This window comes from Tardiphaga sp. 285_C5_N1_2 (genome assembly GCF_052076065.1).
Lineage (GTDB): Bacteria > Pseudomonadota > Alphaproteobacteria > Rhizobiales > Xanthobacteraceae > Tardiphaga > Tardiphaga robiniae.
Window position 1 is genome coordinate 5,053,621 of the sequence record NZ_CP197241.1, and the last position, 114,834, is coordinate 5,168,454.

Consider the following 114,834-nt stretch of genomic DNA (forward strand, 5'->3'; position numbering starts at 1 on the left):
ACGAACCGATGATGGTCACCGCGCCGCCGAGGCAGAAGCCGGTAAGGCCGACCTTGGCGCCGTTGCGCGACAGGTACTGTGCAGCGCCGCGCACGGTCTGGGTGGTAGCATCCATGAAATCGAGCGAGTTCATCTCTTTGCCGGCAGCGTCCGTGTCGTGATAGGGCACGACCACGCCGTTATAGAGATCAGGCGCCAGCGCATCGAAGCCGGCCAGCGCAAGACGGTCGGCCAGGCCCTTGATCTGCTCTTGAAGACCCCACCATTCCTGGATGACGACGACGCCCGGGGCGTTGCCGGCCTGGGCATTGGCGAGATAGCCCTTGGCTTCCTTGCCGTCGGGGCGCTTGAAGCTGATCGATGTTCCCATGATGTCCTCCGCTGGAATGGTTCGGGGCAACTTATAGACCCCTCACGTGTCAACTCAACCGGGCCAGCGCGCGCTGCAGGTCTCGCTTGTAGGTGAGAAAATCGACAAACAGTCCGTGTTCGCCGCCGTCCCGCCGTGACGGTTGCGCGAACCATTGCGTGATCTCCTGCCGCAGCGCTGCTGCCGCATCCGGCCGCGCGGCCTTGGCCGCGAGATAGGCCGCAATCACGCGGGCCTGCAATGCACGCCCTTCCCAGCCCACGCCCGCGCCTTCCAGCAGCCCGGCCACATACAGGCCGTTATCCTCCGACGGAAACATGTTCATGAACAGCCTGGGCGCACCGATCGCGTCCTGCCAATCGAGTGCACGGAGATCGCCGAGAAACGGAAACGTGATCCGATAGCCGGTCGCGAGCAGCACCAGATCGACCTCGTCGCAGCGGCCATCGGCAAACACGACCGACTTGCCGTTGAATTCGCGGACCGGCTTGCGCAAGCTGACATCGCCCTGGCCGAGATGCTGCAGCACCAGCGAATTGACGATCGGTGTGCGGTCATAAAGCCGATGCTGCGGCTTGGGCAGACCGAAACGCTCCGGCGCGCCGACGATGAAGCGCAGGATCGGCTCGTGCAGCTTTGAGCGCAGGTTCTTCGGAATGATGAAGCGCTTCGGCTTGTGATTGCCTTCGTCGGCCGGTTTTCCGGCGAGAAACTTCGGCACGAAATGATTGCCGCCGCGCACGCTCCACAACACTTTATCCGCGCGATGGACCGCATCGACGACAATGTCGCAGCCGGTATTGCCCATGCCCACCACGAGCACGCGCTGGCCGGCGAAGATGTCCGCGGTTTTGTAATCCTTGGCGTGCATCAGTGGGCCATCAAAGGTGCCTGACGTTTTGGGGATCAGGGGATCGCTGAGATGGCCATTGGCGATGATGACGCCGGCATAGTCTGCCGACGTGCCGTCGCTGAGAGCAGCGTGCCATCCACTTTCCTGCCGCGTCAGGCTGCGCAGGCCGGTGTTGAAGCGGATCAGCGGGTAGAGATCGAAATGCCGGGCATAGCTCTGCAGATAATCCAGCACCCGGCGATGGCCCGGATAGGCGGGCCAGTCCTCCGGCATCGGGAAATCCGCAAAGGCCGTGGTGCGCTTCGACGAGATCAGATGCGTCGAGGCATAGACCGCACTCGGCGCCGCGCCATACAGCCACTGCCCGCCGACATCGGCGTTCTGCTCGACGGCTTCCACAGCATGGCCAGCGGCCTTCAGGCTCTGGATTGCGGCAAGACCTGCGGGACCGGCGCCGATGACAAGGAAGGTCATGACATCGGCTCCGGGCGCTCGTCGCGATAGCGTTCGAACACGGCCCGCGCATCAAGCTTGGGCGAATATCCGAATTCGGATTTGAGCCGGGTGTTGTCGAGCACCGGACGATACTGGATGAATTTGACATTCTGCGGCGTCAGTTTGGTCAGCCCGAGCGCATGGACCAACCATAGCGCGCCCTTCATCATCGCGGGCGGAATCGGAACGAACGGCTTGCCGTTCAACCGAGCAATCTCGCGCAGGCTTAGTGTACCATCGCCAGCGAGATTATAAATGCCGCCCTTGCCGGTGCGAACAGCCTGCGCCAGCGCCGCGACCACATCGGAATCGGCGATCAGCGAGAACGGCGTTGCGGTGCCGCTCAGACCAGTCACGACAGAACGTTCGAACAATGCGGTGATCTGGTTGTTCGTGGTCGGCCCCAGCACCGTGCAGGGACGAAACACGGTCTGCCGCAATTGCGGATGATCGCTACGCCAGCGCGCCAGCATCTCCTCGACCTCGCGCTTGTTGCGCGCATACGGGAAATCCTCGTTGCCGCGCAGGGGATCGGTCTCGCGCAGCGGCACGGGATTGTCGGCGTGATAGCCATAGGCCGCGCCGCTCGAGCTGACGATGAGGTGGCCAACACCAGCTGCGAGACAGGCTTCCAGCACATTGCGGGTGCCCAGCACGTCGATCTCGTAGTCGCGCCGGTCGTCGCCTCCGACGGCAACGACCGAGGCGAGATGCACAACGGTGCGTGGCTTCACGCGGGCGATGACATCCTTCAAGGCGGGATCTCGGATGTCGCCATGCTCGTAGGCAATGCCGTCGAGACGCTGTTGCGGCGGCACCTCGCGCAGATCGAGCGCTGTCACCGGCCCGTCACCGCGCGCCAGCTCGCGCAACAGCGCGCTGCCGATGAAGCCAGCAGCGCCGGTGATCAGCACCCCACTATTCGCCATCGCGTCGCTCATGCAGCACCTTCAATGCGTGCCGGATGTGGATCGCGCCGTTTCCACCAGGCCGCCAGCGCCCAGCCGGAGACGAGGTGCCAGACTCCCCAGCCAGCGGCGACCAGCGCAGCCCCGCCAAGCCCGTCGAATTGCGTGAGGATCAGCGCCAGCCCCAGACCGGAATTATGCATGCTGACTTCGATGGTCAGCGCGCGGGTGTCGTAGTCGCTGAGCCCGAGGATTTTCGCGACGCCCCAGCCGAGCGCCACCGCGATGGCGTTATGCAGCACCACGAACGGCAATACGGATGTCGAGAACACCGAGATGTAGCGCCAGTTGGTGATCGTTGCCGCAAGAATAAAGCCGATCAGAAAAACAAAAGACAGGATCTGCAGCGGCCGGCGCAGACGGTCTGCCAACACCGGCAGATGACGCACCGTGAGCAAACCGGCAACCATCGGCACGCCGAGCAGCAGCACGGTCGATCCGATGAACGAGACGGGATCGACGCTCACCTGGCGCAGCAGTGCGGCGGTTTGCGGATTGAGCCCGGCCCAGAACAGGATGTTCAGCGGCGTCGTAACGGACGCAAGCAGGCTGGAGATGCCGGTCATCGACACCGACAGCGCGGTGTTGCCGCGCGCCATATGAGTGATGAGGTTGGAGATGTTGCCACCAGGACAGGCCGCCACCACCATCATGCCAAGCGCGATAGAAGGCTGCGGCTTCAACACCATGGTGATCGCCCATGTGACCGCCGGCAGGAGGATCAGTTGCGCGGCGAGCCCCGCGAGCGGCGCCGCCGGACGTCGGAACACATCGACGAAATCGGCGACGCGAAGATCGAGCGCGACGCCATACATGATCAGCGCCAGCACGATGCCGAGCGCCATCTGGCCACCCGGACTGATGTTCAGCAGAATATCGTCGATCGCCGCGCCCGCCATCCATCCCCCCGATGAGCGTGGATATCCGTGACGCTCACCGAGCCCGCGTCTCCCGCCTTTGCGCGAAGCTTAGTCAACGGCTCCCCGAGAATCCATGGTCGGGGTGCGCACAGGCTGAAAACGAAAAAGGGCCCCATCGGGGGCCCTTTTGAAAGAATGTTTGCGACGCTCAGTGAGCGTTCGCCCAGACCTTCTTCTTCGTGAAATACATCAGGAACGCGAAGATGATCAGAAACACCATCACCTGCAAGCCAATACGCTTGCGGGCCTCGAGATGCGGCTCTGCAGTCCACATCAGGAAGGTCGAAACGTCCTTGGCATAGTTCTCGACCTTCTGCGGGGTGCCGTCATCGTAGGTCACCTGATCGTCGGAGATCGGCTTCGGCATCTTGATGGCGTGGCCGGGGAAGTACTTGTTGTAATACGCGCCCGGCGGCAGCGCGAAATCCTTCGGCGCCGGATCGACATAGCCCTGCAGCAGCGCGTCGATATAGTTCGGGCCCTTCTCCTGGAACTGGGTGAAGAAGTCGAACACGAATTGCGGGAAGCCGCGGTCGTAGTTGCGGGCCTTGGCCATCAGCGACAAGTCCGGCGGATAGGCGCCGCCATTGGCCGCGCGCGCCGCGTTCTCGTTCGGGAACGGCTTGGGGAATGGATCCGCGAGACGACCGGGACGCTCAAACATGTCGCCGGCATCGTTCGGACCGTCCTGCACCTTGATCTCGGATGCCACTGCCAGCGCCTGAGCCGCAGAGAAGCCCGGGCCGCCCGCGTCCGCGAGGTTGCGGAAGTGGATCAGGCTCATCGAGTGACAGGTCGAGCAGACTTCCTTGTAGACCTTGTAACCGCGCTGCAGGGCACCGCGGTCAAACTTGCCGAACGGGCCGGCAAACGACCAGCTCAGAGACGGCGGCGTCGGGCCGCCATGCTCGTCGGCAGCCTTGGCGCTCTGCGTACCGCCGGCCATCAGGCCACCGGCGAGGACCAGTGCGACGATCGCGGAGGCTGCCTTCTTGCCGTATTTGGCCAGCACATCGTCAGCGATCGAGTTCGGCACTGCGCGCGGCGTTTCGATACGGCTGAGGATCGGCAGCACGATCAGGAAGTAGGCGAAGTAGCAGAAGGTCAGGACACGGCCGGCGATGATGTAGATGCCTTCCGCGGGCTTGCCGCCGAGCCAACCGAGCAGGACCGCCACCACGACGAACATCCAGAAGAACTGCTTGGCCAGCGGACGATACTTCGACGACTTGGTCTTGGCGGTATCGAGCCAGGGCAGGAAGGCCAGCACGATGATCGCCGAGAACATCGCGATGACGCCGCCGAGCTTGCTCGGGATCGAACGCAGGATGGCGTAGAACGGCAGGTAGTACCATTCCGGCACGATGTGCGCGGGCGTCACACCCGGATTGGCCGGGATGTAGTTATCGGGATCGCCGAGATAGTTCGGGATGTAGAACACGAACCAGGCGTAGAAGATCATGAAGCAGACCATGCCGAAACCATCCTTGATGGTCGCGTAGGGCGTGAACGGCACGGTATCCTTCTCGGTCTTCGGCTCGACGCCGGCCGGATTGTTCTGACCGGCGACATGCAGCGCCCAGACGTGCAGCACGACGACGCCGGCGATCACGAAGGGCAGCAGGTAATGTAGCGAGAAGAAGCGGTTCAGCGTCGGATTGCCGACCGAATAGCCGCCCCACAGCAGGGTCACGATGCTCTCGCCCACATAGGGAATCGCCGAGAACAGGTTGGTGATGACGGTGGCGCCCCAGAAGCTCATCTGGCCCCACGGCAGCACGTAGCCCATGAAACCAGTCGCCATCATCAGAAGGTAGATGATCACGCCGAGGATCCAGAGGATTTCGCGAGGTGCCTTGTACGACCCGTAATACAGGCCACGCAGCATGTGGATGTAGACGGCGATGAAGAACATCGATGCGCCGTTGGAGTGCAAATAACGCAACAGCCAGCCGTAATTCACATCGCGGACAATGCTCTCGACCGAATTGAACGCCATATCCACATGCGGCGTGTAGTGCATCGCCAAGATCACGCCGGTGACGATCTGCACGCCGAGCATGAAGGACAGGATGCCGCCGAACGTCCACCAGTAATTCAGGTTACGCGGTGTCGGATAGGCAACGAAGGAGGAATGGACGAGGCCGATAATTGGCAGACGCTTTTCAATCCACTGCAAAGCGGGATTGGTCGGCTGGTAGGTCGATGGTCCGCTCATGATGCGATCCTGAGAAGAGAAAAACACTATCGGCGCGAGATCGGATGGGATCCGACAGCTCAGCCGATCTTGATCTTGGTGTCAGAGACGAAGGCGTAAGGCGGGATCGGCAGGTTGAGCGGCGCCGGACCCTGACGGATGCGACCCGAAGTGTCGTAGACCGAGCCGTGGCAGGGGCAGAAAAAGCCGTCGTAAGCGCCTTCGTGAGCAATCGGGATGCAGCCCAGATGGGTGCAGATGCCGATGACGACCAACCACTGGTCGTGGCCTTCCTTGACGCGGGCCTGATCGGTCTGCGGATCGGGCAGGCTCGACACCGGAACGGCGCGCGCCTCTTCGACCTGCTTCTTGGTCCGGTTCATGATGTAGATCGGCTTGCCGCGCCAGAACACCTTGATGTCCTGCCCCTCGGCGATGGGGGCCAGATCGACCTCGATCGGCGCACCCGCCGCGATGGTCGAAGCATCTGGATTCATTTGAGAAATCAGCGGCCAGACGGCGGCTGCGGCGCCCACTGCAGCCACTGCCCCAGTGGCCACGAACAAGAAATCACGGCGCGTGTGTTCCGCCGAAGACGTTGTCGTCACGATCCCAACCCTTTCTTATCTGCAGCCGGCTTAGACACTCCCGGTCACGCCTTTACGTTGACCTGAAGCAAAAAACCGACGCCCGCGATTCTCCCCACGGCGGCAGAGGCCTACTAGTCCTTGCCTAACAGGCAGAACACGCAGTCCAGAATCGTTCTATTGGCACCCTTGGTGCGGCAGTGCAAGCCTACGATCGGCGAAGCAAGATGCGATGCACCACAGAATCAACGCCTTTCCGCGCGGCGGATAATTCGGCACGTCGTGGCTATCGGAAACGGCCATCAGGCTTTTGGCGGGACAAGGGATCACGATTCGCAGTCGATCGCGCTCCGCCGATTTTCCGGACACCTCGCGCGCGCCACGATTCGCGCGACGGTCAGGCAAAAACAGCAACAATTCATGATCGTGAATAATTCTGCGTCGTTTCAGCAACAAATCGCGCTCAAGTAGCGCGTTTGAAGACGTTCTAAATCCCTAATTCTGTTCTCATTCTTCGCCTGCGCTAAAGCGAAAGCATCCAAATTTTACGGTAGAGCCGGCCTAACTGGGGCATCGCAGCGTCATGACAACATCCCACTTCATCGAATCGGCAACTCGGCTGCACACGCTTCGGACTCTATGTCTTTGCGCCGTCAGCGGTCTCGCTTTGTCGATTCCGACAGGTACTGCCGACGCTCAGTCTGCCCTGCCGCCAGTGACGGTGGATGCGCCGCAGCAGCGTACGCGTCCGGCGACGGCCAGGCCGACCCAGCGCGCATCGACCAGCCGCGCCGCCCGCGCCAATCGCACGGCCCGTGCGCCGCAGGCGGCGCCGGTGGCACCAGCCAATCCCAACGCCGGTGAGCGCGCCGGCGGCCCCGTGATCGGCTTCGTCGCCAATCGCAGCGGCTCCGCCACCAAGACCGACACCCCGATCATGGAAACTCCGCAATCGATCTCGGTGATCACCTCTGACCAGATCAAGACCCAGGACGCACAGACCCTCACTCAGGCGCTGCGCTACACCGCGGGCGCTAATGGCGACGTCAATGGCGGTTCCGACACCCGCAATGGCGGCATCCAGATCCGCGGCTTCGACATGACTCAGCAGGGACTCTATCTCGATGGCCTGCGACTGCCCAGCACGCCCTATATCCATTTCGACAGCCTCGATCCCTTCGGCGCGTCTCGTCTCGAAGTGCTGAAAGGGCCGTCCTCGGTGATGTATGGTGGCAGCGGGCCGGGCGGCATCCTCAACTATGTCAGCAAGCTGCCGACCGCCCGCCAGTTCGGCGAAATCTCGGTGTCAGGCGGCAGTTTCGACCGCTATCAGGGCGAGTTCGATTTTGGCGGCCCCGCCAACAAGGAAGGCACAGTGCTCTATCGCCTGACCGGTCTGGTCCGCGACGGCGGCACCCAGGTCGATGACGCCAGGGACAGCCGCGTCTTCATCGCGCCGGCCGTCACCTTCAAGCCGAACGAAGACACCACACTCACAGTGCTCGCGAATTATCAGAAGGAGAAGAACGGCTGGGGTCTGCAGTTCCTGCCGGCATCCGGCACGATCTATCCGAATGCGGGCCGTATCATCCCTATCAACCGCAACACCGGCGAACCTGGCTTCAACAGATACGACAACGAGATGGCTTCGGTTGGCTACCTGTTCGCGCATAACATCAACGACAACCTGACCTTCCGGCAGAACCTGCGCTACTCGTGGATGCACAACGAATCCGACAGCATCAATGCCGGCGGTTACCTCGACGAAGCCGCCGGGCTGCTCTACCGCTACGGCGGATCCTCGGCCTCGACGATCAACTCCATCGCCGTCGACAACCAGCTGGAGGGCCACTTCACCACCGGCATCCTGAGCCACACCACGCTGTTCGGCATCGACTATCGAAACACGACATCGACCGACGTCAACACGAGCTACAGCGCCGATCCCCTCAACGTCTTCAACCCCGTCTACACCAACACCTGGACCAAGGGCGCCCTCTACGAAGACTATCGCGTGAAGCAATCGCAGGTCGGCATCTATGCCCAGGACCAGATCAAGCTCGGCCGGCTCTCGGTCCAGCTCGGCGGCCGGCAGGATTTCGCCAAGACGACCTACGACAACTACATGGACGGTTCATCGACCTCCACCGACGCCTCGGCCTTCACCGGTCGTGCGGGCGTGATCTACAATTTCGACAGCGGCGTGGCGCCCTATTACAGCTACTCGGAGTCGTTCCTGCCGGTGCTGAACATCGCCAATGGCAGTCTGCTGGCGCCGGAAACAGCGCATCAGCATGAGGTCGGCATCAAGTATCAGCCGGTCGGCATCAATGCGATGATCACGCTTGCCGCCTTCGACCTGACCCGGCAAAATGTCGTTCGCTTCCTGCCTGTTGCGCCATTCACGGCGATTCAAACCGGCGAGGTCAATTCTCGCGGCATCGAACTGGAAGCCACCGCCACCCTCGCCGCCGGCTTCAATGTCCGCGCCGCCTATTCCTACATCGACATCGAAGTCACCAAGGATCCGGTGAATGTTGGCAAGGCTCTGACCACCGTGCCGATGAATCGCTTGGGCATCTGGAGCGACTACACGATGCAAGGCGGCCTGTTCGAGGGCGTCCAGGTCGGCGGCGGCATTCGCTATATCGGCGATAGCTGGGCCGACGAAGCCAACACAAGCAAGGTGCCGGGAGCCACCGTGGTCGACGCGCTACTGGCCTATAATCAGAAGAACTACCGGCTCGCGCTCAACGTCACCAACATTGCGGACACCCGCTATGTTTCATCCTGCTACAGCCCCGTTTATGGTTGCTTCTACGGTGACTCGCGCCAAGTCGTCGCCAAGCTGACCTATCGCTGGTGAACATTAGAATCACCCTAAAACGCGACAATACGCCACCGCCGGTCTCTCGACCGGCAGTGGCGACACTTGGTAGTAAACGCGACCACAACAACACGGGCGGAACGCCATGAGATCGATCTTCGGGCGCCTGCATCGCTGGGCTGGACTCCTCACCGCAGCATTTCTGTTCTTCTCGGGCGTTACCGGCGCGGTTATCTCATGGGATCACGAGCTTGACGATCTTCTCAACAGCAAGCTGAAGGATGTCACCACCGCGGGGCCCGCCAAGCCGTCGATCGAACTTGCGGGCCTGATCGAGCAGCGCGATCCGCGTGCGCGTGTGATCCATATGTACATGACGCCGGAAAAGAATGAGTCGCTTTCGTTCTTTGTTCTGCCGCGGATCGATCCCACGACAAGCAAGCGTTACACGCTCGATTACAATCAGATCTTCCTCGATCCCAACACCGGTGAGGAACTCGGCCGCCGCTATTGGGGCGCCGTCTGGCCCGTGACCCGCGAGAACTTCGTCTCGTTTCTCTACAAGCTGCACTACACGATGCACATCCCGGAATTCTGGGGCAGCGACCGCTGGGGCATGCGCATCCTCGGCGTCATCGCCATCATCTGGACCATCGATTGCTTCATCGGATTCTATCTGACACTGCCGTCGCGCAAACGCGTCAAGGCGGGAGCCGCTCCCGCCGTCGCGCGCGAACTCGGCAAGGGGTTCTGGGCGCGCTGGAAGCCGGCCTGGATGATCAAGACCTCGGGCAGCGCCTACCGGATCAATTTCGACATCCACCGCGCCTTCAGCCTGTGGACCTGGGCCCTGCTGTTCATCATCGCGTTCACGGCGTTCTCGTTGAACCTGTATTTCGAAGTCTTTTCGCCGCTGATGAAGAAGTTCTCGGACTACACGCCGACGCCTTACGAGCAGCGTGAGTATCGTCACCTCGATAATCCGATCGAACCCAAGATGACCTGGGCCCAGATCCTCGAGCGCGCCACCGCCGACGGCAAGACGCGCGGCTGGACCACACCGATCGGCTCGCTGTTCTACGGCCCGGCACACGGCGTGTATCAGGTGTTCTTCTTCGAACCTGGCGACGATCACGGCGCCGCAGGCGTCGGCCCGCCGTCGCTTTTTTACGACAGCGAGGACGGCCGTCCGCTCGGCGCCAAACTGCCTTGGGTCGGCACCGCCGCGGATATCTTCGTGCAGATGCAGTTCCCGATGCATTCGGGACGAATCCTGGGTCTGCCCGGCCGCATCCTGATTTCGGCGATGGGTCTGGTCGTGGCGGCGCTCTCAGTGACCGGCGTGGTGATCTGGTGGCGCAAGCGCCGCGCACGCGTGAAGGTACGCGAAACGACGGAAGCGCGTTCGAATACGCGACTCGCGCCGGCTGAGTAGAGCCGCCGGCCTTGTCCGACTGCATGTCAGGCGCTATCGCCTGACATGGGCCAGGTCGATTGCAACGCGGCCGGAGACCAAACCATCGTGCGCATCGCCCTCTACCAGCCAGACATTCCGCAGAACACCGGCACGATCCTGCGGCTCTGTGCCTGTCTCGATGTCGAAGCGCATATTATCGAACCGGCGGGCTTTCCAATATCCGACCGGCATTTTCGCCGCGCCGGCATGGACTATCTCGATCAGGTGTCGATCGTCCGGCACGATTCATGGCGGCATTTCGAGGACTGGCGGCGCGAGGCCGGCCATCGTCTCGCGCTGTTCACCACCAAGGGCGCCACGCCCTATCTCGAGCATCGCTATGACACCAATGACATCCTGATGTTCGGGCGGGAATCCGCCGGGGTGCCGGACGACGTCGCAGCGGCCGCCGATACACGGCTGGTGATTCCGATGCGCCAGGATCTGCGCTCGATCAATCTGGCGATGACGGTGGCCATGGCGCTCGGTGAAGCGCTCAGGCAGACGCGCGGCTAGAGCGCGATCCCGAGAAGCGGACGCCGATTTTCGGACAGCATCACGTTCATACAAAACGAGGACTCTGAGGCACGTTCTTCGACAAACGTCATGATTTGTTAACGACGCGCGCAGCGACGTCTTTAAGACGGACGGGATACTGATACCGGTCATTATCGGGAGACCCTTGATGACTCGCACCCGTCCGTCAGTTCTCAACATGCTCGTATGGGCCTACTGGGATTTGTATCATGCCCTACGAACGGCTTGGCTTCCTGCACTGATCGCGACTGCGATCGTATCCATCGGCACTGTGGCGGCGCTGATTGGACCGTTGTTCCTGACACGAGATCCAATCGCACAAGCGCTTGCCCGACAAACGATAACGACCGGATTATGTTTCCTGCTGACGCCGTTCTTGCTGGCAATCCACCGACTTGTCGTGCTCGGCGAATTGACCCATCAATACGATTTCACACCATCCGAACCGCGTTTCCAGTCATATTTCGGCTGGCTCGCTTTGGCTGTTTTCATCATGGGCGTGCCATCACTTCTGGAAGCCCTCACGACGCCAAGAGGTCCTGTTTATTATAGCGCTGGTCAATCATTCCCCGGCTCCAGTCGCTCGGTGGTCGTGACCATTATCCATCTCGCCGGCTTGGTCGCCATCCAGTATTGCCTCGCACTTCTACCGGCGGTGGCTGTCGATGCCCCGGGAGCCACCTGGCAAAATGCAGTAAGCGACACACGCCGTCACATCTGGTTCGTGCTCATGGCAACGATCCTGCCGCTTATTCCAATCGGCTTGCTTGCTCTTGCGGTCGCACCGCTGGTGGGCTCGAGAAACCATGTGGGTATGGTTGTGAGTACGCTGTGGTTCGGCGCAATACTGGTTGTTGCCTTGACGCTCGTAGCCGTAGTCGCCTCGCGTCTCTACCAGCTCATAGGCGACCGACTGAACGTGCCGTTACGCTGAGGGTTGATGCCCGAGATCGGCTGACTACCGCCCGCTCGGCACACGCGTAGCGATGTAGTCCTTGCCCTTGGCCGTAAACGTCTCGCGAATGATGAAGCCATCCGCCGGCGACATCGGACCGATCGGCACCGGGCCGGTGGGCATGATCAGCGTGGCATTGCCACCAACGAAGATCAGCAGGTGGCGACGTTCTGCCAGCAGCTTCTCCGACCAGGCGATCAGGCCGGAATGGATCGGCTCCTTCTGCCAGGCGAAAGGCGTGCCGGGATCGACCTGGCCATAGATGAAGCCGGTGGTCGGATAGACCGAAAACACGATCTTCGAATTTTCCGGCTTCCAGGATTCCGGCATCTCGTTGTCCTGGATCCAGATGCAATCGAAGGCGCGGCATTGCTGTGGCCGGCTGTCATAGATCTTGCAGCCCTGCGCGATCGCGCAGTGCTTGCACCACTTGCCCGCCGGCTTGGCGAGGTCGTCGATGCGATAGACCTTGCAGCACATGGTGCAGGTCCCGCACGTACGTGTGGCGGCGGCAGAACTGCCGGATGTGACGAGCGACGGCTGCATGGTATCCAGGTGCGACAATTTGACGTGATGTCATCGACCTTTGGCGGCCCGCGCCGGACATCGCAATTGACATGTCGGTGATCGGCCGGGACATCCACGGCCCAGCCGTGCTAAGAGCCGCGGCTTACCCCATATGGAACCGAGACGTGGCCCGAGCCGGATCGGACATGCCGGTTTTAGAGAGCTGAAACAGTGAGTTATGCGGTCAAAGAAATCTTCCTGACGCTGCAGGGCGAAGGTGCCCATGCCGGCCGCGCGTCCGTCTTCTGCCGGTTCTCGGGCTGCAACCTCTGGACCGGCCGGGAGCAGGACCGCGCCGACGCCACCTGCCAGTTCTGCGACACCGACTTCGTCGGCATGGACGGCACTTTGGGCGGTCGTTACCCCACCGCCGACAAACTCGCCGACACCATCGCCGCGCAATGGGTGGGCCCTTCCGATAACCGCTATGTGGTGCTGACCGGCGGCGAGCCGCTGCTGCAGGTGGACGCCGAACTGATCGACGCATTGCATGCGCGCGACTTCGAGATCGGCGTCGAGACCAACGGCACGGTCGCGCCGCCTACGGGCATCGACTGGATCTGCGTGAGCCCGAAGGCCGGTGCGGAACTGGTGGTGCACAGCGGACACGAATTGAAGCTGGTCTATCCGCAACCACAGGCGATGCCGGAGAAATTCGAAGGCCTCACCTTCGAGCGTTTCTCGTTGCAGCCGATGGACGGCCCGGACGCCATCAGCAATACCGCTGACGCAGTGGACTACTGCCTGCGCCACCCGCAATGGCGACTGAGCGTGCAGACACACAAGACACTTGGGATCCGCTAAGGACCTGGACTTCTAAGGACGACGACTTCCGATGTGGGAATTGACCAAATCGTTTCGCTTCGAGGCAGCGCATGCGCTGTCCCACACCACGCTCGGCGAAGTGAGCCAGGAAATCCATGGCCACTCCTTCCGCGCCGAAGTCACCATCCGCGGCGTGCCGGATCCCGTGACCGGCATGGTGATGGATCTCGGCTTGCTCGACCGCAGCCTCGATGAGCTGCGCAAGACGCTCGACCACAAGTTTCTCAACAAGATCGAAGCGATCGGCATTCCGACGCTGGAAAATCTCTCGCGCTTCATCTGGGACCGCGTCGCCGACAAGGCTCCGGTCGTCCGCGTCGGCGTGTTTCGCGACAGCTGCAACGAGAGCTGCGTATATTTCGGGCCGAAGGGTTAGAGTCTTTATTGGAGTATGATCTCTCGACAAACGAATTCGTTTGTCGGCGAAAACCGGTATGCACTTTTCGGGATCATGCTCTAGTCTTTTCCCGTGATCATGCAGGTGGCGGTGGCATGGGCGCAAAGCCTGCCATCCTTGTCGGTCAGCGTACCCTCCGTCGCGGCCATCCTGCGTCCCATGTGAATGATACGGCCTTCGGCGCGGATCGGCCCTGATGCAGCCGTCATAGCGCGAATGTAGGTGACCTTGAGATCGAGCGTCGCGTAACCGGTCCCTGCTGGCAGCGAGGTCTGCACCGCCAGCGCGATGGCGCCATCCAGCATCGTGGCCGCGTAACCGCCATGCACCGTTCCGAGCGGATTGTAGTGATCCTCGTTCGGCGAGCCGACCAGCACAACCTTGCCCTGCTCTGCGGACTCGCCCTTGATGCCGAGTGTGCGGCCGATGCCGCGCGCAAATCCGCCTGCGGCGAAGGCCTGCTGCACAAGCTTCAGGCCGCTGCTCGCGTCACCAATCTCAGTTGTCATGTTAGCCTCCGCCGTCCCGTGAACATCCTTGTTATGGGACCGGGATGGCAGAGCTTGCCTTTCAAGTCAATATTGTTGACCTCAAGACTTGAACTTGGCTAGTCGCGCGCCGCCTCCGCCATCACCGCCGACCATGCGGCCTGGCTGCCTGCCCCCGCCTTCTTGAAGGCGCGCGCCATGATCTTACGTTCATGGCCCGATGCGATGCGCTCGACGGCACGGCCGGCCGGCGTCAATTCCAGAAGCTTGAAACGATGCCGCGCCGGATCGCGCTTGACAGCCACATAGCCCTCATCGAGCAATTGCTTCATCGGGCGATGCAGCGCCTGTTTCGAAATCTGCAGAATCGCCAGCAAATCCGACATCGTGATGCCCTCGCCGCGCAGCACGGCATAGAGAATGCGATGGTGGACCCGCGACAGGCCGACCGTCGCCAGATACTCGTCAGCCGCACGCGTCATCCCGCGCCATCCGAAATACATCAGCGCCAGTGCATCATCGAGTGGATCGAGCTTCTTCAGGTCAATAACATTGACTTGATTGCGGGCGGTGTTAGGCTTCACAGAAGATGGGCTCATCGAAGGCTCACGACAGGAGACAGGATGCATGTTGACGCGGCAGGACGCGATGGCATTCGCGCAGCAATGGGCTGCCGACTGGAATCGGCTTGCGATCGATACGATCGTTGATCATTTTGCTCCCGAAGGCGAGATGCGCAGCCCGCTGGCAACCAAACTGGCGGGATCATCCACCATAAAGGGACGCGACGCCATTCGCACCTATTGGCACGCGGCCTATGGCGGGCTGATCGAACCACGCCTCACCCTGGAAAGCACCGCCTGGGACGGCGAGTTGCAGCGCCTGACGGTCTGGTGGAGCGCGCCGCTGCCCAGTGGACCGACCCGGGCGTGCGAGATGATGGATTTCGATGCCGACCACCAGATCGTCCGCAGCGAAGCCTATTATGGCGCCGGCAGCTAGGACGGCGCGGGCGGAACGTCTCATGCGCCCACGTGCGTTTCGATGATCGCCGTGCATTTCTCGCACTGGCGCCTATAGTGGACGGACTCATCGAGAGCCCATCCCGTGCGCATCCTGCTGATCAATCCCAACACCACCGAGAGCGTCACCACGCTCGTAAAACGGCATGTCGAGGCCATAGCCGGCGATACCGCAACCTTTGTGCCGGTGACCGGCCGGTTCGGAGCGCGTTACATCTCGACGCGCGCCTCGGCGGCCATCGCCGGCCATGCGGCGCTCGACGCCTATGCTTCTCATGGCGCCGGCTGCGATGCGGTCTACCTCGCCTGTTTCGGCGACCCCGGCCTGCTGGCGCTGCGCGAAATTGCAGACGTTCCCGTGGTCGGCATGGCCGAAGCGTCCTGCATCGAGGCGTCCAGACGCGGGCGTTTCGCCATCGTCACCGGCGGCGCGCTGTGGGGGCCTATGCTCCGGGAGTTCGTCGGAAGTATCGGCTTGGCCGACCAGCTCGCCAAGGTGCGCACCATCGCACCGACCGGCGGCGATATCGCGCGGAATCCCGATGCAGCACAGGCCGCGCTCGCCAGCGCCTGCACGGCCTGTGCCACGGACGACGGGGCCGAGGTCGTGATCCTGGGCGGCGCTGCGCTCGCCGGCCTTGCGTCTCGCATCCAAGCTGACGTGCCGGTACCCGTCTTGTGTTCCGTCGAAACCGGCACGCGTGCCGTGATCGCCGCAGCAGCGAAAGGTCTCGACAGCAGCCCGCCGCCTGCGCTGGAGAGCGTCGGCCTCGGCGCGGAACTCGCAAAACTGCTTCAGCAAAAATAGCTGACAGAAACATCCCCGTGTTCGGCCTGTCATGACGCGGAGCTAGACTCAGTGCGCGTCAAACACATTTCGGGAGCCGACCATGGAATTGAAATCAGGCGATGTCGTCATGCTGAAGTCGGGTGGTTGCCCGCTGACCGTGGCCGACGTTGACGGCGACAACATCGAATGCATCTGGCTGGGCGAGGAAGGCGATCTGTTCCGCGAGACCCTTCCGCGTGCCGTGCTCGAACTCGCCCTCGTCATCCCGCATGACGACGAAGACGAGAGCGAAGAGGACGAAGCTGAAGAACACGACGACGAAGAAGAAGAGCACAAGAGCAAGGTGGCCTGATCAGGCCGTCCGCCGCCGGGCGCAAATGTCCGGCGGCGGCTTGTTGCTCATCTTTGCAGACCGAGTTTGAACGCGTCCGCCTCGATATTGCCTGCAGCACCGTCGGTCGCGAAGACCGCAACGGTTGCTTGCGCATATTCGGGACAATGATAGACGGCGATGCCACTGCCCGGACCTCCGCCGGTATGCCCGACGACGCGTAAATTACTGGTTGTCGTTCCAGCCATAACGCCAAGGCCGTAAGCCGCGTGTTGCCACGGACGTCCTGTACCGGGATCACCCACTGCGATTCCGTGGCACATCTCGTCGCGCAGCCCCACAGGCAGCAAGTCCGTCGTCATCAAGCGGTGCAATAGCATTGCGGCATCGCGCAATGTCCCGACCGCCAGCCCGTGATAGACCCAGCGCGGATCGTAGGACTGCGCATTGCCCATCCGGACATCGGCGAGATCGCTGCGTTGATTGGCGATGCGCGGCCCGACCACACCGAAGGGTTCGAGCAACCGGTGTCGTATCAAGGCATCGAGCCCCAGCCCGCTCACGCGTTCGAGATGTTCCCGGACCAGCAAATAGCCGACATTCGAATAGGCGAAATGGCCCGGCTCAATTCCGGCATGCAGAGCAGAAACTGAGTGCAGCAGCCGGTCCACCGGCCAGGCGTCTTCACCGGCAGCGACAGCCGTATGGTAGGCCGTAACAGAACCGTAGTCGGCCAGACCGGCGCGATGCTGCAACAACTGGCGGAGTGTAAAGGACTTGCCCGGCAAAGCATCATCCAGAGCCAACTGTCCATCGCGCACCATGGTCAGTGCCGTGGCGGCAATCAGCGTCTTGGTGAAACTCCACCACGGCACAACGATGTCGGCATCATCGCTGATATCGGCAGAACCGGGGCGAATGACATGCTTCATGGTGCGGTCAAAAACTTAGAGCTGATGGTCGTGCTTGAATCGCGCAATCGTTTGGTCGGCGATAACAGTCAACACATCGACCTCCATCGGAAAGTCCAGCGCCAGCCAGGCATCTTCCGCCAGCGCCAGCACATGGCCGAGCGCCGGGCCCTTGGCGATGCCGCGCGCCATGAAGTCGGCGGCCCTGAGCGGAAACACCGGCGGAGTCCACCGCTCCGGCAAGGCCACGAGCGTTTTCCACGCCTCCACATCAGCATCGCGGCCGGCGCGGGCCCAGGCCAGCATCATGCGATTGCGATAGCGCGTTTCGCCGAGGCGATAGAGCCGACGCCGGGCATGGGATTCATCCATGCCCTTCAGCCGCCACCAGCGATGGCCCATGGAATCCAAGGCCTTTGTTTCGTCATTGGACAGCCGCAGCTTTTGCGCAAGCCGCCGCGCATCCTCGGTGACGGCCACGCCGAGCGCGCCAAGCCGCAGAACCGCGTCGGGTTTTTGCCCAAGCACCTGCTCGATGGCGATCATTGCGGCGAATGGTCCCTTGTAGGTGACGCCGCCGGCGATCCGCAGCATCAGGCCGGCATCGACCATCGCATCCACCGCCGCGAAGGCCCCATCCGCCACCAGCAGCTTGAGCAACTCCATCCTGATACGTTCGGCCGATATTCCCGCCAGTCCATCGCGGCCGCGAATGCTGGCGAGATAACCTTCGCGATCCGGCGTCCCGGCGCCATAGGCGGCATGAATGCGGAAAAACCTGAGAATGCGCAGATAGTCTTCAGCGATGCGCCGGTCGGGATCGCCGATGAAGCGCACCCGCCGGGCATCGAGATCGGAGAGGCCGCCGACATGATCATGCACCACGCCGTCGATGGATGCGGAAAGACCGTTCATCGTGAAATCACGTCGTTCGGCATCGCGCTTCCAGTCGCGCCCGAATGCCACTTTGGCCTTGCGGCCAAAGGTCTCGACGTCTTCGCGCAATGTCGTGACCTCGAACGGCGCGCCGTCGATAACCAGCGTCACCGTGCCGTGCTCAATGCCCGTCGGCACGCTCTTGATATGGGCCGCCTTGGCGCGGCGGATCACTTCATCGGGCATGGCCGTCGTGGCTATATCGATTTCGCCCACTGGCAATTTCATCAGAGCGTTGCGCACAGCGCCGCCGACCGCGCGGGCTTCCTCGCCATTGCCATTGAGCAGCGCCAGCACCTGCCCGGACGGTCCTGACGTGAGCCACGGCGCGTCGTGCAGTTTGCGCACGCTCATTTTTCGACCCCGGGAACGAGCCTGCCGTTTTCGATATGCGCCGGGACATAGGTCGATCCCGGCGGCGCGCCGGAAAACTGCGCCAGCAGCACGAGGCTGACAATCACCAGCACGGCGGCAGCGATGGCGAGCCTGATCATCACCGGCATCGGCCATGACGATTTCAGTGTCACGCCATTCTTGGTCGCGATGAGGAAAATGGCATAAAGCGCGAACGGGATGAGGAAAATGCCGACTTCGGTCAGAACCGGACGGATCATGTGAGCACGATCCGTTCATACAGCACGCGCAGGATGCCTGCGGTAGCGCCCCAAATATAACGTTCGGCGAACGGCATCGCGTAATAGGACCGCTCCATGCCGCGGAATTCCTTGCTGTGCAACTGATGATTGGCGGGGTCCATCAGAAACGCCAGCGGCACCTCGAATGCGCTTTCGACTTCGTTCTCGTTGATCGTGAGACTGAAGCCCGGCTTCACCCGCGCCAGCGTCGGCAGGATGCGAAAGCCGAAGCCGGTCGCATACAGGTCGAGATAGCCGATCGGCTCGACGAAGGAGCGATCGAGACCGATTTCCTCCTCGGCCTCGCGCAACGCGGCGTCCAGCGGCGAGACATCGGTCGGATCGATCTTGCCACCGGGAAACGAGATCTGTCCGGCATGATCGTTGAGATGCGCGGAGCGCTGGGTAAGCAGCACGGTTGGTTGTTCGTGTTCGACGATGCCGATCAGGACCGCGGCCGGACGGATCGGCCGCTCCTGCGCCACAATCTGGATCATGCGGTCGTTGCCGGCATCGCCGGTGACGGGAATGATGCTGGCATCGGTGAGCCCCTCTGGCACATCGAAATTCAGGCGTGCCTTCGCCCGCTTGAAAAACTCAACTGAACCGATATCCGCGGCATCCGCGTCGGTCTTCAGCATCGGCTCATTCGCCCGGCTCACTTATGTAGCTTCCCTCACCTGCTCCGCATCGGCCATGGCGAAAAACGCGCCCGCGGAGGCGATGCCGAACATCGCAGTACCATCGACCATCCGCTCCTCGCCCATGTCAACCAGATCGTAATAGACCGCCCGCGTCACCTTGGCCCATAGGTCACTGCGGACATGCAGATAGGGCGTCAACCCGCCGTCCTCAGCCATCTCGAATCGCAGCCGGTGTATGCTGTCACACTCCACCCAATCGTCCACATTGGTGCGAAACTTCAACACCGTGCCGCGCGTGTCCTGCTCCTTGAGCATCTCGACGGCGAGAAATGGGGCATCGTCCACGGTGATGCCGACCTTTTCCACGGGGGTCACGAGAAAGTGCTTGCCGCCCTCACGCTTCAGGATCGTTGAGAACAACCGCACCAATGCGGGCCGGCCGATCGGCGTCCCCAAATAGAACCACGTACCATCGCCAGCGATTCGCATGTCGAGATCGCCGCAGAATGGCGGATTCCACAGATGCACCGGCGGCAGGCCCTTGCCGGCTTTACCGTTGGCCGCCGCATCCTTCGCCGCAGTTGTCAGGCCATCCAGCCCCTGATTTGCGATCTGCCCTTGCTTCGCCATTGTTTGCCCTGACTTTACCACTGCCATTTGGCACGTTTGGTGCAAGTCTTGAACCTCAAGTCTTGAAACGTGCGGTGTCACATTCAAACTCGCCACAACGTGATGCAGTTCATAGCCGCATCCCGATATTGTGGGGATAGTTTAATTCAACAAATACATGGCCTTCGCTTAAGTTTAGCATCAGGTCCATGGAATACTAAGATGGCGTGACGACAAATGCGGCGGCGTGTTTCAGGCGCCGTTCACCCGAAGGAGCAATGGATGGCTGGCGCTGACAGTGTCGAGAAACTCGAAGACGTGATTGTCCGCTCCGCGGAACAGGTGGCTGGCCAGATGCGCGCCGCCAAGGAAGCTATCTCCACTGTCATCTTCGGCCAGGAACGCGTCGTCGAAAACACGCTGGTGACCATTCTGTCCGGCGGCCATGCGCTGCTGATCGGTGTTCCGGGCCTCGCCAAAACCAAGCTGGTGGAAACGCTGGGCGTCACGCTCGGCCTCGATGCCAAGCGCATCCAGTTCACCCCCGACCTGATGCCTTCAGACATTCTCGGCGCCGAAGTGCTGGACGAGAGCGTCGCCGGCAAGCGCTCGTTCCGCTTCATCTCGGGACCTGTCTTCGCACAGCTTCTGATGGCCGACGAAATCAACCGCGCCTCGCCGCGCACGCAATCCGCATTGCTGCAGGCGATGCAGGAACAGCACATCACCGTCGCCGGCGCCCGGCACGATCTGCCGAAGCCGTTCCATGTGCTGGCCACGCAGAATCCGCTGGAGCAGGAAGGCACCTATCCGCTGCCGGAAGCGCAGCTCGATCGCTTCCTGATGGAGATCGACGTCGATTATCCGGATCGCGATGCTGAACGCCGCATCCTGTTCGAAACCACCGGCGCCGAAGAAACCATCGCCAAGGCTGCCGTGACCGCTGAAACGCTGATTACCGCGCAGCGCCTAATCCGCCGTCTGCCGGTCGGCGACAGCGTGGTCGAAGCGATTCTTACATTGGTGCGCTCGGCACGTCCGGGACCGGACGCAGGCGATGCCAGCAAGCTGATCGCCTGGGGCCCAGGTCCTCGCGCGTCACAGTCGCTGATGCTGGCAGTGCGTGCCCGTGCATTGCTCGATGGCCGTCTCGCGCCGTCGATCGACGACGTGCTCTATCTCGCCGAACCGATCCTGAAGCATCGTATGGCGCTGACCTTCTCGGCGCGTGCCGAAGGTCGCACAGTCCCCGACGTCATCCGTCAGCTCAAGACGCGGATCGGTTAATGGCCGCAGCGCCGGATCACGCCACGCAGGAGATCATCGCAGTCCGCCGCGCCGATGGTGAAAGCCGTTCGCTTGCTGCGTCATTGCCACGTCTGGTGCTGGAGGCCCGGCGCATTGCTGCGACCGTCATCCATGGCCTGCATGGCCGGCGCCGCGCCGGCCATGGCGAAAGTTTCTGGCAATATCGTCGCTTCGTCTCCGGCGAACCGTCGCAGAATGTCGACTGGCGCCGTTCGGCGCGCGACGATCATTTGTATGTCCGCGAGCAGGAATGGGAAGCCGCGCACACAGTCTGGCTGTGGCCGGACCGGTCGCTGTCGATGGCCTTTGCCTCCAAGGGCGCGCGCGACAGCAAGCTCGAACGCGCGCTGATCGTCACCTTCGCACTGGCTGAATTGCTGGTGGCCGGCGGTGAACGCGTCGGCGTGCCCGGCCTGATGAATCCGACGTCCAGCCGCAGCGTCATCGACAAGATGGCGCAGGCGATGCTGCACGACACGACGAACCGCGCCAGCCTGCCACCTTCGTTTGTGCCCTCAGCACTGGCCGAGATCGTGGTGCTCGGCGACTTCTGGTCGCCGATGCCGGAGATCAAGGAGATGCTGGCCGGTCTGTCGTCATCCGGCGCGCATGGCGCACTGGTGCAGGTCGTCGATCCCGCCGAGGAGAGTTTCCCTTATTCCGGCCGCGTCGAATTCGTCGAGCCGGAAAGCGGCAATGTCATCACCGCCGGCCGTGCACAGACCTGGGCCGAAGACTACGTCGCCCGCGTCGCCGCGCATCGCGAGGAAATCCGCGCTGAAACCGCCAAACTCGGCTGGCTGTTCTCGACACACACCACCAGCCGCTCGGCGGCTGAGCTGCTGCTGTTCCTGCATGGCGGCATGATGGTCAACAAATCTGCCGGCGGCGGCAGCATGGTCAAGGCAGGACGTTCAGCATGATCGGTGGCTTTCCGCTCGCCTTCGCCCAACCGCTGCTGCTGCTCGGCCTGATCAGCCTTCCGGTGCTATGGTGGTTGCTGCGCGTGATGCCACCGCGCCCGCAGCGCATCGCGTTTCCGCCGACACGTCTGCTGTTCGATATCACGCCGAAGGAAGAGACCCCGTCGCGCTCGCCGTGGTGGCTGACACTGCTGCGCCTGCTGGCTGCGGCACTGATCATCTTTGCTGCCGCCGGCCCGGTCTGGAATCCGCAGACCGGAGCTGCCGGCAGCAACGCCCCGCTGACGATTTTGCTGGACGATGGCTGGAGCGCCGCGGCGAGCTGGGACGCTCGCGTCAAGGCGGCGGATGAGCTGATTGCCAATGCCGACAGCAATCGCCGCGGCGTGGCCCTTGTTCCGCTGTCGGAACCGAACCGCGACATCACAATGCTACCCGGCGGCACCGCACGCGTCGCGCTGCGCCAGCTCTCGCCGAAGCCCTATGCCATCGACCGCGTCGATACGCTGCCGGCGCTGGAGCGCTTCCTGAAGGCCACCGGCGACAGCGAAATCGTCTGGCTCTCCGACGGCGTCGACACCGGCCGTGGCGCGGATTTCACGCAAGGCCTTGCGAAGACCATCGGCGACCGCACACTGACCATCTATGACGGCGGCGCCACGCCGGCCCATGCGCTGGTCGCAGCGGAAAATGCCGCGGCGAAGATGACCGTGAAGGTGCTGCGCGCCAATAGCGGCGGCCCGGACGGCGGCGTGGTGCGCGGCCTCGACCAGAAGGGATCGCCGGTTGGCGAAGCCAAGTTCCTGTTCACACCGAACGACCGCGAGACCGAAGCCTCGTTCGATCTGCCCGTGGAACTGCGCAACGACATCGCGCGGCTTGAAATCACCGGCGAACGCTCCGCCGGCGCCGTGCAACTGCTCGACAAGCGCTGGCGCCGTCGCGCCATCGGCATCGTTTCGGGCGCCACCAACGATACCGCGCAGCCGCTGCTAGCCTCGACCTTCTATCTAACGCGCGCGCTGGCGCCATTCGCTGACGTCCGCCTCGGCGATCGCGGGGCGCCGCAACAGGCGATCACGCAATTTTTGGACCAGAAACTTCCGATGATCGTGCTGGCCGATGTCGGCACGCTGTCGCCGGAAATCCGCGAGCGTCTGAATGCCTGGATCGATGCAGGCGGTGTGCTGGTGCGCTTTGCCGGCCCACGCCTCGCGCAAGGCGATGACGATCTCGTCCCGGTTAAACTGCGCCGCGGCGACCGCAGCCTCGGCGGCAGCCTGACCTGGGAGAAGCCGCAACATCTGGCGTCCTTCGCCGCCGATGGTCCCTTCGCCGGTCTGCCTGTCCCGAAAGACATCACCGTGAACCGCCAGGTGCTCGCCGAGCCGAACGCTGCGCTGGCCTCAAAGAGCTGGGCGTCGCTGGTCGATGGCACGCCGCTGGTCACCGGCGAACGCCGCGGCAAAGGTCTCGTCACCCTGTTCCATGTCAGCGCCGATATGCGCTGGTCCGATCTGCCATTGTCTGGCACCTTCGTCGAAATGCTGCGCAGGGTCGTCGATATCTCCGGCTATACGTCCACGCCCGGCGCAGGTGTCGCCGGCGAGACCGGCGCGGAAACGCTTGCGCCGCTGCGCACCCTTGATGGTTTCGGTGCCTTCACCCCGCCGCCATCGACGGCCAAGCCGCTCGCCGCTGACTATCGCGACCGCGCCACGCTCGATCACCCGCCGGGCTTCTATGGCCCTGCCGATGGCCCGCTCGCGGTGAATGCGCTGGCATCGGCCGATCGCATTGAGCCTATCGATTTCTCAGGCCTGAAGGCCAACCGCGCCAGCTACACCAATGCCGAACCTCGCGACCTTCGCGGCATCCTGCTCTCCACGGCGCTGGCGCTGTTTTTGGTGGACGCGATCATCGTCGCGCTGCTCGGCGGTGCCATTGCCGCGATGTTCCGTCGCCGCGCTGTATCTACCGCACTCGCAGTTGCTCTCGCGCTGACGAGTGTGATCGGCGCGCCGACGCCGTCACGCGCCGATCCGGCCAGCGACGATTTCGCAGTCAAGGCGGTGTCTCAGACGCGTCTGGCCTATGTCGTCACGGGGAATGCCGATGTCGACTCGATCGTGAAGTCGGGTATGACCGGACTGACGCTGTTTCTCGCGCAGCGCACAGCATTGGAAGCCGGCGAACCGGTCGGTGTCGATCCTTCTCGCGACGAACTGTCATTCTTCCCGCTGATCTACTGGCCGATCATTCCCGGCGCGGCCAAGCCGCCGCAGGAAGCCATCAACCGCATTGACGCTTACATGAAGCAAGGCGGCACGGTGCTGTTCGACACCCGCGACGCCGTCGAGGCGCCGCCCGGACCTAATGGCGAGTCGCAGACGCCGGGCATGCTGACGCTGCGCAATATCCTGTCCTCGCTCGATGTGCCCGAGCTCGAGCCGGTGCCGCGCGAACATGTGCTGACCAAGACCTTCTATCTTCTGCGCGACTTCCCCGGCCGCTTCAATTCCGGACCGACCTGGGTCGAGACCCTGCCGCGCGACGATGGCGATGACGCTGCCTCGCGTCCGGCTCGCGGCGGCGACGGCGTATCGCCGATCATCATCACCTCGAACGATCTTGCCGGCGCCTGGGCAATGCGGCCGGACGGCCAGCCGATGCTGCCGCTGACGCCCGGCGAACCGCGGCAACGCGAATTCGCGTTCCGCGCCGGCGTCAACATCGTGATGTACACGCTGACCGGCAACTACAAGGCCGATCAGGTGCACGCGCCGGCGCTCATCGAACGTCTCGGACAATAGGAGCGCGACATGCAATACGGCATCGCGTTTACGCCCCTCGTCCCGACCATCGTGCTGTGGATCGGCCTCGCCGCCATCGTCGCGATATCAGCATTGCTACTGCTCGGCCGTGCACGCGGTGCCGCCGTGCGTGTGGCCGCATTGGCGCTGATCCTGTTGGCACTCGCCAATCCCTCCTTCACACGCGAGGAGCGCGAGCCGCTCACATCGGTCGCCGCCGTCGTCATCGACAAGAGCCCGAGCCAGAATTTCGGCGCGCGCACCAAGGAAACCGAGGAAGCGCAGAAGCAGCTGGTCGACCGGCTGAAGCAGGTCAAGGGCCTCGAGGTCCGTGTCGTCGAAGCCGGACAGGCTGATGGCGAAACCGACGGCACCAAATTGTTCGGCGCACTGTCCTCCGCTCTCTCCGACGTGCCGACAGACCGTGTCGCGGGCGCCTTCCTGATCACCGACGGCCGTGTCCATGACATCCCGGCCAATGTCGCGGGTCTCGGCTTCAATGCGCCGGTGCATGCGCTGATCACCGGCCGCAAGGACGAACGTGATCGCCGCATCGCCATCACGGCTGCTCCCAGATTTGGCATCGTCGGCCAGTCGCAACGCGTTACGTTTCGCCTGGACGATCAGGGTGTCACCGGCGAGCGCGCCCGTGTCGCCATCCGCCGCGACGGCGATACGCTGAGCGAGCGCACGGTGCTGTCGGGCCAGACCGTGTCGGTCGATATTGACATCAAACATGCCGGTCCGAACATCGTCGAGATCGAAGCCTCGCCACTCGACAACGAACTCACGCTGGTCAACAACCGCGCCGTGGTCGCCATCGATGGCGTGCGCGACAAACTCCGCGTGCTGCTGGTCTCCGGCGAGCCGCATTCCGGCGAGCGCACATGGCGCAACCTGCTGAAGTCCGATGCCTCGATCGATCTCGTGCATTTCACGATTCTGCGCCCGCCGGAGAAGCAGGACGGCACGCCGATCAATGAGCTGTCGTTGATTGCGTTTCCGACCCGCGAACTGTTCCAGCAAAAGATTCACGAATTCCAGCTGATCATCTTCGATCGCTATGCCCGCCAGGGCGTGCTGCCGATCGCCTATTTCGACAATATCGCGCGCTATGTCCGCGCCGGCGGCGCCGTGCTGGTGTCGGCTGGTCCCGACTATGCGTCGAACACCTCGATCTGGCGCACACCGCTGGATTCGGTGCTCCCTGCCGAACCCGTCGGTGTCAGCGAGAAGCCGTTCTATGCGCATCTCAGCGATATCGGTAAGCGTCACCCGGTGACGCGCGGGCTCGAAGGCTCCAATTCCGAGCCACCGAAATGGAGCCGCTTCTTCCGCACCGTCGAGACCCGCAACACCACCACGCCGCCTGTGATGACTGGCGCCGACGGCCAGCCGCTGCTGCTGCTGTCGCGGTCCGGCGAAGGCCGCGTCGCGCTGCTGCTGTCGGATCACATCTGGCTGTGGGCGCGCGGCTATGAAGGCGGCGGCCCGCATCTCGATCTGCTCCGTCGCACGTCGCACTGGCTGATGAAGCAGCCGGATCTCGACGAGGAAGCACTCAAGCTGCAGAGTCAGGGCAAGGATCTCGTTGTGCTGCGCCAGACCATGGGCGACGCCGTGCAGCCCGTGACTGTGACCTCACCATCAGGCAAGACCCGCGAACTGACGCTGTCAGCCGGCGAGCCCGGCCTGTGGCGCGCGACCACGCCGGCCGATGAACTCGGCCTGTGGCAGGCCACCGACGGCACGCTGAAGGCGCTGATCAATGTCGGCCCGATCAACCCGAAGGAATTCTCCGAGGTCACCTCGACCACCGAGATGCTGAAGCCGCTGGCGCAGGCCAGTGGTGGCGACGCCCGACGGATCAATGAAGGCTCGGGCGTCGAGCTGCCGCGCATCGTGCCGGTGCGCTCCTCGACCGTCTTCCGTGGCGACGGCTGGATGGGCGTGCATATGCGCGATGCCAGCGTGGTCCGCGGCGTCGGCGTGCTGCCGATGTTTGCCGGCCTGATCGGGCTGCTGCTGCTGCTCGGCGCATTCGCTGCGACGTGGCTCCGGGAGAGCCGATAGCACGAACCAATGGCGGCGCGGTTCATTGCGCCGCGAGGTTCATCTCCCGCGTGAGACGCCCCCATTTGGCGCTTTCCGAGCGGATATAGGCCGCGAAGGCTTCCGGCGTCATTGGTGCCGGCTGTGCACCGATCGTCCGCAGCTTCTCGATCACGTCCGGGTCTCCCAGAGCCTTGACGAAGGCGGCATTCAAGCGGGTCACGATGTCACCAGGTGTCGCGGCGGGAGCCACGAGGCCGAACCAGCCCGTCGATTCAAACCCGGCAACACCTTGCTCATCGAGTGTGGGCACTTCGGGAAGGAACGGCACGCGCTTGGCGCTGGTGACGCCAAGTGGTTTCAGTCGGCCGGCACGGATCAATTCCAGCGAACTGGGGATGTCCAACACCGCAAGCGGGATATGCCCGGCAAGGACATCGGTCACCGCAGGCCCTGTGCCCCGATAGGGAACGAGCGTCAGTTTGACATTCGTTGTTTGGAGAAACAGCGCAGCCGTCATGTGCATCACGGTGCCGTTGCCGCCATAGCCCACCGATAGTTGTCCGGGCTTTGCAGCAGCAGCCGCAAGCGCTTCTTTGAGCGTAGCAAATGGGGCGTCAGGCGACGCAACCAGCACAAACGGGATATCGGCAAGCAGCGTAATCGGTGCCAGATCCTTGATCGGATCGAAAGACGTCGCCGGGCTGATATGAGGGTTGATGGTCAGTGCGCCTGCCGGCGCCACGCCTAAGGTGTAGCCGTCAGGCTTCGCCTGCGCCACCGCCTGCATACCGATATTGCCGCCCGCGCCCCCGCGATTTTCGATGATGAAGCCCTGCTTCAGGTCTGCAGCGATCACCGGCTCAAGCGCACGAATGAAGATGTCGGCGCTGCCGCCTGGCGGAAAGGTGACGACAATCTTGATGAGTTGGTCAGGATAGGCGGCCCACACGGGCGTCGTCGTACCGACCACGATCGAACTGGCGGCGCCTGCAAGCAACATCCTGCGGGTCGGAGCGAATACAGTCATGCGATTGCTCCCGAAACAGTATGCGAGGCTGAGTTTTGGTGCGGGGCTGCGCTCCGATGCGTAGACGCGGTTCTGCCCGTGATGAGATCAATCAACGCGTCGGGGTCCGGCGGAGGGAGGCGACCACGCCAGGCAATATGCTGATCTGGCCGCACCAGCAGCAATGCTTCAGCGGGTTGCCCTGCATCGACATCCGCGATCGACAGATCAATCAGCGTCAGAGGAACTCCGTTGCGGCGCGCGGACTCTCTCAGCGCAGTCACGTCGCAAGTCGGATCGTAGCGCAACAGCGTATAGCCGGGCCCCATCGCGTCAAAGATCGAACGGCCATCGCTCAGCCAGACATGCGGCATCCTGGCGCCCGGCACCGTCGAGGGTTCAAAATCGCCCATCGTATAGGCCGGAGGTGCCTCGCCATCATAGGCGATGACCGGTGACTGATCGTAGAAGTAGCCGAAATTGAGCCCCGCGCAGCAGTATTGCTTCACGTTGAGATCATAGGCGGCGCGGCCGATCGCGGCACGTGCCGCCGCACCCGCTTCGCTGTCTTCCTCGATCACCGTAGGCACGGCACCGCGCTGGCTGATGCTGGCCAGCGCATGCTCCATCGCAAACCGCGACACCTGATCGGTGATCGGCTGACGTTCGGCCGCATAGGCATCGAGCAGACCGGCATCCGCCCAGCCGTTGAGATGCGCTGCAAGCATCCAGCAGAGCGAAACCGCATCCGCGATGCCGGCGTTCATTCCATAGCCGGCGTAAGGCATCCACAGATGCGCAGCATCCCCGCAGATGAAGGCGCGGCGGTCGCGGAAGCGATCGGCGACAAGACGGCGCCCGACCCAGTCTTCCTTGCTGACGACCTCGTAATTGAAATCAGGCCCGACGCCCAGAATTGTACGGATGGACCAGTCGCGATCGACCGAGTCGAATTCCGGCTCGTCCGGCTTGAGGTGATTGTGGATCAGCCACCGGTCATGCCCGTCGATGGCAACGACAGTGCCGGTCCGGCGCGGGTTGAGCGCCAGCACCATCCAGGCTGGTGTGTGGGGCTGCATCAGGGTCTTCAGATCCGGCGCATCGATGAGGGTCGATTGAACCCGCTGGATCACAGGCGTTCCTACAAATGACGCGCCGATCAGCTTGCGTGTCAATGAGCGGCCGCCGTCACATCCAATGAGAAAACGGGCACGGATGGTGAAGGATCGGTCCTCATCGAGCCCACGGGCCTTGACCGAGACGCCCGATATGTCCTGATCGAAATGCACCATCTCGGTGCGGGACAAAATCGTGATCCTGGGATTGGCGGCCGCGTTCGCAAACAGAACAGGCTCCAGATAGATCTGGTTGATGCGGTGCGGCGGTTCAGGCGTCGGCCACCACGTGTCAGGTCCATCCGTTGCGGTGTAGCGCGTGGCGCGCGACGGAATGACGATCCGGCTGAGTTCGATGCCCGTTGCGGTGGTGCGATACGAGCAATCGTTGGGAAAGTCGGGCGGCAGACCGGCGTCGCGGATTTGGGTCACGATGCCAAGCCGGCGAAAAACCTCCATCGATCGCGCCGAAACATGGTTGCATTTGACATTGGGCGGCTCGCCGGCGTGCCGCGTCTCGAGCACGATCACGTCTATCCCTCTGGATGCGAGGTCCAGAGCAGCGGTGAGGCCCACAGGCCCTGCGCCAACGATAACGACGGATGTCTCATAGTCTTGCATGGCTGGCTCCCTCGACCGCGTCTGCGCGCGTTACGTTGAAGCTACCCGCAACTCTTGATAAGAGAAGTCGCTTTTCCAGTATTGATTGATAAGATTACCTCATGAATATCACCCTTCGCCAACTGGAAGCACTGGTCGCGGTCAGCCGCACAGGCTCGATGACGCGCGCAGCTCAAGAACTTCACATCACCCAAGCGGCGGTCAGCCTGCTGCTCCGCCAGCTTGAATTGCAGTTGGGCCTGCCAATGTTCGACCGCACGACACGGTCGTGTATACCGACCGCAGCCGGACGCGACGCAGTTCGAGCCGCAGAGCGTATGTTGGGCGACGCGCTCAGCCTCACGCGTCAGATGCGCAGCCTGTCGGAAGCACGGAGCGGCACAGTCGTCTTCGTCGCATCGGCCGGTGCAGCCTCCGCGCTCATGCCGGCAGTGCTCGCGACATTCCGCACCGCTTATCCCGACGTTGATGTCATCATGCGCGATGTCGCATCCGATCAGCTTGTAAGCGCGCTGCTCGCGTCGGACGCCGAATTCGCCATCGGCAGCGTGGATGGCCCGGTGCCCGAGGTGACGCTGACGCCTCTGGTGAGAGGGCGTCTCAGCGCCATCGGCTGGCCGGGTTGCCCGATCGCAGCGATGCAAACGCTATCGTGGGATGAACTCGCGACACTACCGACCATCGCGATGCGCCGCGACACGCTGATCCGAGCACAGATCGACCGACGGCTGGGGCGCGATGGCAAGGTGCTCATCCCGACCCACGAAGTGTCGCTCATCAACACGGCGCTTTCGATGACGGCGAAGGGCATCGGCTATGCGATCTTGCCCTCCTATATGATGCCGACCGAGCAGTACCCAGGTCTGATCGCTTTCCAGCTCGTGCGCCCGGCGATCACGCGGCAACTGTCCTGGATTCAGCAGACCGGCCGCAGCCTGTCGCCGGCAGCGCTGCAATTTCAGAAGATGACGGCGCGTGTGCTGGCCAGCGCGCATGCGACAGCCATTGCAAGGCGCGCGACGGTGTAACGCGCAATTTCGGTCCCTCTCATCATCAGCGTGGATTGGCCAACATCCATCGACGCGAAGCGTTGCCGTAATCCCACAGCAGGCCGGGTTTCTGTGTCCGGAGATGACTGGCCGTTGACACCCGGCCGCCTGTCGCGCGATGTTACATTATAACATCGGTGCTGGCAGACCTCTCCGCCGACCGATGCCGGGGCAGCCTGTCGGCATGAAGTGGTTTCGCGCGAATATCAGGAATGGGGCAAAGCTGGCGCTGTTCGCGCTGGCGGTGCAGCTCGTTCTGTCGTTCGGCCATGTCCATGGTGGGACGGTGCACGCGGCCCCTCTCGACACCGCCATCGCCCTCTCTGCCGGCGAAGCTGCGCAGACACCGGCCGCTCCAGATACTGACCACCATCACCGCGGCGCCGATCCCTGCGCCATCTGCGCCGTCATGGCGATGGCCGGTACAGCGCTGTTCGCCGCGCCGCCGGTCCTGCTGTTGCCGCAGGCTGCCGTCCTGCTGCAGCGGATCGCCGAGGCTGAATTCGACCATCTCGACGCCATCAGCGGCGCGTCGCAGCCGCGCGGCCCTCCTGTTTCCTGACACGACCTTTGACGATCGCTGCCGCGAATTCCTCGCAGGCAGCGTAACCGAAGTCAGATTCGCATCACCGCGAGTCCCGGCTCAAGCGCACAAACCGCGCCGCCGGTGAAGTCAGGACAAACCTATGTCGATTCAATTCAAGCGCGCCCTCCTGCTCGGCACATCTGCCGTGGTGGGACTGAGCTGCCTCCCGCAATCCGCGCTGGCGCAGACGCAGCTTCCCGCCGTGGAAGTCACCGCGCCAAGCCCGATCGTGCGCCGCAAGCCGGTGCCGTCACGCACCGCGCATACTCATGTCACGCGCCCCGCGCCGAACCGCAATGCCGCGCCGGTGCCGGTCGAGGCAGAGCCGGCCGTGCAGGCGCAGCAGGGCGAACTCCCGATCGTTACCGATCAGTTCGCCACCGTCACCGTGGTGCCGAATGACGAGATCCGCCGTTCCGGTGCCTCGACGCTCGGCGACCTCCTCGCCAACAAGCCCGGCATCACCGGCTCCGGCTACGCGCCCGGCGCCTCGAGCCGGCCGATCATCAGGGGTCTCGACGTCAATCGCGTCGGCATTGTCGAGAATGGCATTGGCAGCAACGGCGCATCCGATCTCGGCGAAGATCATTTCGTGCCTGTCGATCCGTTTGCCGCCAATCAGGTCGAGGTGATCCGCGGCCCGGCGACGCTGCGTTACGGCTCGCAGTCGATCGGCGGCGTGGTCAGCGCGTCCAACAATCGCATTCCCGACGCGCTGCCGAACTGCGCCGTGGCGGCGCCGTTCCAGAGCTATGGCATGCCGGTGAAGGCGCCGGCCGCCGGTCTCGCGGCGCCGGGCTGCATGAATGCCGAAGTCCGCACCTCGTTCAGTTCAGTGGATCGCGGTGTTGATGGCGGCATCCTGCTCGATGCCGGCGGCGGCAATGTCGCGGTTCATGCCGATGTCTATGGACGCAAGGCCGGCGACTACAATGTGCCGAGCTATCCCTATGCCGATCCCGGCCTTGCCTTCAATGGACGTCAGCCGAACTCGGCTAACCAGTCGGCCGGCGCATCGGTCGGCGGCTCCTACTTCTTCACCGGCGGCTATATCGGCGCGGCGATCACCCAGAACAACACGACCTATCGCATTCCGGGCGTTGAAGGCGCGCAGGTCGGCACCCGTATCGCCGGCCAGCAGACCAAGTTCACGGCCAAGGGCGAATATCGCCCGGACGCCGCGGCGGTCGAAGCGATCCGCTTCTGGGTCGGCGCGACCAACTACAAGCACAACGAGATCGGCCTTGCCGACGCCAGCGACCTCTTGTCCGATGGCGTGCGCCAGACCTTCACCAACAAGGAGCAGGAAGGCCGGCTCGAAGTGCAGATGATGCCCTTCAACGCACGTTTCGCCACGATCACGTCGGCCTTCGGCCTGCAGGTCAATCATCAGGAGCTGACGGCACCGAGCCCCGATGACATCGGCAGCCCGCTCAATGGTCTGTGGGATCCGAATAAGAACACAAGGATTGCCGGCTACAGCTTCAACGAGTTCAAATTCACCGAAACCACGAAGGCGCAGATCGCCGGCCGCATCGAGCATGTCGAACTGTCAGGCACGACGCCATCGTCGATCCCGAACGAGTTCGATCTCAATGCCGATCCTGGCGCGATCGGTCCGGCGGTCGGGCGTAACCTCACCTTCACGCCGAAGAGCGGCAGCATCGGCCTGATCCAGGACCTGCCCTGGTATGGGCTCTCCGCCAGCATCACCGCGCAATATACCGAGCGCGCACCGAAGCCCGCCGAACTGTTCTCGCGCGGCGGACATGATGCGACCGAGACCTTCGACATCGGCAATCCCAATCTCGGCATCGAGACGGCGAAGTCGGTCGAACTCGGCCTGCGCCGCGCCGCCGGTCCGTTCCGCTTCGAGCTCACCGGTTACTACACGCAATATAGCGGCTTCATCTATCGCCGCCTGACCGGCAACACCTGCGGAGACGGAGTCTGCCAGGCGGGGCTTGGCCTCGAACTGAACCAGGCGATCTATTCGCAGCGTGACGCCACCTTCCGCGGCGGCGAATTCCAGAGCCAGCTCGATGTTGCGCAGATCTATGGCGGCACATGGGGTATCGAGACCCAGGCCGACATCGTGCGCGCGACCTTCAGCGACGGCACCAATGTGCCGCGCATTCCGCCGGTGCGTGCCGGCGGCGGCCTGTTCTGGCGCGATGCCAACTGGTTCGCGCGCGTGAACTTGCTGCACGCTTTCGCGCAGAACGACATCGCTGAGATCGCGGAGACGCCGACATCGGGCTACAACCTGCTGAAAGCGGAAGTGAGCTACAAGACGCTGCTCGATCCGCGCATCTACGGCGCCAAGGAAATGACCCTCGGCGTGGTCGGCAACAATCTGTTGAACGAGACCATCCGCAACGCGGTGTCCTATAACAAGGACAATGTGCTGCAGCCCGGGCTGAACGTGCGGGCATTTGCTAGTGTGAAGTTCTGATTGGTACTCGTCGTTCCGGGGCGTGCATTCAGCGCGGCTGAATGCGCGAACCCGGAACCTCATGCGGTTCTATCACTTCGAGATTCCGGGTTCGCTCGCAGCTAACGCTGCGCGCGCCCCGGAATGACGGCTTGGATCAAAAAATTACTTCGCCGCGTCCCAATCCGGCCGAACGGCGCCGGCGAGACCCGTAGCGGCGCCCTCCACCAGCTCGAGCACAAGCAACCGGTTTTGATCGACCGGACCCGGCATGGTCACATTGCCCTTAGGGATCGCCTTGAAGCCGACCCGGCGGTAATAGGGCTCGTCGCCGACCAGCACGATGAGCTTGTGCCCCTTCTTGCGCGCATCGGCGATGGCGCGGTCCAGCAGCTTGCGGCCGACGCCGCGGCTGCGGAATGGCGGCTCGACGGTCAGCGGCCCGAGCAGCAGTGCCGGCGTATCACCCACACAGATCGGCAATTGCCGGACCGAGCCGACCAGCAGCGTGCCGATCCGTGCCGTGAAAGACAGGTCGAGCAGATGACCGACATGTTCACGCAGCCGGTAGGCTGATAGCACGTAACGGCCCGGGCCGAAGGTGCGGGCGTGCAGCCGTTCGACGATCTGGGCGTCGTTGGCGGTTTCCGCCAGGATGGTCAGAGAAAGGTCATTCATGTCGGGAGGCGGGATAGCATTTGGCGGGCGCGCGGTCCATTGCCCGGGCGGACGGGATCAGACCCGCCAGGTAGCACTGATCGGCTTGCCGTCGAATATCTCGGCCAGCCGCAGCCGGGTGCCCTCGGTGGTGTCGTGAGGCAGGGCATCGAGGGCGAAGAAACCGGTTTCGGCGATTTCGCGATTGGGCTCGGGCAACCAGTCCTGCCGGAACTGCCTGACCACATAGACCGCCACATGATCGCGGATCGAGACGTGACTGTTGAGAAAGACACCATGCAGAACCGGCTCTCCCGTGAGTTCGATGCGCCCCTCTTCCCGCAGCTCCATGTCTAGCGCCTCGCGAAAGGTCTGGCCGACTTCGACGCCGCCGCCGGGTAGATACCAGCCGGTGACATAAGTGTGCCGGACTAGAAACACGCGATTGTCAGCGTCCAGCACCACGGCGCGGACGCCCAAGGTCATGCCGCGGGCGAAGCGGAAATACAGATGCACGAATTTGCGCAGGGTCGGCTCCAGCCGCTGCCGCAACGTCGGTGAGGTCATCGCGGCAAATTCCTGGCTGGCGACACGGTGGGTGCTTGCGTCATATGCCCCACCTTGCCAAAACATGCAGGGATTTCACAGGCATGAGGGCGCATTGAGCCGGCTTGTTCACATACGCGCAGGGGCAGATCGCTTCTCATGACCGCTTTCACCCTCGCCCATCTGTCCGATCCGCATGTTCCGCCGATGCCAGAGCCGCACTGGCGCGAGCTCCTGGGGCAGCGCGTGCTCGGCTATCTGAACTGGCGGCGTAACCGGCATCTGATCCACCGCCGCGATATGCTGGATGTCATCGTCAGCGACATGCAGGCGCAGCAGCCGGACCATATTGCCGTCACTGGCGATCTCGTGAATCTCGCCCTGGATGCCGAATTCCCGCGCGCGCGCCGCTGGATCGAAAGCGTCGGCACACCGGACAAGGTCTCGCTGGTACCCGGCAATCACGACGGCTATGTGCGCGGAGCACCCGAACGTTTCGCCGAGACTTTCGGCGACTATATGCGCAGTGACGGCACCCCCGATACGCGCTTTCCATTTCTGCGTATCCGCAGCCCGCTGGCTCTGATCGGCGTGTCGTCGAGTGTGCCAACCGCGCCGTTCATGGCGACGGGCTCGCTCGGCGACGCACAGCTTAGGGCGCTCAACATTATGCTTGGCGGCCTCGCCGACGCTCATCTGTTTCGCGTATTGCTGATTCATCATCCGCTACGCTCAAAGCAGAAAATGAAGCGACTGACGGATTCCGAAGCGCTGCAAGCGGTGCTCAAGCGCCACGGCGTCGAACTGATCCTGCACGGTCACGACCACATTCACTCGACCATGTGGTTCGACGGCCCGCAGCGGCGCATTCCTGCCATCGGTGTGCCGTCGGCGTCATCGGTTGCACACGGCCACAAGCCGGCAGCGGCCTACAATCTGTTCGCTATCGAACGCGACGGCGAACGCTGGCGCTGCGAGCAGACGGTGCGGGGATTCGGCGACAGCAACATGGTGCATGAGCTGACGCGGACGATGCTGGTGTAGCGTGACTAATGTCCGCGCACCGACACGAACAGCGCGAGCGCAAATAGCCCCACGACGCCGACAATCACACCGAACACGAACGGCCAGAATCTGCTGCGCGGCTTCTTCACCGCCGTCGCTACCTCCGGCGCCGGCATTGTCACCAGCGCGTGCTCGCGCTCGATCATGCGGCGCGCGATATAGTCGGTGACCGCCTTTATGATGGCCGGAACGTCATGCGCCTCGGCCAGCACCACGCGACCGTGGCGGGTGTCCTGCACGAAGCGATACATGCGCTTGTCGCGACCCATCGCGACATGGGCGACCATGTCGATCCACAGCCGCGGCGTGTCGCCCTGGCTGATGCCCCGGTCGAACATCTCGATGCCAACAGGGATCTCGGCGAACAGCGGGTCGAGCGCTTCATTGAGGATCTCCAGCCGCGCCACTTCGGCATCGCGCAGCTCGACGACGACACCGGTGCGATCGGCCGCCTCGATGCGGGCCTGACGCAACGCGTCGCGCAGCCGCTGCGGCCTGACTTCCTCGACAGGCTTCGTCCCGTTACTCGCCACGCTGGACCCCTTTCTGGCTGCCTGCGCGCGCCATCCACCGGGCTGTAACCTATCAGTAACCACGAGTGCCGGAAAGGCCGTTTGTTTCCAGAGGCTTGGCCGCTAAACGCATCAACGGCCCCACCCGGTTTCCCGGATGAGGCCGCTGATATCCTTGGACGTCTTCTTATGGGCAAATCAGCGACAGGCTTGAAGCGATCCAGCGGCACTGACGCCGCTCGGGATCTCAGCTTCAGGCGACCCGTCGGTCCTAAGCGACCTGACGGCTCGGCTCTTCGACGATGGAGAAGCGGACGCCGGCGCGGTGGCGATTCTCTTCCGACACGGTCTTCCAGGCTTCTTCGGCCTGCTTGCGCGTCTTGAACGGGCCCTGCACCTGGGCCGAGCCTTCAACCAGCTTGTGGAAGTTCATCGAACCGAACTCGCCGCCGATGACCCAGAAATTGCTACCGTGTGACATGTCGTGCTCCTGTTCATTCCTTAAAATCGACATTCGTGACATGCGATGCATTCACCGTGTGAACAGATAACGCCATGTCAGACAAAACCACCAGATGCCTTGTGTTTGAATGGTGATGTGATGTAACATTACGACTTGTAATAAATGTCATTTTGTCAATTTTGTCACAATCAACGACCGAGTGGCGACTCGGGGGAACCAGGAATTGGCGCGGATGGCGGGCGAGTCTGGCAAGAAGCTGTTCGTGGGGCCGCGCTTCCGGCGGATCCGGCAGCAACAGGGCCTGTCCCAGACCCAGATGGCAGAGGGCCTCGGCATTTCGCCGAGCTACATCAATCTGATTGAGCGCAACCAGCGGCCGGTCACCGCGCAGTTGCTGCTGCGCCTCGCCGAGACCTACGACCTCGATCTCCGCGATCTCGCGACGGCGGATGAAGATCGCTTCTTCGCGGAGCTGAACGAAATCTTTTCCGATCCGCTGTTTCGCCAGATCGATTTGCCGAAACAGGAATTGCGCGACCTTGCCGAACTCTGTCCCGGCGTCACGCATGCGCTGCAGCGGCTCTATGCGGCTTATACCGAAGCGCGGCGCGGCGAGACCATGGTGGCGGCGCAGATGGCCGATCGGCATGAAGGCGCGCCGTTCGAAGCCAATCCGATCGAGCGCGTGCGTGATTTGATCGAAGCCAACCGCAACTACTTCCCCGAACTCGAAGCGGCGGCCGAAAGCCTGCGCGACGAGATCAACGTGCCGTCGCAGGATCTGTTTGCGGCGCTGAGCACGCGACTGCGCGACAAATATTCGATCGTCACTCGCATTATGCCGGTGGATGTGATGCGCGAGACGCTCAGACGTTTCGACCGACATCGCCGGCAGCTGCTGATCTCGGAAATGGTCGATGCGCCCGGCCGCGCCTTTCAGGTCGCATTCCAGATCGGCCTCGTCGAGTGCTCATCGCATTTCGAGACCATCATCGGCCGCGCAGGTCCGCTCGACGACACCACGCGGCGGCTCTATCGCATCACGTTGGCCAACTATTTTGCAGCGGCAGCGCTGATGCCCTATGCAGCGTTTCATGCCGCCGCAGAAGCGCTGAGCTACGACGTGCAGGTGCTCGGCCAGCGCTTCAATGTCGGCTTCGAGCAGATCTGTCATCGCTTGACAACGCTGCAGCGGCCGAATGCGCGCGGGGTGCCGTTCTTCATGCTGCGCGTCGACAATGCCGGCAACGTCTCGAAGCGGTTTTCATCCGGCACCTTCCCGTTCTCGAAATTCGGCGGCACCTGCCCGCTGTGGAACGTGCATTCGACATTCGACACACCGGACCGCCTGCTGAGCCAAGTGATCGAACTGCCCGACGGCAGCCGCTATTTCTCCATCGCACAGACGCTACGCCGGCCCGCAGCGCCGCATCCGCAGCCGCAACCGCGCTTCGCCATCGGCCTCGGCTGCGAGATCCGCCACGCCGGGAAGCTGGCCTATTCCGCGGGCCTCGATCTGGAGAAGATCGAAGGCACGCCGATCGGCGTCAATTGCCGGCTGTGCGAGCGCGAGAATTGCAGCCAGCGCGCGGAGCCGCCGATCACGCGCAGCCTGATCCTGGACGAGAATACGCGGCGGGTATCGTCATTTGCTTTCAGCAATGCGCGGGAACTATAATTGCAAGGTCTTCCCGATCGCCCCTAACATTGAGGCCATTGATGACGTTGCTGGTCCGGGAAATGCTGCCGTCCGAAGCTCACGTCGTCAGCACCTATTTCCACAATGCCACGCCGGAACTCCTGGAAGCGATGGGCGTCGATCCAACGAGGATGCCGCCGGCGCTGATCTGGCAGGAGCGTATCGGCCAACAATATGCCCTCCCGCCGGAACGCCGCGCCGCCGTTGTTGCGCTGTGGCTAATGGATGATCAGCCCATCGGATTTTCCAGTTGTGACAAGATCGTCTATGGCGAAAGCGCCACCATGCATCTTCACGTGCTGCACCCGGATAAACGGCAGAGCGGTATCGGCACTCAATGCGTCCGCCAGAGCGCCGCACTTTATTTCGATATGCTGAAGCTGAAATCGCTGTTCTGCGAGCCGAATGCCTTCAACATCGGGCCGAATCGAACCTTGCAAAAAGCCGGCTTCAAGTATGTGAAGACCCATATGACCGTACCCGGACCGTTGAATTTTCATCAGGCCGTGACACGGTGGGTCCTCGAGCGCTGATGCTTGTATGACATGTCATGGCCGGGCTTGACCCGGCCATCCATCTTGAATGTTAGTGTGGGAGAAAGATGGATGCCTGGATCAAGTCCGGGTACGACAACGGAGAGGTCTGGTTCATGCTGCGAATGTCTGTGCGATCCACAATTCTCGTTGCAGCATCTGCCCTTATCTCCTTCACCTCCCCCGCCTCCGCCCAGCGCGCCGCATCCTGCCATGGCGGCCAGAGCTTCGATCAATTCCTTGCCGGGCTGAAACAGCAGGCTGTCGCTAGCGGGGTATCGCAGCGCGCGATGGCGGAAGCGGCGCCCTATCTCGTCTACGATCAGGGCATCGTCAATCGTGACCGCGGGCAGCGGGTGTTCGGGCAGTTGTTCACGCAATTTGCCGGACGCATGGCGGCGGATTACCGGATGCAGAACGGGCAGCTCAAGATCAAGGCGAACGCCGCAGCCTTTGCACGTGCAGAGAAAGAGTATGGCGTGCCGCCAGCGGTCATCGCCGCATTCTGGGCGCTGGAGAGCGACTTCGGCGTGCAGATGGGCAATCTGCAGACGCTGCGCTCGCTGGTGTCGCTGGCCTATGACTGCCGGCGCTCGAAGATGTTTCAGGACGAGACCATCGCCGCGCTGAAGATCATCGATCGCGGCGACCTGTCGCCGGCCGAGATGATCGGCTCATGGGCCGGCGAACTCGGCCAGACGCAGTTCCTGCCGACGCACTACTTCAACTATGCCGTCGACTACGACGGCGATGGCCATCGTAATTTGCTGCGCAGCCCCGCCGACGTGATCGGCTCGACGGCGCATTACATTTCCACGGGCCTTAAATGGCGGCGCGGCGAACCGTGGCTGCAGGAGGTGCGGGTCACCGAGAACGTACCTTGGGATCAGGCCGATCTCACCATTCAACTGCCGCGCGCCAAATGGGCGTCGTTCGGCGTGAGTTATCCCGATGGACGGCCGCTGCCGAATGACAGCATGCCGGCCTCGCTGCTGCTGCCGATGGGCCGCCACGGTCCCGCTTTCCTCGCTTACGCGAATTTCGCCGCCTATACCGAATGGAATAATTCGCTGATCTATTCGACCACCGCCGCCTATCTCGCCACCCGCATCAATGGCGCGTCCAAGATGCGGCAGCCGTCCGCCCCTGTCGCGCAACTGTCACATCCTGAACTCCGCGAGCTGCAGCAACTGCTGGCGAAGCGCGGCTTCAATGTCGGCAAGATCGACGGCATCCTGGGCCAGCAGAGCCGCACGGCCGTCAAAGCCATGCAGGTCAAATTCGGCCTGCCCGCGGACTCCTGGCCGACGGCTGAATTGTTGGCGGCGCTGAAATCCGGGCGGTAAATTTCTTCTCTTTTGTGAGGCCGGGCGGTTGAAATCAGCCAAGCGCGCCCCAACTCCATGCAACAGCATCTTTCTCGACCTGGCGCGCTGTGCCTCGAAACGCATCACAAAAGAGCATCCTCATGCCGTTCTATGATTCCGTCGTGCCCGCCTATCTGCAGATGCTGGGCAGTCTGTCCGCTGGACTGAAAAAGGCCGAAACCTATGCTGCCGCAAAGAAGATCGAGCCCGCCGTCCTGCTCGGCACGCGACTTTTCCCGGACATGCTGCCGCTGAGCCGGCAGGTCCAGCTCTCCTGCGATTTCGCCACCAAGGGCAGCGCGCGCCTGTCCGGCAGCGAAGTGCCGGCGGTGCCGGATACCGAAACGACCTTCGATGAATTGCAGCAGCGAATCGGCAGGACCGTCGATTACCTGAAGAACTACAAGCCCGCCCAATTCGACGGCGGCGAGACCCGGGAGATCACCTTCCCCACCGGCCCCGGCACGACCACCACCATGTCCGGCCAGCAATTCCTCACCAGCTTCTCGCTACCGAGCTTCTATTTCCACATCACCACTGCCCACGGCATCCTGCGGATGTGCGGCATCGATGTCGGCAAGCGCGACTTCCTCGGCGCGCAGTAAGCCGCGCCATCACCGCAGGATATTCGGCTGCTGGCCGACCGATAGAGAGATCATGATCATTCAATCCGTCATCGCCACGATCGTTTTATCCTGAACCAACGACATGCAGCGCAGCGGTATTGCCAATGCGCTGCATGATGCCCAATTCGATTTCACCTTTCATCGACTGGATCATTCATCATGAGCACGTCCAAACTCTTCGAACCCTACAAGCTTGGTGCAAACACGCTAACCAATCGCACGGTGATGGCGCCGCTGACGCGCAATCGCGCATTGCCGGGCAACGTGCCGAACCCGCTGGCGATCGAATATTATAGCCAGCGTGCCAGCGCCGGCCTTCTGGTAACCGAAGGCACACCCGTCTCGCAGCAGGGCCAAGGCTATCAGGACGTCCCGGGCATCTACACCAAGGAGCAGATCGCCGGCTGGAAGAAGGTGACCGAGGCCGTGCATGCCAAGGGCGGTCATATCTATATGCAGATCTGGCACGTTGGCCGTATCTCGCATGTCAGCCTGCAGCCGAATGGCGGAGCGCCGGTGGCCCCTTCGGCGATCCGCGCCAACACCAAGACCTTCGTCAACAACACCTTCACCGATGTCTCGGAACCCCGCGCGCTGGAGCTGGGTGAAATTCAAGGCGTCATCGACAGTTTCGCACGCGGCGCTGCCAATGCGGTCGAAGCCGGTTTCGACGGCGTGGAGATCCATGGCGCCAACGGTTATCTGCTTGAGCAATTCGCGCGTGACAGCACCAACAAGCGCACCGACGCCTATGGCGGTTCGCTCGAGAACCGCGCCAAACTGATGCTGGAAGTGGCCGCGGCAGTTGCCAAGGAAATCGGCGGCGACAGAACCGGCATTCGCATCTCGCCGGTGACGCCGGCCAACGATGCCGCCGCCGACACGCAGGCGCAAAAGCTGTTCGACTACATCACCGACGGGCTTAGCGCCGAGAAGCTGGTCTATCTACATGTCGTCGAAGGCGCGACCGGCGGTCCGCGCGACGTGGCACCGTTCGACTATGCCAGCCTGCGCAAGCGCTTCAAGGGCACATATATCGCCAATAACGGCTTCGATCTCGCGCTGGCCAACAAGGTGCTCGCGGCCGATGCCGCCGACCTGATCGCCTTCGGCAAGCCGTTCATCTCGAATCCAGATCTGGTCGAGCGCCTGAAGATCGGCGCGCCGCTCAACGATGCCGACAAGGCGACGTTCTATGGCGGCGGCGCCAAGGGCTACACGGATTACCCGGTGCTGGGCGCGAAGCAGGCAGCGGAGTAAGTACGCCGTCATTCCGGGGCGCACACGCATCTTTGCGGGTGCGAACCCGGAATGACAGCAAGAGAAAAGGCCGGGATCGCTCCCGGCCTTTTTTGTTGTTCAGAAAGTTCGCCTTAGTTCGACGCGCGCTTCTGCGGCGGGGTCGCGGGCCACGACTTGATCAGCGTATCGTAGTCTACCGTCTCGCCCTTCGGCTTCTCGTTGGCCAGCTTGCGCTGGGGCGCGATGTTGCCGTCCTTCGCGGACTTGTTGTACCAGAACTCGGCGGTTTCCTTCTTGTTCAGCTTCGGTCCGCATTCGCCCTGAACCTTGGATCGTTCAAGACGTTCGAGCACCGAATCCTGAGCTGCAGCCAGTGAGTCCATCGCCTGCTGCGGGGTCTTCGCACCGGACGACGCATCGCCGATGTTCTGCCACCACAGCTGTGCCAGCTTCGGATAATCCGGGATGTTGTTACCGGTCGGCGACCATTGCACGCGGGCTGGCGAGCGATAGAACTCGACCAGACCGCCGAGCTTCGGCGCACGTTCGGTGAACGACTTGTCCCAGATATCGCTCTCACGAATGAAGGTGAGACCGACATGGCTCTTCTTCAGCGACACCGTCTTCGAGGTGATGAACTGCAGATAGAGCCAGGCTGCCTTGCGGCGATCCGGCGGAGTCGATTTGAGGAGCGTGCCCGAACCGACGTCCTGATAGCCGAGCTTCATGCCTTCCTTCCAGTACGAGCCATGCGGCGACGGGGCCATGCGCCACTTCGGCGTTCCGTCGGCATTCATGACCGCGAGACCCGGCTTCACCATGTCGGCGGTGAAAGCGGTGTACCAGAACATCTGCTGGGCGATATTGCCCTGTGCCGGCACCGGGCCAGACTCCGAGAAGGTCATGCCTTGCGCCTGCGGCGGGGCATACTTCTTCATCCAGTCGAGGTATTTCGCGATCGAGTAGACCGCTGCCGGACCGTTGGTATCGCCACCGCGCTCGATGGAGGAACCAACGGGACGGCAGCCTTCCATGCGGATGCCCCATTCATCGACGGGCAGACCGTTCGGAAGACCCTTGTCGCCATTGCCGGCCATCGACAGCCACGCGTCGGTGAAACGCCAGCCGAGCGACGGATCCTTCTTGCCGTAGTCCATATGGCCATAGACCTTAACGCCATCGATCGTCTTGATGTCGTTGGTGAAGAACTCGGCGATATCTTCATAGGCCGACCAGTTCACGGGCACGCCGAGATCGTAGCCATACTTGGCCTTGAACTTCGACTTGTACTCGGCATTGGTGAACCAGTCGTACCGGAACCAGTAAAGGTTGGCGAACTGCTGGTCGGGCAGTTGATACAGCTTCTTGTCGGGCGCGGTGGTGAACGGCGTGCCGATGAAGTCCTTGAGGTCGAGGGTCGGGCTTGTGACGTCCTTGCCTTCGCCGGTCATGTAATCCGTTAGCGCGATGGTCTGGCCGTAGCGGAAATGCGTGCCGATCAAATCGCTATCGTTGATCCAGCCGTCATAGACATTCTTGCCGGACTGCATCTGGGTCTGCAGCTTTTCGACCACATCACCTTCCTGGATGATATCGTGCTTCAGCTTGATGCCGGTGATCTCGCTAAACGCCTTGGCCAGCGTCTTCGCCTCGTATTCGTGGGTAGTGATGGTTTCGGAGACGACATTGATCTCCATGCCCTTGAACGGCTGCGCAGCCTTCTCGTACCACTGCAGTTCCTTCAGTTGGTCTGCCTTCGACAGCGTCGACGGCTGGAATTCGCTGTCGATCCACTTCTGAATGGTGGCGTCGTCGGCCTTGGCGGGCGCGGCGAGCAGCGCAGTCGCCGTGATCAACGCAGCAGCGCTGGTCATCATGATATGGCGCGTCGGGCGACGTGCCTGTGTCGTCAGGTGCCTCATAGCTTCCTCCCTCACTTCTGTTTCAGGCCCGGGTTCATCCCGGGACTGCAGTACATGCCGGTCAGACGGTGCGAAAAATTGCCACCGCCGAGACCAGCGAAATCAATGTCGCGAACCACAGATTCGAGATTTCAACTCCCTCCTCGCCGATCGGCAGCGTCGCGATCGGATCGGAACCGATGAAGCCGATCCACAACAGGTGGATGACGGCCGCCGCGATCAGCGACAGGAACAGCCGGTCGCCGCGCGTGGTGGGAATGCGCAGGATGCCGATGCGTTCGGCTTCGGGATAAGCGACTGCGAGCCAAGTCATCGTGCCCAGCGTGAGTGCCAGCAGGCCGAAGAAGATCGCCGTCGGCGACGTCCAGGCCATCCATGCGATGTTTTCCATGACGACCTCCTAGACCCGGCCAAGCGCGAAACCGCGCGCGATGTAATTGCGGACGAACCAGATGACGAGCGCGCCGGGGATGATGGTCAGCACACCGGCGGCGGCGAGCAGGCCCCAATCCATGCCGGAGGCGGATACAGTGCGCGTCATGACCGCCGAGATCGGCTTGGCATTCACCGAGGTCAGCGTGCGCGCAAGCAGCAACTCGACCCAGGAGAACATGAAGCAGAAGAAGGCAGCGACGCCGATGCCCGACGCGATCAGCGGCACGAGAATCTTTACGAAGAACTTCGGAAACGAGTAGCCATCAAGAAACGCCGTCTCGTCGATCTCGCGCGGCACGCCGGACACGAATCCTTCGAGAATCCACACCGCGAGCGGAACGTTGAACAGGCAATGCGCGAGCGCCACGGCCCACGGCGTATCGAACAGGCCGATCGCCGAATAGAGATTGAAGAATGGCAGTGCAAACACCGCAGGCGGGGCCATCCGGTTCGACAGCAGCCAGAAGAACAGGTGCTTGTCGCCGAGGAAACGATAGCGCGAGAACGCGTAAGCTGCCGGCAGCGCGAAAGAGATCGACAGGATGGTGTTAATGATGACGTATTTCAGCGAATTGATGTAACCGGAATACCAGCTCTCATCGGTGAAGATCCGCGTGTAATTCTCCAGCGTCGGCTGGTGCGGCCACAGCGTCATGGTCGAAACGATCTCGCCATTGGTCTTGAAGCTCATATTCACGAGCCAGTAGATCGGCAGCAGCAAGAACACCAAAAACAGTAGCAGGATAATGCGACGCCCAGGGATCGTATGCATCAGACCGCTCCCTCGCGCTTGGTGTGATCGACGCCGGCATTGGTCATCACGGTGTAGAATATCCAGCACACGATCAGCACGATGATGTTGTAGACCAGCGACAGCGCCGCGGCCTTGCCGAGATCGAATTGACCGAGCGCAATCTTGACGAGCTCGATGGAGACGAAGGTGGTCGAATTTCCGGGGCCGCCGCCGGTCACGACGAAGGGCTCGGTATAGATCATGAAACTATCCATGAAACGCAACAGCACGCCGATCAGCAACACGCGATTGAGCTTGGGTAGCTGGATCGCGCGAAACACGGCCCAGCGCGACGCGCCGTCGATTTGCGCAGCCTGATAATAGGCATCGGGGATCGACTTCAGGCCTGCGTAGCACAGCAGCGCAACGAGGCTGGTCCAGTGCCAGACATCCATCACGATGACGGTGGCCCAGGCATCGAACTCGTTCGACACATAGTTATAGTCGATGCCCATGTGATTGAGCGTGTAGCCGAGCAGACCAATGTCGGGACGCCCGAAGATCTGCCAGATTGTGCCGACCACGTTCCATGGAATCAAAAGCGGCAGCGCGAGGATCACAAGGCAGGCTGCGACGCGCCAGCCGTCACGCGGCATCGACAACGCGACCAGAATGCCGAGTGGCACTTCGATGGCGAGGATGATCGCGGAGAAAGCCAGATTGCGCAGCAGGGACGCGTAGAAGCGCCCGCCGAGATCGCTGGACGGATCAAGCAGCTCCTTGAACCAGCCGACGCCATTCCAGAAGAACTGGTTGTTGCCGAAGGTGTCCTGCACCGAATAGTTCACGACCGTCATCAGCGGCAGCACCGCGGAGAACGCCACGATGAGAAACACCGGCAGGACGAGGAACCAGGCTTTTTGATTGACGGTCTTGTCCATCATGCAACCCCTTCGACAAGGCGGCTGTCGGCGTAAACGTGCACCCGGCTGGGATCGAACACCAGCCCGACATCGCTCCCCGCAATAGAAAATCCCTGAGGTACGCGCGCGGCGAACTTGACGCCGCCGATGCGGACGCGCGCGAAACTGATACGGCCGAGATCGTCGACGCGCTCGACCTGCGCCAACAGCAAGCCTGGCGCGGGCGTCGCAACATGGACGAATTCGGGGCGAATGCCGACTTCGATTGTCGGGCCTGCTGGCAACTTGTCGTAACTGCGCTGCAGCGCGATCACGTGCCCGCCGATACGCGCCTCGCGGCCGCTGACTTCAGCCGGCACGATATTCATGCCGGGCGAGCCGATGAAATAGCCGACGAATGTATGTGCGGGCTTGTCGAACAATTCCTGCGGCGTGCCGGACTGTACGACACGCCCGTCATGCATCACCACCACCGTATCGGCAAAGGTCAACGCCTCGGTCTGGTCGTGGGTCACGTAGATCATCGTGAGGTCCAGCGCGCGGTGCAGTGCCTTGAGCTTCGAGCGTAGTTCCCATTTCAGTGCGGGATCGATCACCGTCAGTGGTTCGTCGAACAGCACCGCAGCAACGTCGGAACGCACCAGGCCACGGCCGAGCGAGATCTTCTGCTTGGCATCGGGCGTTAGCCGCGTTGCCTTGCGGCCCAGATAGGGCGTGAGATCGAGGAGTTCGCCGATCTCGGCGACACGTGCATCGATCTGCGCCTTCGGCATGCCGCGATTCTTCAGCGGGAAAGCAAGATTCTCGCCTACGGTCATGGTGTCGTAGATGACCGGAAACTGGAACACCTGCGCGATGTTGCGTTTTTGCGTCGACAGCGGCGTGATATCCTTGCCGTCGAACAGGATCTGCCCGCGCGTCGGCGTCACGATGCCGGAGATCAAATTGAGCAGCGTGGTCTTGCCGCAACCGGATGGGCCGAGCAGCGCATAGGCGCCGCCCTGCCGCCAGGTCATGGAGATCGGCTTCAGCGCGAATGATTCCGGATCGGCATCATTGCCACTGTAGGATTGCGCGAGATCGACGAGATCGATGCGAGCCATGTTACGCTCCCTGCGTGCTGTTGGGAGCGGCAACCAGGCGGTCGCGGCCATCGAAGACGAAGAGATTGGCGGGATCGAGCACGGCGTCGAGCATGTGGCCGGGCAGGAATTCATGCACGCCCTGCAGCACCGCAACCCAGTTCGATGCGTCGCGTTTCAGATGGACGAAGCTTTCCGACCCGGTGATTTCGGTCACGGTCACTTCCGCCGGAAACGCATGCCGTCCGGCGAGACCACTGGCGACTTCGAGCTGATGCGCGCGGAAGCCAACGCGATAGCTGCCGTCGGCGAGGTTTGCGTAGAGCCCGCTGGCGGGCGCTGTCGCGCCACCGGCATAGTGCACATTTCCGTTCTTCTTCTCGATCACCACCAGGTTGAGTGGCGGATCGGAGAACACTTCGGCGGCCTTGAGAGTCTCGGGATGGCGATAGACTTTGGAAGTCTGGCCGACCTGCAAAACCTGGCCTTCCCACAAACACACGGTGCTGCCGCCCAACAAAAGCGCTTCGGAGGGCTCCGTCGTCGCATAGACGAAAATCGCACCGGAGGCCTCGAAAATCTTCGGCAGTTCGGTGCGCAATTCCTCGCGCAGCTTGTAGTCGAGATTGGCGAGCGGCTCGTCGAGCAGCACGAGATCGGCACCCTTGACCAGCGCGCGGGCAATCGCCGTGCGCTGCTGCTGGCCCCCGGAGAGCTGCAGCGGCGTGCGCTTCAGATAGGGCTCAAGCTTGAGCAAGGCCGCAGCTTCGTGCACGCGGGTTTCGATCTCGGCTTTCGGCTTGCCCTGCACGCGCAGCGGCGAGGCGATATTCTCATAGACCGACAGCGAGGGGTAATTGATGAACTGCTGATAGACCATTGCCACCGAACGCTTGCGGATATCGACGCCGGTGACGTCCTTGCTATCGACCAACACGCGGCCTTGCGTTGGCTTGTCGAGCCCGGCCAGCAGCCGCATGATCGAGGTCTTGCCGGCCAGCGTTGGCCCGAGCAGCACGTTCAGCGTGCCCCTTTCCAGCGTCAGCGAGACGTCACGGATCGTCGTGACTCCATCAACCATCTGCGAGACGTGATCCAGTGCGACGCTCATGATCGCGCTCCCGCTTCACGCATCGGATTGGCGGGCTGCGCGCGATTAGCCTGCAGCCATTGATCGAGAGCCGCGATCTCTTCCTTCGACAGGCGCAGACCGAGCTTGGAACGGCGCCACACGATATCCTCGGCACTGACGGCCCATTCATTGGCCATGAGATAGCGCACTTCGCGCTCGGTCAGCGTTGCCCCAAAGGCCTGACCGAGATCGGCCGGCGACTTCGCGGTGCCCAGCATCTTCGCGGCGCGCGTGCCATAGGCATGCGCCAGCCGGTTGGCATGGGCCGGCGTCAGGAACGGATAGTCGCGCAACAATTCGGCGATCAGCGCATCGACCGCAGAGACATCGAAATCACCGCCAGGCAGCGTGGCATGGGCCGTCCAGCCTTCCCTGGCCTTGGTGCCCTTCAGATACGGCGCAAGCTTCTGCAAGGCTTCTTCGGCGAGACGACGATAGGTCGTGATCTTGCCACCATAAATCGACAGCAGCGGCAGGCCGCCGGGCAGATCGAGCTCGAACACATAGTCGCGCGTCGCCGCCTTGGCCTCGTTGGCGCCGTCGTCATAGAGCGGGCGCACGCCGGAATAGGTCCACACCACGTCTTCGGCCAGCACGGGCCTGGCGAGATATTCGCTGACCGACTTGCAGAGATAATTGATCTCGTCGGCAGAGATTTTCACATCGGCGGGATCGCCGTCATAATCGATATCGGTGGTACCGATCAGGGTGAAATCGTCCTGATAGGGAATCGCAAATACGATACGACCATCGGCATTCTGGAAGATGTAGGCGCGGTCGTGGCTGTAAAGTTTCGGCACCACGATATGCGAGCCCTGCACGAGGCGGACTTTCGCCTTCGCATTGACGCCGGCACCGACCGCCAGAACATTCTCGACCCACGGACCACCGGCATTGACCAGCGTGCGCGCACTGATGGTCGAGCGGTCGCCCGTCGCCGTATCCTGCACCGTGACCTGCCACATCCCGTCGGCCTGCCTGATCTCGGTTGCGCGCGTGCGCGTGCGGATCTCAGCGCCCCGATCGGCGGCATCACGCGCGGTGAGCACGACAAGGCGCGCATCATCTACCGAGCAGTCGGAATATTCAAAGCCACGCTTGAACCGGCCGGGCGCCAGCGGCTTGCCGGTCTCGTCGCGGGTGAGATCGAGTGTGCGCGTCGGGGGCAGAAGTTTACGGCCGCCGATATGGTCGTAGAGGAACAAGCCCAAGCGCAGCAGCCAGGCGGGCCGCAGACCGGCGTGATGCGGCAGCACGAAACGCAAGGGGCGGATGATATGCGGCGCGATCTGCCAGAGAACTTCGCGTTCCAGCAACGCGTGGCGCACCAGTTTGAAATCGTAATATTCGAGGTAGCGCAACCCGCCATGGATCAGCTTGGTCGACCAGGACGAGGTGCCGCTGGCCAGATCGTTCATCTCGCAAAGGAACACGGAATTGCCGCGGCCGACGGCGTCGCGGGCGATGCCGCAGCCGTTCACACCACCACCAATGATTGCGAGGTCGTAGATCTGACCCACCCCGTCTCCCCTCCTGCGCCACTTGTCTGGCGCCTTCCTTCGGACGCGCCATCTTCGCTTTCAGCGATTTGGCTTTCGTTTTCGATTAAACCACAACCTAAAACGAAAGCAACTGGCGTTTTCGGGGTCTGAACAGGCTCTAAAGCGGGGTCGGCTCGGGTTCCAGGTCGTCCGCATCGTCGGCGGAGCCCGGCAGGGCGGCGATCACTTGAACGCCCCGGCTCCGGCAGATCTCCTGCAAGGAGGGCGGCAGCGGGACGTCGGTCACGAAGGTCTGTATCTGGCTGATATGGGCGATGCGCACGGCCGCCGAGCGCCGCAGCTTGGTCGAATCGCAGACCAGCATGACACTGCGGGCATTGGCGATGATCGCCTGCGCCGCCTGCACCTCGCGATAGTCGAAGTCGAGCAGCGCGCCCTCCTCGTCGATCGCGGAGGCACCGATGATGGCGTAATCGACCTTGAATTGGCCGATCAGCTTGATCGCCGTGGAGCCGATCACCGCACCATCGGAGCGACGCACGGTGCCGCCGGCGACGATCACCTCGATATGCGGGTGACGATAGAGCATCATCGCAACATTGAGGTTGTTGGTAATGACCAGCAGGTTTTCGTGATTGGTCAGCGCGCTGGCGACTTCTTCCGTAGTGGTCCCGATATTGATGAACAGCGACGAGCCATTGGGAATCTGCGCCGCGGCAGCGACGCCGATGGCTTTCTTCTCTTCGGCGGCTACGAATCGCCGCGCTTCATAAGCAAGGTTTTCCACGCCGGAGGCGACGATGGCGCCGCCGTGAATGCGCGTCAGCAGGCGCTGGTCGCAAAGATCGTTGAGATCCTTGCGGATGGTCTGCGCGGACACCTCGAAGCGACGCACCAGATCGTCGACCATCACGCGGCCAAAGGCGCGCGCGTGATTCAGGATTTCGGATTGGCGATGGGTCAGGCCAGCAGTCACAACGGCACCTCGGAACGAACGGTTCCATGGTGCGGGTGTTGGCGGCAATGGTCAACGCATCAACAGCGCAGGCGCCATACGCGTCGCCGCCGATGTCGTCAGAGAATCGCCCTCTAGGGCGTCACAGCCGCTTGGATACCCTGCGCGAATTGAAAGGCAGCGCGTTCAGCTTCGCGCGCATTGCGAAACAGTTGGCCTTCCATCGGGTTGAAACGGTGAGACGCGGCGAAGAACCTGTACCCACCGGGATCGCGAACCACGATGCCGGCAGCCTGCGATGAGACTTCGATGATGTAAGTGTCTGACATGGCGGCCCCCTACGCGATAGGCGATGCATATTCCGGGCCACTAACCCGAATGGGGGTATTTCGTTCCCGCCGGTGTTTAGAATCGCTCAGGTCGAGATCGTCGCATCCGGTCGTTTGATCACCTGCGGGCGACCATTCTCGTCAATGGACACAAAGGTGAAATTGCCGTCGGTCACCAGGATCGGGGCGTTTTCGTTGCGGCGAAGCACCCAGGCCTCGATATGCACGGTAAGTGACGTGCGGCCCATCCGCACCAGTTCCGCATGCACGGACACGACGTCACCGACATGAACGGCCTTGCGGAAGGTCATCGCCTCGATAGCGACGGTGACGGTGCGCGTCTTCGCCACCTTGGCGGCAAAGATGCCGCCGCCGAGATCCATCTGGCTGAGCAGCCAGCCGCCAAAGATATCGCCATTGGCATTGGTATCCGCCGGCATTGCGACCGTGCGGATGGTGAGATCGCCGGTCGGTTCCGCATCCAGCCCCGTCACTGGCTGCGTCGTTGATTCAGTCATGAGCAAAGCCTGCCGCAAATTGAGTCATCATTTAAAGGTTTCCCAGCCGGCATCCGGCGCAAAGCGATCGCCGAACCGGGCCGCCAGCGTGCGCAGCGTGGCGGTGATATTCTCGGTTCCACGCGTCCGCGCATAGTTCAGCGGGCCGCCGCGGAATGGCGCGTAACCTGTTCCGAAAATCATTGCGCCATCGACAACATCCGGATTGTCGACGATGCCTTCGCGCAGACAGGCGACGCAGACATTCGACATCGGCAGCACCAAGCGATCGATCATCTCCTGCGTCGGCCGCGCGGTGGCGACCGCGCTTGAACTCTTCTCGGCCTTGCCGTCACGCCATGTATAGAAGCCACGGCCGGTCTTCTTGCCGAGCTCGCCCTTGTTGACCTTCTCGCGCAGCCAGGCTGGCGTCGGCGGCAGCAGATCGCCGAATTTGGAGCGCAGCATGTCGCCGACGGCCAAACAAATATCGAGGCCGACCTGATCGGCCAGTTCGATGGGCCCCATCGGCATGCCGAACTGCTCAGCGGCGGCGTCGATGGTCTCCTTGTCGACCTTCTCCTCCATCAGCATCATCGCCTCGAGCATGTAGGGCGTGAGCGCGCGATTGACGAGGAAGCCCGGCGAGCTCTTCACCGGCAGCGGCAGACGATCGATCGCGCCGACGAAGGCCGTGGCCTTCTTCAGCATGTCCTGGTCCACGCCATCATGACTGACGACCTCGACCAGCTGCAGGCGCGAGACCGGGTTGAAGAAATGCAATCCCAGCAGTCGCTCCGGCCTGGCGAGCGTGCTGCGCAGATCCTGCAACGGGATGCTGGATGTGTTGGTGGCGAGGATCGCATCCCGCTTCATGCGCGGCTCGATGCCGGCATAGACCTTCTGCTTCAGTTCGAGCTTTTCCGGCACGGCCTCGATGATGAGGTCGGCATTGCGTACGCCCTCGCCGTCCATATCGGGGATCAGGCGATCCAGCGTGTCGCGCTGCTCGGTGCGCTTGCGGATGATCTTGCTGTAGAGATCGGCGGCGCGCTTCATGGCGCCCGCGATCGGCTCGGGCTTCATGTCGGCTAGCGTGACGCGGATGTCCTGATGCGCGCACCACGCCGCGATGTCGCCGCCCATGGCGCCAGCACCGATCACATGAACATGTTTGATGGTGTTGCCGTCACCGGCGAGCTTCTTCATCTGCTCGCGCAGGAAGAAGACGCGAATCAGGTTCTGCGCCGTCGGCGTCACCATCAGCCGGGCGAAGGACACCTTCTCGGCATTGAGCATCGCCGCGCGGTCGCCGCCGTGCTTCTCCCACAGCTCGATCAGTGCATAAGGTGCGGGATAGTGCTCGCGCGGCGCAGCCTTGCTGGCCTCCGCGACCATGCGCGAGGCGAGAATCCCGCGCATCGGCGAGAAGTTCATGATCGGGATCAGCGCACTCGGCTTGGCGCGCTTGAGCTTGCCGAACACCGCATCGCGCACGGCGTTACGGACATGGCGCTCCTCGGTCACCGCATCGACAAGACCGATCGCCTTCGCCTTGCGCGCGTCTATGGTCTTGCCGGTCAGCATCAGCGGCATCGCCTGTATCGGATTGACCAGATGCGTGAAGCGCGCCGTGCCGCCCAAACCTGGATGCAGGCCGAGCATGACTTCCGGGAAACCGAAACGCGCACCATCGATGGCGATGCGCATCTGGCAGGCCAGCGCCACTTCGAGGCCGCCGCCCAGGCAGAAACCGTGAATGACGGCCACCGTCGGGATCTTCAGCGCCTCGAAGCGATCGATCACCGCGTGAGCGCGGCTGATCTGCGTTTCGACTTCCAATGGGTCGCTGGCGCCGCGAAATTCATTAACGTCGGCGCCGGCGATGAAGCCGGACGTCTTGGCCGAACGAACCACGATGCCAGTCGGGCGCTGGGCTTCCAGCGCATTCAGCACCTGATCGAATTCTTCCAGCACCACAGCCGAAAGCGTATTGGCGCTCGCATCGGCGCGGTCAAACAACAGCCACGCGATGCCATCGGCGTCGCGCGTCAGCTTGAAGTGGCGATAAGCGCCTGATGTGTCGGGACCCGGCCCGAGTTCGAGCACGCGATCCCCAAGAACGTCCATGATCTTGCTGTCCATGACGCCCTCACACCGTCTCGATCAACATCGCGCCACCGAGGCCGCCGCCGATACATTCGGTTGCGATGCCGCGTTTGGTGCCGAGCCGCTTCATCGCATTGACGAGATGCAGCACAATACGGTTGCCAGACGTGCCGACGGGATGGCCGAGGCTGATCGCACCACCATCGACATTGAGCCTGGCACGATCGATCTCGCCGGCGGCGCCATCGAGGCCGAGCACCTCACGGCAGAATTTCTCGTCCTTCCAGGCGGCGAGACAGCCGAGCACCTGCGTGGCGAAGGCTTCGTTCAACTCCCAGGTCTCGATGTCCTGAATCGTCATGTTGTTGCGCTTCAACAGATCGTTCGACGACAACACCGGACCGAGCCCCATGATCGACGGATCGAGTGCAGACCACTGGCTGTCGACGATCACAGCCTTCGGCTTGAGACCGTGTTTCACCACCGCGTCTTCGGACGCAAGGATCGTCCATGATGCGCCATCGGTGATCTGCGAGGAATTGCCGGCGGTGACCTGCCCCCACGGACGTTCGAATACCGGCTTCAGTGTCGCGAGCTTGTCGACCGACGAATCCGCGCGGACGCCGTCATCGTGGTCGTAGAAATTGCCCTTGCGATCGAAGGCGGTCTCGACCTCACCCTTCAGCCAGCCCTGTTCCTGCGCATGCGCAAGGCGCTTGTGGCTTTCGACGGCATAGGCATCTGCCTGCGCGCGGGTGATGCCGAATAGGTGCCCGACCTTCTCGGCGGTCTGGCCCATATTGAGGTCGGTGATCGGATCGGTGAGACCGCGCTCAAGGCCGATGATCGGCTTGAAATAAGCCGGCCGCGCCTTGGCGAAGGCGGTGACTTTCGCGAGCGCACCCTTGGCCATCGCGAGGCCGGCGAACCAGCGCACGCCGTTCTGCGGCCAGACCAGCGGCGCATGGCTGAGCGCTTCGGCGCCGCCAGCGAGGATCAGATCGGCATTCCCCTCGCGGATGTAGCGATAGCCGGTATCGATCGACTGCATGCCGGAGCCGCAATTGATCTGCACGGTGAAGGCGACCATCGCCTCACCCATACCGAGCCGAAGTGCCGCGACGCGCGCCGGGTTCATCTCATCCGCGATGACATTGACGCACCCAAGGATCACCTGGTCGAAGGCATCCGGTGCAAAGGGCTGCCGCGCCAGCAGCGGGCGGCCACATTGAACGGCAAGATCGACAGGGGTGAACGGACCGGGACCGCTGCGCGCCTTCAGGAACGGCGTCCGGCTGCCGTCAACGATATAGACTGGTCTTGCCATCAGCTTGCTGCCCGCTGCTCACCAAGTTCCTGGAAGAACTGGTGCACGTTATCGGACTTCTTATAGCCGGGCGACAGCTCTTCCGGCGCGAAGTGATCGACCTCGATCACCAGCTTGACAGCTTCCTGCGCGGCAGCAAGCTTCTCGCCCTCGGCCTGGGTAATGACGCCCTGTGTCACTGCATCTTTCCAGTTCTTCAGCTTCGCCGTGCGGATGCGCTTGGCAATATCGTCACTCGATGTCACCAGTTTGAACGCCTTCTCCAGCCGCGCCAGCCCGCGATCGTCATCGATATGCGACAGATCAGGCGTCAGACGGTCGCGCGTCGCCGACGACTCCAGGATCATCTGCGCGCAGCGATGCACCACGCGATCCGAGGGACCGAGCACGGATGCACCATATGGCTGCACAATGAATTTGAGGATGCCGGCGACAAAGCGGTTCGGCAGGTTAGCCAGAATCTCCGCAAAGCGGTTTTCGATGGTCTTGAAGCCGGACGCCATACACCATTCAAGCGCCGGCAGGTCGTCCTGCTGGCGGCCTTCGTCCTCCCAGCGTTTCAGCACTGCCGAGAGCAGATACAGCTCGGAGAGAATATCGCCGAAGCGCGCCGATAGCATTTCCTTGCGCTTCAACGCTCCACCCAGCGTCAGCAATGCCATGTCGGCGCACAATGCGAAGGCCGAGGAATAACGCGAGAGCTGGCGATAGAACTGTGTGGCTTCGCCGGCGTCTGGTGCCGGCGCAAATATCCCGCCGGTCCAGCAGCGGCCCCAGGCGCGGAACAGCGTGGTGACGCTGTGGCCGATATGTTTCCAGAACGCGGTGTCGAAGGCCTCTAAGCCCTTCACCTTGTCGGAATCACCGAGCGCATTCATTTCCTGCAACAAATAGGGATGCGCGCGGATGGCGCCCTGCCCGAACACAATGAGATTACGCGTCAGGATGTTGGCGCCCTCAACCGTGATGCCCACCGGCACCGCGCGATAGAGATTGCCCATATAATTCTGCGGCCCGTCGATCACGGCCTTGCCGCCATGGATGTCCATGGCATCATCGATGGCGACGCGCATGCGCTCGGTGGCATGCAGCTTCATGATGCCGGAGATGACTGCGGGATGATGGCCCTGATTGAGCGCCGCCGAGGTCAGGCGCCGCGCGGCATCGAGCAGATAGGCGGTGCCGGCGATACGGGCCAGCGGCTCCTCGATGCCCTCGAACTTGCTGATCGAAATGTTGAACTGCTCGCGGATGCGAGCATAGGCACCAGTGGTGCGCGCGGCATAGGCGGCACCGGCCGCAGACAGGGACGGCAATGAGATGCCACGGCCGGCGGCGAGCGCCGACATCAGCATCTTCCAACCCTGACCAAGCCGCTCCTGACCGCCGATGATGTAGTCGAGCGGGATGAAAACGTCGCGGCCCCAGTTCGGGCCGTTCTGGAACACCTGCATCGACGGTAGATGGCGCTGGCCGATCTCGACGCCCGGAAGATCATGCGGGATCAGCGCAACCGTGATGCCAAGCTCATCCTGTGAGCCCACGTGGTGATCGGGGTCATAGGCCTTGAAGGCGAGACCGATCAGCGTCGCGACCGGGCCGAGCGTGATGTAGCGCTTGTGCCAGTTGAGGCGCAGGCCCAGAACCTCCTGGCCTTCGAACGTGCCCTTGCAGATGATGCCGCTGTCGATCATCGAGGCCGCGTCCGAGCCCGCTTCCGGGCTGGTGAGGCCGAAACAGGGAATGTCGCGTCCATCGGCAAGGCGCGGCAGCCAGCGCTGGCGCTGCGCGTCGGTGCCGAACTTCATCAGCAGTTCGCCGGGGCCGAGCGAGTTGGGCACCATCACCGTGACGGCGGCGACCACCGACCGCGACGAAATCTTGCGCACCACTTCCGAATGCGCATAAGGCGAGAAGCCGAGACCTCCGAATTCCTTCGGAATGATCATGCCGAAGAACTTTTCGCGCTTGATGAACTCCCAGACGTCCGGCGGCAGATCGCGCAATTCCCAATTGATCTTCCAGTCGTCGATCATCTCGCAGAGACGATCGACAGGTCCGGTCATGAAGGCCTGTTCTTCGTCGGTCAGTGTGGCCGGCTTGACGGCAAGCAGCTTGGCCCAGTCCGGATTGCCGGTGAACAGATCCGCATCCCACCAGACGTCGCCGGCTTCCAGCGCCTCGCGCTCGGTGTCCGACATTTTCGGTAGCACGCCCTTGGCCCAGCCAAAGATCGGCTTGGTGAGATAATCACGGCGCAAGCTGGACGAGCTCATGGAGGCTTCCTCTCAATCGAGACGACCGGCAGTCCGGGCGGACCACGGGCGCCAAAAGGCAGACGCTCTTGCAGGACGGCGTCGGTGTCACCTTAGCTTTCGCATTGAAATTCAAGCGAAATTTGACAGCATCGAGCCATCATTAACGACAGGATACCGCAACGGTTCCCGAAAGGCGATTTCCCGCCGCGTGACCAGTGGTCGCGCGACCGAAATGCCGGAAGAATAGCCGGCCTCAGTCCGGCCGGTTCATCTCGAACATGGCGTCCTGCTTGATGTGGAAATAGTCGCCGCGGCGACCGGCGCGCAGGATCGGGCCAGCCAATGCGGTCTGGTACACGCCATCCACGATCAGGGTCTTGTCGATATGCACGGCGACGACTTCACCCATGGTGAGGAAGGCGTTGGCCGAAGCGCCGTTCGCGCCCTTGAGTTCGATGATCTGGGTCACCTTGCACTCGAAAGCGACCCGGCTCTCGCCGACACGAGGTACGTTCACCAGCTTGCTCGGCACCGGCGTCAGGCCGGCGATCTCGAATTCATCGACTTCCGGGCCGACATGCGCCGCCGTGGCGTTCATCTGCTTGGCCAGATCCATGGTAGCCAAATTCCAGACGAATTCCTTCGTCGCCTGCATGTTGCGGGCGGAGTCCTTGATCCCGATGCTGGAAAAGCCGATCAGCGGCGGCGTGTAGTTGAAGGCGTTGAAGAAGCTGTATGGCGCCAGATTAACGTGGCCATTGGCATCCCGGGAGGAGACCCACCCGATCGGACGCGGACCGATGATGGCATTGAAGGGATCGTGCTTGAGGCCGTGGCCGTTGACGGGCTCGTAAGAATGCAGATCGAATGCGGTCACGCGGAAGATCCCCTGAATTGACGTCAGAGAGATCGTCTAGCCCCGCGGGGCCAACCCGGCAAGAACGAAGTCGATCATCTGGTCCAGGGTCGGGCCAGGTTTCGTCGCACATTGCGCGATCATCTGCGGGTGAAAGAACCGCATCATGGCGGTGCAGGCGCACATGGCTGCCAATTCGACGTCCGGAGCCTGAAACTCACCCTTGGCAGCACCGTCCGCGATGACACCGCCGATGGTAACGGTGATGCGCTCCATATGAGCAGTGCAGACATCCCAACTCTCTTCCATGGCGATGGCGACCATCTCATGCAGCTTGGCATCGCCGACATAGCGTTCGGCATTCATCTCATGGATCGACGTCAGCAGTTCGCGGAGCCGCGCGGCGGCCGACTGCGGATTTTCAGCAATCGCTCCAGCGGCCTCTTCAACTTCCCCCATCAATCGCTGCGCCACTGCCGCGATGATCGACTTCTTCGAATCGAAGAAGCGATAGACGTTCGCCGGGCTCATTCGCAGCACCTTCGCGATGTCGGCGACCGTGGTCTTCTGGTAGCCGATTTCACGAAACAGCTTTTCCGCGACCACAACGATGCGGCCTCGCATATCGGCTTCGACGTGTTCAGAAATCAGAGTCATCTCGGATAACAGTCTTTAGCTATTCGGCAGCAAGCGGAAAGGCCTGCTTCTTGTCGTGATGGTGCGGTGCGTGATGATCCACATCCTCACCCGATCCGCGTTCATCCAGGCTCTTGCGAAACCATAGGGCATAGAGGCCCGGGAGATACAACAACGTCAAGAACGTCGCCACAAACAATCCCCCCATAATGGTGACCGCCATCGGGCCCCAGAAGGCCGAGCGCGACAGCGGGATCATCGCCAAAATGGCCGCCAGCGCCGTCAGGATGACCGGACGCGCACGGCGCACGGTCGCCTCGACGATGGCTTCGCGGCGGGTCAGGCCGTGTCGCACGTCGGTTTCGATCTGATCCACCAGAATAACGGCGTTGCGCATGATCATACCCGCCAGCGCGATCAGGCCGAGCAGTGCCACGAAGCCGAACGGCTTGTTGGCAACGTTCAGCGCCAAAGAGGCGCCGACGATGCCGAGCGGCGCCGTCAGGAACACCAGGATCAGGCGCGAGAAGCTCTGCAACTGCACCATCAGCAGCGTCAGCATGATGATCATCATCAGCGGAAACAGCACGGCGATCGAGGCATTGCCCTTGCTGGATTCTTCCACCGCGCCGCCGATCTCAATGCGATAGGCCGGCTGCAGGCTGTCGCGGATCTGCTGCAACTGCGGCCAGATCTGGTTGGTGACATCCGGGGGCTGCACGCCATCGACGACGTCGCCGCGCACGGTGATCGCCATGTCGCGGTTACGGCGCCAGAGGATCGGCTCCTCATGGGCATATTCGATCTTTGCCACCTGTGACAAAGGCACCGGAACGCCGTTGCGCGAGACGATGGTGAGATCGCCCACACGGCCGAGATCGAGGCGTTCCGACGGAACGGCACGGGCAACGACACCCACTTTCTCGATACCGTCACGCACGTTCGTGACCGACGCGCCGGAGATCAGCATCGCCAGGGATTGTGACAACTCCTGCGGCGTCAGGCCGAGGGCGCGGGCGCGGTCCTGGTCGACCACCAGCCTGAGAGAAGGCGTCTGCTCGTTCCAGTCGAGCTGCGGATCGACCATATTCTTGTTGGCGCGCATAACCTCACGCACCCTGTAGGCGATATCGCGCACGGTCGCGGTATCCGGCCCGATGACGCGGAACTGGACAGGGAAACCGACCGGCGGGCCGAAGTTGAAGCGATCGACGCGCACGCGTGCTTCCGGCAGCTGGCCATCGGCGACGGCCTTCTCGATCTTGGACTTGATGCGCTCACGTGCCTCGACATCCTTGGACACAATCACGATCTCGGCGAAGGCCTCGTTCGGGAGCTGCGGATTGAGGCCGAGCCAGAAGCGCGGCGAGCCGCGGCCGACATAGGCCGTATAGGTGGCGATGTCCTTGTCGTCCTTGAGCAGCTTCTCGGCGTCCTTGACCGCCTTTTCGGTAACGCCAAAGGCCGTGCCTTCCGGCAGGCGCAGCTGCAGGAACAGTTCGGGGCGCTCAGACAGCGGGAAGAACTGCTGCTGGACATGGCCGAAACCGACGATGGCCGCGATGAAGATGCCGACGGTGGCAGCCACCACCTTGATGCGGTGCGTGACGCACCACTGCACGACGCTGCGCAACCCGCGATAGATGCGCGTCTCATAGACCGCATGCGGATCGTGATTGGCCTTTCCGTGGGCAGCAAAGTTCGGCAGCAGCTTGACGCCGATATAGGGCGTGAAGATCACCGCGACGAACCACGAGGCGATCAGCGATATCGCCACAACCCAGAAAATGCCGCCGGCATATTCGCCCACTGCGGAATTCGCAAAGCCGATCGGCAGGAAGCCGACGGCCGTAATGAGCGTGCCCGTGAGCATCGGAAATGCCGTGGACTCCCAGGCGAAGGACGCTGCGCGCACGCGGTCCCAGCCCTGCTCCATTTTCACCACCATCATCTCGACCGCAATGATCGCGTCGTCGACTAGGAGGCCGAGCGCGATAATCAACGCACCTAGCGTGATGCGATGCAGGTCCATGCCCATCGCATTCATGACCATGAAGACGATACCAAGCACCAACGGCACCGACAGTGCGACCACGATGCCGGTGCGCCAGCCGAGCGCAAGGAAGCTGACGAACAGCACGATCCCCAGGGCCTCGATGAACGAGTGCGTGAATTCGCCAACGGCGTGTTCGACCACCAGCGGCTGATCGGCGATCTGCTCGACATTGACGCCCTGCGGGACGGCGACCATGAACTCGTTCTTGGCCTTTTCGACGTCCTTGCCGAGTTCAAGAATGTTGGCGCCGTTCGCCGTCACCACGCCGATGCCGAGTGCGTATTGGCCCTTCTGCCGGACCTTGAAATCCGGCGGATCGACGAAGCCATGGCTAACCGTCGCGATATCGCCGAGGCGGAACGTGCGCCCGTTACTCTCGACCGGCGTCTCCGCGACGGTTTTGGCGCCATCAAGTGCACCGGTGACACGCAGCGGCACGCGCTGCGACGAGGTTTCCACCGTGCCCGCCGGCTGGATCGCGTTCTGCTTGGCGAGCGAGTCGAACAGCGTCTGCGGCGTGATGCCGAGCGTCGCCAGCTTGGCGTGGGAGAATTCGACGAAAATGCGCTCGTCCTGGGCGCCGTAGAGATTGACCTTGGTGACACCCTTCACCTTCAGCAGGCGCTGGCGCAGGCCTTCAGCGACCACCTTCAACTGTTTGAAGTCGGCGCCGTCACCAGTCATCATGTAGAGGATGGAGTCGACGTCGCTGAACTCATCATTGACCGTTGGCCCGACCAGATTGGCCGGCAAGCTGCCCTGCACGTCGGCAAGCTTCTTGCGCAGCAGATAGAACAGGAACGGCACGTCCTTCGCCGGCGCATTGTCCTTGAACGTGACCTGCAGCGCCGTGAAGTTCGGCTTCGAATAGGTCTGCACCTTGTCGAAGTAAGGCAGCTCCTGCATCTTTTTCTCGATGGGATCTGCAACCTGCTCCTGCATTTCCTTGGCGGTCGCGCCCGGCCAGATCGCCGTGACGTTAACGACCTTCACCGTGAAGGACGGATCTTCGGCGCGGCCCAGCTTCTCGTACGAGAAGAAGCCGCCGACGCCGAGCGCTATGATCAGAAACAGGATCAGCGCGGGATGGCTGACCGCCCAGGCGGAGAGGTTGAAGCGATGCATCGGCTTCGTCCTTTGAATGCGAGTGTCTTAAAACGACAATGCGGAGACGACGTGGACCTTCAGCGCAGGGTCCAGTTTCTGCACCCCGAGCGTCACGATCTTGGCACCTTCATCGACGCCACCTGATATGATGACGTCGTTACTCTCATAGGACTTCACCTTGACGGGCTGCAGCGCGACGTCGCCCGATGCGCTCACGACATAGAGCGAAGGGTTGTTGCCCTGGCTGAACAGCGCCGAGAGCGGCACGCGCGCAACGCGTTCGGTGGCGGGATCGGACAGCGTCAGCGTCGCCGTCATGCCGAGCGACACCTTGTCGTCGGCCTCGGGCAGCGAGAATTTGGCGAGATAGGTGCGGGTCGCGGTGTCGGCATTAGGCGCAAGTTCACGCAGCTTGGCGGAATATTGCTTGCCGGGCTCGGACCACAGCGTCACGCTGGCTTTGCCTTCCTTGGCACGGCCAACCAGCGTTTCCGGAATGGAAACCACCGCCTCCTTCTCGCCGAAACGCGCGACACGGATGGCGGCCTGCCCGGCGGCGACGACCTGACCGGCATCGACCAGCGTCGCGGTGACAACACCGCGGGTGTCGGCGATCAGCGTCGCATAAGAGAGGCTGTTCTTGGTGAGTTCGACAGAGCGTTCGGCACGATTGAGACGTGCGCGGGCTTCGTCGCCCGTGGCTTTGGCCTGATCGAGCTGTGCCTGGGTGGACCAGCCCTTGGCGCGCAGCTCGGTGGCGCGGCCTTCGGCTGCGGTGGCATTGGCCAGCACGCCCGTGGATGCGTTGAGTTCGGCGACCGCCTGCTCAGCCTGCAGCTTCAGATCGACCTCGTCGAGCGTAGCCAGCGGCTGGCCGATCTCGACGTTCTGGCCGACCTCAACAAGGCGCTTGGCGACCTTGCCGGTGACCCGGAAGCCCATATCGGTCTCGATCCGCGGGCGGATGGTGCCGACGAAACTGCGCTGCGGCGATTCCGGCTCGTAATGCACAGTCGCGACCAGCACGGGGCGGGTTGGCTTGGCTTCCGCCTCAGTTTTCTTGCCGCATCCGGCCAGAGCAAGGGCCGGGATCAGCAAGAGCGCGGCAGCGAATGGCTTGCGGGAAGCGCTGACTTTGGTGTGGCCGAGCATCACGAGCGTCCTTCGAATGAATGTTCGAAGGGAATTTAGGCGTGACCACTGACGAATGTCAATATTCGTCAGTGGTCACAATTTCGGCAGATTGCCGCACCCCGTCCCGGCCTTATTTCACCCGCGCCGGTTTGCCGGTAGCCGCGAACTCCGTTGCTGTCCCGTGATTGCCGACCAGCACGAGAATACCGGCGACCAGCGGCATGGCCGCCAGAACCAGAAGCCCGGTCGAGGTGCTGCCCGTCAGCTCCTTGACCCAGCCGATCAGATAGGGACCGCCGAAGCCGGCGAGATTGCCGATCGAATTGATCAGCGCGATGGCGCCCGCGGCCGCCGTGCCGCTGAGCCACGCAGTCGGCAGCGTCCAGAACAAGGCGAAGGTGCAGAACACGCCGATCGCAGCGATCGTCAGCGCGACCATGGTCAGGGTCGGATTGGTGGAGATGCCGGACAGCGCGAGCGCCACGGCGGTCAGCAGCAGCGGCAGACCGACATGCCAGACGCGTTCGCGGGTCTTGTCGGAATGCTGCGCCCACAACACCATGGCAATGGAGCCGAACAGATAAGGGATCGCGGTGACGAAACCGGTCTGCAGGTTGGTGAAGCCGAACGCCTTCACGATCTGCGGCAGCCAGAACTGCATGCCATAGAGGGCGCCGACAAAGCCGAAATAGACCACGCTCAGCATCAGCACCTTCGGCGACGACAGCGCCTGCCCCAGCGTCATGCCATGGGCGCTCTCCTTGGCAAGGCGCTCGCCTTCAAGCTTGTCGGACAGCCACATCTTCTGGTCGGGCGTCAGCCATTCGGCCTTTTCAGGCTTGTCGGTGAGATAGAACCAGGTGACGACGCCGAGAATGACCGAAGGAATGCCTTCGATGATGAACAACCACTGCCAGCCCTTCAGGCCCATGACACCGTCGAGCCCCAGCAGCATGCCGGAGATCGGCGCGCCAATCACCGTGGATACGGGCACCGCGATCGCGAAGGCGGCGAGGAAACGCGCGCGATATTCTGCCGGAAACCAGTAAGTGAGATAGAGGATAATGCCGGGGAAGAAGCCGGCCTCAGCGACACCGAGCAGAAAGCGCAGCGTGTAGAAGCTCCACGGGCCACTGACGATCGCCATCAGCGCGGAGATGATGCCCCAGCTCACCATAATGCGCGCGATCCAGCGGCTGGCGCCGAATTTCTCCAGCGCGATATTGCTGGGAACTTCAAAAATGAAATAGCCGATGAAGAAGATGCCGGCGCCCCATGCAAAAACGGTGGGCGAGAAATTCAGCTCGGCATTCATGGTGAGCGCGGCGAAGCCAAGATTGACGCGGTCGAGATAGGCCAGGAAATAAGCCAGCACCAGAAACGGGATCAGCCGCCAGGAAATGGCGCGGATGGTTGAGGCTTCGATGTCGGATTTCGCGCTGCGCGTGGCGCGCGCCCCGACGGCGGTCTGGCTCATGGTTCACTCCCGGTCGCTTGTTGTCGGCAACGGCCTCTGCGGGCCGCGCTGTCATGTCGCACGGTTTAGCGAAAGACCCGGGGAGCGGCAATGTCTGTGCAGAGCAGCAATCAGCTCAGCGCAGCACCTGCGTGAACAGCACCTGCGCGAAGCGCTCAATCGGTGCCGGGCTGCGTTCGGCTTTCGACAGCAGGTTGGCGCCCTGCAGCGAGGAGACGATGAAACCCGCAACCTCCGCGCATTTGAAGTCGGCCGGCAGCTCGCCGGCTTTCACCGCGGAGGTCAGGCATTCGGCAATACTCTGCTGAACATCGGCGAAGATCGTCAGCAGCCGGTCGCGAATGAGGTCGCTGTGGTCGCTGGCTTCTGCCGTGAAGTTGCCGAACAGGCAGCCATTGCACATCTGGTCTTCGGTGAGCCGGGCCACATTGGCATCGATATAGGCGCGCAACCGCGCCAGTGGCGACAGGCCCTCATTGCGCAGCGTCTGCGCCATCAGTTCGCGACCCTTCGCGAAATAGAGATCGATGATCTCGAGGCCGAATTCTTCCTTGGAGGTAAAGTGGTTGGTGAAGGTGCCCTGCGGCACACCCGCGGCATGCACGATGTCGCGAACACTGGCCCCCGCATAGCCGCGCGCATGCACGACCGCGAGGCCTGCGGTGAGAATCCTGTCGCGATTCGAGAGCTTCGCCATGGACTTAATATGGCTGTGCCGGGCGCCGGATCAAGCGACCGCCGCGCATAACCACAAGGCGTTCAGCCCCCTTTTACTGCCCTGGCCTTTGGGTCTAGCCGTGCCCGTAGCGGCGGGCCGCCTCGACAGTCAAACCCTTGCCGACGGCCCCGAACGTGTCGCCATCGATAGCGCGGGCGGCCGGCAGCGCCGCCGTGATCGCCTTGCGGACATGGGCGAGCTGCACCGAACCGCCGGTCAGGAACACCGCATCGATCGCTTCGGGCTTCAATCCGGCCTGGTTCAGGCAGATCTTGATCCGCGCGGTGATCCGATCGGCGAGCAACTGGGTGTGGCTGACGAGCTCCTTGCGGGCGACGCCAGCGGCCAAACCCGGCTCGATCCAGTCCAGCGCGATGCTCGATTTCGGCTTGTCGGACAGGCCAATCTTGGCGCCCTCGACTTCCATGGCCAGTGTGTGGCCGCGCTGCTCGTCCAGTACGCGCACCAAGCGATCCAGCAGCTCCGGCTGCTGTGCCTCATAGCGCACCTGTTTCACCTCATTCATGACCTTGGAATCGTACATCCGGTTGATGCTCGACCAGGTCGCCAGATCGTGGAAATAGCCTGACGGCACATCGAGCCCCGCGCGCTTCATCGCCGAGCGATAGCCGAGCAGCGGCATGATCACGCCGAGGCTGAGATGTCTGTCGAAATCGGTACCGCCGATGCGCACGCCGTCATTGGCGAGAATGTCGTCCTTGCGGTCGGCATGACGGTGCCGCTCGGGCGAAAGGCGCACGATGGAGAAATCCGACGTGCCGCCGCCGATATCGGCGATCAGCGCGATCTCCTCCGAATTGATCTGGCGCTCGTAATCCAGCGCCGCGGCAATCGGCTCGAACTGGAACGTGACGTCCTCGAAGCCGACGTCTTTCGCGATGGCGCGCAGCGTAGCTTCGGCCTTGGCATCGCCCGCCGGATTGTCATCGACGAAATGGACGGGACGGCCATGGACGACTTGGCGGAGTTCAAGCCCTGTGGCCTGTTCCGCACGCCGCTTCACCGCACCGAGATAATAGGCGATGACATTGCGGAAGCTGACGCGTTCGCGGCCGACGCGCGTCGTCTCGTCGATCAGCGACGTGCCAAGCACGGATTTAAGGCTGCGCATCAGGCGGCCAGGCGCCCCCTCGACATAGGCCTCAATCGCCTTGCGGCCGATGAAGGCGCCGGTATCGGCCTTGTAAAAGATCGCACTCGGAATTGTGACATGATAGTCTTCGAGCGCCGCCAGCACCGGAACATCATTGATGACCGTGCCGAGCGTCGTGTTCGACGTCCCAAAATCCAGACCACAAACCGACATTGCCGCTCCCGAAAGGAACGTCCGTCTACACAGTTCGCAGGCCGCGATCTAGCATTATATTTTTGCACAGCCGGACTGTCATGAAGCGCATCGAACACTGCAATTTTCGAAGCAAAACAACGCGATCCACAGAACAATCGACTGCATCCGCCGGGGTTGATGAATCGTGCGGCATCGGTCCATAAGCGGTTTGCGACGGCGGTATGACCCGCCACGGAATTTCGAAGGAATCTCTACGCGTGGCAAACATCAATCAGAAGATCGCAGACGAACTTGGCGTGCGCGAACAGCAAGTCGCCGCGACGGTAGAACTGCTCAACGGCGGCGCGACGGTGCCGTTCGTGGCGCGTTACCGCAAGGAAATCACCGGCGGTCTCGATGACGCGCAACTGCGCACGCTGGAAGAGCGCCTGACCTATCTGCGCGAACTCGAAGAACGCCGTCTCGTGATTCTGGAATCGGTGCGCGAACAGGGTAAGCTCGACGCTGCGCTCGAAACGGCGATCATGACCGCCGAAACCAAAGGCCGTCTCGAGGACATCTATCTGCCGTTCAAACCGAAGCGCCGCACGAAGGCCGAGATCGCCAAGGAAGCCGGCCTTGAACCGCTATCGGAACTGCTGCTCACCGAGCCGCAGAACGATCCGAAGAAAGTTGCCGAAGCTTTCGTCAATGCCGAGAAGAACGTCGCCGATGTCGCCGCTGCACTCGACGGCGCGCGCGCCATTCTTGTCGAGCGCTTCGCCGAAGATGCCGATCTGATCGGCGCGCTGCGCGAGCAGATGTGGTCGAACGGCCTGATGGCCTCGACCGTGCGCACCGGCAAGAAGACCGAAGGCGAGAAGTTCAAGGACTATTTCGACTTCAGCGAGCCGCTGCACAAGCTGCCGTCGCATCGCATTCTCGCGCTGTTCCGCGGCGAGAAAGAAGAGATCCTCGATCTCGCGATGCAGCCCGAGCCGGTGCCGGCCGCGCCTGCTCCGACAACGACACCCAGCTCCTATGAGCTGAAGATCATGAACCGCTTCGGCGTCTCCGATCAGGGCCGCCCCGGTGACAAGTGGCTGACCGAAACCACCCGCTGGGCCTGGCGCACCAAGATCCAGGTGCATCTCAACATCGACCTGCGCATGCGGCTGTGGACTGCGGCCGAAGAAGAAGGCGTCCGCGTGTTCGCCTCCAATTTGCGCGATCTCCTGCTCGCAGCGCCTGCCGGCGCGCGCGTCACCATGGGTCTCGATCCCGGTTTCCGTTCGGGTGTGAAGACCGCGATTATCGACGCCACCGGTAAAGTCGTCGCAACGACCACGATCTATCCGCATGAGCCGCAGCGCCAGTGGGATGCGTCGCTCGCCATGCTCGGCAAGCTCGCCGTCCAGCACAAGGTCGATCTGATCGCCATCGGCAACGGGACGGCCTCGCGCGAGACCGACAAGCTGGCGATGGAGCTGGTGAAGCTACTGCCGGATTTGAAGATGTCGAAGATCGTGGTGTCGGAAGCCGGCGCCTCGGTCTATTCGGCCTCCGCTTTCGCCTCCGAAGAATTGCCCGAACTCGACGTCACGCTGCGCGGCGCGGTGTCGATTGCGCGCCGCCTGCAGGATCCGCTGGCCGAACTGGTGAAGATCGATCCGAAGGCGATCGGCGTCGGCCAGTACCAGCACGATCTCGGCGAGAGCAAGCTGGCGCGGTCGCTCGATGCCGTGGTGGAAGACTGCGTGAACGGCGTCGGTGTCGACGTGAACACGGCATCGGCGCCGCTGCTGGCACGCGTGTCCGGCATCGGCACCGGTCTGGCGCAGAGCATCGTGCAGCACCGCGACGCCAACGGCCCGTTCAAGTCACGCAAGGCGCTGAAGGAAGTGCCGCGGCTTGGCCCGAAGGCGTTCGAACAATGCGCCGGCTTCCTGCGCATCAATGATGGCGAGGATCCGCTCGACAAGTCCGGCGTGCATCCGGAAGCCTATCCGCTGGTGCGCAAGATTCTCGAAGCTACCAAGAGCGACATCAAGGCGCTGATCGGCAATGCCGAGATCCTGCGCAAGGTGCAGCCGAAGACCTTCGTCGACGACACCTTCGGTCTGCCGACCGTCACCGACATCCTGAAAGAACTCGAAAAGCCCGGTCGCGACCCCCGCCCCGCCTTCAAGGCTGCGGTGTTCATGGAAGGCGTCGAGAAGCTGAGCGACCTCAAACCCGGCATGGTGCTCGAAGGCACTGTGACCAACGTCGCTGCCTTCGGCGCCTTCGTCGATATCGGCGTGCATCAAGATGGTCTGGTGCACATCTCGGCGATGTCCAAGACCTTCATCAAGGATCCGCGCGAGGTCGTGAAGTCAGGCGACATCGTCAAGGTGAAGGTGCTGGAAGTCGAAGTCGCCCGCAAGCGCATCGCCCTGACGCTGCGCATGGATGACCCCGTCGGTGCCAAGGCCGACCGCCCGCAAGCCGATCGCGGCCCGCGCTTCAACGAGCGCCAGATGACATCGCGTGCTCCGGCGAAGCAGGAGAGCAGTGGCGGTGGTGCATTTGCAGAGGCACTCCGCCGTGCAGCCGAGAAGGGCGCCGGAAAGGCGAAGTAACTCTCCCCGTCATTGCGAGCGAAGCGAAGCAATCCAGAAGCCAAAAGCGCAGTCTGGATTGCTTCGTCGCAAATGCTCCTCGCAATGACGGCTGTTAGGCCTGCGCCTCCCCCAACTCCATAGCCAACTGCAAAATATCCTCGTCGCAATCGCGCCCGCCCATAATCGACAGGCCGATCGGGCAATCGTCGAGCTTTGCCACAGGCAGTGAGACCTGCGGCGTGCCGGCATGGCCGGACACACACAGCAGTTCGATCGCGCGGGCGCGGAACACGTCGAGCGTCGCATCCGGTGTGTTGCGCAGCGGCGCAATGCCCGGCGCGGTCGGCAGCAGTAACACCGTATCGGTGGTCAGCAGCGACAGCACGCGTTCAACGATGACTTTTCGCATGGCCCGCGCAGCCGCGATCTCGGCGGGATCCAAAACCGCCGCAGCCGCGAAACGCTCCTTCACGCCGGGGCCGAGCTTCGGCTGGGTCGCCTTGATCCATTCGCCCTGCGCGGCCCAGGCTTCTTCCGACTGAACTACACGGAAGGTGTTGCGCCAAGCGTTGAGTTCACCGCTCGCGACATCCACCTCCTCGCTCGCGCCAACCAGCGCCTTGATGCGATCGACCGACGGCTGCAGCAGGTTGCGAACCTTCTCATCGACAGCGCCAAACAGGTCGCTTGCGATCAGAACCTTCTTCACCCGGCGCGGGGCACGCGCCTTGTCGAGCAACACCTTGCCGACCTCGACCATCAATTCGGGCGTGCGCGCGAACCAGCCGACGGTGTCGTAGCTCGGCGCCAGCGGCACCGCACCATCAAGCGGAATGCGACCATGCGTGGTGCGAATGCCGTAGACACCGCAATAGCTGGCGGGCAAACGCACCGAACCACCGGTGTCGGAGCCGATGGCGAAATCGACCAGCGCACCAGCGGTCGCTGCAGCGGAACCACTGGACGAGCCACCGGGAATGCGGCCGAGCGCAGCCGGATTAATCGGCGTGCCGTAATGCGCGTTCTCGCCATTCAGGCTCCAGGCCAGTTCATCGGTGTGCGTCTTGCCGACCAACTTCGCTCCGGCATTGAGCAGGCGATCGACGACCGGCGACGATTTTGTCGGCACCGGATGTGTCGCCAGCCATTCCGGGCTGCCGGCGCCGGTCGGCACATTGGCGAGATCGAAGAAATCCTTCAGCGCAAAGGTGAGACCCGCGAGAGGCCCCTCTGTCGTGGTCTGCACTTCGATGTGGCCATGATCCACAAAGGCGTTGAGCGTGTCATTGATCGGCATCGAAGTCTCCGTACGACAAAAGGACGCCCGCTTCAGTGGGGCTTGAGCAGACTCGCAGCCGGCCTGATGAAGGTCCTGATGCCGTTCTTGAAGCCGAACAGCGGCTGCGCGATCTCGCATACCGCCTCTGCCTTGGTCTCGCAATCGAGCACCACGAGATCGGCGGGATTGCCGACGGCAATGCCGTAGTGCTTCAGGTTGAGCAGCGTCGCCGGTGCGGACGTCACGAGGTCGAGACATCCGGCAAGGTCGTCCATGGCGCCGACCTGCATCACATTGGCATAGAGATTGATCATGCGGATCAGCGAGACATCGCCGAACGGCGTGAACGGATTCAGCACGTTGTTGGTGGAGATATTGGCGTTCACGCCAAGCGCACGGAGCTTGTGCGCCGAGGTGACGCCGCGCGGCACATTGTGATCGTGGTCGCGGCCAGTGAGGAACAGGTCGGTCGCCGGCAACACCGTGACCGCGACGCCGGCATCGGCGAGCCGTTTCGCCGCCGCCTCGAAATCCGCTGGCGGCATCGCCGACAGCTTTGTGGCATGACCGATGGCGACACGGCCGCCCCAGCCTGTGGCCTCCGTCATGCGGCAGACCTCTTCGTAGTCCGACCGCGTTGGATCGAGATCAAAATCGAGGTGGAAATCGATATCGACGCCGAACTCCTGCGCGATACCAAAAATCCTGGCGATCTGGCCGTTCGAATCCTTGTCGATATAGGGCACGCCGCCGATCAGATCGGCGCCTTCCTTCATCGCTTGCAACAGGATCTCCTCGCAGCCGGGATCATCCAGCAGACCCTCCTGCGGAAACACGCAGAGCTGCAGATCGATCGCCCAGGCGTAATCCTGCTTCAACTTCTTCAGCGCGCGAAAGCTGGTCAACCCGATACGCGGATCGACCTCCACATGCGTGCGCATGCGATTGGTGCCGTGCTTGATCGCTTTCTCCAGCGTCTGCGATGCGCGTGCATAGACGTTCTCTTCGGTGAAGTCGCGTTTGGCCCGGGAGACTTCGCTGATCACCTCCGCGAGCGTACCCTTCGCGCAATTGCAGCGGCCGAGGAGACAGGATTTGTCGAGATGGATATGCGTCTCCACAAAGCCCGGCACGAGCAGCCGGCCGCCGACATCCTGATCCGGCGCCACGCCGCGCGGCAGGCCGATCTCGATGGCCTCGAACCGCCCGCCGCGAATGCCGATATCCACCGGGCCATCAGGCCGGTCGGCAATGCGCGCGTTGCGCAGGATGAGATCGAAGGTCATGGGAGGACTCCTGAAGAGGCCACGCCACCGATCGGGACGTAGCGAAAGCATATGCGCGGGCAAGCAAGGCATGTGCCAAGGCGCATGCGATTCAACCTCTGATTAACTATCTGAAAATAAGACAATATCTTCAAATCTTGCTTCAAGGAACGCCCAATAATGAGGCGCGCCACACAAGAATTGTATACGATCTGATGCATCTACCGAATACAATTCTGGCACCGGTTTTGCTATGATGGCGCCAGCATCTGCCCGCAGGAGAAACCCGATGTCGCAATCCCCCACCGCGCTTGCGCCCGTCACCGATGAAACCGCCCAGGCTGCCGACCTCGTCGAGCGGTTTCTCGTCGCCTCCATGGTGCCGGACCCGGAAACCGCCGGCACCTTCATGTCGGCCGACGTCGCGATCACCTTCACCGGCGGTCGCAAGTTCAAGCATCCGCGCGATGCCACCGCGTTCAACGCGATGCGCTACAAATGGGTGAAGAAGAAGATGGAGCGCACCGACGTATCGCCGGGGAATGGCGAGACCATCGTCTACAATACCGGAACGCTCTATGGCGAATGGCATGACGGCACGCCGTTCGAAGGCAATCGCTATGTCGATCGCTTCGTCGTGCGGGACGGCAAGATCGTGAGGATGGATGTCTGGAACGACAGCGCCGAGCGCATTCTCATACGCATGGATATCGAAGCGTAGCGTAAACACGGCGGCTTGATCGCCGCCGGCATTCAGCACCTTGAAATGTCGACGATCTGGCACTCAGCTTGCATACAGAATGCAAGCTGAGTGTAACCAGGGAACGTCGATGTTGCAGGGATTCTCCAAGACCATGATGACAGGCGCGGCGCTGCTGTGCCTGATCGGTGTCACCAACACTGCCAAGGCCGATGCAGCGGCCTGCCCAGCGACGATCCCGTTCGGATTGACCACGCCGCTGACGGGCAACCTCGCACTGCTCGGCACGCAGGCGCGCAACGGCGCAGAATTCGCCGTCGATGAGATCAATGCGGCCGGCGGCATTGCCGGCAAGAAGATCGCGCTCACCACCGAGGACACCGGCGCCTCGTCGACCGACGCTCTGAATGCGATGAATCGCATCATCGAGAGCAAGCCGCTGGTCATCATGTCGTCGATGATCTCGCCGCATGTGTTTGCACAGACCGAGAGCGTCAACAAATCCGAGACCCCGTTCATCGTCGGCGCCACCAACGCGAAAGTCACCGCGCAGGGCTCGAAGTGGCTGTTCCGCACCCACGCCCATGACGGCCAGCTCGCCGAGCTGATCCCCGAATATCTCGTGAAGTCACTGAAGAAGACCAAGCCCGGCATTCTCGTCGTTGCCGACGATTACGGCCTCGGCGCGTCGAAGGGCATTCAGGCGGCACTCGCCAAACTCAATGTCACGCCGGTCGCGACAGCCTCTTATGCCCCGTCCGACAAGGACATGAGCGCGCAGCTTCTGGAGATCAAGGACAAGGGCGCCGACAGCCTGATCCTGTTCGGTCGTCCCTCCGACATCACCCTGGTGCTGAAGCAGATGGGCGATCTCGGCATCAAGCTGACCACCATCGGCAATACCAGCATCGTCGCGCAGACCACCCTGAACAATCTGTCCGCAGCCGAAGCCGACGGCAACTACGCGATCGGGGGGATGATCCCCCAAACCTCGACCGATCCGAAAATTCTGGATTGGGCAAAGCGCGTGCAGGACAAATACAAAGTGCCGGCCGACAACTTCACCGTCTCCTATTACGACTCGGTCTTCATGCTGAAGTCGATCATTGAGAAAGTCGGCTGCGACAAGCCGGCGATCCGTGATGCCCTTGCCGCCACCAAGGACTTCAAGGGCATGCTGATCTCCTACCAGGCCGATGCCAATGGCGACCTCACCCATACGCTCGGCATCTATCGCAACAAGGGCAAGACCCCGGAATTCACCGGACCGATCAAAGAGAGCGGGTTCTAAAACTTCATGGGCCAGCTCGTCGTCAACGGCCTGGCGCTCGGGAGCATCTATGCTCTCGTGGCGCTGGGTCTGCTGCTGATTTTCAACACCGTTCAGATCGTCAATTTCGCGCAGGGACAGTTGTTGATGCTCGGTGCCTTTATCGGCATTTCGGGCGCGGTGACGCATGAACTGCCGATGGCGCTGGCCTGGGCCTCCACCATGCTGGCGATGGCGCTGATCGGCATCGTCTTCATGGTGCTGGTCTATTTCCCCTTGCGCGGGCGGCCACCATTCCTCGTGATCCTCATCACCATCGCGATGGGCATCGTGTTGGAGAACATCGCGCTGATCGTCTGGGGGCCGCTGCCGGTGTCGCTGCCCTCGCCGGTGCGCGGTCCGCCGCTGCGTTTTGCCGGCGTTGTCATCTCGATGCACCAGCTCTTCATCTTCTGTACGCTGGCCGTGATCCTGCTGCTGCAATATCTGATGCTCACCAGAACGCGCTTCGGCATCCTGATGCAGGCGACTGCGCAGGATCTGCACACCGCGCGGCTGGTCGGGATTCCCGTCAACCGCACCATCGCCGTCGCCTTTGCCTTTGGCGCGATCCTGTCGGGCATCGCCGGCCTGCTGGTGGCACCGATTTTCCTCGCCGAGCCGACCATGGGCGGAAGCCTGGGCCTCAGGGGTTTTGTCGTCAGCGTGATCGGCGGCTTTGGTAATCTGCCCGGCGCCGTGATCGGCGGCCTGTTTCTCGGCCTGATCGAGACCTTCGGCGCGCGCTACATCTCCTCGAACTTCCGCGATGCCTATGCCTTCATCGTGATGATCGCGGTGCTCGTGGCCTGGCCGCGCGGATTGTTCGGCGAGAAGAGCAGCGAGAAGGTATGACAGTGAAACGCTGGCTTCCGCTCGCGCTTTGCGTCGCCGTTGCGCTGCTGATCCCGGCCGTGAGCCATGAAAACTATGTCATCCAGCTCCTCAACATTGCCATTCTCAACGCCATCGTCGTGCTCGGCTTGAACTTCGCCACCGGCTGGGTTGGCCAGATCAATTTCGGCCAGGCCGCATTTTACGGCCTCGGCGCCTATACGACGGGCATCGCCACCAAGGCCGGTTTGCCCTGGATTACGACGCCGTTCCTGTCGATGGTCATCGTGATGGCGGCAAGCCTTGTGCTCGGGCTGCCCACTTTACGGCTGCGCACCTATTATCTCGCAATGACCACGATCGGCTTCGGCGAGATCGTCCGGTTGATCATCGTACATTGGGAGCCGGTGACCGGCGGCACCTCCGGCCTCCGCGCGATCCCGGGTATCAGCGTGTTCGGCATCGGCCCGCAAGGACAGGTTCAACATTATTATTTGCTCATCGCAGTGCTGACGATTGCGGCCCTCGTCGCCGCGCGGATTCGGCAATCGTCGCTCGGCCGCGCCATGATCGCCACCAAGGATTCCGAGATCGCCGCCGAGCAGAGCGGCGTCGACACTACGCGTACCAAGCTGATCGCTTTTATGATCGGCGCGGTCTATGCCGGCCTCGCCGGTTGCCTCTACGCCTCCTCGATCCGCTTCATCAGCCCGGACAGCTTCTCCGGCACCCAGGCCATCCTGCTGATGACCATGCTTATCGTTGGCGGCATGGGCTCGATCCCCGGCTGCATCATCGGCGCGGTCGGCCTGACCATTTTGCCAGAGGCGCTGCGGTTTCTCGGGCAATGGTACCTCGTGCTCTACGGCCTCGGCGTCATTGCCGTCATCGTGCTGGCGCCCGGCGGCCTAGCCTCGCTCGCCTCACGGCTGCCACGCTGGGCAGGTGCGCGATGACGGATCAAGCGATCATCACCGCGCGCGGCGTGACGCGCCGTTTCGGCGGCCTTGTCGCGCTCGACGACGTCGATCTCGACGTCCCCAAGGGAATCGTGCAGGCGATCATCGGCCCCAACGGCTCGGGCAAGACCACGCTGCTGAATGCGCTGTCCGGCGCCTCACATGCCGATGCCGGTTCGATCCGCATCGACGGCAAGGAGATCTTCCGCCTCAGGCCCAACCGCATCGCGCGGCTCGGGCTGGCACGCACGTTCCAGAACATCCGGGTGTTCTCCAATCTCACCGTGCTGGAAAATGTGAAAGTCGCTGCAGCCTGCAACACGCCCATGTCGATGCTCAACATCATGCTGTCGAACGGCACGCAGCGACAACGCGAGGCTGAGATCGAGAGCACCTCGCGCGAAGCGCTGGAGATCGTCAGCCTCGCCGCACGCGCGGACGATCGCCCGACCCAGTTGCCCTATGCGCAGCAACGCCTGCTGGAAATCGCCCGCGCACTGGCATCGAAACCGAAGGTGTTGCTGCTGGATGAGCCCGCCGCCGGCATGAACATGACCGAGAGCATGACCCTGCTCGACACCATCGCGAAACTGAAGGGCAAGGGCATCACCATATTGCTGGTCGAACACAATGTACGACTGGTGATGGGGATCAGCGACCGCGTGGCCGTATTAGATTTTGGGAAGAAGATCGCTGAAGGCGCGCCAAGCGCGGTTCAGCAAAACCCATTGGTGATCGAGGCCTATCTCGGCAGGCGGCATCGCCATGCTTAAGATCGAGAACCTCCATGTCTCCTACGGCCACATCGAAGTACTGAAGGGCATCTCGTTCAGCGTCGAAATGGGCGAGATCGTCGCGCTGATTGGCGGCAACGGCGCCGGCAAAACGACAACCCTGAGCACCATCTCCGGCCTGCTGCGACCAACGTTCGGCTCGATTTCGTGGAAGGGCGAGGCCATCCACGGCACCGCTGTGGAAACCATCGTCGGCGCCGGCATCGCGCATTGCCCCGAAGGCCGCCGGATATTTCCGGGCCTCACCGTGCGCGAGAACCTGATCACGGGAACGGCGTCCCGCGCCTACAAGAAGGCCGAGGTCGAAGACGATCTGGCGCTGGTGTTCGAACTGTTTCCACGACTGAAGGAGCGCATCAAGCAAGGCGGCTGGTCGCTCTCCGGCGGCGAACAGCAGATGCTGGCGATCGGCCGCGCGCTGATGTCACGGCCGAGCCTTCTGATGCTGGATGAACCATCGCTGGGGCTCGCGCCCATCGTGATCGAGCAGGTGTTCGACAAGATCGTCGAGCTGAATAAACGCACTGGACTGGGCGTGTTGCTCGTCGAGCAGAATTCGGCGATGGCACTGGAAGTGGCTGCACGCGCTTTCGTACTGGAGACCGGATCGATCACGCTGTCGGGCCCGGCCTCGGTGCTGGCCGACGATCCGCGCATTCGCGAAGCGTATTTGGGCGGCTAGCACTTTTTCCTGCCTCTCCCCGCGCACAGCCGGGAGAGACAGCGCGCAGCGCTTACTGCTTCACATCTTTGAGCAGTGCGATATTGGCGGCGACTTCCTTTGCCACCAGCTCATCCATCGCTTTCGGCTCCATCGTGATCGTCTCGACGCCGATCTTCTTCAGCGCCGCCTGCATCTCAGGTTTGGCGAGTACCTTGACGCCGGCGTCGTGCATCTTGGCGACGATCTCGGGCGACGTCTTGGAGGGCACGAATACGCCGATCCAGCTCTCGCTGACGCCGTCCTTGAGGCCGACTTCGGTCATCGACGGCACGTCGGGCAGTTCATTGCTGCGCTTGTCGGTGGAGACAACCAGTGCACGCACCTGCCCTTCGCGGATCAGCGGCAAAGCGGTCGCCGCCGGGCAGAAGTAGAAATCGATACGGCCACCGAGAATATCGGCGATCACTTCCGGACCGCCGCGATACGGCACGTGGGTCGCTTCGAATTTGGCAGCAAGGCGGAATTTCTCGGCGCTGATATGCACGGCGCTGCCGACGCCCACCGAACCGAAATTGATCTGCGATCCCTTGGCTTTCGCATCCTTCAGGAAGTCGTCCACGGTCTTCCACGGACGTTCTTTCGGAATGATCATGATTTGCGGGATGGAGCCGATCATGATGACTGACGACAGGTCTTTCGACGTGTCATAGGGCAGGTTCGGAAAGATTGCCGGCGTGATCGCCAGCGCCGAGGAATGCGCCAGGATGCTGTAGCCATCCGGCTCCGCCTTTGTCACCGCGTTGGTGCCGATCGAGCCACCACCACCGACCCGGTTCTCGACCACGATCGTCTGACCGAGCTCGGGCCCGAGGCGCTCAAAGAATATCCGCGGCACCACGTCGGTGGCGCTGCCGGGGCCGAACGGGATGGTGGCCTTGATCAAACGGCTCGGCCAGTTGTTTTCGGCCTGCGCCGCGACAGACGACAGCAGCACACCGGCGAAAACACACGACCACCGCATAAGCTTATTCATTACTTGCTCCAATAATACCATCCACAGGGAATGGCGGCCCAGTGATGGGGCCAATCGGCGACAACGAAGCAAGTTTCGGACCGTTTGAAGCCTAAAACAACGCCCGAACGCGCGGTGATCCAGCCCAGACAAAGGACAATGCCGGCCTCACCCGTGCTGGCAAGGCCGGCAGTCTGCCTACTTGCCCGCGACCTCGCTTTTGAGCAGCACCTTGTTGTCGGCGATTTCCTTGACCAGCAGCGCATCCATCTCGGATGACTTCATCGGCATCGGCTCGACACCAATCTTCTTCAGCGAAGCCTGCATGTCAGCCGTGTTCAGCACCTTGGTGCCAGTCACATAGAGTTTCTCGACGATCTCCGGCGGCGTTTTCGATGGCACGAACACGCCGAACCAGATTGAGCTGTCCGCATCCTTGAGACCGGCATCGATCGGTGTCGGCACATCCGGCAGATCCCGCACCCGCGTCGGCGTCGACACCACCAGCGCGCGGACCTGGCCTTCGCGAATCAACGGCAGCGCCGTGGCCAGCGGGCAGAAGTAGAAATCGATGCGACCGCCGATGATATCGGTGATCACCTCGGAGCCGCCGCGATAGGGGATATGCGTGGCCTCGAACCCGGCAGCGGCGCGGAATTTTTCCGAACTGATATGCACGGCGCTGCCAACGCCCACCGAGCCGTAATTGATCACAGTGCCCTTGGTCTTCGCGGAAGCCAGGAAATCCTGAATCGTTTTCCATGGCCGTTCGTTGGGCACGATCATCACATTGGCCGCATAGCCAATCATCAGCACCGAGGACAGCTCCCTGGTGGTGTCGTAGTTGAGGTTGGGGAAGATCGCGGGCGCAATGGAGATGGCGTTGGTCTGCGACAGCAAGGTGTAGCCATCCGGATCGCTCTTCGCGACCGCGCCCGTGCCCACCGAGCCGCCCGCACCCACGCGATTTTCAATCACGATCGGTTGCCCGAGCTCCGTGCTCAGTTTTTCGAAGAAAAGGCGCGGGACCACGTCACCCGCACTGCCGGCACCGAACGGATTGACCGCCTTGATCGGCTTCGTCGGCCAGTTGGTGTCGGCCAGCGCAGCGCCGGACATCAATACAGCGGCCAATACGCACGACAATCGCCAGGACTTGTTCATCGCTCGCTCCAGTTGCGCCATTCAATGGAATGGCAGCTCATGGAAGAAGGCAAAAGCAAGAACTGGACCGGCGATGGCCTAGAACGAGGTCCCGGCCCGCGGCTTTTTCTCCGGCACTTCCGGCTCGGTCGGCACCGGCCCGATGCGCAGCGCGGTGATGCGGTTGCGCTCACGGCGCAGCACGCGGAAGCGGAAGTTGTAGAACGTGAAGCTTTGCCCGCGTTCGGGGATGGAACGCGCCTCGTGAATGACAAGGCCGGCCACCGTGGTGGCTTCATCATCCGGCAGATGCCAGTCCATGGCGCGGTTGAGGTCGCGGATCGGCACCGAACCATCGACCACCACCGAACCATCGGCCTGCGCGCGCACACCCGCGACGACCACGTCGTGTTCATCCGCGATGTCGCCGACGATTTCTTCCAACACGTCTTCCAGCGTCACCATGCCTTCGACTTCGCCATATTCGTCGACCACGAGCGCAAAGTGAGTCTTGCGGCGACGGAAGGCTTTCAACTGATCCGACAGTGGACGCATCTCCGGGACGAACCACGGCGGCAGCGCGATCGAAGCTACGTCGATCTTTGCGGTATCGCCATCGACGGCGCGGATCGCGCGCAGCAGGTCCTTGGCGTGGAGCACGCCGATGATGTTTTCCGGCTTCTCACGCCAGAGGGGAATGCGGGTGTATTCGGTGGCCAGCACTTCGCGCACCAGCTCTTCGGACGGCAGGTCCGCATTCAGCGTCACCATCGCCGTGCGATGGACCATGACATCGGACACCGCGAGATCGCCGAAGCGAAACACGTTCTGGATATACTCGGCCTCACCCGATGCAATGCCGCCATGTTCGGCAGACTCGCCGACAAGGCCCTCAATCTCAATGCCGGTGAGAATTTCATGCGGCGAGGCCTCCTGCACACCGAGCAGTGCCAGCGTGCCGCGTGACGCCGCGTTGAGCAGCCAGTTCAGCGGATAAAACAGGATGTAGGACGCATAAAGCGGATAGGCGATCCATTGCGACACCGGCTCCGGCTGCCGGATCGCCAGCGTCTTCGGCACCTGTTCGCCGATCACGATATGCAGCGAGGAGAAGACGAGGAAGCCGGTAATGAAGGACGTAAAGTGAAGCGCGGATTCCGACAGGCCGAGCGGATCGAGCACCGGTTTCAGCAGTGCGGCCACCGTGGGCTCACCAACCCAGCCGAGTCCCAGCGATGCCATGGTGATGCCGAGCTGGCAGCAGGCCAGATAGGCTTCGATATTGCCCATCATGTTCTGCAGCAGACGCGCGCCGAAGCGGTTCTGCTCGACCATGCTCTTGACGCGGAAGCCTCGGCTTTTGACCAGCGCGAACTCCGCCGCCACGTAAAACGCGTTGGCGGCGAGCAGGAAGATCGCGATCAGCAGATTGACGGTAATCGAATTCATAAAAGTCCTGCGACGGCGCCGGCTCTGGTAAATCCCAAACCGGACACGGTCAGTTCTATCCCGTCAGCTTCTGATGCAGAAAGGCGCGAACCGTCGCGGGATCGACATCGTCAGCGATGACGGCCCGGCCGACGGCTTCCAGCAAGATAAAGGTGAGCTTGCCGCGTTTCACCTTCTTGTCCTGCGCCATCAGCGCCATCAGCGTATCCGCGTCCGCGAGGCCTTCCTGCGCGAAGCCGGCAATGTCCTGCAGCTTCGTAGGTAGACCCACATCGGCGAGATGATGCTGCACGCGGGTCGCATCGCTCTCCGCGATCATGCCAAGCTGCGCCGACAGTTGCGCAGCCAGCACCATGCCGACCGACACGCCCTCGCCATGGAACAACCGGTCCGAGAAGCCGGTCACCGCTTCCAGCGCATGCCCGAAGGTATGACCGAGATTGAGCAGTGCGCGTTCGCCATTCTCACGCTCGTCGCGCGACACGACACCCGCCTTGGCACGGCACGAGGTCGCGATCGCATGTTCACGAGCGCTACCGCCGCGCATGATGTCGGCATGGTTGGCTTCGAGCCACGTGAAAAACGCAACATCGCCGAGCACGCCATATTTGGCGACTTCCGCATAGCCCGAACGAAATTGCCGCGGCGACAGCGTATCGAGGACCGCCGTATCGGCCACAACCATCACCGGCTGATGGAACGCGCCAAGCAGGTTCTTGCCCTGCGGCGAGTTGATGCCGGTCTTGCCGCCGACGGAGGAGTCGACCTGCGCCAGCAGCGACGTCGGCACCTGCACGAAATCGACGCCACGGCGGATGATCGCTGCGGCAAAGCCGGCGAGATCGCCGACCACTCCGCCACCGAGCGCGATGACGAGATCGTTGCGCTCGATTTTCGCCGCGATCAGTGCTTCGGAAACTTTCTCCAGGCCCGCATAGCTCTTCGACCCCTCGCCTTCCTCAACAATGATATGCGAGGTCGGAATGCCGGCTTCCGCCAGCGAGGCTTCCGTTGCAGTCAGCCAATGCTTGGCAACGGTCCTGTCGGTGACGATCGCCGTGCGCACACCCGGCCGCAGTCTGGCGATACGCGCACCAAGCGAAGGCAGTACATTGCGGCCGATGACGATGTCATAGGCGCGCTCAGCCAGCGCGACCTCCACGATGATCGGATCGGAATGTTTCAGCGGGGCGGTCATAGTTGAGAACTCAAGGGATCGCCTGTCGGTTCGGAAATGGCGGAAGCTGCGTGCGGGCGGAACAGATGCTCGTGCAGCGCGATGATGCCTTCCTCAACGATCTTCTCATGCGGCACGTCGCGCGAGTCGATCGTGATGTCGGTCTGCTCGTAGAACGGATGGCGCGCCTCGATCAGCCGCGCAATAGTCGCGGCGGGATCGGCGGTCTTCAACAGCGGGCGGTTTTCCCGGCGCCGCACCCGGCGCAGGATCACATCCGCATCAGCTTTCAGCCACAGCGAGATCGCCTTGTCGCGGATGCGCTGGCGGGTCTCCTCGCGCAGAAAGGCACCGCCGCCGGTCGCCAGCAGGATCGGTCCACTGTCCAACAGCCGGGCGATCACCCGTGCCTCACCGTCGCGGAAATGCGGTTCGCCGTGGACTTCAAAAATGTCCGGAATCGACATCCCGGCCGCCGCCTCGATCTCATTGTCGGCATCGACAAAGGGCAGCCGCAGCCGCGTCGCCATGCGCCGGCCGATGGTCGATTTGCCCGCCCCCATCATGCCCACCAGCACGACCGAGCGCTTTCCCAGCGCCGCGACGATGGCGGCCTCCTGGGGGGCGCTGGCAATCGCCGGCAAGATGGTCTCGGACATCAAAAACACCTGCAAAATCAGTGAGCGACAAGGGATCGCAGAGGTTTGCCGCATTCCGGTCACCTATACTACCCCCAGCGCCAGCGTTGCCAGCACCTCTTGCAGTCTGTATCCGGACAGGGTGACCGCCCCCGGCGGAACGAATCGTCCCATTTCGCCGCCGAGTTCCCTGATCATGCCCAGCCTGTTCCGCTTTTTGACGGTCGTCGCGGTGATCGTCGGCGTGGTCTATGGCGTGATCTTCGCGCTGGCCAATTTCGTCAACCCGAAGCCGCGGGACATGACGGTCACCATCCAGCCGGACAAGTTTCTCAAGAAATAGCTGCGCGCAGCAAGCGCATGAAGAGCTGCATGTCCTCCGCGAATTTCGGACCGGCTCCCTCCGCGTGCTTGATCCCGTCCATCGCAGCGACGATGACTCCGGCGACGTCGGCGGGTCTGGCTTGCAATGAGCCGAGATTAATCATGCCCGCGGTCTCGGCATCGCTCAGCGCCTGCGCCAGCAGAGCGACCAGTCGGGCTCGCGCGGCGAGCGTGATGTCTTTGGCCAGAGCCATGTTGACGTCGAACAGTTCAATGGCGTCGGCGCTGCCGGCGAAAGGGGCGATCAATTCGCGCTGAAACACAGCCATCGCCGTCTCCATGCGACCGAACACGTCGCCAGCGCCTGAGAGTGCCGCCTCGACATCGCGCATGGTCCGCGCATGGGCACGCGTCGAGCCCGCCCGAAACAGATCTTCCTTGCTGTTGAAGCTCAGATAGAGCGACGCCCGCGAAATTCCCGCGGCGCGCGCGATATCGGCCATGGACGCCTTGCGGAAACCGTGGCGGACGAACACCGGGAGTGCGGCATCCAGAATGTGATCGGTTTTGGCATCTCGTTCGCTCATTCAGACAGATTGACAGTTCGTGTCCAAAGCGTCAAAAGACAATTAGACAATAATAGTCCAATTGTCCAATTCACGTATTCCACATGGGACAGGAGCGAACATGCATTCGGAATCGGTCGGCAATCGAGAGACCATTGTTCTTGTCACGGGCATCGGCGGCTTTCTGGGCGGACACATCGCCCGGCAGTTGCTGGCCAAGGGCTACGCCGTCCGCGGTAGCGTTCGTCGCATGAGCGGCTGCGACCGGATCGCGAAGCAGATCTGTGCGGCGCCAACCGACTCCCACTCGCTCAGTTTCGTCGAAGCCGACCTCTGCTCCGCCATCGGATGGGATGCCGCCGTCACAGGCTGCAGCTATGTGATCCACACGGCATCGCCGTTTCCGGCAGGCCTTCCGAAGGATGAAAATGAACTGATCCAACCCGCGCGGGACGGCGCGTTACGGGTACTACGTGCCGCGCATCGCGCAGGCGTGACGCGGGTTGTGCTGACGTCCTCGATCGCGGCCACCAACCACGGTGGCGGCAAGGCGCCGTATACGGAAGACAACTGGACCGATCCGACGGCCAAGCGAGCAACGCCCTACTATAAATCAAAGACGCTGGCCGAACGGGCGGCATGGGCCTTTGCTGCGGAAACCGGACTGGATCTCGCCGTCATCAATCCCGGCATCATTTTCGGGCCTCTGTTGGGTCCGGATTACGGCACGTCGATCGGGCTTGTTCAGCAGATGATGAGCGGCAAGCTCAAACGTGTGCCGCGTTTCGGCATCGCGGTGGTCGATGTCCGCGATGTGGCTGACGCGCATATCAGGGCAATGACCCATCCGGATGCGTCAGGCCAGCGCTTCATCGCGGCCGGGCAGTTTCTATGGATGCGCGACATGGCGGCCGTACTGGCGCAGTCATTTCCGAATTATGCGTCGGCTCTGCCCTCGGGCGAGGTGCCAAACTGGATGATCAAGGCAATGGCGCCGTTCAGCGCACGCTCGCGCATGATCGTCCACGAACTCGACGTCGATCTGAGTGTCAGTGCCGCGAAGGCGCAGCGAATGCTGGATTGGCAACCAAGGTCCGCCGACGAGGCCATTCGCGCCAGCGCACAAAGCCTGATCGACCACGGCCTGCTCGCGACCTCCTGAATTCCCACACCTCACAACAACGGAACAAGCCTATGACCTCATCCATCATCGATCCGAAAGAGCATCCGGAAGCAGAAGCCATCCAAGGTATCGAACGTGCGCGGCTTCGTGCGCTTGTCAGCGCCGACATGGCAGCGGCCGAGCCGCTGCACGCCGCAGACTTCCAGCTGATCACGCCGATCGGAGCGGCTCTGTCAAAAGCCGAATATCTTGGCGCCGTTGCAGGCGGCCGCATCAAATATCTGACCTGGACGCCCGGTGACATCGCCGTGCGGCTTTATGGCCCGAGTGCCGTGATCCGCTATCGCGCCCGCATTGAGGTCGTGTTCGGAGGCCATACAGTCCCGCCAGGCGACTATTGGCACACCGATGCTTATGAAATGCGTGACCGGCAGTGGATGGTGGTCTGGTCGCAGGCCACGTCGATCACCCCGCTCGCCTGATCTTTTTGAATCCACACCCGTCCCGCGGCTGCAGCGGATGAAAACCACTGCTGCAGCCCGGATCATGGGTTATGATGCTGCATGACCACGACCTCCTCCGACGCCAAACTTTCCGGCCTGTTCCTCGACATGCTTGCCGCCGAACAAGGTGCTGGCGTCAATACGCTGGACGCCTATCGCCGCGACCTCGAAGATTTCTCCGAATTTGCTGCCGGGGCGAAATCCAGCTTTGCCAGTGCCGACACCCAGTTGCTGCGCGACTACCTCGAAGACCTCGACGAGCGCGGCTTCAAATCGACCACCGTGGCGCGGCGGCTGTCCGCCATACGGCATCTGTTTCGCTTTCTGCTCAGCGAAAAAATCCGCACCGACGACCCGGCCGCCATCCTGTCGGGCCCGAAGCGTGGCCGTAGCCTGCCCAAAGTTCTTTCGATTGCCGATGTCGACCGCATGCTGGTGCAGGCGCGCACGCAGGCGCAGAACGCGGAGGCTTCGGCGCAGCAGCGGCTGCGCGATGCCCGGCTCTATTGTCTGCTCGAAGTGCTTTACGCCACCGGGCTTCGCGTCTCCGAGTTGGTCTCGCTACCGCTCACCGCGGCGCGCCGCGATGCCCGCATGATCGTGGTGCGCGGCAAGGGCAACAAGGAGCGGCTGGTACCCCTCAATGAAACCGCCAAACAGGCGATGGCGGAATATCTCGCCGCGATGGCCGAGTTGCAGAAGTCTCAACCAAAAAAGAGTGCAGCCTCGAAATGGCTGTTTCCGTCTTTTGGCGAGAGCGGCCACCTCACCCGGCAGCATTTCGCGCGCGATCTGAAAGAACTCGCGGCGGCATCCGGCATTGCGCCGCGGCTGGTGTCGCCGCACGTGCTGCGCCACGCCTTTGCCAGCCATCTGCTGCATAACGGCGCCGATCTTCGCATCGTGCAGACTCTGCTCGGTCATACCGATATTTCGACGACGCAGATCTACACCCATGTGGTGGAAGAACGGCTCAAGAGCCTGGTCCGAGACCTGCATCCGCTCGCGGAAAAATAGCACTCAGCGCGAGTGCGGCTCGGCCTCGCCAAGATGATCCGTCTCATCGTCACGCCGCATCCCGGAGGTCGGCACCAGTACCGGCTGCAGCGCCGGAATCAACCGCGTGCGTTCGCGCTTGGCGGGGATCGCCCGATAGACCTGTTTGGTGGCTTCGACGATATGCACGCCGGCGAACGGCATCGACAACGCCGCGCCAATCCGCTCCCACGCCATCGCCGAGCGCAGAAACCAGCCCATCCCGACCGGCGGCATGAACAGCGCCTCGCTCCACGCCGTCGGCGTAAACCAGGTCTGTCGTAGCAACTGCGTGATTTGCGAGCGCGAATAGGGCCGGCCGTGACCGAACGGCGTCGAGTCGGTACGGGTCCAGACGCCCCGGCGATTCGGAATCACCGCCATCAACCGACCGGACGGCGCGAGCACGCGCCAAACCTCGCGGAGCAAACCTTCGGGATCGTCGGACATTTCCAGGGCATGCACCAGGATGATACGATCGACGGCGGCATCCGGCAGCGGCAGCGAGAATTCGTCGACCAGTGTGGCCAGCGCGGGCTTTGCCGTCGGCCATTTCAGCACCCCCTGCGCCGCCGGCATGAAGGCGATGCACCGTTCGGAATTCTCCCGGAAAAGACCGAGATACGGTGTGGGGTACCCCAGACCGAGCACACGCTGGCCTTCGGCATCCGGCCAATGCGCCTGAATACCGCGATTGATCAACCGCCGCGCCACAATACCGAGGCGGCGCGAATAGAAATCCCGGAGATCGATCACATCGATGGTCATGATGACTTTCTAACACGTTGCGGCCGCCCACGATCCCCCGAATCGCGCATTGCCGAGGCAGCGTTAACGCCAGATATCCAGGCCATCGCGGGCGGTGAGTTGCACCAATTGACAAGGCCGGCCCGGCTGCGGCCTATTCGAAGAAACAGGCGCCGCGACGTCGTTGTAGGAGAGACAAAAATGCTGTCACGCCGAGGTCAAACGATCACAAGGACGGCCGCGACGGCCGCGGGTCTGGCCGTGGCAGCACTCGCGCCATTATCCGCCGAAGCCAATCCGGCGACAGTCGATTACATCTGCACCCTGCGCTGCCGGGCGGCAACAAGATCTCCGTCGATTACAATTCCGGCGGCAAATCGATCACCCTGTTCTATCCCAATGGCGAAACGCTCCACATGCCGATCCAGCGATCCGGCTCGGGCTTCCGCTACGGCGAAGGCAATGTCGGGATTGCCGGCAAGGACCAGACCACCATCACGCTGCAGATTGCCGGCCAGCCCGCGCGCCAATGTGTGACACCGCGCTGACCGTCATGCATCGCCCATATTCATCCCCATCAATTTGCCGCACGTATGTGCGAGCGCATCACGACGTGATCCAACGGAGTTACCATGGCTGCTGAAATTCGCGTATTCCCCTGCCTGTCCGACAATTTCGGCTACCTGATCCATGATCCACAGAGCCTGAAGACCGCCGCCATCGACGCGCCGGAGGCCGGCCCGATCATGAAGGTGCTGCAGCGCGAGGGCTGGAAGCTCACTGATATTCTGGTGACTCATCACCATGCGGACCATGTCGGCGGCATCGCCGAGCTGAAGAAAACTTATGGCTGCAAGGTCACAGCGCCGCACGATCAGGGCACGGCAATTCCTGAAGTCGACGTCCGCGTCACCGAAGGCGATACCGTGCAGGTCGGCGCGCTCACCGCACGGGTGTTCGAGACCCCCGGCCATACGCTCGACCATATCTGCTACGTGTTCGACAGCGAGCTGGCGCTGTTCTCGGCCGACACGCTGTTTTCGGGCGGCTGCGGGCGGGTGTTCGAAGGCACCTATCCGATGATGTGGCAGTCGCTGAAGAAGCTGCGCACATTGCCGGACGACTACCGTGTCTATTGCGGTCACGAATATACCGCGGCCAACGTCAAGTTCTGCCTCGGCATCGATGCGAACAACGAGGCGCTGAAGAAGCGCTCCGAAGAGGTGGCGCAGCTGCGCGCCGTCGGCAAGCCGACCATCCCCGTCCTGCTCGGGCTTGAGAAGAAGACCAACGTGTTTCTGCGCGCCGACGATCCGGCCATCGCCGCCGCCGTCCGCCTCAAGGGATTCAGCGAGGACGACGTGTTCGGCGAACTCCGCGAACGCAAGAACAAGTCCTGATGGCAGGCAAGACGCCAACTGCAGCCGAGATCATTGCGACGCTCGGCCTGCAGCCGCATCCCGAAGGCGGCCACTACCGCGAGACGTTTCGCGACAGTCGCATAGATGCCGGCGGGCGGGCGGCATCAACGGCGATCTACTTCCTGCTGGCATCAGGCGAACGCTCGCACTGGCATCGCATCGATGCCGTCGAGATCTGGCACTATCATGCGGGCGCTCCGCTTGCGCTGGAAATCGCCAGCGACGCCGGCCAGCGCACGATCACGCTCGGGCCGGACGTCGCCGCTGGACAAGAGCCGCAAGGCATTGTCCCACCGCATGCCTGGCAGGCCGCCTCCACCACAGGCGACTGGACACTGGTCGGCTGCACGGTGGCACCGGGTTTCGATTTCGCGACGTTTGAGTTGGCCCCGAAGGGCTGGAAGCCTGACTAGCCAGGCTTCCAGATCATATCCTTGGCTGCGATGCGGCGTCCTCCGTAAAGCCGATGTACGACGAAGGCCAGAAACGCGGCGGCGGCGCATGTCGCACATCCTTCGAGACGCCCGCAAGGGCAGGCTCCTCAGGATGAGATCAGCGGAAACCGCGTCCGCTCAGGCGTGATATTGCCCGCCATTGATGGTCATGGTCGAGCCCGTGAAGAAGCCGGATTCGTCTGCAGCTAGGAACACCACGGCGCGCGCAATTTCCTCGGGCTCGCCGAGGCGATTGACCGGGATCTGCGGCAAAATGCTCTTCTCGAGCACGGCGAGCGGCACGGCCTGCACCATCTCAGTGTTGATGTAGCCGGGGCAGATCACGTTGACGGTGATACCGAGCTTGGCATTCTCAAGAGCCAATGCCTTGGTGAAGCCGATGTCGCCGGCCTTGGCGGCGGAATAATTGACCTGGCCGAACTGGCCCTTCTGGCCGTTGATCGATGAAATGTTGATGACACGGCCGAACTTACGTTCGCGCATACCCTCGATCACCTGACGGGTCATGTTGAACAGCGAACCGAGGTTGGTGTTAACCACCTTGTTCCACTGTTCCGGCGTCATCTTGTGGAAGGCACCGTCCATTGTGATGCCGGCATTGTTGACCAGCACTTCCACCGGTCCCAGATCGGCCTCGACCTTTTTCACGCCCGCGGCGCATTCATCGAACGAACCGACATCCCACTTGTAGGTGCCGATACCCGTCTCGCTTTTGAATTTCTCGGCGGCGGCATCGTTGCCGGCATAGCTTGCCGCGACGCTGTATCCCGCAATTTTCAAAGCCTTGCTGATCGCAGCGCCAATCCCTCGTGTTCCACCGGTCACCAATGCTACGCGCGCCATGATCGATCCCTCCACAAATCTCTTTTGTAGTTATAGCTTCGAATTAATCTCGCGATACGCTGAACATCAAGCAGAATTGGACCATCAAGCGAAAATGCCCGACGCAAAGCGCCGGGCATTTTGTTGTAGCAGTGTGTGCAGTGCACGCGCGAGCCGATGTTTTCGGCACGCGACGCGTAAGGATTAGTCGCGTGCGATGCACATCGCGATGCCCATGCCGCCGCCGATGCACAGCGTGGCAAGGCCTTTCTTCGCGTCGCGCTTTTCCATCTCGTGCAACAGCGTGACGAGAACACGCGCACCGGATGCACCCACCGGATGACCGATCGCGATCGCGCCACCGTTGACGTTAACCTTCGACGTATCCCAGCCGAGATCCTTGTTCACGGCGCAAGCCTGCGCAGCAAAAGCTTCATTGGCTTCGATCAGGTCGAGATCGTTGATGGTCCAGCCGGCCTTCTTCAGCGCAGCGCGCGATGCCGGGATCGGGCCAGTGCCCATGATCTTCGGATCAACGCCGGCCTGGCCCCACGACACGATGCGGGCGAGCGGCTTGAGGCCTTCCTTGGCGGCCTGCTTGGCGGTCATCAGCACCACGGCGGCAGCGCCGTCATTGATGCCCGATGCACTGCCGGCGGTGACGGTACCGTCCTTCTCGAAGGCCGGGCGCAGCTTGGCCATGGCCTCGATGGTGGCGCCGTGGCGCGGATATTCGTCATCGCTGACGATGACGTCGCCCTTGCGGCCCTTGATGGTGACCGGAACGATCTCGTCCTTGAACTTGCCGGCCTTCTGCGCAGCTTCCGCTTTCTGCTGCGATGCAACAGCGAACTCGTCCTGCTGCTGGCGCGTGATCTGGTACTGCTTTGCCACGTTCTCGGCGGTGTTACCCATGTGATAGCCGTTGAAGGCATCCCACAGACCGTCCTTGATCATGGTGTCGACGAATTCCACCGGACCCATCTTCACACCACCGCGCAGATATTGCGCATGCGGGGCCATGCTCATGGATTCCTGACCGCCGGCAACGACGATTTCCGAATCACCATTGAGCAACGCCTGATAGCCGAGCGCGACCGTGCGCAGGCCGGAGCCGCACAGCATGTTGACGCCCCAGGCCGAAGTTTCCACCGGCAGGCCGGCGGCAATCGAGGCCTGACGCGCGGGGTTCTGGCCCTGCGCAGCAGTGAGGATCTGTCCCATGATGACTTCGGAGACGCGGGCCGGATCGATCTTGCCGCGCTCAAGCGCCGCCTTGATGGCAATGGCGCCGAGATCATGCGCCGGCATGGTCGCGAAAGCGCCGTTGAAGCTGCCGACGGGTGTGCGGGCAGCGCTGACGATGACGACATCGTCTGACATGGACATCTCCTGTTGTTGAGGTTTTTTCGACGGTCAGAGCCAGGATGGCGGGGGCCGCGTTGCAAACTATCCTGTTAACTGAGGGTTGGACTGTCAATTGGTCAGAAGCCAAATTACGGCCGCAACGCACGCAAAATGGCACGGATGTCGCTTTGCATAGCACAAGGCTGCTGCCATTTTAACCGTGACGCACAAAACGGTAGCCGAGCCCCTTTGAAAGTGCTTACTTTATTGCATTGCGTTGTTCGACAACCTTATGGCGCGCTGCCGTAAGGTTCCCTGTCCTCGGTCCGTATGTGTGAGCCCCCATGGCGAAATCAGATCAACCCACGACAATCAAAAAATATGCGAACCGCCGGCTTTATAATACCGGAACAAGCACTTACGTGACGCTTGAAGATCTCGCTGCGATGGTAAAGGACGGCGAGGATTTTCTCGTCTATGACGCCAAGACCGGCGACGATATTACCCGCTCGGTGCTGGCCCAGATCATCTTCGAACAGGAAAACAAGGCTGGCCAGAATCTCCTGCCGACCACTTTCCTGCGCCAGTTGATCCGCTTCTATGGCGACAGCATGCAGATGGTGGTGCCGAAGTATCTCGAGCAGTCCATCGACAGCCTGACGCGCGAGCAGGAGAAATTCCGCAAGCAGATGACGAACACGTTCAGCATGACGCCGTTCGCGCCACTTGAGGAAACCGTTCGTCGCAACATGGAATTGTTTCAGCAGACCTTCGCGATGTTCAAGCCGTTCGTGCCGCCGCGCGGCGGCGCTGCGTCGCCGGAGCCGGAAAAGGCGCCGGAGCCGACCGCTGAGCCTGCCGACACTATGGATGACCTGCGTCGCCAGATGAAGGAAATGCAGGAACGCCTCGAGCGCATGTCGCACGAGCCGAAGCCGGAATAATTCGCGGCTCACTTATCGGAAATCGGAATGACGCCGGCCGTAGCTACACCTACGGTCGGCGTTTCCATTTGATGAGCGCAACATCGCCATGGCGAAGCAACCCACTCCACTCACTCTCGACCGGCTCGACACCCCGATCGGCATCGCGCTGCTGGTGACGAACCACGGTGGCGCACTCTGCGCACTCGACTGGATCGATTACGAAGAGCGCTTGCTGACTTTGCTGCGTCGTTATTATGGGACGGTCGAACTGATTGAGAACTCGGCACCATCCGAAATCCGCAGCGCACTCTCACGCTATTTCGACGGCGAACTCAACCAGCTCGATGGCATCACCTGCCACATCCCCGGCACGCCGTTTCAGAACCGTATCTGGACGGCACTGCGAAAAATCCCTGCAGGCAGCACACTCAGCTACGGCACGCTGGCCGCGCAACTCGGCGTGCCCAATGCGATGCGCGCGGTCGGCCACGCCAATGGCGCCAATCCCCTGAGTGTCGTCGTGCCCTGCCACCGCCTGATCGGCGCCAACGGTTCGCTCACCGGCTATGGCGGCGGCATCGCCCGCAAGCGCTGGCTGCTGGAGCACGAAGGCGTTGCGGTGAAGTAACTACGCCGCCGGCTTCTCCGCGATATCGCCGTTTGCCAACAGATGGATCAATGCGCGCTTGATCGCAGCCTGACGCGTCGGGGCATTGATCTGCGCGCCGAGCAAATCGGTGACGTAGAATACGTCGCGCGCGCGCTCGCCGAAGGTCGCCACATGCGCCGAAGCGATATTGAGGTTGAGCTTCGAGATCGCCGTGGTCAGTTGATACAGCAGGCCCGGCCGGTCGAGCCCCGAGACCTCGATCACCGTGTAACGATCCGACCACTGGTTGTTGACGATAACTTCCGGCTCGACGGTGAAAGCCCTGATCTTGCCCTTCGTCGAGGCGCGCTTCGCCACGGTTTCCGGCAGCCGCACCTTGCCCTCGAGCACGTCCTCGATCATGTCGCCGATTCGTGTTGCACGGCGGCCTTCGTCATCATCGCGATCGTATTCCCGGGAGATCGCGATGGTGTCGAGCGCGCGGCCATCGGTCGTGGTGTAAATCTGCGCGTCGACGATGTTGGCGCCGGCTGCGGCGCATGCGCCGGCGATGATCGACAGCAACCAGGGATGGTCGACGGCCAGAATCGTGAGCTCGGTGACGCCGCGGGCTTCATCGAACCCGACATTGATCGCGAGCTTATGCCCGGCCTCTTCCGATGCCCGCAGGAAGCGCGCGTGGCGAATTTTGCGGTCGAGCTCGACCTTGAGCCAGTAGGCCGGATAGTGCCGCAGAATGTAGGCGTTGAGATCCTGCTCGGGCCACTCGGTGAAGGCACGGCGGAATTCGGCTTGCGCCGACGCGATGCGCTGTGCGCGATTGACCTCGGAGAAACCACCGGTCAGCACCGGCTCGGTCTCGTAGTACAACGTCCGGATCAGCTGCGCCTTCCAGCCGTTCCAGACGCCGGGACCGACACCGCGAATATCGGCGGTGGTGAGAATCGTCAGCAGCTTCATCTGCTCGACCGACTGCACCACGGCAGCGAAATTCTCAATGGTCTTGCTATCCGACAGGTCGCGCGACTGCGCCACCGTGGACATGGTCAGATGTTCCTCGATCAACCACGCAACGAGATCGGTGTCGGCGGCGTTGAATCCGAGCCGCGGGCACAGTCGCCGCGCCACCTTGGCGCCGGCGATGGAGTGATCCTCCGGGCGCCCCTTCGCGATGTCGTGCAGCAACACCGTGATATAGATCACCGCCCGATGTTCCGGGCGGATCTTACGCATCAGATCGCTGGCGACAACGAACTCGTCGTTCCCGCCGCGCTCGATCTCCTGAAGGATGCCGACACACCGCAGCAGATGCTCATCCACCGTATAGTGATGATACATGTTGAACTGCATCATCGACACGATGCGGCCGAAGGCACGAATGAAATGACCGAGTACGCCGGTCTCGTTCATCCGCCGCAGCACGATCTCGGCGTTATCCGAGGTCAGTATCTCCATAAACAGCGCGTTGGCTTCGGCGTTCTCGCGGATCTCCGGCGTGATCAGCCGGAGCGAGCGCGTCGCGGTCCGCATCGCATCGGGATGGAAGGCCAGATTGTGCTTCTGCGCCAGTCGGAAGAATCGGATCAGATTGATCGGGTCTTCCTTGAACACGTCAGGCGCAGCAAGATTGATGCGGTTGTTGTCGATGATAAACGCATCGCTGTCCGGCAGCCGGCGGCGATGCATCTCGGGCCGCAGCTTGGCCATCATGCGCGTCAGCGCCGGCGCCGGCTTGGCCTGCTGGTCTTCGAGCTTGGCGCACAGGATCGCGGTGAGATCGCCGACTTCCTTGGCAATCAGGAAGTAGTGCTTCATGAAGCGCTCGACGTCCTGCATGCCGGGATGCGAGGTATAGCCGAGGCGGACCGCAATCTCGCGCTGCAGGTCGAACGACAGCCGCTCTTCCGGCCGTTTGGTCAGGAAGTGGATATTGCAGCGGACCGACCACAGGAAGTCTTCGCAACGCTTGAAGGTGCGGTATTCCTGCGGATCGAACACGCCACGCGCGACCAGCTCCTTGCTATCGCGCACCCGATAGACGTATTTCGCGATCCAGAACACGGTGTGCAAATCGCGCAGACCGCCCTTGCCGTCCTTGACGTTGGGCTCGACCAGATAGCGCGACTGGCCACCACGGCGATGGCGCTCCTCGCGTTCGGCGAGCTTGGCAGTGACGAATTCAGCGGCCGTGCCCTGCACCACCTCGGCATCGAAGCGCGTGACCAGTTCGTCGTACAGAGCCTGATCGCCGGTGAGGAAGCGCGTTTCCAGGATCGCCGTGCGGATCGTCATGTCGCCGCGCGCCTGGCGGATCGATTCATCCACCGAACGCGTAGCGTGGCCGACCTTCAGGCCCATGTCCCACAGGCAATAGAGAATGACTTCCGCGACCTGTTCGCCCCAGGCGGTCTGCTTGTAGGGCAGGATGAACAACAGATCGATGTCGGATTCCGGCGCCATCAGCCCACGGCCATAGCCACCGGTGGAGACCACCGCCATCCGTTCGGCACCAGACGGGATTGGCGAATGATAGAGATGCTTCGTCGCCGCGGCGAACAGCATGCGGATGATTTCATCCTGCACCTGGCAGAGCTGCTCGGCACAGCGTCGGCCGTGGCGGTCCTTCAACAAGACGGCCTCGGCGGCTTCACTGGCCTTGAGCAGTTCTGCCTTCAGCAGCTTGGCGACGGCGGCGCGAAACAAATCGTTCTTGCCGCGATGCTGCGCTGCAAGCGCATCGATCTCGGCGGTAATCCGCGTCGTGTCGAAGTCGGTTTCGGTCGTCGGTCTGTCTTGTGTAGCAACGCTGTCCATGAACAACCCGGATATCGGACGGCGCAAGCGCTGTCACGGTGATTGTAGCCCCACAGCTAGTCCATGCTGCCTTTTGCGCAATCCGGGCAACAACGTTCTCGCGGCGGTGTCCTTGGCGCATCATATCTTCTCATTGACGGAACGCCATAACTAATTGAAATTAAAGCACGTTTTCGCACAGAGAGCGACCCCGGCGTGGTGCCATGACGCCCGCAGGATGCAAGTCGCCTTCGAACCTCACGTTTCGACAGTCCACCAGGGAGAGACCAGAATGTTCACGATGTCACGGCGCGCTGTCGCCGGTCTGATTGCTGCGGCTGCACTGCTGCCCGGAGCTACCTTCGCCGCCGAACCGCTCAAGGAAATCCGGCTCGACTGGGCGACCTACAATCCGGTCTCGATCATCCTCAAGCAGAACGGCCTGCTGGAGAAGGAGTTCGCCAAGGACGGCGTGAAGATCACTTGGGTACAGTCGGCCGGCTCCAACAAGGCACTCGAATTCCTCAATGCGGGGTCCATCGATTTCGGCTCGACCGCGGGCTCCGCTGCGCTGGTGGCGAAGATCAACGGCAACCCGATCAAGTCGGTCTACGTCTATTCGCGTCCGGAATGGACGGCGCTGGTAACCGGCAAAGATTCCAAGATCGCCTCCGTCGCCGATCTCAAGGGCAAGCGCGTCGCGGTGACCCGCGGCACCGATCCCCACATCTTCCTGGTCCGCGCTTTGCTCGGCGCCGGCCTCACCGACAAGGACATCACGCCAGTTCTGCTGCAGCATGCCGACGGCAAGGCTGCGCTGATCCGCGGCGACGTCGATGCATGGGCCGGACTCGACCCGATGATGGCGCAGGCCGAGGTCGAGGACGGCGCCAAGCTGTTCTTCCGCAAGCCGGACGCCAACACCTGGGGCATCCTCAATGTGCGCGAGCAATTTCTGAAGGACTATCCGGATGCCGCGCGCCGCGTGCTCGCCGTCTATGAAGACGCCCGGAAATATTCGCTGGAGAACTATCCCGAGCTGAAGAAGGCGTTCATCGGCGTGACCAAACTGCCCGACGCCGTCGTCGACAAGCAGCTCAAGGAACGCACCGAGCTGACCCACAGCCGCATCGGCGCCCCCCAGCGCGAGTCGATCCTCGCCGCAGGCCTCGCATTGCAGCAGGCCGGCGTGATCGACGCCAAGGTCGATGTGAAGGCAACGGTGGATGCACTGATCGACGATCAGGTGCCGCTGCCAAAGAGCTGACGCTCTAACTTCCCCTCTCCCCCAGCGCAGCAAAGCTGCGCGCCGTGGGAGAGGGTGCCTGAGCGCAGCGAAGGCGGGAGAGGGTTCTTTCTTTCGCGAAGCGCCCCCTCTCCCGTCTCGAACCCGCTTCGCGTGTTCGATCCACCCTCTCCCACCTGACGCAGCTTCGCTGCGCCCGGGGGCGAGGGGAAGAAAGCAAGGCGCTGCTTGCAATCACCGACGAGACGCAATCTCCTATGACCATGACGCTGGAAACACCCGCGCTTGAACATTCCGATGCGATCGACAGTGCCGCACCGAATCGCCGCTGGCAGCGTTTCGCGCGGCCGGCGCTGGGCGTCGTATTGCCCCTGACACTCGCGCTGGCATGGGAGCTCGCGGTGTGGTCCGGCTGGTCGAACGGCCGCCTGGTGCCGCCGCCATCGCGCGTCTTTGCCACCATCATGGAGCTCGCCCGAAGCGGCGAACTCTGGCGCCATATCACCACGACGCTGTCGCGCGTTGCTGCCGGCTTCGGCCTCGGTGTCGTCGCCGGCACGCTGCTCGGCGCTATCTCCGGCTATTGGGGAATCGCGCGGCGACTGCTCGATCCCACCGTGCAGGCGCTGCGCGCCATCCCGTCGATCGCCTGGGTGCCGCTGTTCATCCTGTGGCTCGGCATTTTCGAGACCTCGAAGGTCGCGCTGATTGCCGTCGGCGTGTTCTTTCCGGTCTATCTCGGCGTGATGGGCGCGATCCTCTCGGTCGATCGCAAGATCGTCGAGGTCGGCCGCACCTTCCGTCTCTCTGGCCCCGCCATGATCCGCCGCATCCTGCTGCCTGCGGTGCTGCCGGCCTATGTTGTTGCACTTCGCGTCGGCCTCGGGCTCGGCTGGATGTTTGTGGTTGCCGCCGAATTCATGGGCGCCTCCGAAGGGCTCGGCTATCTCCTCATCGACGGCCAGCAGCTCGGCAAGCCCGCGCAGATCCTCGCCGCCATCACCATTTTCGCATTGCTCGGCAAGACCACCGACTGGCTGATCGAACTCGTCACCGCACCACTGCTGCGCTGGCAGGATGCGTTCCGACCGGGTGGAGAGACCTGATGCTCGCACTCGACAAGGTCGGCAAGACCTACCCCAACGGCGTTCATGCGCTGGAGCGCTTCACCGCGCAAATCCCGCAGGGCGAGATCGTCGCCATCATTGGTGGCTCCGGCTGCGGAAAATCGACACTGTTGCGCGCCGTTGCCGGGCTCGATCGCGCCTCGACCGGCAGCATCCGCATCGACAACATCGATATCAGTGCGCCGCACGAGAAGATCGGCATCATCTTCCAGGAACCGCGACTGCTGCCGTGGCTGACCGTCGCCGACAATATCGGCTTCGGACTGTCCGAGCTTCCTGTCGCCGCACGCCGCGAGAAAGTCGCACAGGCCCTGGCGCGCGTCGGCCTGTCGGATAAAGCACAGGCATGGCCGCGCGAACTATCCGGCGGGCAGGCGCAACGCGTGGCCATTGCCCGCGCATTGGTACCGCAGCCGGAGGTGCTGTTGCTGGATGAGCCGTTCTCCGCGCTCGACGCCTTCACGCGCCGCGACCTGCAGGATCATCTGCTTGATCTGTGGGCCGACACGCGGCCGACGCTGGTCCTTGTCACCCATGATGTCGACGAAGCCGTTGTGCTGGCGGACCGCGTGCTGGTGATGCGTCCGCGGCCGGGTCGGCTGTTCGCCGAGATCGATGTCGGCCTCGCCCGTCCCCGCGACCGTGCCTCGCCGCTGTTCGACGCAGTGAAGCGCCGCGTGCTCACCGCACTGGATCGATCGCTGGATCGTGACGTGCCCGATAGCGCACCTGCCGAGGCGGTCGGCGCGTGGTGGTGACAACAGCACCGCGAGCTAATAAAAGCTGCAACTAACAAAATCTCAGGGAGAGATATCATGGACGCCGCCGCGCTTCGCGCCACCCAGGCCCCCATCAAAGAGCTCTACAAGACCGATCCCAAGGCTGCCTTCATCACGCTCAAAGCCAAGGGCTCGATCGACAATGACGGCATTGCCTGCAAGGTTGAGACCGGCCGGCAGATCGCAGCCGCCGGCCTGCACCCCGCAACTGGCGGCTCTGGGCTTGAACTCTGTTCGGGCGACATGCTGCTGGAAGCGCTGGTGGCCTGCGCCGGCGTGACGCTGAAGTCGGTGGCCACCGCGGTCGAAATTCCCTTGAAGTCCGGCAATGTGACAGCCGAGGGCGATCTCGATTTCCGCGGCACGCTCGGCGTCGACAAGGACGCGCCGGTCGGCTTTGCCGAAATCCGCCTGCGCTTCGATGTCGACACCGACGCGCCGCAGGACAAGCTCGATCTGCTGCTCAAGCTGACCGAGCGTTATTGCGTGGTCTACCAGACCATCAAGCATGGCCCGAAGGTTTCAGTGTCTCTCAACAGGGTGTAAGCAGGCCAGACGACTCCCACCAAGGAAAGAGGAGGCCAAGCACCTCCTCTCGTCAGGCTGCCATGTCTCCCGAACTTGCCTTCCTCCTGACGCTCATTTTGCGCATGGCGATCACCGCCGCCTTCGTGATCACGGCCTCCATCATCACCGAACGATCCGGCCCGGTGATCGGCGCGTTGGTAGCGACGCTGCCGATCTCGGCGGGACCGTCCTACGTCTTTCTCGCGCTCGATCATGACGCCGCCTTCATCGCGCAAGGTGCATTGGCCAGCCTGCCGATCAATGGCGCGACGATGTTTCTCGGATTGACTTACGTGCTGCTGGCGCAACGCCACAACGTGATCGTCAGCCTCGGCGCCGCTGTGCTGGTGTGGTTCGCCCTCGCCCTGCTGGTGCGGCAGTTCGAATGGACTTTGCTTGGCGGCATCGCGGCCAATGTCGTGGCCTTCGGCATCTGCCTGCCGCTGATGGCGCGGTTTCGCCATGCGAAGATGCCGCTCATCACCCGGCGCTGGTACGACATCCCGCTGCGTGCCGCTCTCGTCGCGACGTTGGTTGCCACCGTGGTGACGCTGTCCTCGACCATCGGCCCGACCGGCAGCGGCATTCTCGCACTTTATCCCGTGGTCTTCACCAGCCTGATGCTGATCCTGCATCCGCGGATCGGTGGCCCGCCCACCGCCGCCGTGATCGCCAATGGTGGCTGGGGCCTGATGGGTTTCGGTATCGCGGTGGCCGTGATGCATGTCACCGCCACGCGCTTCGGCTCGGTGGTCGCCCTGAGCCTCGCGCTGGCGACTTGCGTGGTGTGGAATCTCGGCCTGTGGTCGTGGGGACGCAGGCGCGCGCGCTTCATTTGAAACGCCGTCATGACCGGGCTTGTCCCGGCCATCCACGTCTGTCTTCGCCGATCGAAGGCGTGGATGCCCGGCACAAGGCCGGGCATGACGATAGAGAATGTTACTTCGGCAGTTTCGCCTTCAGCGCATAGAGCGCATCCAGCGCCTCCCTTGGCGACATCTCGTCGGGATGCAGCGCCTTCACGGCGTCCATCAGCAATTCCGCCTCCGACGGAGGAGCCGCCTCGACCGGTGCACGCGCTGTGATCGCGAACAGCGGCAGGTCATCCATCAGCGCCTTGGCGCTCTGGCCGCGATCCTGCGCTTCAAGCTTGGCCAGCACCGACTTCGCGCGCGCGATCACCGCCGGCGGCAGGCCCGCGAGCTTGGCCACCTGGATGCCATAGGAGCGATCCGCCGAGCCCGGCAGCACCTCGTGCAGGAACACCACGTCGCCATGCCATTCCTTGACCCGCACCGTGGCATTGAACAGCCGTGGCAGTTTAGCGGAGAGCGCCGTGAGCTCGTGATAATGGGTCGCGAACAATGCGCGGCAGCGGTTGCTTTCGTGCAGATGCTCTATCGCGGCCCAGGCGATCGACAGACCGTCGAAGGTCGCCGTGCCGCGGCCGATTTCGTCGAGAATTACCAGCGCGCGTTCGGTGGCCTGATTGAGGATGACGGCGGTCTCGACCATCTCGACCATGAAGGTCGAACGACCGCGCGCGAGATCATCCGCAGCGCCGACGCGCGAAAAGAGCCTGTCGACAATGCCGATGCGGGCGCGCGAGGCCGGCACGAAACTGCCTATTTGCGCGAGCAGCGCGATCAATGCGTTCTGGCGCAGGAAGGTCGACTTACCGGCCATGTTCGGACCAGTGATCAGCCAGATCTGGCCGGACTTCTGCCCCGGCCCGGGCGACAGATCGCTGGCATTGGCGATGAACGGCTGGCCGTCGCGGCGCAGCGCCTGTTCGACCACCGGATGCCGGCCGCCCTCGATGGCGAAGAGCAGCGAATTGTCGACTTCGGGGCGGACATAATTGTCGTCGACCGCCAGTTTCGCCAACGCGGTCGCCACATCCAGCAGTGCGAAGGCATGGGCGGCAGCGCGCAGATCTTCCGACGCCTCGGCGACCATCGCCGACAGCCGTTCGAAGATTTCGAGCTCTAACCCAAGCGCACGGTCGCCGGCATTGGCGATCTTGGCCTCGATCTCGCCGAGTTCGGACGTGGTAAAGCGCACCTGCCCTGCCAGCGTCTGGCGATGGATGAAGGTCGCGTTCAGCGGGGCCTGCATCAACTTGTCGCCATGCTGCGCGGTGACTTCGACGAAATAGCCGAGCACATTGTTGTGACGGATCTTGAGGCCCTTCACGCCGGTGTCATCGGCATAGCGCGCCTGCATCGCGGCGACCACGAGACGCGAGGCATCGCGCAAATTGCGGGTCTCGTCGAGCGCAGCTTCGAAGCCTTCGCGGACAAAACCACCATCGCGCTTCAGCAGCGGCAGGTCGTCGGCCAGTGCGCGGGCGAAGGTCGCCGCGAGCTCACGCGACGGACGGCGCAGGCCGGCCATGGCAGCCGTGATATCCGCTGGCAGATTGTCGATGACGCCGAGACGATCAAGCACCTGATCGGCGGCAAGCACACCATCACGCAGACAGGCGAGATCGCGCGGACCGCCGCGACCGACCGAAAGCCGCGCCAGTGCGCGCGACATATCAGGCGCGGTCTTCAGGGCCGAGCGCAGATCGTCGCGCAGCCCGCTGTCCGATACGAAACTCGCGACGGCATCGAGCCGGCGGCCGATGGCCACTTCATCCGTGAGCGGCGCGGCCAGCCGTTGCGCCAGCAGCCGCGACCCAGCCGCGGTCACGGTGCAGTCGATCGCATCCAGCAGCGAGCCCTTGCGCTCGCCTGATAGCGTGCGCGTCAGTTCGAGATTGGCGCGGGTCGCCGGATCGATGGCCATGGTGGTGCCGACCGCTTCGTGGGTCGGCGGCGACAGCGGCACGCGTTTGCCGACTTGCGTGCGCTCGACATAGGTGACGCACGCCGCTGCAGCGGTCGCTTCCAGCCGCGACATGGCGCTGAGGCCGTCCATGGTGGCGACGGCAAAGTAATCGCACAGCCGGCGTTCGGCGGTGGCACCATCGAACACGTCACGGGTCAGCGGCGTCACCGCCGGCAATTCGCGCAGCAGCTGGCTGAGATCCGGATCGCTGTAGAGCGCATCCGTAACCAGCACCTCGTTCGGATTGATCCGCGCCAGCGTCGCGCCGAGTTCGCCTGTCGCACATTCGGTGACAATGAATTCGGCAGTCGAAATATCGATCCAGGCCAGACCGATGCGATCCGCACCGCTTGAGCCCTTGCTGCGCGCAATCGCCAGCAGATAATTATTGGCCCGCGCGTCGAGCAGGTTTTCTTCGGTCAGCGTGCCCGGCGTAACCACGCGCACGACGTCGCGGCGAACCACGCTCTTGCCGCCGCGCTTCTTCGCCTCGGCCGGATCCTCCATCTGTTCGCAGACGGCGACACGGATGCCGAGCGAGATCAGGCGGTGCAGATAATCATCGGCGCGAACCACCGGCACGCCGCACATCGGGATATCCATGCCCTGATGCTTGCCGCGCTTGGTCAGCACGATGCCGAGCGAGCGCGAGGCAAGCTCAGCGTCCTCGAAGAAGATCTCGTAGAAATCGCCCATCCGGTAGAACAGCAAGAGGCCGGGATTGGCGGCCTTGATCTCAAGGTACTGTTCCATCATGGGAGACACTTTTGCGGTGTCATCCACACGGGGAGCGGGTTCTGGGGCGGTAATGGGCTGCTGGATCGTCATGGCGGCGGACGCTAGCAAATTTTGCTCCGCCGATCCCACCCGCGGCTGTCGCAAACCGTAGTTTTCCCCACCGCGGCGAGACAGTTGACAAGTCAACTGCGATTTCATATCCGCAGTTCTCAAGGGAATTCTTTGAATTCCCAGGGACAACGCTGCCATCCAGCAGCGGCATTTGACCGGGTCAGCGGGGGTTCTTAAAACCACCGCGAAAATCCGGCAATCGAGCGCGGATGCAGTCTCCAGGGAGAGAATTGATGAGCGATGTCTTCATTTGCGACGCCGTCCGCACCCCCATCGGCCGTTTCGGCGGCTCCCTTGCCAAAGTTCGCGCCGACGACCTCGCCGCCGCCCCCATTAAAGCCCTGATGGACCGCAATCCCGGCGTGGATTGGGCTGCCGTCGAGGAAGTCTATTTCGGCTGCGCCAACCAGGCCGGTGAAGACAACCGCAACGTCGCCCGCATGGCCGCGCTGCTGGCCGGCCTGCCGGATTCCGTTCCCGGCGCCACACTGAACCGTCTTTGCGCCTCCGGCCTCGATGCCGTTGGCGCCGGCGCCCGTGCCATCCGCGCCGGTGAAATCGATTTCGCCATTGCCGGCGGCGTCGAATCCATGACCCGTGCGCCATTCGTGCAGGGCAAGGCCACCGAAGCCTTCTCCCGTTCGGCGGAAATCTTCGACACCACCATCGGCTGGCGCTTCATCAACCCGCTGATGAAGGAAAAATACGGCGTCGACGCCATGCCTGAGACCGGCGAAAACGTCGCGCAGGATTTCCAGATCTCGCGCGCCGACCAGGATGCCTTTGCGATCCGCTCGCAGCAGAACGCCGGCAAGGCGATCGCTTCGGGCTATTTCGCCGAAGAAATCATCCCGGTGATGGTGCCCGGCGGCAAGGCCGGCCCGATCGCCGTCGACAAGGACGAGCATCCGCGCCCCGAAACCACGCTGGAAGGCCTCGCCAAGCTGCGCCCGATTGTCCGCAAGGACGGCACGGTCACCGCCGGCAACGCCTCGGGCGTCAATGACGGCGCCTGCGCCATGATCCTCGCCTCGGGCGCCGCTGTGGAGAAGCACGGCCTCAAGGCCCGCGCCCGCATCCTCGGCCTCGCCTCGGGCGGCGTCGCGCCGCGCATCATGGGCGTTGGCCCCGTGCCGGCGACCAAGAAGCTGATGGAGCGTCTCGGCCTCAAGATCAGCGACTTCGACCTGATCGAGCTCAACGAGGCCTTCGCGTCGCAGGGCATCGCGGTGCTGCGCCAGCTCGGCGTCAAGGAAGATGCTGATTTCGTGAACCCACACGGCGGCGCGATCGCGCTCGGCCATCCGCTCGGCATGAGCGGCGCGCGCCTGGCGATGACGGCTGTGCACGGCATGGAGAAGCGCGGCGGCAAGCTCGCGCTGGCCACCATGTGCGTCGGCGTCGGCCAGGGCGTCGCCATGGCGATCGAGAAACTGAACTAACAACGACGTTTTCAAGACTGCCGCCGCGGAATCCGCGGCGGCCAAAAAGGGGAAACCAGCATGACGCTAATCTATCCCGTCGAGAGCAATGCGGCGCACGCGCCGCGCCTCTCACCCGGCTACAAGAGCACCATCAAGCGTGCCCCGCAGAAGCAGCCCATCCTGATGCCGCACACACTGTCGGAAACAACAGGACCGGTCTACGGCCACGAGACGGTCCGACCCGGCGATCATGACCTCACCACCATGCATGCGGGCGAGCCGCTCGGCGAACGCATCATCGTGCACGGCACGGTGATGGACGAGGACGGCCGCGGCGTACCGAACACGCTGGTCGAACTCTGGCAGGCCAATGCCTGCGGCCGCTACGTGCATGTCTGGGACCAACACCCCGCGCCGCTCGATCCGAACTTCACCGGCGCCGGCCGCACCGTCACCGACGCCGCGGGCAACTACAAGTTCGTCACTATCAAGCCCGGCGCCTATCCGTGGGGCAATCACCATAATGCCTGGCGCCCTGCGCACATCCACTTCTCGGTGTTCGGCCATTCCTTCGTCTCGCGCCTCGTGACGCAGATGTATTTCCCGAACGATCCGCTGTTCCCGTTCGACCCGATCTTCAACTCGGTCACAGACGAAAAGGCGCGCCTGCGCATGGTGTCGGATTTCGACCTCGACGTCACCGAGCCCGGCTGGGCGCTGGCCTATCGTTTCAACATCGTGCTGCGCGGCCGCAACGCCACCCCGACGGAGAATCACTGATGCCCGGAATTACCCCGTCGCAGACCGTCGGTCCGTTCTATGCCTATGGCCTGACACCGAACGGCAAATATGCCTGGAACGACGCCTTCACCAGCAACCTGCTGACACCCGACGTCACCGGCGACAAGATCCGCATCGAAGGCGTGATCTATGACGGCGACGGCAACGTGGTGCCCGACGCCGTACTGGAAATCTGGCAGGCCGATGCGCAGGGCCGTTTCGCCGATCCGCAGGATACCCGCGGGCTGCCGAATTCGAGCTTCAGGGGTTTCGGTCGCTCCGGCACCACCGATGCCGGCGAATATTCGTTCGACACCGTCAAACCCGGCAGCGTGCCCGGCAGCGATGGCAAGCCGCAGGCGCCGCATATCGTGATGGCCGTGTTTGGCCGCGGCATGACCATGCAGTCGATGACGCGTATCTATTTCGAGGACGAAGCCGCGACGGCTGATGATGCGGTGATGAACCTCGTCCCGGCCGACCGCCGCGCGACGATCATCGCGAAGAAGACGGCGCCTGGCGTGTATCGGTTTGATATCCACCTGCAAGGCGCCAACGAGACGGTGTTCTTCGACGTGTGATGTCTCTCTTATCCCTCCCCCAAAGCGGCGGAGCCGCGCAGGTGGGGAGGGTGGATCGACCGCGAAGCGGTCGAGACGGGTGGGGAGCCACACACGGCGTCCTCGCTTGGGGAGAGACCCCACCCCGGCCTATCGGCCGACCCTCCCCACTGCGTCCAGCTTCGCTGGACTTGAGGGAGGGAAACCATCAGCGTCTCCGCTTCAATTACTCCATCACCGCCGGATGCTCGTCCGCACCCGGCTTCGCCGCTTGCGCGCGCAAGGTCGCCTTGGACGAGCCGATGATCAGCGCCATCGGAATCGCACAGAGCGTCACCAGCATCACCATCTGATAATCCAGCCCGAAGGCGATGATCGTGGCCTGCAGCGTGACGATGGCGTCCATCATGGCGCGGCCGCTGTCGGTGGCGAGGTTGATCGCGCTGGTCACATTGGGCATCTGCAGCGCATTGCTGAACGGCGTGATGTGCTCGACCAGCACCGCATGGGCCATACGGGTGTTTGAGGTGAGCTGCGCGATTACGATGGAGATGCCGATCGAACTCGCGACATTGCGCAGCAGCGTGAGCATCGAGGTGCCGTCGGTGCGCAGATGATTTGGCAGCGTCAGGAACGCCACCGTGGACAGCGGCACGAAGACGAGACCAAGGCCAAATCCCTGCGCGATCGAGACGATCACGATCTCCGGCACGCCGGTCTGGTCGGTCCACATCGACGTAAAGAACAGCGACACCGACATCAGCGCCATTCCCACCATGATCAGTGTACGCGCCTCGACATATTTCATGATGCGCCCGACCAGCATCATCGCCACGAAGGTGCCGGAGCCACGCGTCGCCAGTAACAGACCTGCCGTGAGGATCGGATAGCCGATGACGTTCTGCAGATAGGGCGACGACAGTGCCATGGTCGAATACAGCACCAGCCCCATGACGGCCATGAAAACGCAGCCACCGACAAAATTCTTGTCCTTGAAGATCGCGAACTGGATGAACGGCTTCGAGGTCGTGAAGGAATGCGCGAAGAAATAATAGAAGCCGATGATCGAGACGATCGCCTCGATGACGATTTCGTTGGATTCGAGCCACCCGAGCTGCTCGCCGCGGTCAAGCGCGAGCTGCATCGCACCGATGCCGATGGCCAGCGCGCCGAAACCGAACCAGTCGAATTTCAGTTCTGCATTGGTCTTGGTCTCGTCCATGAAGGCCAGCAGGCCAAACACCGTGACGATGCCGAAGGGCAGATTTACGAAGAATACCCAGTGCCAGGAATAAGTTTCAGTCAGCCACGCGCCCAATGAAGGGCCCATGATCGGGCCGAGCATCACGCCCATGCCCCAGATCGACATCGCCTTGGCGCGCTCATGCAGCGCGTAGCTGTCGAGCATCACCGCCTGCGACAGTGGCACCAGTGCCGCGCCGAACACGCCCTGCAACAGGCGAAAGCCGACCATCTGGTTGATGTCTTGCGCAAGGCCACACAGCACCGAGGCGACCGTGAAACCCGCCGAACAGACGATGAAGATCTTCTTGCGGCCGAACCGGTTGGCGATCCAGCCGACCGGCGCGGTCATGATCGCCGCGGCGACGATATAGGAGGTCAGCACCCAGTTAACCTGATCCTGCGACGCCGACAGCGTGCCCTGCATATAGGGCAACGCAACGTTCGCAATCGTGGTGTCGAGCGCCTGCATGATGGTCGCGGTCATGGCGCAGATCGTCACCATGTTCCTGCGAAAGCCCGGGACCGCACTGGGAGATGGCGCCGACGTGCTCATGGGATCAGTCCTGAGCAGCCTTGGCCGATGACAGGCCGAGCAGGCCCGCCAGCGAGCGATGATGCTTGGTATCGATTGTCGTGTAAGTGCTCATGCCGGCCTTCAGTCGCTTCACAAAGGGATCTGCATAATCGAGATAGATCCGCACCGGCACGCGCTGCACCACCTTGACGAAGTTGCCGGTGGCGTTTTGCGGCGGCAGGATCGCGAATTGCGCGCCGGTGCCAGGGCTCAGCGAACCGACAGTGCCCTTGAAGGCATGGTTCGGGAACGCATCGACATCGATCTCCACGGTCTGGCCGACGGCGATGTAAGTGAAATCGGATTCCTTCAGATTGGCATCGACCCACGGCCTGTTGTCGTCGATCACCGTGAGGATCGGCGTGCCGGCCATCGCGAAGCGGCCGAGCTGGATGTTATCGACCTGCGTCGCGACACCGGAGATCGGCGCCTTCAGCACGGTGTGGTCGAGATTGCGCTGCGCCTGATCGAGCGCCGACTGCGCCTGCGCGTAAGGCGGGAACTGAGCCAACGGCAGGTCGGGATTGCCGAGCAACTGGTTCATCGAGGTCGCGAGCTGCTGCCTCAGGAGTTCGAGCTGCGCCTTCGCGGTCACCGCCGCAGTCGCCGCATTGTCGAGATCGAGTTGCGAGCCGAAGTTGCTCTTGACCAGAGTCGACTTGCGTTCGACGTCGCGTTGTTTGAAGTCGACGCCCTGCTGCGCCAGATCCTGCATCTGGCCGTAGATCTTCACGTTGCTGACGAGGTTGTCATAGGTGGTCTTTGCCTGCGCCAGCTTGGCCCTGGCATCGTCAAGCGCCAGCCGGAACGGCACCGGATCGATCTCGAACAACACGTCGCCTTCCCTCACGTGCTGGCCTTCGCGCACCACGACCTTGTCGACCTTGCCGGAGATATCCGGCGTGATCAGCACCTTCTGCGCACCGACATAGGCATCGTCAGTGCCGACATAGCGACCGCCCGACAGATAGAAGGCGACGCCGCCAACAAGAACGATGGCCGGCAGTACGACCAGCAGCAACGTTCGCCGATAGCGCTTCAAAAATCCTGTCAGACCCTGACGCTGCGTCGTCGCGGCGCCATCGGATCCGCCCTCGGGCGCATCCTTGTCGGGAAATTTCAGCACGGGCTCAGCCATAGACTTGTTCCTTGGTCTTTGTGGCTGCGGGGTTCAGCGCAGCGCGGATATTGTCTTTGATGGTTTCCAGATGCGCGACCAGCTGGTGCATGTCGGCCTCGCTCACGCCGTCGAACGCGACCTGCATCAGGTTGCCGCGCAGCACCGCCAGCTTTGCCGTCAGCGGGCGCGCGGCCTCGGTGAGATAGAGGCGCTTGATGCGGCGGTCGGTGTCGTCATTGCGGCGTTCGATCAGGCCGCTGTCGCAGAGCTTGTCGATCAGCCGCGTCAGGCTGATCGGCGCCATTTCCATGGCGTCGGCGAGGTCGGTCTGTTTTTGCCCCTCATTGCGCTCGACCTTGGCGAGCACCGCCCATTGAGCGCGGGTCATGCCGAACTGGCGCGCTTCCTTGTCGGCCAGCTGTCGCAACATCCGCTGGGTCTCGAACAAAGCGGACAGGAAATCGGTGCCGGCGTCAGGCTGGCAGGACATGGAGGCGCTCCGTAAACTTAGCTTATTATAAGCAAGCTTATGAATAACGCATCGGTGGACGATACGACGCAGCCCCGCGATTAGCGCATGGCCAGGTCTCCCGGGCCTCCCCAAAATGGGCGGCACAACAAAAAGCCCGGCACGAGGCGGGGCTTGAGGTCGTCAGGAGGATCGAAAGGGTCAGTATTTGGCGACGACCGCGGGGCTGAAGGCGTAATTGATGCCGGCGCGGAAGACATGGTCATGGAAGCCGACCGAGGTCTGGTTGGCCGTCCCTCCGAAATAGGTCGCCGAGCCCAAATCGAGATACAGATATTCGAGCTTGGCCGACCAGTTGGTGCCGAACTTCTTTTCCAGACCGGCGCCCAGGGTCCAGCCGACACGGGTCTGCGATTCCGACAGCAGCGTGCCGGGAATCGTCACGGCGGCGCTGGCCGGTGTCGTGCCAGCAGAGCCCGGTCCGAAGATCTGGCCCGTTACTGTCGTCTATGTCGAATACTTGACCTCACCGACAACCAGACCGCCGGTGCCGTAGAGCAGCAGATCCGGCGTTGCCAGCAGGCCGACGCGGCCGCGGAAGGTCGCAAACCACGGGAAGCTCCATGAGCTGTTTGCCGAGGTCAGTGCGAGCAGATTGAAGTCACCGCCAGGCAAGGTGGTCCGCAGCGAACTCACCGGAGAGTTCGCACTGCCACGTTCACCGGTCCCCTGGATATCGGCTTCGAGACCGACGACCCATGTGCGATCGAGCTGCCAATTGTAGCCGATCTGGCCGCCGCCGAGGCCGCCATTGACATCCTGCTTGACCGGCGACGCAAAGGCGGTGCCCGGCAGGAAAGTGGCGTCGCCCTTGCCCCAGCTGTAGCCGCCGTTGAGGCCGACATAAAATCCGGTCCAGTTGATGCCGGGGTCCACCAGAACCGGCGCCTTGGCGTACATGCGGGGCGACAGATCCGCAGCGCCGGCGGTCGACGAAAACGCCACGATGGCGAGGCCCGCAGCGGCCAATACGGTGCGTTTCACCATCAGTCTCCTCAACAACAGATCAACAAAGGCAGGCCGAAGGCCCTGCTTCGATGATGTGTAGTTGAATGAGACATCAGCGACTTGGAACGGACGCGACGCGGCAGGACTGGGCGAGACTGGCACCGCAATTCGTTCTGCTTGTTGCGTTCAGGCCACATGGCGCATCACGAACTATCAAAGACAGAAATACCCAAAAGCGCGCTAGCTGCGATCATTATGAACGTGATCCGGCGCTGGCGCGACCAAGATGTAGTTCAATGCTTGCAGGACTGATCCTCGTGACTTCAGGGCCCGGTCCCGAAACGCCCGATTCATCAATCGCGGCTGCTTCCGAAAATCTGCCGACACCGCAGCTCCAATTCGGGCGCCTGACATTCAACGTCGAATCCCCTCTTCCGACGGACACCCCGCTTTCGACCGATACTGCATTGCACAGGTTGCCCGGCGCGATTGTTTTTATCGGCACAGGATTTCCGGCGAACGATCGCATGCCGGATGCTGCGACTGCGTCATCGCTCGACGATGTCGTCTTTGCAGTCGTTCTGAAAGGTCGCGCTCGCGCATCGCAGCATGGCCGCGAAGAAATCATCGAGCAGGACCATGCGGTCTTGATGACAACCAGGGACGCCGGTTGGCATACGTCATCTTGTGAGACGCAGCATCTGATCGTTCAGATCGACCGTGCTGCACTGTCGATCAAGGTGCCGAATCTCGGCGCCTGGCTCATGCGACCTGTCCTCCTGGAGGCTCGGACGTTGCGGCTAATGATGGCGCATTGTCAGGAAGCAATCGACCTCGACGGGTCCGCCCCCACCCATCTTCAACACCATGTCGTGGCCGATCTGTGTAGCCTGATCGCACTTCTGACAATCGGTTGCGAGAACCGCTCCGAGACATTTCCACCTTCCAGCACCCGCATGCTGCGCTTGCAGGCGATCAAGGCAGCCATCGAAGCAGGCCTCGGAAATCACGACCTCTCGGCCGAAACGCTGGCGGCGGCTCAGAAAATCTCGCCTGATTATGTCCGCAAGCTGTTTCGCGAACACGGCCTCAGCCTGTCGGAATATTTGCTCGAACGGCGTCTGGCCCTTGCTCATGCATTGCTACTCGACCCATTGCGGGCCGATGAGCGGATCGGGAAGATCGCGGACGAGGCCGGCTTCAACGATTTGTCGTATTTCAACCGGACATTCCGGCGCCGATATGCCACCTCGCCATCGGATCTGCGCAGAAGCGCGACTTGATCCGGTACGGTATACTCCTTCAACCTTTGCAATCGACCGGTCGGCGCCCCATCTGCAGGGAACGTTCGTCGTTTACCGCTGGATTTGGTGTAAGACTGGGGCCCAACGCCAAAAAGACGGGCACAATCACACCCAACGGGTTAAGCTACCTCCATATGGCAGTTCCGAAACCAACTTTCCCGGCTCCTGGCCACGATCACGACCGCTGTACGGCGGACGCCATGCATCATGCCGAGCATGTCTGTGCGGCCCGATCGCAAAAGCTGACCCCGATCCGCCGGCAGGTGCTTGAAGCGCTGCTCGCGAGCCATCGGCCGCTTGGGGCCTACGAGATCATCGATGAGTTGGCCAAGACCACTTCGCGTCCGGCACCCATCACCGTGTATCGCGCACTTGATTTCCTGATGGAGAACGGCCTCGTTCACCGCATCGAGAGCCGCAACGCCTTCCTGGCCTGCGCGCACGACCACGGCACGGCCTCGATGGTCGCGTTTCTGATCTGTGACCAGTGCGGGTCGGTCGGCGAAGTGCCGGCCACGAAAGTCGCGCAGAGCCTGAATGATGCCGCACGGACGACTGGCTTCGTCCCAAAACTGTCTGTTGTCGAAATCACCGGAACCTGCGCGCACTGTCAGGCGTGACGATCCCATAACAACACGGCGACAAGCCGGGCCCGAGGCTTCATGTCTGCAGAAACCATCATCAGCCCACCCGGCGGACGCGCACTCACCGCCGGCGCCATCGCCCTCGTGCTGATGCTGTGCCTGACCTGGGGCTTCAACCAGATCGCCATCAAGCTGGTGCTGCACGATATCCCGCCTTACACGCAGGCGATGCTGCGCTCGGCCGGCGCACTGCTGGTCATCCTGGCCATTGCGCGCATGCGCGGCGTCAAGCTGTTCGAACGCGACGGCACGCTGAAAGCGGGCCTGTTTGCCGGCGTGCTGTTCGGCATCGAATTCGTGCTGATCTTTCACGGCCTGCAGTTCACGACGGCCTCACGGGCCGCGGTTTTCCTCTACACGATGCCGTTCTTCGTGGCCTTCGGCTCCTATCAATTCCTGGGCGAACGCCTGCGCCCGGTGCAATGGGCCGGACTCGCGGTGAGTTTTGCCGGTGTCGCCGTCGCGATCGGCATCCCGCAGCCGGACGTCACCGCCGATGTGCTGATCGGGGATCTGATGATCGTCGCCGGTGCGGGGCTATGGGCCGCGACCACGCTGGTGGTTAAAACGACCCCGTTGCTCTACGTCGCGCCTGAAAAGGCATTGGGATACCAGGTCGGGCTGTCTGTCCCGATTCTGGGCCTGGCGGCGCTGCTGGCGGGCGAGACCGTGACCCGGGTTCCCGGTCCGCTGGCGCTGTCCCTGCTCTCGTTTCAGGCCTTCTGGGTGGTCGGCTTCACGTTTTTGCTCTGGTTCGGGCTGATCAAGACCTATTCCGCCAGCAAATTGTCGGCTTTTACCTTCATCACCCCTTTGTTTGGCGTCGCGGCAGGCTATCTCATCATGGGCGACCACCTGACCCCCGCCTTCGGCCTCGCTGCGTTATTGGTCGTCGCCGGGCTGGTCCTCGTTAACCGACCGGTCAGGGCCTAGGCCACTAACGCATTGCTGGATGTCATCTAAATCTGATATTCGAGACCCCATGAACAAGATTGAAATTCCGTCTGATATCGCCGGTCCGGCGCCCCGGCACCTCACCACACAGGTCATGGTTGGCAACGTCGCTGTCGGCGGCGGCGCCCCGATCGTCGTGCAGTCGATGACCAACACCGACACGGCCGACATCCAGGGCACCATCGACCAGGTCGCAGCGCTGTCGCGCGCGGGCTCGGAAATGGTCCGCATCACCGTCGACCGCGACGAGGCTGCCGCCGCCGTTCCGCATATCCGCGAGGCGCTCGACAAGCAGGGCATCACCACGCCGCTGGTGGGCGACTTCCACTACATCGGCCACAAGCTGCTCGCCGAATACCCGGCCTGCGCAGCAGCACTCGACAAATACCGCATCAATCCCGGCAATGTCGGCTTCAAGAGCAAGCGTGACAGCCAGTTCGCCGACATCATCGAGATCGCCAACAAGAACAACAAGGCCGTCCGCATCGGCGCGAACTGGGGTTCGCTCGATCAGGAACTGCTCACCAAGCTGATGGACGAGAACGCGCTGTCCGCGAATCCAAAGGACGTCCGCGCGGTGACGCGTGAAGCGATGGTGCAGTCGGCATTACTGTCGGCGGCCCGCGCCGAAGAACTCGGTATGCCGAAGAACAAGATGATCCTCTCCGCCAAGGTCTCGGCGGTGCAGGACCTCATCGCCGTGTATCAGACGCTAGCCTCGCGCTCCGACTATGCGATCCATCTTGGCCTGACCGAAGCTGGCATGGGCTCGAAGGGCATCGTCGCCTCCTCGGCCGCGCTGGGCATTCTGCTGCAGCAGGGCATCGGCGACACCATCCGCATTTCGCTCACCCCCGAGCCCGGCGGCGATCGCACGGTGGAAGTTCAGGTCGCGCAGGAGCTGCTGCAGACCATGGGCTTCCGCACCTTCGTGCCGCTGGTTGCAGCCTGCCCCGGTTGCGGACGCACCACCTCGACCACGTTCCAGGAACTGGCGCGCTCGATCCAGGATTTCATCCGCGACTCGATGCCAGGCTGGAAGACGCAGTATCCGGGCGTCGAAAACCTCAACGTTGCGGTCATGGGCTGCATCGTCAACGGCCCCGGCGAATCCAAGCACGCCAATATCGGCATCTCACTGCCCGGCACCGGCGAAAGCCCCGCCGCGCCAGTGTTCGTCGACGGCGAGAAATTCCGCACCCTGCGCGGCCCAAGCATTGCGGCCGACTTCAAGGCGCTGGTGATCGACTATATCGATCAGCGCTACGGCGCCAACGCCAAGGCACCGGAAGTCGTGACCGCGGCCGAGTAATTCAAGCAGCTGCTCCAAAATCAGCCGGCGACCGGATCATCCGTCGCCGGCTTTCTTCGTGCCGTATGACGGACATGAAGGATCACGACTTCATCCAAGCCTTCGTCAACTGCATAGAAGATC

The 114,834-nt window shown here is 62.4% G+C and carries 109 protein-coding genes (2 of these 109 cut by a window edge); 50 read left to right on the plus strand and 59 right to left on the minus strand.

The genetic code is table 11. The features are described from left to right. The 6 genes from AB7951_RS23965 to petA form a co-directional block, all read right to left on the minus strand. Positions 1-370: the 5' portion of a dienelactone hydrolase family protein gene (locus AB7951_RS23965; RefSeq protein ID WP_439062122.1), read on the minus strand. Its footprint begins 305 nt before the window's first position; the window shows 370 of its 675 coding nt (coding positions 1-370); it begins with the start codon at positions 368-370; the stop codon falls past the left edge of the window. 49 nt (positions 371-419) lie between these two features. Further along, positions 420-1,697 carry a flavin-containing monooxygenase gene (locus AB7951_RS23970; protein WP_439062121.1) on the minus strand — a complete coding sequence of 426 codons (1,278 nt, stop codon included), beginning with the start codon at positions 1,695-1,697 and terminating at the stop codon, positions 420-422. Further along, entirely contained in the window at positions 1,694-2,659 is a 966-nt protein-coding gene (locus AB7951_RS23975) for an SDR family oxidoreductase (protein WP_439062120.1), read from the minus strand. Before AB7951_RS23975 ends, AB7951_RS23970 begins: the two co-directional genes overlap by 4 nt. Continuing rightward, a complete protein-coding gene (locus tag AB7951_RS23980; protein ID WP_184513372.1) occupies positions 2,656-3,585 on the minus strand; it encodes a bile acid:sodium symporter family protein in 930 nt (309 codons plus the stop codon). Before AB7951_RS23980 ends, AB7951_RS23975 begins: the two co-directional genes overlap by 4 nt. A gap of 169 nt (positions 3,586-3,754) precedes the next feature. Beyond that, positions 3,755-5,824 carry a cytochrome c1 gene (locus AB7951_RS23985; protein WP_184513370.1) on the minus strand — a complete coding sequence of 690 codons (2,070 nt, stop codon included), beginning with the start codon at positions 5,822-5,824 and terminating at the stop codon, positions 3,755-3,757. Between the two features lie 59 nt (positions 5,825-5,883). Further along, positions 5,884-6,411 carry a ubiquinol-cytochrome c reductase iron-sulfur subunit gene (petA, locus tag AB7951_RS23990; protein WP_068733107.1) on the minus strand — a complete coding sequence of 176 codons (528 nt, stop codon included), beginning with the start codon at positions 6,409-6,411 and terminating at the stop codon, positions 5,884-5,886. Positions 6,412-7,057: 646 nt separating this feature from the next. Between petA and AB7951_RS23995 the strand changes: the two genes are divergently transcribed. The 4 genes from AB7951_RS23995 (at position 7,058) to AB7951_RS24010 (ending at position 12,144) form a co-directional block, all read left to right on the plus strand. Continuing rightward, on the plus strand, positions 7,058-9,256 hold the full coding sequence (locus AB7951_RS23995) for a TonB-dependent siderophore receptor (RefSeq protein ID WP_439066643.1): 2,199 nt from the start codon (positions 7,058-7,060) through the stop codon (positions 9,254-9,256). A gap of 106 nt (positions 9,257-9,362) precedes the next feature. Beyond that, positions 9,363-10,652: a siderophore utilization protein FsrB gene (gene fsrB, locus AB7951_RS24000; protein ID WP_439062119.1), complete on the plus strand. Its 1,290-nt coding sequence runs from the start codon at positions 9,363-9,365 to the stop codon at positions 10,650-10,652. 87 nt (positions 10,653-10,739) lie between these two features. Continuing rightward, positions 10,740-11,189, plus strand: a complete 450-nt coding sequence (locus tag AB7951_RS24005; RefSeq protein ID WP_231078147.1) for a tRNA (cytidine(34)-2'-O)-methyltransferase — start codon at positions 10,740-10,742, stop codon at positions 11,187-11,189. A 169-nt stretch (positions 11,190-11,358) separates the two neighbouring features. Beyond that, positions 11,359-12,144 (plus strand): hypothetical protein, encoded by a 786-nt coding sequence (locus tag AB7951_RS24010; RefSeq protein ID WP_439062118.1) that lies wholly within the window; start codon positions 11,359-11,361, stop codon positions 12,142-12,144. 24 nt (positions 12,145-12,168) lie between these two features. On the opposite strand, the gene AB7951_RS24015 is transcribed toward AB7951_RS24010, so the two are convergent. Next, positions 12,169-12,711, minus strand: coding sequence for a hypothetical protein (locus tag AB7951_RS24015; protein WP_439062117.1), 543 nt, complete (start codon positions 12,709-12,711; stop codon positions 12,169-12,171). 192 nt (positions 12,712-12,903) lie between these two features. On the opposite strand from AB7951_RS24015, the gene queE reads away from it, so the two are divergent. Together queE and AB7951_RS24025 are read left to right on the plus strand one after the other, a co-directional pair. Beyond that, a complete protein-coding gene (queE, locus tag AB7951_RS24020; RefSeq protein WP_439062116.1) occupies positions 12,904-13,536 on the plus strand; it encodes a 7-carboxy-7-deazaguanine synthase in 633 nt (210 codons plus the stop codon). 31 nt (positions 13,537-13,567) lie between these two features. Further along, the gene (locus AB7951_RS24025) at positions 13,568-13,933 is read left to right on the plus strand and encodes a 6-pyruvoyl trahydropterin synthase family protein (protein ID WP_089262534.1); all 366 of its coding nucleotides are present in this window, start codon (positions 13,568-13,570) and stop codon (positions 13,931-13,933) included. Between the two features lie 80 nt (positions 13,934-14,013). Here AB7951_RS24025 and AB7951_RS24030 read toward each other — a convergent pair whose 3' ends face one another. Both AB7951_RS24030 and AB7951_RS24035 read right to left on the minus strand, forming a co-directional pair. Continuing rightward, complete coding sequence (locus tag AB7951_RS24030; RefSeq protein ID WP_093759607.1) at positions 14,014-14,463, minus strand: PaaI family thioesterase; 450 nt, start codon at positions 14,461-14,463, stop codon at positions 14,014-14,016. A 98-nt stretch (positions 14,464-14,561) separates the two neighbouring features. Then, positions 14,562-15,041, minus strand: a complete 480-nt coding sequence (locus tag AB7951_RS24035) for a MarR family winged helix-turn-helix transcriptional regulator (protein WP_439066644.1) — start codon at positions 15,039-15,041, stop codon at positions 14,562-14,564. A 28-nt stretch (positions 15,042-15,069) separates the two neighbouring features. Here AB7951_RS24035 and AB7951_RS24040 point away from each other — a divergent pair, with 28 nt between their 5' ends. The 3 genes from AB7951_RS24040 (at position 15,070) to AB7951_RS24050 (ending at position 16,606) form a co-directional block, all read left to right on the plus strand. Further along, a complete protein-coding gene (locus tag AB7951_RS24040) occupies positions 15,070-15,444 on the plus strand; it encodes a nuclear transport factor 2 family protein (protein WP_439066645.1) in 375 nt (124 codons plus the stop codon). Between the two features lie 105 nt (positions 15,445-15,549). Further along, positions 15,550-16,272, plus strand: coding sequence for an aspartate/glutamate racemase family protein (locus AB7951_RS24045; protein ID WP_439062113.1), 723 nt, complete (start codon positions 15,550-15,552; stop codon positions 16,270-16,272). An 82-nt stretch (positions 16,273-16,354) separates the two neighbouring features. Further along, a complete protein-coding gene (locus tag AB7951_RS24050; RefSeq protein WP_093759610.1) occupies positions 16,355-16,606 on the plus strand; it encodes a YodC family protein in 252 nt (83 codons plus the stop codon). Between the two features lie 47 nt (positions 16,607-16,653). Here the strand turns inward: AB7951_RS24050 and AB7951_RS24055 are convergent, their stop codons facing one another. Genes AB7951_RS24055 through AB7951_RS24075 form a run of 5 tightly spaced genes read right to left on the minus strand, consistent with a single transcriptional unit; the run spans position 16,654 to position 20,341 of the window. Continuing rightward, positions 16,654-17,517, minus strand: a complete 864-nt coding sequence (locus AB7951_RS24055; RefSeq protein ID WP_439062112.1) for a serine hydrolase domain-containing protein — start codon at positions 17,515-17,517, stop codon at positions 16,654-16,656. Between the two features lie 15 nt (positions 17,518-17,532). Beyond that, the gene (locus AB7951_RS24060) at positions 17,533-18,786 is read right to left on the minus strand and encodes a CCA tRNA nucleotidyltransferase (RefSeq protein WP_439062111.1); all 1,254 of its coding nucleotides are present in this window, start codon (positions 18,784-18,786) and stop codon (positions 17,533-17,535) included. After that, positions 18,783-19,046 carry a DUF6111 family protein gene (locus AB7951_RS24065; protein ID WP_089262546.1) on the minus strand — a complete coding sequence of 88 codons (264 nt, stop codon included), beginning with the start codon at positions 19,044-19,046 and terminating at the stop codon, positions 18,783-18,785. The genes AB7951_RS24060 and AB7951_RS24065 overlap by 4 nt, the downstream gene beginning before the upstream one ends. After that, positions 19,043-19,708 carry a CoA pyrophosphatase gene (locus AB7951_RS24070; protein ID WP_175368851.1) on the minus strand — a complete coding sequence of 222 codons (666 nt, stop codon included), beginning with the start codon at positions 19,706-19,708 and terminating at the stop codon, positions 19,043-19,045. The genes AB7951_RS24065 and AB7951_RS24070 overlap by 4 nt, the downstream gene beginning before the upstream one ends. A gap of 21 nt (positions 19,709-19,729) precedes the next feature. Then, a complete protein-coding gene (locus AB7951_RS24075) occupies positions 19,730-20,341 on the minus strand; it encodes a DUF1285 domain-containing protein (protein ID WP_175368682.1) in 612 nt (203 codons plus the stop codon). Between the two features lie 261 nt (positions 20,342-20,602). Between AB7951_RS24075 and AB7951_RS24080 the strand changes: the two genes are divergently transcribed. The 4 genes from AB7951_RS24080 to AB7951_RS24095 are packed head-to-tail and all read left to right on the plus strand — an operon-like array spanning position 20,603 to position 27,437. After that, entirely contained in the window at positions 20,603-21,607 is a 1,005-nt protein-coding gene (locus AB7951_RS24080) for an AAA family ATPase (RefSeq protein WP_089262552.1), read from the plus strand. Further along, positions 21,607-22,551, plus strand: coding sequence for a DUF58 domain-containing protein (locus AB7951_RS24085; protein WP_175368681.1), 945 nt, complete (start codon positions 21,607-21,609; stop codon positions 22,549-22,551). The genes AB7951_RS24080 and AB7951_RS24085 overlap by 1 nt, the downstream gene beginning before the upstream one ends. Further along, positions 22,551-25,364: a DUF4159 domain-containing protein gene (locus AB7951_RS24090; protein ID WP_439062703.1), complete on the plus strand. Its 2,814-nt coding sequence runs from the start codon at positions 22,551-22,553 to the stop codon at positions 25,362-25,364. Before AB7951_RS24085 ends, AB7951_RS24090 begins: the two co-directional genes overlap by 1 nt. A 9-nt stretch (positions 25,365-25,373) precedes the next feature. Then, positions 25,374-27,437 (plus strand): hypothetical protein, encoded by a 2,064-nt coding sequence (locus tag AB7951_RS24095; protein ID WP_175368680.1) that lies wholly within the window; start codon positions 25,374-25,376, stop codon positions 27,435-27,437. Positions 27,438-27,459: 22 nt separating this feature from the next. Here the strand turns inward: AB7951_RS24095 and AB7951_RS24100 are convergent, their stop codons facing one another. Then, entirely contained in the window at positions 27,460-28,446 is a 987-nt protein-coding gene (locus AB7951_RS24100) for a Bug family tripartite tricarboxylate transporter substrate binding protein (RefSeq protein WP_246297868.1), read from the minus strand. Then, a complete protein-coding gene (locus AB7951_RS24105) occupies positions 28,443-30,161 on the minus strand; it encodes an FAD-dependent oxidoreductase (protein ID WP_175368679.1) in 1,719 nt (572 codons plus the stop codon). Before AB7951_RS24105 ends, AB7951_RS24100 begins: the two co-directional genes overlap by 4 nt. A 101-nt stretch (positions 30,162-30,262) precedes the next feature. Between AB7951_RS24105 and AB7951_RS24110 the strand changes: the two genes are divergently transcribed. From AB7951_RS24110 to AB7951_RS24120, 3 genes are all read left to right on the plus strand, one after another. Beyond that, positions 30,263-31,189 (plus strand): LysR family transcriptional regulator, encoded by a 927-nt coding sequence (locus AB7951_RS24110; protein WP_175368678.1) that lies wholly within the window; start codon positions 30,263-30,265, stop codon positions 31,187-31,189. A gap of 205 nt (positions 31,190-31,394) precedes the next feature. Then, positions 31,395-31,772, plus strand: coding sequence for a DUF2946 family protein (locus AB7951_RS24115; protein WP_175368677.1), 378 nt, complete (start codon positions 31,395-31,397; stop codon positions 31,770-31,772). Positions 31,773-31,896: 124 nt separating this feature from the next. After that, positions 31,897-34,251, plus strand: coding sequence for a TonB-dependent receptor (locus AB7951_RS24120; RefSeq protein ID WP_439062110.1), 2,355 nt, complete (start codon positions 31,897-31,899; stop codon positions 34,249-34,251). A 144-nt stretch (positions 34,252-34,395) separates the two neighbouring features. On the opposite strand, the gene AB7951_RS24125 is transcribed toward AB7951_RS24120, so the two are convergent. Then, positions 34,396-34,908, minus strand: coding sequence for a GNAT family N-acetyltransferase (locus AB7951_RS24125; RefSeq protein WP_439062109.1), 513 nt, complete (start codon positions 34,906-34,908; stop codon positions 34,396-34,398). A gap of 57 nt (positions 34,909-34,965) precedes the next feature. Beyond that, positions 34,966-35,454: an NUDIX domain-containing protein gene (locus tag AB7951_RS24130; RefSeq protein ID WP_093760065.1), complete on the minus strand. Its 489-nt coding sequence runs from the start codon at positions 35,452-35,454 to the stop codon at positions 34,966-34,968. A 138-nt stretch (positions 35,455-35,592) separates the two neighbouring features. On the opposite strand from AB7951_RS24130, the gene AB7951_RS24135 reads away from it, so the two are divergent. After that, the gene (locus tag AB7951_RS24135; RefSeq protein ID WP_439062108.1) at positions 35,593-36,477 is read left to right on the plus strand and encodes a metallophosphoesterase family protein; all 885 of its coding nucleotides are present in this window, start codon (positions 35,593-35,595) and stop codon (positions 36,475-36,477) included. Positions 36,478-36,482: 5 nt separating this feature from the next. Here the strand turns inward: AB7951_RS24135 and AB7951_RS24140 are convergent, their stop codons facing one another. Both AB7951_RS24140 and AB7951_RS24145 read right to left on the minus strand, forming a co-directional pair. After that, positions 36,483-37,031: a hypothetical protein gene (locus AB7951_RS24140; RefSeq protein WP_439062107.1), complete on the minus strand. Its 549-nt coding sequence runs from the start codon at positions 37,029-37,031 to the stop codon at positions 36,483-36,485. A gap of 250 nt (positions 37,032-37,281) precedes the next feature. Beyond that, positions 37,282-37,491: a DUF4170 domain-containing protein gene (locus tag AB7951_RS24145; protein WP_068733054.1), complete on the minus strand. Its 210-nt coding sequence runs from the start codon at positions 37,489-37,491 to the stop codon at positions 37,282-37,284. Between the two features lie 214 nt (positions 37,492-37,705). On the opposite strand from AB7951_RS24145, the gene AB7951_RS24150 reads away from it, so the two are divergent. From AB7951_RS24150 to AB7951_RS24170, 5 genes are all read left to right on the plus strand, one after another. Next, positions 37,706-39,151, plus strand: a complete 1,446-nt coding sequence (locus AB7951_RS24150; protein WP_439062106.1) for a helix-turn-helix domain-containing protein — start codon at positions 37,706-37,708, stop codon at positions 39,149-39,151. 41 nt (positions 39,152-39,192) lie between these two features. Then, positions 39,193-39,705 (plus strand): GNAT family N-acetyltransferase, encoded by a 513-nt coding sequence (locus AB7951_RS24155; RefSeq protein ID WP_439062105.1) that lies wholly within the window; start codon positions 39,193-39,195, stop codon positions 39,703-39,705. Between the two features lie 116 nt (positions 39,706-39,821). Continuing rightward, the gene (locus AB7951_RS24160; protein ID WP_439062104.1) at positions 39,822-41,051 is read left to right on the plus strand and encodes a lytic murein transglycosylase; all 1,230 of its coding nucleotides are present in this window, start codon (positions 39,822-39,824) and stop codon (positions 41,049-41,051) included. 122 nt (positions 41,052-41,173) lie between these two features. Further along, complete coding sequence (locus AB7951_RS24165; RefSeq protein WP_175368667.1) at positions 41,174-41,677, plus strand: DUF1993 domain-containing protein; 504 nt, start codon at positions 41,174-41,176, stop codon at positions 41,675-41,677. Between the two features lie 180 nt (positions 41,678-41,857). Then, the gene (locus AB7951_RS24170) at positions 41,858-42,958 is read left to right on the plus strand and encodes an alkene reductase (protein WP_120288341.1); all 1,101 of its coding nucleotides are present in this window, start codon (positions 41,858-41,860) and stop codon (positions 42,956-42,958) included. Positions 42,959-43,071: 113 nt separating this feature from the next. On the opposite strand, the gene AB7951_RS24175 is transcribed toward AB7951_RS24170, so the two are convergent. The 20 genes from AB7951_RS24175 to AB7951_RS24270 form a co-directional block, all read right to left on the minus strand. Beyond that, entirely contained in the window at positions 43,072-44,814 is a 1,743-nt protein-coding gene (locus tag AB7951_RS24175; RefSeq protein ID WP_120289095.1) for an ABC transporter substrate-binding protein, read from the minus strand. Positions 44,815-44,923: 109 nt separating this feature from the next. Then, positions 44,924-45,253: a DUF2160 domain-containing protein gene (locus AB7951_RS24180; RefSeq protein WP_120288340.1), complete on the minus strand. Its 330-nt coding sequence runs from the start codon at positions 45,251-45,253 to the stop codon at positions 44,924-44,926. Between the two features lie 9 nt (positions 45,254-45,262). After that, positions 45,263-46,069 (minus strand): carbohydrate ABC transporter permease, encoded by an 807-nt coding sequence (locus tag AB7951_RS24185; RefSeq protein WP_120288339.1) that lies wholly within the window; start codon positions 46,067-46,069, stop codon positions 45,263-45,265. Continuing rightward, complete coding sequence (locus tag AB7951_RS24190; protein ID WP_068733714.1) at positions 46,069-46,971, minus strand: carbohydrate ABC transporter permease; 903 nt, start codon at positions 46,969-46,971, stop codon at positions 46,069-46,071. Before AB7951_RS24190 ends, AB7951_RS24185 begins: the two co-directional genes overlap by 1 nt. After that, positions 46,971-48,056 (minus strand): ABC transporter ATP-binding protein, encoded by a 1,086-nt coding sequence (locus AB7951_RS24195; RefSeq protein WP_120288338.1) that lies wholly within the window; start codon positions 48,054-48,056, stop codon positions 46,971-46,973. Before AB7951_RS24195 ends, AB7951_RS24190 begins: the two co-directional genes overlap by 1 nt. 1 nt (position 48,057) lies before the next feature. Then, complete coding sequence (locus AB7951_RS24200; RefSeq protein WP_120288337.1) at positions 48,058-49,146, minus strand: ABC transporter ATP-binding protein; 1,089 nt, start codon at positions 49,144-49,146, stop codon at positions 48,058-48,060. Then, positions 49,143-50,687, minus strand: a complete 1,545-nt coding sequence (gene glpD, locus AB7951_RS24205) for a glycerol-3-phosphate dehydrogenase (RefSeq protein WP_120288336.1) — start codon at positions 50,685-50,687, stop codon at positions 49,143-49,145. The genes AB7951_RS24200 and glpD overlap by 4 nt, the downstream gene beginning before the upstream one ends. 139 nt (positions 50,688-50,826) lie before the next feature. Next, positions 50,827-51,645, minus strand: a complete 819-nt coding sequence (locus tag AB7951_RS24210) for a DeoR/GlpR family DNA-binding transcription regulator (protein WP_231078170.1) — start codon at positions 51,643-51,645, stop codon at positions 50,827-50,829. 113 nt (positions 51,646-51,758) lie between these two features. Next, complete coding sequence (locus AB7951_RS24215; protein ID WP_093759633.1) at positions 51,759-51,953, minus strand: hypothetical protein; 195 nt, start codon at positions 51,951-51,953, stop codon at positions 51,759-51,761. A gap of 86 nt (positions 51,954-52,039) precedes the next feature. Beyond that, positions 52,040-52,471, minus strand: a complete 432-nt coding sequence (locus AB7951_RS24220; RefSeq protein WP_175368662.1) for an acyl-CoA thioesterase — start codon at positions 52,469-52,471, stop codon at positions 52,040-52,042. 27 nt (positions 52,472-52,498) lie between these two features. Continuing rightward, positions 52,499-54,595 carry a 3-hydroxyacyl-CoA dehydrogenase NAD-binding domain-containing protein gene (locus AB7951_RS24225; RefSeq protein ID WP_439062103.1) on the minus strand — a complete coding sequence of 699 codons (2,097 nt, stop codon included), beginning with the start codon at positions 54,593-54,595 and terminating at the stop codon, positions 52,499-52,501. A 7-nt stretch (positions 54,596-54,602) separates the two neighbouring features. Continuing rightward, positions 54,603-55,886 (minus strand): acetyl-CoA C-acetyltransferase, encoded by a 1,284-nt coding sequence (locus AB7951_RS24230; RefSeq protein WP_439062102.1) that lies wholly within the window; start codon positions 55,884-55,886, stop codon positions 54,603-54,605. Beyond that, positions 55,886-58,162 carry an acyl-CoA dehydrogenase gene (locus AB7951_RS24235; RefSeq protein ID WP_439062101.1) on the minus strand — a complete coding sequence of 759 codons (2,277 nt, stop codon included), beginning with the start codon at positions 58,160-58,162 and terminating at the stop codon, positions 55,886-55,888. The genes AB7951_RS24230 and AB7951_RS24235 overlap by 1 nt, the downstream gene beginning before the upstream one ends. Before the next feature lie 235 nt (positions 58,163-58,397). Continuing rightward, complete coding sequence (locus AB7951_RS24240) at positions 58,398-59,021, minus strand: flavin reductase family protein (protein WP_439062100.1); 624 nt, start codon at positions 59,019-59,021, stop codon at positions 58,398-58,400. Positions 59,022-59,057: 36 nt separating this feature from the next. Then, positions 59,058-59,657 (minus strand): TetR family transcriptional regulator, encoded by a 600-nt coding sequence (locus AB7951_RS24245; RefSeq protein ID WP_441256074.1) that lies wholly within the window; start codon positions 59,655-59,657, stop codon positions 59,058-59,060. A 19-nt stretch (positions 59,658-59,676) separates the two neighbouring features. After that, positions 59,677-62,817 carry an efflux RND transporter permease subunit gene (locus AB7951_RS24250; RefSeq protein ID WP_439062099.1) on the minus strand — a complete coding sequence of 1,047 codons (3,141 nt, stop codon included), beginning with the start codon at positions 62,815-62,817 and terminating at the stop codon, positions 59,677-59,679. Positions 62,818-62,844: 27 nt separating this feature from the next. Further along, positions 62,845-63,951 carry an efflux RND transporter periplasmic adaptor subunit gene (locus tag AB7951_RS24255; RefSeq protein ID WP_120288330.1) on the minus strand — a complete coding sequence of 369 codons (1,107 nt, stop codon included), beginning with the start codon at positions 63,949-63,951 and terminating at the stop codon, positions 62,845-62,847. A 112-nt stretch (positions 63,952-64,063) separates the two neighbouring features. Continuing rightward, the gene (locus tag AB7951_RS24260; protein WP_120288329.1) at positions 64,064-65,410 is read right to left on the minus strand and encodes an MFS transporter; all 1,347 of its coding nucleotides are present in this window, start codon (positions 65,408-65,410) and stop codon (positions 64,064-64,066) included. 115 nt (positions 65,411-65,525) lie between these two features. Continuing rightward, the gene (locus AB7951_RS24265; protein WP_089262610.1) at positions 65,526-66,107 is read right to left on the minus strand and encodes a TetR/AcrR family transcriptional regulator; all 582 of its coding nucleotides are present in this window, start codon (positions 66,105-66,107) and stop codon (positions 65,526-65,528) included. 94 nt (positions 66,108-66,201) lie between these two features. Next, positions 66,202-67,455, minus strand: a complete 1,254-nt coding sequence (locus tag AB7951_RS24270) for an Hsp70 family protein (RefSeq protein ID WP_089262612.1) — start codon at positions 67,453-67,455, stop codon at positions 66,202-66,204. 239 nt (positions 67,456-67,694) lie between these two features. Here AB7951_RS24270 and AB7951_RS24275 point away from each other — a divergent pair, with 239 nt between their 5' ends. Then, positions 67,695-70,037, plus strand: a complete 2,343-nt coding sequence (locus AB7951_RS24275; RefSeq protein ID WP_439062098.1) for a Tex family protein — start codon at positions 67,695-67,697, stop codon at positions 70,035-70,037. Positions 70,038-70,131: 94 nt separating this feature from the next. On the opposite strand, the gene AB7951_RS24280 is transcribed toward AB7951_RS24275, so the two are convergent. Together AB7951_RS24280 and AB7951_RS24285 are read right to left on the minus strand one after the other, a co-directional pair. Continuing rightward, positions 70,132-71,316 (minus strand): amidase, encoded by a 1,185-nt coding sequence (locus AB7951_RS24280; RefSeq protein WP_231078178.1) that lies wholly within the window; start codon positions 71,314-71,316, stop codon positions 70,132-70,134. A 32-nt stretch (positions 71,317-71,348) separates the two neighbouring features. After that, positions 71,349-72,584 carry an amidohydrolase family protein gene (locus AB7951_RS24285; protein ID WP_439062097.1) on the minus strand — a complete coding sequence of 412 codons (1,236 nt, stop codon included), beginning with the start codon at positions 72,582-72,584 and terminating at the stop codon, positions 71,349-71,351. A gap of 268 nt (positions 72,585-72,852) precedes the next feature. Here AB7951_RS24285 and AB7951_RS24290 point away from each other — a divergent pair, with 268 nt between their 5' ends. The 6 genes from AB7951_RS24290 to AB7951_RS24315 all read left to right on the plus strand — a co-directional run bounded on the left by AB7951_RS24290 (position 72,853) and on the right by AB7951_RS24315 (position 77,841). After that, complete coding sequence (locus tag AB7951_RS24290) at positions 72,853-73,284, plus strand: nuclear transport factor 2 family protein (protein ID WP_120288325.1); 432 nt, start codon at positions 72,853-72,855, stop codon at positions 73,282-73,284. Positions 73,285-73,393: 109 nt separating this feature from the next. After that, complete coding sequence (locus AB7951_RS24295; protein ID WP_158596749.1) at positions 73,394-74,554, plus strand: ABC transporter substrate-binding protein; 1,161 nt, start codon at positions 73,394-73,396, stop codon at positions 74,552-74,554. A 6-nt stretch (positions 74,555-74,560) separates the two neighbouring features. After that, the gene (locus tag AB7951_RS24300) at positions 74,561-75,427 is read left to right on the plus strand and encodes an ABC transporter permease subunit (RefSeq protein ID WP_441256075.1); all 867 of its coding nucleotides are present in this window, start codon (positions 74,561-74,563) and stop codon (positions 75,425-75,427) included. Beyond that, positions 75,424-76,362 (plus strand): branched-chain amino acid ABC transporter permease, encoded by a 939-nt coding sequence (locus tag AB7951_RS24305; protein ID WP_120288322.1) that lies wholly within the window; start codon positions 75,424-75,426, stop codon positions 76,360-76,362. Before AB7951_RS24300 ends, AB7951_RS24305 begins: the two co-directional genes overlap by 4 nt. Further along, positions 76,359-77,138 (plus strand): ABC transporter ATP-binding protein, encoded by a 780-nt coding sequence (locus AB7951_RS24310; protein WP_120288321.1) that lies wholly within the window; start codon positions 76,359-76,361, stop codon positions 77,136-77,138. Before AB7951_RS24305 ends, AB7951_RS24310 begins: the two co-directional genes overlap by 4 nt. After that, entirely contained in the window at positions 77,131-77,841 is a 711-nt protein-coding gene (locus AB7951_RS24315; protein ID WP_120288320.1) for an ABC transporter ATP-binding protein, read from the plus strand. Before AB7951_RS24310 ends, AB7951_RS24315 begins: the two co-directional genes overlap by 8 nt. A gap of 52 nt (positions 77,842-77,893) precedes the next feature. Here AB7951_RS24315 and AB7951_RS24320 read toward each other — a convergent pair whose 3' ends face one another. The 5 genes from AB7951_RS24320 to AB7951_RS24340 form a co-directional block, all read right to left on the minus strand. Beyond that, positions 77,894-78,856, minus strand: coding sequence for a tripartite tricarboxylate transporter substrate binding protein (locus tag AB7951_RS24320; protein WP_120288319.1), 963 nt, complete (start codon positions 78,854-78,856; stop codon positions 77,894-77,896). 177 nt (positions 78,857-79,033) lie between these two features. Continuing rightward, the gene (locus AB7951_RS24325) at positions 79,034-79,999 is read right to left on the minus strand and encodes a tripartite tricarboxylate transporter substrate-binding protein (protein ID WP_120288318.1); all 966 of its coding nucleotides are present in this window, start codon (positions 79,997-79,999) and stop codon (positions 79,034-79,036) included. A 78-nt stretch (positions 80,000-80,077) separates the two neighbouring features. Next, on the minus strand, positions 80,078-81,427 hold the full coding sequence (locus AB7951_RS24330) for a hemolysin family protein (RefSeq protein WP_089262626.1): 1,350 nt from the start codon (positions 81,425-81,427) through the stop codon (positions 80,078-80,080). Between the two features lie 55 nt (positions 81,428-81,482). Further along, positions 81,483-82,625 (minus strand): 3-dehydroquinate synthase, encoded by a 1,143-nt coding sequence (gene aroB / locus AB7951_RS24335; RefSeq protein WP_120288317.1) that lies wholly within the window; start codon positions 82,623-82,625, stop codon positions 81,483-81,485. Then, positions 82,622-83,263, minus strand: a complete 642-nt coding sequence (locus tag AB7951_RS24340; RefSeq protein WP_089262630.1) for a shikimate kinase — start codon at positions 83,261-83,263, stop codon at positions 82,622-82,624. Before AB7951_RS24340 ends, aroB begins: the two co-directional genes overlap by 4 nt. Before the next feature lie 175 nt (positions 83,264-83,438). On the opposite strand from AB7951_RS24340, the gene AB7951_RS24345 reads away from it, so the two are divergent. Further along, on the plus strand, positions 83,439-83,585 hold the full coding sequence (locus AB7951_RS24345) for a histidine kinase (protein ID WP_089262632.1): 147 nt from the start codon (positions 83,439-83,441) through the stop codon (positions 83,583-83,585). Here AB7951_RS24345 and AB7951_RS24350 read toward each other — a convergent pair. Beyond that, positions 83,575-84,153: a TetR/AcrR family transcriptional regulator gene (locus AB7951_RS24350; RefSeq protein WP_120288316.1), complete on the minus strand. Its 579-nt coding sequence runs from the start codon at positions 84,151-84,153 to the stop codon at positions 83,575-83,577. The two genes, AB7951_RS24345 and AB7951_RS24350, sit on opposite strands and share 11 nt — an antisense overlap. A 100-nt stretch (positions 84,154-84,253) precedes the next feature. Here AB7951_RS24350 and AB7951_RS24355 point away from each other — a divergent pair, with 100 nt between their 5' ends. From AB7951_RS24355 to xerD, 3 genes are all read left to right on the plus strand, one after another. After that, entirely contained in the window at positions 84,254-85,294 is a 1,041-nt protein-coding gene (locus AB7951_RS24355; protein ID WP_120288315.1) for an NAD-dependent epimerase/dehydratase family protein, read from the plus strand. Between the two features lie 32 nt (positions 85,295-85,326). Continuing rightward, positions 85,327-85,737, plus strand: a complete 411-nt coding sequence (locus AB7951_RS24360) for a nuclear transport factor 2 family protein (RefSeq protein WP_120288314.1) — start codon at positions 85,327-85,329, stop codon at positions 85,735-85,737. An 81-nt stretch (positions 85,738-85,818) separates the two neighbouring features. Next, positions 85,819-86,775 (plus strand): site-specific tyrosine recombinase XerD, encoded by a 957-nt coding sequence (gene xerD / locus AB7951_RS24365; protein WP_120288313.1) that lies wholly within the window; start codon positions 85,819-85,821, stop codon positions 86,773-86,775. Positions 86,776-86,778: 3 nt separating this feature from the next. Here xerD and AB7951_RS24370 read toward each other — a convergent pair whose 3' ends face one another. Continuing rightward, the gene (locus AB7951_RS24370) at positions 86,779-87,561 is read right to left on the minus strand and encodes a class I SAM-dependent methyltransferase (protein ID WP_089262642.1); all 783 of its coding nucleotides are present in this window, start codon (positions 87,559-87,561) and stop codon (positions 86,779-86,781) included. 326 nt (positions 87,562-87,887) lie between these two features. On the opposite strand from AB7951_RS24370, the gene AB7951_RS24375 reads away from it, so the two are divergent. The 3 genes from AB7951_RS24375 (at position 87,888) to AB7951_RS24385 (ending at position 89,374) form a co-directional block, all read left to right on the plus strand. Next, on the plus strand, positions 87,888-88,088 hold the full coding sequence (locus AB7951_RS24375) for an MliC family protein (RefSeq protein ID WP_439066938.1): 201 nt from the start codon (positions 87,888-87,890) through the stop codon (positions 88,086-88,088). A gap of 84 nt (positions 88,089-88,172) precedes the next feature. After that, the gene (gene gloB / locus AB7951_RS24380) at positions 88,173-88,940 is read left to right on the plus strand and encodes a hydroxyacylglutathione hydrolase (RefSeq protein ID WP_120288311.1); all 768 of its coding nucleotides are present in this window, start codon (positions 88,173-88,175) and stop codon (positions 88,938-88,940) included. After that, complete coding sequence (locus tag AB7951_RS24385; RefSeq protein ID WP_120288310.1) at positions 88,940-89,374, plus strand: cupin domain-containing protein; 435 nt, start codon at positions 88,940-88,942, stop codon at positions 89,372-89,374. Before gloB ends, AB7951_RS24385 begins: the two co-directional genes overlap by 1 nt. Before the next feature lie 159 nt (positions 89,375-89,533). Here AB7951_RS24385 and phbB read toward each other — a convergent pair whose 3' ends face one another. Both phbB and AB7951_RS24395 read right to left on the minus strand, forming a co-directional pair. Next, positions 89,534-90,259, minus strand: coding sequence for an acetoacetyl-CoA reductase (gene phbB / locus AB7951_RS24390; protein ID WP_068732968.1), 726 nt, complete (start codon positions 90,257-90,259; stop codon positions 89,534-89,536). A gap of 183 nt (positions 90,260-90,442) precedes the next feature. Further along, the gene (locus AB7951_RS24395) at positions 90,443-91,621 is read right to left on the minus strand and encodes an acetyl-CoA C-acetyltransferase (protein WP_089262650.1); all 1,179 of its coding nucleotides are present in this window, start codon (positions 91,619-91,621) and stop codon (positions 90,443-90,445) included. Positions 91,622-91,929: 308 nt separating this feature from the next. Between AB7951_RS24395 and phaR the strand changes: the two genes are divergently transcribed. Both phaR and AB7951_RS24405 read left to right on the plus strand, forming a co-directional pair. Then, positions 91,930-92,529 (plus strand): polyhydroxyalkanoate synthesis repressor PhaR, encoded by a 600-nt coding sequence (gene phaR, locus AB7951_RS24400; RefSeq protein WP_089262652.1) that lies wholly within the window; start codon positions 91,930-91,932, stop codon positions 92,527-92,529. An 88-nt stretch (positions 92,530-92,617) separates the two neighbouring features. Next, positions 92,618-93,139, plus strand: a complete 522-nt coding sequence (locus AB7951_RS24405; RefSeq protein WP_120288309.1) for a methylated-DNA--[protein]-cysteine S-methyltransferase — start codon at positions 92,618-92,620, stop codon at positions 93,137-93,139. Here the strand turns inward: AB7951_RS24405 and AB7951_RS24410 are convergent, their stop codons facing one another. After that, on the minus strand, positions 93,140-95,935 hold the full coding sequence (locus AB7951_RS24410) for a [protein-PII] uridylyltransferase (protein WP_120289092.1): 2,796 nt from the start codon (positions 95,933-95,935) through the stop codon (positions 93,140-93,142). It lies immediately after the preceding gene. A gap of 271 nt (positions 95,936-96,206) precedes the next feature. On the opposite strand from AB7951_RS24410, the gene AB7951_RS24415 reads away from it, so the two are divergent. The 5 genes from AB7951_RS24415 to AB7951_RS24435 all read left to right on the plus strand — a co-directional run bounded on the left by AB7951_RS24415 (position 96,207) and on the right by AB7951_RS24435 (position 100,472). Next, positions 96,207-97,181, plus strand: coding sequence for an aliphatic sulfonate ABC transporter substrate-binding protein (locus AB7951_RS24415; protein ID WP_120288308.1), 975 nt, complete (start codon positions 96,207-96,209; stop codon positions 97,179-97,181). Between the two features lie 236 nt (positions 97,182-97,417). Continuing rightward, positions 97,418-98,266, plus strand: a complete 849-nt coding sequence (locus tag AB7951_RS24420) for an ABC transporter permease (protein ID WP_120288307.1) — start codon at positions 97,418-97,420, stop codon at positions 98,264-98,266. Continuing rightward, positions 98,266-99,045, plus strand: coding sequence for an ABC transporter ATP-binding protein (locus AB7951_RS24425; RefSeq protein WP_120288306.1), 780 nt, complete (start codon positions 98,266-98,268; stop codon positions 99,043-99,045). The genes AB7951_RS24420 and AB7951_RS24425 overlap by 1 nt, the downstream gene beginning before the upstream one ends. A gap of 57 nt (positions 99,046-99,102) precedes the next feature. Next, positions 99,103-99,612, plus strand: coding sequence for an OsmC family protein (locus tag AB7951_RS24430; protein ID WP_120288305.1), 510 nt, complete (start codon positions 99,103-99,105; stop codon positions 99,610-99,612). 62 nt (positions 99,613-99,674) lie between these two features. Continuing rightward, positions 99,675-100,472: a hypothetical protein gene (locus tag AB7951_RS24435; protein ID WP_120288304.1), complete on the plus strand. Its 798-nt coding sequence runs from the start codon at positions 99,675-99,677 to the stop codon at positions 100,470-100,472. Between the two features lie 100 nt (positions 100,473-100,572). Here the strand turns inward: AB7951_RS24435 and mutS are convergent, their stop codons facing one another. Further along, entirely contained in the window at positions 100,573-103,296 is a 2,724-nt protein-coding gene (gene mutS, locus AB7951_RS24440) for a DNA mismatch repair protein MutS (protein ID WP_120288303.1), read from the minus strand. Between the two features lie 254 nt (positions 103,297-103,550). Here mutS and pcaF point away from each other — a divergent pair, with 254 nt between their 5' ends. Genes pcaF through pcaG form a run of 3 tightly spaced genes read left to right on the plus strand, consistent with a single transcriptional unit; the run spans position 103,551 to position 106,102 of the window. Then, positions 103,551-104,759: a 3-oxoadipyl-CoA thiolase gene (gene pcaF, locus AB7951_RS24445; protein ID WP_120288302.1), complete on the plus strand. Its 1,209-nt coding sequence runs from the start codon at positions 103,551-103,553 to the stop codon at positions 104,757-104,759. A gap of 60 nt (positions 104,760-104,819) precedes the next feature. Next, positions 104,820-105,521: a protocatechuate 3,4-dioxygenase subunit beta gene (gene pcaH / locus AB7951_RS24450; RefSeq protein ID WP_120288301.1), complete on the plus strand. Its 702-nt coding sequence runs from the start codon at positions 104,820-104,822 to the stop codon at positions 105,519-105,521. Continuing rightward, positions 105,521-106,102, plus strand: coding sequence for a protocatechuate 3,4-dioxygenase subunit alpha (pcaG, locus tag AB7951_RS24455; RefSeq protein ID WP_120288300.1), 582 nt, complete (start codon positions 105,521-105,523; stop codon positions 106,100-106,102). The genes pcaH and pcaG overlap by 1 nt, the downstream gene beginning before the upstream one ends. Before the next feature lie 205 nt (positions 106,103-106,307). On the opposite strand, the gene AB7951_RS24460 is transcribed toward pcaG, so the two are convergent. The 5 genes from AB7951_RS24460 to AB7951_RS24480 all read right to left on the minus strand — a co-directional run bounded on the left by AB7951_RS24460 (position 106,308) and on the right by AB7951_RS24480 (position 110,536). Beyond that, positions 106,308-107,879, minus strand: a complete 1,572-nt coding sequence (locus tag AB7951_RS24460) for a DHA2 family efflux MFS transporter permease subunit (RefSeq protein WP_089262678.1) — start codon at positions 107,877-107,879, stop codon at positions 106,308-106,310. Positions 107,880-107,883: 4 nt separating this feature from the next. After that, complete coding sequence (locus AB7951_RS24465; RefSeq protein WP_120288299.1) at positions 107,884-109,038, minus strand: HlyD family secretion protein; 1,155 nt, start codon at positions 109,036-109,038, stop codon at positions 107,884-107,886. Further along, positions 109,031-109,510, minus strand: a complete 480-nt coding sequence (locus tag AB7951_RS24470; RefSeq protein WP_120288298.1) for a MarR family transcriptional regulator — start codon at positions 109,508-109,510, stop codon at positions 109,031-109,033. The genes AB7951_RS24465 and AB7951_RS24470 overlap by 8 nt, the downstream gene beginning before the upstream one ends. 180 nt (positions 109,511-109,690) lie before the next feature. Beyond that, entirely contained in the window at positions 109,691-109,978 is a 288-nt protein-coding gene (locus AB7951_RS24475; RefSeq protein WP_441256130.1) for an outer membrane beta-barrel protein, read from the minus strand. An 18-nt stretch (positions 109,979-109,996) separates the two neighbouring features. After that, positions 109,997-110,536, minus strand: coding sequence for an outer membrane protein (locus AB7951_RS24480; RefSeq protein ID WP_441256076.1), 540 nt, complete (start codon positions 110,534-110,536; stop codon positions 109,997-109,999). Between the two features lie 488 nt (positions 110,537-111,024). On the opposite strand from AB7951_RS24480, the gene AB7951_RS24485 reads away from it, so the two are divergent. From AB7951_RS24485 to ispG, 4 genes are all read left to right on the plus strand, one after another. Continuing rightward, complete coding sequence (locus AB7951_RS24485; RefSeq protein ID WP_158596748.1) at positions 111,025-111,780, plus strand: helix-turn-helix domain-containing protein; 756 nt, start codon at positions 111,025-111,027, stop codon at positions 111,778-111,780. A 155-nt stretch (positions 111,781-111,935) separates the two neighbouring features. Beyond that, the gene (locus tag AB7951_RS24490; RefSeq protein ID WP_092139844.1) at positions 111,936-112,421 is read left to right on the plus strand and encodes a Fur family transcriptional regulator; all 486 of its coding nucleotides are present in this window, start codon (positions 111,936-111,938) and stop codon (positions 112,419-112,421) included. Between the two features lie 42 nt (positions 112,422-112,463). Next, the gene (locus AB7951_RS24495) at positions 112,464-113,378 is read left to right on the plus strand and encodes a DMT family transporter (RefSeq protein WP_120288296.1); all 915 of its coding nucleotides are present in this window, start codon (positions 112,464-112,466) and stop codon (positions 113,376-113,378) included. Positions 113,379-113,427: 49 nt separating this feature from the next. Then, on the plus strand, positions 113,428-114,711 hold the full coding sequence (gene ispG, locus AB7951_RS24500) for a flavodoxin-dependent (E)-4-hydroxy-3-methylbut-2-enyl-diphosphate synthase (protein ID WP_089262692.1): 1,284 nt from the start codon (positions 113,428-113,430) through the stop codon (positions 114,709-114,711). 20 nt (positions 114,712-114,731) lie between these two features. On the opposite strand, the gene AB7951_RS24505 is transcribed toward ispG, so the two are convergent. Further along, positions 114,732-114,834, minus strand: the 3' end of a protein-coding gene (locus AB7951_RS24505) for a type II toxin-antitoxin system RelE/ParE family toxin (protein WP_441256077.1). 203 nt of this gene lie beyond the right edge of the window; only the last 103 of its 306 coding nucleotides appear in the window; its start codon lies beyond the right edge, outside the window — the gene reads right to left on this strand; it ends in the stop codon at positions 114,732-114,734.

Coding starts and splice junctions, on each gene's coding strand:
- AB7951_RS23975 (WP_439062120.1), bottom strand. CDS start 2,659: ATGAGCGACGCGATGGCGAATAGTGGGGTGCTGATCACCGGCGCTGCT.
- AB7951_RS24485 (WP_158596748.1), top strand. CDS start 111,025: ATGCCGGATGCTGCGACTGCGTCATCGCTCGACGATGTCGTCTTTGCA.
- AB7951_RS24165 (WP_175368667.1), top strand. CDS start 41,174: ATGCCGTTCTATGATTCCGTCGTGCCCGCCTATCTGCAGATGCTGGGC.
- AB7951_RS24035 (WP_439066644.1), bottom strand. CDS start 15,041: ATGAGCCCATCTTCTGTGAAGCCTAACACCGCCCGCAATCAAGTCAAT.
- AB7951_RS24085 (WP_175368681.1), top strand. CDS start 21,607: ATGGCCGCAGCGCCGGATCACGCCACGCAGGAGATCATCGCAGTCCGC.
- AB7951_RS24200 (WP_120288337.1), bottom strand. CDS start 49,146: ATGAGCGTCGCACTGGATCACGTCTCGCAGATGGTTGATGGAGTCACG.
- AB7951_RS24155 (WP_439062105.1), top strand. CDS start 39,193: ATGACGTTGCTGGTCCGGGAAATGCTGCCGTCCGAAGCTCACGTCGTC.
- AB7951_RS24175 (WP_120289095.1), bottom strand. CDS start 44,814: ATGACCAGCGCTGCTGCGTTGATCACGGCGACTGCGCTGCTCGCCGCG.
- AB7951_RS24435 (WP_120288304.1), top strand. CDS start 99,675: ATGTCTCCCGAACTTGCCTTCCTCCTGACGCTCATTTTGCGCATGGCG.
- AB7951_RS24125 (WP_439062109.1), bottom strand. CDS start 34,908: ATGAATGACCTTTCTCTGACCATCCTGGCGGAAACCGCCAACGACGCC.
- AB7951_RS24115 (WP_175368677.1), top strand. CDS start 31,395: ATGAAGTGGTTTCGCGCGAATATCAGGAATGGGGCAAAGCTGGCGCTG.
- AB7951_RS24270 (WP_089262612.1), bottom strand. CDS start 67,455: ATGTCGGTTTGTGGTCTGGATTTTGGGACGTCGAACACGACGCTCGGC.
- AB7951_RS24350 (WP_120288316.1), bottom strand. CDS start 84,153: ATGAGCGAACGAGATGCCAAAACCGATCACATTCTGGATGCCGCACTC.
- phbB (WP_068732968.1), bottom strand. CDS start 90,259: ATGGCGCGCGTAGCATTGGTGACCGGTGGAACACGAGGGATTGGCGCT.
- xerD (WP_120288313.1), top strand. CDS start 85,819: ATGACCACGACCTCCTCCGACGCCAAACTTTCCGGCCTGTTCCTCGAC.
- AB7951_RS24280 (WP_231078178.1), bottom strand. CDS start 71,316: ATGCCGATCAATGACACGCTCAACGCCTTTGTGGATCATGGCCACATC.
- mutS (WP_120288303.1), bottom strand. CDS start 103,296: ATGACGATCCAGCAGCCCATTACCGCCCCAGAACCCGCTCCCCGTGTG.
- AB7951_RS24220 (WP_175368662.1), bottom strand. CDS start 52,471: ATGACTGAATCAACGACGCAGCCAGTGACGGGGCTGGATGCGGAACCG.
- AB7951_RS24245 (WP_441256074.1), bottom strand. CDS start 59,657: ATGACTCTGATTTCTGAACACGTCGAAGCCGATATGCGAGGCCGCATC.
- AB7951_RS23980 (WP_184513372.1), bottom strand. CDS start 3,585: ATGGCGGGCGCGGCGATCGACGATATTCTGCTGAACATCAGTCCGGGT.
- AB7951_RS24060 (WP_439062111.1), bottom strand. CDS start 18,786: ATGAGCGTGCGCAAACTGCACGACGCGCCGTGGCTCACGTCAGGACCG.
- AB7951_RS24225 (WP_439062103.1), bottom strand. CDS start 54,595: ATGGACAGCAAGATCATGGACGTTCTTGGGGATCGCGTGCTCGAACTC.
- AB7951_RS24030 (WP_093759607.1), bottom strand. CDS start 14,463: ATGACAACTGAGATTGGTGACGCGAGCAGCGGCCTGAAGCTTGTGCAG.
- AB7951_RS24410 (WP_120289092.1), bottom strand. CDS start 95,935: ATGGACAGCGTTGCTACACAAGACAGACCGACGACCGAAACCGACTTC.
- AB7951_RS24055 (WP_439062112.1), bottom strand. CDS start 17,517: ATGAAGCATGTCATTCGCCCCGGTTCTGCCGATATCAGCGATGATGCC.
- pcaG (WP_120288300.1), top strand. CDS start 105,521: ATGCCCGGAATTACCCCGTCGCAGACCGTCGGTCCGTTCTATGCCTAT.
- aroB (WP_120288317.1), bottom strand. CDS start 82,625: ATGACCGCCCCGCTGAAACATTCCGATCCGATCATCGTGGAGGTCGCG.
- AB7951_RS23985 (WP_184513370.1), bottom strand. CDS start 5,824: ATGAGCGGACCATCGACCTACCAGCCGACCAATCCCGCTTTGCAGTGG.
- AB7951_RS24345 (WP_089262632.1), top strand. CDS start 83,439: ATGCCCAGCCTGTTCCGCTTTTTGACGGTCGTCGCGGTGATCGTCGGC.
- AB7951_RS24320 (WP_120288319.1), bottom strand. CDS start 78,856: ATGAATAAGCTTATGCGGTGGTCGTGTGTTTTCGCCGGTGTGCTGCTG.
- AB7951_RS23970 (WP_439062121.1), bottom strand. CDS start 1,697: ATGACCTTCCTTGTCATCGGCGCCGGTCCCGCAGGTCTTGCCGCAATC.
- AB7951_RS24040 (WP_439066645.1), top strand. CDS start 15,070: ATGTTGACGCGGCAGGACGCGATGGCATTCGCGCAGCAATGGGCTGCC.
- AB7951_RS24310 (WP_120288321.1), top strand. CDS start 76,359: ATGACGGATCAAGCGATCATCACCGCGCGCGGCGTGACGCGCCGTTTC.
- pcaF (WP_120288302.1), top strand. CDS start 103,551: ATGAGCGATGTCTTCATTTGCGACGCCGTCCGCACCCCCATCGGCCGT.
- AB7951_RS24330 (WP_089262626.1), bottom strand. CDS start 81,427: ATGAATTCGATTACCGTCAATCTGCTGATCGCGATCTTCCTGCTCGCC.
- AB7951_RS24050 (WP_093759610.1), top strand. CDS start 16,355: ATGGAATTGAAATCAGGCGATGTCGTCATGCTGAAGTCGGGTGGTTGC.
- AB7951_RS24265 (WP_089262610.1), bottom strand. CDS start 66,107: ATGGCGAAGCTCTCGAATCGCGACAGGATTCTCACCGCAGGCCTCGCG.
- AB7951_RS24065 (WP_089262546.1), bottom strand. CDS start 19,046: ATGATCCGTCCGGTTCTGACCGAAGTCGGCATTTTCCTCATCCCGTTC.
- AB7951_RS24325 (WP_120288318.1), bottom strand. CDS start 79,999: ATGAACAAGTCCTGGCGATTGTCGTGCGTATTGGCCGCTGTATTGATG.
- AB7951_RS24360 (WP_120288314.1), top strand. CDS start 85,327: ATGACCTCATCCATCATCGATCCGAAAGAGCATCCGGAAGCAGAAGCC.
- AB7951_RS24430 (WP_120288305.1), top strand. CDS start 99,103: ATGGACGCCGCCGCGCTTCGCGCCACCCAGGCCCCCATCAAAGAGCTC.
- AB7951_RS24010 (WP_439062118.1), top strand. CDS start 11,359: ATGACTCGCACCCGTCCGTCAGTTCTCAACATGCTCGTATGGGCCTAC.
- AB7951_RS24110 (WP_175368678.1), top strand. CDS start 30,263: ATGAATATCACCCTTCGCCAACTGGAAGCACTGGTCGCGGTCAGCCGC.
- AB7951_RS24195 (WP_120288338.1), bottom strand. CDS start 48,056: ATGGCTCGCATCGATCTCGTCGATCTCGCGCAATCCTACAGTGGCAAT.
- AB7951_RS24255 (WP_120288330.1), bottom strand. CDS start 63,951: ATGCTCGGCCACACCAAAGTCAGCGCTTCCCGCAAGCCATTCGCTGCC.
- AB7951_RS24250 (WP_439062099.1), bottom strand. CDS start 62,817: ATGCATCGCTTCAACCTCTCCGCCTGGGCGGTCAGCCATCCCGCGCTG.
- AB7951_RS24170 (WP_120288341.1), top strand. CDS start 41,858: ATGAGCACGTCCAAACTCTTCGAACCCTACAAGCTTGGTGCAAACACG.
- AB7951_RS24370 (WP_089262642.1), bottom strand. CDS start 87,561: ATGACCATCGATGTGATCGATCTCCGGGATTTCTATTCGCGCCGCCTC.
- gloB (WP_120288311.1), top strand. CDS start 88,173: ATGGCTGCTGAAATTCGCGTATTCCCCTGCCTGTCCGACAATTTCGGC.
- AB7951_RS24415 (WP_120288308.1), top strand. CDS start 96,207: ATGTTCACGATGTCACGGCGCGCTGTCGCCGGTCTGATTGCTGCGGCT.
- AB7951_RS24185 (WP_120288339.1), bottom strand. CDS start 46,069: ATGCATACGATCCCTGGGCGTCGCATTATCCTGCTACTGTTTTTGGTG.
- AB7951_RS24470 (WP_120288298.1), bottom strand. CDS start 109,510: ATGTCCTGCCAGCCTGACGCCGGCACCGATTTCCTGTCCGCTTTGTTC.
- AB7951_RS24135 (WP_439062108.1), top strand. CDS start 35,593: ATGACCGCTTTCACCCTCGCCCATCTGTCCGATCCGCATGTTCCGCCG.
- AB7951_RS24070 (WP_175368851.1), bottom strand. CDS start 19,708: ATGCTGAAGACCGACGCGGATGCCGCGGATATCGGTTCAGTTGAGTTT.
- AB7951_RS24260 (WP_120288329.1), bottom strand. CDS start 65,410: ATGAGCCAGACCGCCGTCGGGGCGCGCGCCACGCGCAGCGCGAAATCC.
- AB7951_RS24130 (WP_093760065.1), bottom strand. CDS start 35,454: ATGACCTCACCGACGTTGCGGCAGCGGCTGGAGCCGACCCTGCGCAAA.
- AB7951_RS24305 (WP_120288322.1), top strand. CDS start 75,424: ATGACAGTGAAACGCTGGCTTCCGCTCGCGCTTTGCGTCGCCGTTGCG.
- AB7951_RS24340 (WP_089262630.1), bottom strand. CDS start 83,263: ATGTCCGAGACCATCTTGCCGGCGATTGCCAGCGCCCCCCAGGAGGCC.
- AB7951_RS24290 (WP_120288325.1), top strand. CDS start 72,853: ATGTCGCAATCCCCCACCGCGCTTGCGCCCGTCACCGATGAAACCGCC.
- AB7951_RS24235 (WP_439062101.1), bottom strand. CDS start 58,162: ATGAGCTCGTCCAGCTTGCGCCGTGATTATCTCACCAAGCCGATCTTT.
- AB7951_RS24160 (WP_439062104.1), top strand. CDS start 39,822: ATGCTGCGAATGTCTGTGCGATCCACAATTCTCGTTGCAGCATCTGCC.
- AB7951_RS24420 (WP_120288307.1), top strand. CDS start 97,418: ATGACCATGACGCTGGAAACACCCGCGCTTGAACATTCCGATGCGATC.
- AB7951_RS24105 (WP_175368679.1), bottom strand. CDS start 30,161: ATGCAAGACTATGAGACATCCGTCGTTATCGTTGGCGCAGGGCCTGTG.
- AB7951_RS24425 (WP_120288306.1), top strand. CDS start 98,266: ATGCTCGCACTCGACAAGGTCGGCAAGACCTACCCCAACGGCGTTCAT.
- AB7951_RS24395 (WP_089262650.1), bottom strand. CDS start 91,621: ATGTCAGACGATGTCGTCATCGTCAGCGCTGCCCGCACACCCGTCGGC.
- AB7951_RS24490 (WP_092139844.1), top strand. CDS start 111,936: ATGGCAGTTCCGAAACCAACTTTCCCGGCTCCTGGCCACGATCACGAC.
- AB7951_RS24285 (WP_439062097.1), bottom strand. CDS start 72,584: ATGACCTTCGATCTCATCCTGCGCAACGCGCGCATTGCCGACCGGCCT.
- AB7951_RS24180 (WP_120288340.1), bottom strand. CDS start 45,253: ATGGAAAACATCGCATGGATGGCCTGGACGTCGCCGACGGCGATCTTC.
- AB7951_RS24315 (WP_120288320.1), top strand. CDS start 77,131: ATGCTTAAGATCGAGAACCTCCATGTCTCCTACGGCCACATCGAAGTA.
- AB7951_RS24465 (WP_120288299.1), bottom strand. CDS start 109,038: ATGGCTGAGCCCGTGCTGAAATTTCCCGACAAGGATGCGCCCGAGGGC.
- ispG (WP_089262692.1), top strand. CDS start 113,428: ATGAACAAGATTGAAATTCCGTCTGATATCGCCGGTCCGGCGCCCCGG.
- pcaH (WP_120288301.1), top strand. CDS start 104,820: ATGACGCTAATCTATCCCGTCGAGAGCAATGCGGCGCACGCGCCGCGC.
- AB7951_RS24095 (WP_175368680.1), top strand. CDS start 25,374: ATGCAATACGGCATCGCGTTTACGCCCCTCGTCCCGACCATCGTGCTG.
- AB7951_RS24120 (WP_439062110.1), top strand. CDS start 31,897: ATGTCGATTCAATTCAAGCGCGCCCTCCTGCTCGGCACATCTGCCGTG.
- AB7951_RS24075 (WP_175368682.1), bottom strand. CDS start 20,341: ATGGCGAAGCAAGGGCAGATCGCAAATCAGGGGCTGGATGGCCTGACA.
- AB7951_RS24100 (WP_246297868.1), bottom strand. CDS start 28,446: ATGACTGTATTCGCTCCGACCCGCAGGATGTTGCTTGCAGGCGCCGCC.
- AB7951_RS24190 (WP_068733714.1), bottom strand. CDS start 46,971: ATGGACAAGACCGTCAATCAAAAAGCCTGGTTCCTCGTCCTGCCGGTG.
- AB7951_RS24145 (WP_068733054.1), bottom strand. CDS start 37,491: ATGTCACACGGTAGCAATTTCTGGGTCATCGGCGGCGAGTTCGGTTCG.
- AB7951_RS24230 (WP_439062102.1), bottom strand. CDS start 55,886: ATGGCAAGACCAGTCTATATCGTTGACGGCAGCCGGACGCCGTTCCTG.
- AB7951_RS24385 (WP_120288310.1), top strand. CDS start 88,940: ATGGCAGGCAAGACGCCAACTGCAGCCGAGATCATTGCGACGCTCGGC.
- AB7951_RS24150 (WP_439062106.1), top strand. CDS start 37,706: ATGGCGGGCGAGTCTGGCAAGAAGCTGTTCGTGGGGCCGCGCTTCCGG.
- AB7951_RS24295 (WP_158596749.1), top strand. CDS start 73,394: ATGTTGCAGGGATTCTCCAAGACCATGATGACAGGCGCGGCGCTGCTG.
- AB7951_RS24495 (WP_120288296.1), top strand. CDS start 112,464: ATGTCTGCAGAAACCATCATCAGCCCACCCGGCGGACGCGCACTCACC.
- AB7951_RS24015 (WP_439062117.1), bottom strand. CDS start 12,711: ATGCAGCCGTCGCTCGTCACATCCGGCAGTTCTGCCGCCGCCACACGT.
- phaR (WP_089262652.1), top strand. CDS start 91,930: ATGGCGAAATCAGATCAACCCACGACAATCAAAAAATATGCGAACCGC.
- AB7951_RS24480 (WP_441256076.1), bottom strand. CDS start 110,536: ATGGTGAAACGCACCGTATTGGCCGCTGCGGGCCTCGCCATCGTGGCG.
- AB7951_RS24355 (WP_120288315.1), top strand. CDS start 84,254: ATGCATTCGGAATCGGTCGGCAATCGAGAGACCATTGTTCTTGTCACG.
- AB7951_RS24460 (WP_089262678.1), bottom strand. CDS start 107,879: ATGAGCACGTCGGCGCCATCTCCCAGTGCGGTCCCGGGCTTTCGCAGG.
- AB7951_RS24405 (WP_120288309.1), top strand. CDS start 92,618: ATGGCGAAGCAACCCACTCCACTCACTCTCGACCGGCTCGACACCCCG.
- AB7951_RS24215 (WP_093759633.1), bottom strand. CDS start 51,953: ATGTCAGACACTTACATCATCGAAGTCTCATCGCAGGCTGCCGGCATC.
- AB7951_RS24025 (WP_089262534.1), top strand. CDS start 13,568: ATGTGGGAATTGACCAAATCGTTTCGCTTCGAGGCAGCGCATGCGCTG.
- fsrB (WP_439062119.1), top strand. CDS start 9,363: ATGAGATCGATCTTCGGGCGCCTGCATCGCTGGGCTGGACTCCTCACC.
- AB7951_RS24300 (WP_441256075.1), top strand. CDS start 74,561: ATGGGCCAGCTCGTCGTCAACGGCCTGGCGCTCGGGAGCATCTATGCT.
- AB7951_RS24080 (WP_089262552.1), top strand. CDS start 20,603: ATGGCTGGCGCTGACAGTGTCGAGAAACTCGAAGACGTGATTGTCCGC.